Source organism: Oceanobacillus sp. B139/18, from assembly GCF_055524595.1.
Genome location: NZ_JBVFXI010000004.1, coordinates 288356 through 403698 on the forward strand (window position 1 = coordinate 288356; position 115343 = coordinate 403698).

Genomic DNA, 115343 nt, shown 5'->3' on the forward strand with positions numbered 1-115343 from the left:
TCATTTTCTTTGTGAAAAATACATAGCGTTCATCCTCTATCTCCCGCTTTTCATTTGCTTTGATATGTTTTCCTTGCATTCCGCCGATATATCCAATATTGGTATAACCTAGAGAGAATAGATGCTCCAAAGCAATCCAAGTGGATTTCTCAAAATCAATTACAATAGAATCGAAACGATTTTCATCCGGAGAATGATCGACAAAGACCAGATGCTTGATTTGCTCATGGATTGTATCTACAAGGCTTTCATCGATTTTTCCAGCAATAATGAGACCATCCAGATGAACATTCAGCTGATGCAAATGGAAATCGCTCATCCGATAAACTTCATTAACTTCGATGTTGAAATGCTTGCATTGACTTTCAATACCATGTCTGATGGATAAGAAATACGGATCACTAAGTTCTTCCTCAAGGGACTGACACATCAGTATCCCAAATTTATAAGTCGGACTAGAGTTTTGAAGCTGTTTTTTTCTGCCGCGAACCGTTTGATAATTTAATTGATTAGCTGCCTCGATAATCCGTTGGCGTGTTTCTTCCGTTACAGATAAGGATGTGTCATGGTTTAAAACTCTTGATACGGTTGTAATAGAGACATTTGATTTACTTGCGATATCTTTAATTGTTGCCATAGGTTCCCCACCTTTTTTTTACTAAACTTTACTATGCTAATATACTATCAGGTGAGTAAAACGCTTTCAATAAGGTGAAATACAAATAGAAAAAGCGTTTATGATGTTCTTGGAAAAACAAAGTGAATCAGCCTGTATACTACAAGAAAGCTTTTAGGATTCCCTCTCCTTACCATAGCAAGGAGAGGGAATCTAAGTTATTCATACGCTGGAAGCCAATCTCCATGCGCTTCAATCAAATCATCACATAATGAGGTAATGTCATCCATGGATAGTTCCGCGGATGTATGCGGATCCAGCATTGCAGCTTGATAGATTTTTTCTTTCTTTCTCGTTAACGCAGCTTCTACGGTTAATAATTGAGTATTGATATTCGTCCGGTTTAATGCAGCGAGCTGTTCCGGCAAATCACCTACATACGTTGGTGCAATCCCGCTTGCATCTACTAAGCAAGGCACTTCCACGACTGCATTTTCTGGCAGGTTGCTGATCAAACGTCCTGTATTTAATACATTTCCGCCAATTTTAAATGGCTTGTCTGTCTCCATCGCTTCAATAATATAAGAGCCATATTCGCGAGAGCGCTCATGTGTCAGGTTTTGGTCGTTTACTAAGTCATCACGCATTTTTTTCCAATCTTCAATCTGATTCACACAACGGCGCGGATACTCGTCCAATGGAATATTGAATCGTTCGATTAATTCAGGATATTGACTTTTAATAAAGTATGGGTGATATTCGGCATTATGTTCAGAAGATTCTGTAATATAATAGCCGAATTTATCCATTAATTCGAAACGAATCATATCATCATGCTTTTCTTTTTGCTTCTCTTTCGCACGTTTTTTAATTTCAGGGTAGAGGTCTTCACCGTGCCGCGTGATTTCTAACAGCCAGGCCATATGATTGATACCGGCGATTTTCCACTGCACGTCATCTGTCGGCATTTCTAAAGACTCCAGCAGATCTCTTGCACAAACCTGTACGCTGTGACAAAGTCCGACTGTTTTAATGCCTTCCTTCAGCATGATATTCGTTAGAACAGCCATCGGATTCGTATAATTAAGGAACCAGGCATCCGGGCAAACTTCTTTGATATCACGTGCAAATTCCTGCATGACAGGGATGGTTCTTAAGTTACGGAAGATTCCTCCGATCCCTAAGGTGTCTGCAATGGTCTGACGCAATCCATATTTCTTCGGGATTTCGAAATCTGTGATGGTAGCAGGATCATAACCGCCTACCTGAATCGCATTAATGACATATTTTGCGCCGCGTAATGCTTCTTTACGATCCTGATACGCTTTTACCGTAACTGTAGCATTCAAGCTTTTCTTCAGGTTATTTAACATCATTTCAGAATCTTGAAGCCGATCTTCGTTTATATCAAATAAAGCAAATTCAAAATCCTGCAACGCATCGACTGTCATGCAGTCACCTAATACGTTCTTTGCGAAAACCGTACTTCCCGCACCTAAAAATGTAATTTTGGACATAAGCTATTTCCTCCTAAAGTAGAATCAAAATGTAATATGAGAATGTCTTTCTGATGAATCCATATTTGCTTCTTTTTAGTAAATTGTTTTACTGAAAAAGAGTAAAAAAAGAAACAAGGTCTCTTTTTGAGTGCGATTAAATTGCTATTGCTTATCTACATATTAATAGATGCGTAAAGCGTTTTCAATCGTAAAATAAATTGAAAATAAGTAATATATTGCTCTCTTTTAATCGGTAAATAATTGGTTAACTGGCATGATATCTGTGTTTTGTCGGTAATTACTTGGGGTTTCTCCAATGGTTTGCTTAAAAACTTTACTAAAATAATTACTGGATGTATACCCGACTTCTTTTGCAATATCCTCGATACTTTTCTTTTCAGTAATTAATAAGTGAAGCGCCTTTTTCATTCTGATTTTTGTCAGGTAACGGATTGGCGTCTCATTTATAGACTTTACAAATTGGCGTGTGAAATAATATTTGGATAAGCCGGATACGCTGACGATTTCATCTAATGTAATATCTTCACTATAATGATTCTCTATAAATTCGATTGCCTTTGAGATAGAAGGAGGGATTGCTTTAGATTGCTGCTGGTTATATTCTAAGTATCCGAGAAATTCCATCAGAAAAGAATAGGCGCAGGAGGAAGCCTCGTAGCCATGAGAAATCCCTGCCGTTTCTATTCTCTTTAAGGTATTAAAAATATAATTAACGGGGCTTGAATGAATGGACAATTGGAATAAATGACCATGCTTTTTCGTTATTTGCTGATATAACTTCGCTGCCTCTGTACCAGTAATGGTAAAGAAAATAAATTCCCATTCCTCTGCATCAGCAGGGAGATAATACCGATGATCGCTCGGAACATCAATAAAGAAAGCATCTCCTTTTGTTAATTCATGCGTGGTATCCCCGATGGATATTGCACCGTTCCCATGCAGCGTATATTGAAAGATAATAATATCCTTTTCTCCTCTTTCCAGCCCATGCCAGCTGTAATTAGCGGGGTTTTGATGATGTTCGAAGCCAATCGCATGCAAATCTGCTACGTTATCTTGATAAGCTCTTTGAAAACGAAATCCATATGAGTTGTGGCTGATATCTTTATACAAAGAAATACCTCCTTCATTTTTTTACATTGTAACATGGGTTATCTTACTGGAGGATGAGTGACTGACAAATCTCTTGTTCAGAGAAAAACGAAATAACTTATATCTATCTGCCAAGTAACTGGTGAAGATAGGTAATAAATGATGATAGCCTAATGAAAAAAGAACCCATTTCTGATAGGGTTAAGAGTATAACCAAACTATCGGTAAAAAGGATATGGATAAGAATTGTTTTATTTAATGCAGGAAAGGCAGGACTAAAGATGAAGGAGTTATTCAAATCAAGCAATTGGTTTTCGGGTCTTCAATGGCTCTTTTTTATTTTTACAAATATTGTTGTAATTCCAATCACAGTTGGTGCGGCTTTTGAGCTTTCCCAAGAAAGAATTGCCAGCTTACTTCAATTATCGTTTATTGTGACTGGAATAGCGTGTATGGTACAGGCTTTGGTCGGACATAAACGTGCAATAATGGAAGGGCAATCGGGGCTTTGGTGGGGCGTTATCTTAACGCTGACTTCTACTGCTGCGGCACAAGGAATGCCTTTAGATGTGCTTGGAGGAAGTTTGACAGCAGGCATTATTATTTCTGGAATCCTCACAGTGATTATTGGTGTAAGCGGAGCAGGACCTTATATTGCCAAATTATTTAACCCGGCTGTTATGGGAGTATTTATGTTTTTATTTGGATGCCAATTAATCGGGATATTTTTAAAAGGTATGCTGGGTATACCTTTTGGAAACGAGGCGGAAAATGCTCAAATTAATTTATCTATTTCCCTATTGTCTTTTATGATTGCAATCATTGTGGCTATTATTAGTATTAAAGCTCCAGCAAGCATTAGACGCTACGGGTTATTAATCGGAATAGTTATTGGTTGGATTGCATTTAATCTCACTTTTGAGCAACAGGGAGCGATTAGCCAAACTGCCTCATCGAGTATGGCATTATTCCCGCTGGGTAAACCAACGTGGGATACGGGTATTGTTATAACGACAGTGTTAGCTGGTCTGCTGAATACAGCGAATACGTTTGGAGCGTTAAAAGGGACGGATAGTATCTATCGTGCAGAGACAAGCGATTCCCAATACCGTTCCTCATTTACGATAACAGGGATTTTTACCGGGCTGTCTGGGGTGCTTGGACTTGTCCCGTATGCGCCGTATGTCTCATCCATTGGTTTTTTGAATCAGACAGGGATCATTAGGCGGTTACCTTTTATTCTCGGCAGTTTCATGTTCTTCTTAATGGGCATTATTCCGCCAATCGGGCACTTTTTTTCTATGCTGCCGTTGAGTATAGGCAGTGCAGTATTATTTGTTTCTTATTTACAGCTGTTCAATTCATCATTAAGTTTCTTTCGTCAGGTTGAATTTAATACGCTCAATATTTATCGGTCGGCTGTTCCCTTATTTGTCGGTATCATTATTATGACCTTCCCTGCTTCATATTTCGATACCTTGCCTGACTTTCTTCGTCCGTTGTTAAGCAGCGGGTTATTAGTAGGTATTATTTTAGCACTTATACTTGAGAATGGTTTTGATTGGAATCGCACATAAGGACAGGTTATAGATAAAGAAGCGGTGAATAAATCAATGGACGTTTTTTAAGGAGCTGTCGCTAACTGAATGGTTTGTATGGGAAGACAGCTCCTTTGTTTAAGAAAATAATGTTTACAAAAGCCATGTTTCTAGCGAACAGCATGGGATAGCAGCATAAACTATTCAACTTAATAGCTTATTCAGGAGGGATTTTAATGATAGAAATCCTATTTCCCAGGCACTTTCACACCAGGTATAAACCATTCTGACTTAAAAGTTATCATATAGATTTCCTTGTCGAAAAATGATATACTATCAAAAATAATGATAGGGGTTTCATTTTATTTCCGAGATTATCTCTTTATTTTTTTCGGAATTTTAAATCAAATGTACATAGGAGCTGGAGAGGTTTCGGTGATGTGGAGGGGATAACATGCTTTCATCCAGACAAAAGAAAATTTTAGAACGGTTAATTGAAGAAGAAGCGTTTGTTTCCTTAGCTGACTTGAATAAAGCCTATCAGCTTTCGCCGCGGACGATTCGGCAGGATTTACTTGAAATCGAGACGTGGCTGATGGACATTGGCGCAGGGTTTAGCCTGGAGAGACATCGCAAGTATGGGACACGGCTGATTTTAGGAGAGAAGCAGAAGCAGGTGCTTCAGGAGGCAATGTACAAGCAGAAGGATTATTTAAGTGCAGTGCAGCGCCGGCAAGATATGCAAAAGCTTCTATTACTAAATTCATCTATCCATGTGGAAGAATTATGTGAGGATTACCAGATTAGTATGAATACGCTCCAGAATGATTATAATCAGTTAAAGACGGAAATGGAAGATTATCATTTAATGCTGTCCAGAGAGAATAAACAAATTTCGCTGGTTGGGGAAGAGAACAATAAACGCATGTTATTTTTAGATTTTTTGAAAGAACAGTGGACAGAGGAGGAGATACTGGAGCTGTATGTAACAAGGCGAATCTCCGCTTCCATGAATGAAACGGATTTAGAAGATATGATTTCAGATGTGGATGTTCATGGGGTAGTATCTTGGATTGAGCAGGTAGAGGAGCTAAGCGGGATTGCTTTTATCGATGCGAGTAAATACGAGCTGTTTCTGAATTGCGCTGTTCAATGGAAAAGAATCCAATCAGGGCAATTTATTGCAGACTTTGATAAAGATGATGAATTAAAAATCTTTGAGGATGAAAAGTTTACTGCAGTACGAGAACAGTTTAGGCGATTAATGGGCTTGGAAGATGCATCTCTTCAGCTCTCCAATGAATTAGCTTACATATCCATGCATCTGCTGGGGGCAAGGCGTTTAAGCGGGGAAGGAGATTATTGGCTGAAGTGCCAGTCGCTATCGCGGGAGATTGTAGAGACCTTCGAGCAGGCGAACCGCTTTCGTTTAAGCAATCGGGAGAATATTATTATTGGCCTGTCGACGCATTTGCAATCAGCAATGTATCGCATGAAGTATCATATTCACATTGATAATCCTTATTTCGATAATCTGGAAAAAGAGTATCGTAAATATATTGAACAAGTAAAAGCGTTTATTGAAAAAAATCCGCATTGGGGTTTAACGACACTTCATAGACATGAGATTGGTTTTATTGTAGTACACTTATGTGCCGGATTAGAGCAGGAACCGTTTCTGCCGAGTAAACGAATTGCGATTGTCTGCAGCTCCGGCCTCGGAACATCCAGACTGCTTGAACGGACAGTAAGAAGATTGTTCCCGCAAGTATTTATAACAGGGCAATTTTCCGTAAAAGAGGCGTATGGGCTGACAGATAAAGATGCTGATTTGATTGTTACAACAGTTCCATTTACCCAGCAGCTGCAAGTCAATCATGTGAAAGTAAATCCGTTATTGTCGATAGCTGATCAGCAAAATCTGGAGCGGATTATTGGAAGAGGAACCTATCAGGCAAACACCGAATTGCCGATTGTCGAGACAGTAATGACTATCTATCAGTCTGTTAAAAAGCACACGGTGGTGTTGAATGAGGGAGAATTGTTCAATGATTTATACCGGTATTTCAGCGGGAATCAAGGGGCAATGAGTTCGGAGGTTACTTCATTAACGGCGCCTTCGTGTATCCATTTAAGAGAAAAAGTCTCTGATTGGAGAGAAGTATTATCTATATTGAATCAATCTTTAGTAAAACAAGATGTCGTGGAGCATACATATGAAACGGAAGTGGCTCAAATCATCAATGAACAGGAGCATCATTTTATCGTGGCGCCAGGCGTTGCTTTTCCTCATTTGAGCAGTACAGCGATTAAGAAAACGGGTTTTGCTTTTATGACGTTGGAGGAACCGATTTCTTTCGGCGGAACAGAGGAAAAAGTATGGTGGATTATTTTGCTTGCTGCCAAAGATAAAATCCAGCATGTCACTGCAGTGGAGATGATGCTGGAGGTTGTTAATTCGAAGGAGTTATTAGACAAGCTGCGCCATGAAAGAAATATCGACGTGGTATGGAAATGGATGTTGGAGTATGAGGAGGGTAGCAAATGAAAAAAGTGCTAGTTGTTTGTTCAGGCGGTTTAGGGACAAGCCTTGTTTTAAAGCTTCAAGTAAAACAGCATTTTCAAGAATGGGAATTAGATGACGTCATTGTGGAACAATCGGATGTAAGTGCCGCCTCCTTCATGAAAGCAGATTTGATTATCGGGGCAAAGCAGGTGGTACAGCATTTGCAGGTAAAAGAAACAGAAATTCTTGGACTTTCCTTTATTGCAGATAGAGCCTTAGTAAAAGAAAGCTTGGAAAATGCAAATACTGTGAAGCGGTGGCGTGAACGTGTATGAATATTTTTGAAAGTTTTACAAGGGGGTTTATCGGGGAGCCTGCGATTTTATTAGGAGCGATAACATGTATTGGGCTATTACTTGCCAGAGCAGGTTTTTTTCGGGTTCTCAGCGGAACCGTGAAAGTAATGGTAGGGGTGACATTGTTACAGATAGGAGCATCTGCTGCCAATGTGTCCCTTTCCAATTTAGCAGTGATGATTCAAGACAGCTTTAATATGATTGGCATGATTCCGCATAATGAAGCGATAACGGCATTAGTACAGATTAATTACGGAAGAGAAATTGCGATAACCATCTCGATTGGAATGGTCGGGCACCTATTAATAGCACGCTTTACAAGATTGAAGTATGTCTTTTTGTCAGGACATCAGGTCCTTTTTATGTCCGCAGTGATTGTTGCTGTTTTACATGCTTCGCAATATGGCTGGTGGCTGTATATTTTCGGCGGCTTCGTGTTAGCGCTGATGATGTCCTGCATGCCTGCGCTGGTTCAGCCGTTTGTCAAACGTGTGACAGGGGATGACTCGATTGCGATTGGTCATTTTAATAGTGTTGGCTACTATATGACAGGTATGTTAAGCACCAGTCTATTTAAAAGAAAAGAAGAAAAAGCAGATTTTCCGAAATTCATCCGAAAACTGGAGCCTTTTATGTATGATCATGTGCTGATCATTAGTATATTTTCATTTCTGCTCTTTTTTATTGCGGCTATTTTTGCGCAAAGAGATGCGATTCAATACTTGTTTAATGATCAAAATTTTATCATTTTTGTGATTGTGCAATCTTTGTGGTTTACAGCTGGAATGTACTGTATTCTGACCGGTGTACGGATGATGATTGCGGAAATTCTGCCGGCGTTTGAAGGAGTCTCAAGCAGATGGATCAAGGGCTCCGTTCCAGCGTTAGATGCGCCGGTATTATTTAATTACGCTCCATTAGCTGCAATGGTTGGATTTATCCTCAGCTTTTTGGGCGGACTTGGTGTAATGTTTGGCATGGCCGCAGTGCAGTATACGATTATTATTCCAGGCGTCATTCCGCATTTCTTCTCCGGCGGCGCTGCGGGAGTTATTGCATATAAGTTACGAGGAATCAAGGCGCTGGTTTGTATGAGTATCGTGCATGGGATGGTTATTACTATTTTGCCGATTCCGTTGTTAAGTTATTTGCGGGATTTAGGTTATACGCGAACGACATTTGGAGATACGGATTTGCAGTTGATTGGGATTTTGATTGGGTGGCTGGTGCAGTAATAACTGAATTTAATATGTCCTCTTCTATTAAGCAGAGAAAAATGATGAAAATTTCTAACCTGCATAATAAAAGAGGATTTTTTGTTTTGTATACCTTAAGGCATCTATTTTAAATTACATAGTCTATAGTAAATATTCAATACCAATTTACTGCCATTTAAAAAGGAAATTAATTACTATTGATATTGTAAGCGTGTACATATAGAGTTATATACATAATATAAGGAAGTAATGAAAACAAGGGAGTTAATTCAATGGCTAGAGCGGAAGAGTGGATAGGTTATTGGAAGTAAAGGTATGAGGTAACTGAAGCTTTGGCTTTTAGCATAATCCTGTAGCAATAAACCATTTAATAGACTGCTATTCTAAACAAAGAATACATATTAAAACAATAGTTAAAGAATATATAGGGAGGGGGGACGTAATGAGAAAAAGTATTTGGAGGTTATCTCTATTATTAATCGTAAGTATACTAGCCGCTTGTGGAAGTGACGATTCTAGTGATGAGCCAGATGATAAGTTAGAAGGTAAAATAACGGTTTATGCTGGTTCGGATGAAGAGCGTGCTATCGAAACAATGAACCTTTTTACAGAAGAAACAGGAATTGAAGTTGATATGGTTCGGTTATCTGCTGGGGAAATTCTATCAAGAGTTCGTGCGGAAAGTGCGAACACGCAGGCAGATGTCTGGTTTGGCGGACCGGCAGAAACATTTGAAGTAGCTAAGGAAGAGGAATTGCTTGAACCATATGTATCGCCTACAGCGGAATATATCTCAGATGAATACAAGGACGATGAAGGATATTGGACTGGAATGTTAGTTAATCCTTTAGGTTTTGTAGTGAATCAAAATTTCTTAGATGCCAATGGACTAGAAGCACCTACAACTTGGGAAGATTTACTTGATCCAGCGTATGAAGGGGAAATCGTTATGCCTCATCCAGCTTCATCCGGTACGGCTTATACAATACTTTATAATATATTGCAGTACTTTGATAATGAAGAAGAGGCTTATGATTATTTGGAAGCATTGGATGGACAAGTACAACAATATACAACTAGCGGGGTCGCTCCGGCGAGGATGGTGGGAATGGAAGAAGCGGGAGCAGGGATCTTATTCTACTATAATTCTGTTAAAAGTATGGAAGAAGGATTTGATAATTTAGAGCCTACTGTGGTTGATGGAGCAGGATATGAATTATTTGCAGTAGCTAAGATTGCAGATGCTCCTAACCCTGAATTGGCTGAGGCATTTATTGACTGGGTATTAGGACCAGCAGGGCAAGAAGCAGCACAAGATTTTGGAAACTATAATAATGTAACCCATCCAGAAGCTGCGGATGCGGAACAAGCTATAGAACTTTCAGATTATCATTTAATAGATTTTGATTTAAGCGATGCGGCAGAATCACGTGATGAGATTATTCAAAAATGGGAGAATGAAATTTATGATCAATAGTCATATAAAGAAAATGTAAGTTAATCACTCAAAGACATTGCTTTATATCTTATTAGAAATTTTATCTGAATGTTTGATGCAATATTCATAAGCTAAAGTTCTACCATTTTAAACGGAAATAATTTGGTGTGGAGCGTTCCATGAAATGATTATAGTCTTAAAGTATAGTAATAATTAGAAAAGAGCATAAGAATTCATCTATCTTTTAGAGGAAGGAACTAAAAAAGGAGGCCAAAATGAGCTACCGTGCAATTTTTTTAGATATTGATGGAACGATTATAAAGCCAGACCACACTTACGATGCTTCAACCAAGGAAGCCATTCGGCAAGCAAAAGCAGCAGGTATAGAAGTATTTCTATGTACTGGCAGACCTTTAATGGATATTGTTAATTTGACAAATGACTTTGGAATCACCTCATCGATTACTTATAATGAATCCTATGCAATGCACGAGAATGAAATGATTTTTAAAGCTGCGATGCGTAAAGAGGATGTCGAGAAAATGATTTCTATCTCCTACCAAGGAGAAAGTGAACTTGCGCTTTATACCACAGAAAATAATTATTTTACTTCTCTAAAGGATGCACACGTTATTTATTTTAGTAAAGTTTCGCAAATGAAGGAATTTAAACTGTTTACAGAAGATGTTGCTGATCAGATTGTAGCTGCGACGGCAATCAATGTGTTTGACAGCAAAGGAGATTTTAGTTTAATAGAAGGTTATCAGCTGTCTAAAGTTAATATCAAACATTCTACAGAGTCCTATGATCTAATTCGTACTTCCGTGAATAAAGGAGAAGCAGTAAAAAAAATGATAGCACATTTGAATCTATCACCTTCTGAAGTGATTGCTTTTGGTGATGGAATGAATGATAAGGAAATGCTGCAATTTGCTGGAGCAGGCGTGGCAATGGGAAATGCGGACTCGATGCTTGTTCCATATGCAGATTTTCAAACAACAACCGTTGAGGAGAATGGAATTTTTAACGGACTGAAGAAGCTTGGAGTTGTGAATTAAAGTAAAGAAAATGAAAGAAAGGAATTCATCGTATGAAAACTACAAAAAAGATAATACCGCTATTTTTATTTTTAGGATTGATTCTTGCTGCATGCGGTTCTGATGATACAGAAGAAACTGGTGGAGCAGAAAACGATGGTACATTGACTGTTTATGTCGGTCTTGAAGAAGAGCATGCCATTGCATCAATTAATCAATTTACAGAGGATACAGGAATTGATGTTGATATGGTTCGTATGTCTACAGGAGAAATATTGGCTAAAATTCGCTCTGAGCAGCAAAATCCACAGGCAGATATTTGGTACGGCGGTCCAGCAGATACATTTGTTGCTGCGAAAGAAGAGGATTTACTTCAGCCATATCAATCCCCAGAGGCAGAAGCAATCCCTGAAGAATACCGGGATGAAGAAGGATATTGGACAGGGATTTATTTAGGGCTTATTGGTTTTGCGACAAGCCAGGACTTTTTAGATGAACATAACTTGGAGGCACCTGCAAGCTGGGATGATTTATTAGATCCAGCATATAAAGATATGGTAGTCGTTGCTCACCCAGGCTCTTCAGGTACGGCGTACACGGCGCTTTATTCTATTCTTCGTGCTAAAGGCAGTGATGATGCTGGTTTTGACTATTTGAAAGATCTGGATAATCAGGTTCAGCAATATACAACGAGCGGTTCAGCTCCAGGGAGAATGGTAGGGATGAATGAAGTAGGAGCTGGAATTCTATTCTCACATAATATCATTAAGTTCCAAAAAGAAGGCTTTGATAATATCGTCTTAAGTTTTCCGGAAGAAGGAACAGGGTATGAGGTTGGCGGAGTCGGGATTATTAACGGTACTCCAAATGAAGAATTAGCACAAGAATTTATTGATTGGGCTGTAAGTGCGAATGCGCAGGAAGTGGGTCAGGAAGCAAATGCATTTAATAATTTAACTCATCCAGATGCGATAGAGCCGGAGGAAGCAGCTGACTTGGAAGAAATTGAATTAATTGATTCAGATCCAATCGAGGCAGGAGAACGTCGTCAGGAGATTCTTGACCGTTGGGAAGATGAAGTGAATAATTAAAACATATCATAGTTCTATGTGAGTAAAGTCGAATGGTTCAGCATTCTTATTTTTGAAGTTGAATTTATTCGGCTTTTTTATTTTGTTGAACAACTGCTAATAGATGAAAGAGTAGTATGTCAGTTTATACAACTAATTCTTTAATAGAAGAAGTTAGTCAACGATTAAACATTCATGTTTTATATTACCATACCAATTCTATACCGTATCAAAAGGAGAATATTTGGTGTTGTTTGTGTAAGCGCATACAAATAAACTGAAGTCATATAAAAAAGGAGGAGAATAACTTTGAAGAAATGGATTCAATTATTATTTACACTATTGGTTCTTTTTCTGCTTGTTGCATGCGGGTCAAATGATTCAAATCAAGCTGACGGAGCAGATAAAGAGGATAGTCCAAGCGGAACATTAACAGTTTATTCGGCTTTCAATGAGGATCATGCATTGGCAGCAGTGAATAAATTTCAAGAAGAAACTGGAATTAATGTTGATATGGTTCGGTTGTCGGCAGGAGAAATTTTAGCAAAGGTGCGTGCGGAAAAAGATAATCCGCAAGCAGACATTTGGTTTGGAGGTCCAGCAGATACATTTGAAGCAGCAAAAACAGAGGATTTACTGCATTCATACCATTCAGAGGTTGCTGAAGATATCTCAGAAGAATACAAAGATTCTGAGGGAGATTGGACTGGGATATATGTTGGTGCTATTGGTTTTGCAACTAATCAACATTTCTTAGATGAGAATGGTTTAGAGGCACCGACAAGCTGGGATGATTTATTAGACCCTGCATATAGCAATGAAATCGTCATGGCGCACCCAAGTTCTTCAGGCACTGCTTATACAGCACTGTATTCTACTCTTCGTGCAAAAGGTGGGGACGAAGAAGGTTTTGCATATTTAGAGGAACTTCACCCCCAGGTTCAACAATATACAACCAGTGGATCAGCTCCAGGAAGAATGGTTGGTTTAAATGAAGTTGGTGCAGGGATCTTATTTGCTCACGATATTATAAAGTTTCAACAGGAAGGTTTTGATGATATTGTTCTTTCTTTTCCAGAAGAAGGGACTGGATATGAAATAGGAGCGGTTGCGATTATTGAAGGAGCTCCAAACGAAGAACTGGCACAGGAATTTGTGGATTGGGCAGCAGGAACAAGTGCTCAAGAAGTCGGGCATGAAGCGAATAGCTTCCAGAGTTTAACGCATCCAGATGCAACGCCGCCTGAAGGAACACCTGATTTAGAAGAGATTAATTTAATTGATTCAGATCCCAAAGAAGCTGGGGAACGTCGTCAAGAGATCCTAGATCGTTGGGATAACGAAGTGAATAATTAAAATGTTAATAGCATGAATAATTAAAAGAAATCCGACTTGCTTCAAACTTCTATTAAAAATTTTAGAAGCAGGCCGGATTTCTTTTTGTTTATAGCTTTACTACTCTGCGTTAGTATTTCCCATAAAATATGAATCTTAAATGTAATTCTCCATACCAATTCTATACCGCTTCAAAAGGAATTCATTTGGTGTTGAACGTGGAAGCGCATACATATAAACTTAAGACATAAGAAAAAAGGAGGTAGGAACATTGAAGAAATCTATAAATTTATTATTTATATTATTAGCTGTTTTTCTGCTAGCTGCGTGCGGATCAAATGATTCAGATGGGGCAGAAGGCGGAGATAGTCCAAGCGGAACATTAACAGTTTATGTTGGATTCCAAGAGGATCATGCGATTGCTGCAATTGAAAGGTTCCAACAGGATACAGGAATTGATGTCGATATGGTTCGTATGTCAGCTGGAGAAATCTTGGCAAAGGTACGTGCGGAAAAAGATAATCCGCAGGCAGATATTTGGTACGGCGGGCCGGCAGATACATTTGAGGCTGCTAAAATGGAAGACTTGTTACATGCGTATGATTCGCCGGTAGCAGCAGATATTCCAGAGGAGTATAAAGATCCGGATCACTATTGGACAGGCGTTTATGTAGGTGCAATTGGTTTTGCAACAAATCAGAACTTCCTGGATGATAATGGTCTGGAAGCACCGACAAGCTGGGAGGATCTGTTAGACCCTGCTTATCAAAACCAAATAGTAATGGCGCATCCAAGCTCATCAGGTACAGCCTATACAGCATTATATTCCATTCTGCGTGCGAAAGGCGGAGATGAGGAAGGATTTGAATACTTAAAAGAACTTCACCCACAAGTTCAGCAATATACGACTAGTGGCTCTGCGCCAGGCAGAATGGTTGGACTAAATGAAGTAGGAGCAGGAATTCTATTTGCACATGATATTGTTAAATATCAAGAAGAAGGATTTGACGATATTGTTCTCTCCTTCCCGGATGATGGAACAGGATTTGAAATTGGAGGGGTAGGTATTATTGAGGGAGCTCCAAATGAAGAGCTTGCGCAAGAATTTATCGATTGGGCTGCAGGTCCGGGAGCACAGGAAGTTGGTCAAGAAACAGATAATTTCCAGAGCCTTACGCATCCCGATGCAACTCCGCCTGAAGGAGCTCCAGATTTAGAAGAGATTAACCTGTTAGATTCAGACCCGAAAGAGGCTGGAGAGCGTCGTCAAGAAATTCTTGACCGTTGGGATAATGAAGTAAATAACTAGAGATAGAAAACGTTGAAAATAGGGGGCTGTCAGCTCCCTTTTCAACATAAAAGGAGTGAAAGCTTTTTATGAAGGAGAACATACGCAGATTAGTCAAACAGCCAATGTTGTTATTACTTGTTGTATTGGTTATGCTGACGCTCATTGTTTTTATTGTCTATCCGCTTTTCCAAATCTTTTTGTCTAGTTTTATATCAAATGGTGAAATAGATTGGCAAGGGTATAAAAGGGTATTTGCTGGCGGACAGTTAACCAGTGCTTTAACGAATTCATTGGTTTTAGCAGTCATTGTTTCTATTTTATCAACAGCGATTGCTTATTTCTTTGCTTATACATTAGCTTATATCAAGGTTCCATTTAAGAAATTATTTAATGGAATTGCCATTTTACCAGTTATTTCTCCTCCATTTGTTATTGCTTTATCAGCGATTCTGCTTTTTGGAAGAGGAGGATTTATTTCTGAGACATTGCTGGGAATAGAGGGAGCAAATATTTATGGATTACATGGTTTGATTCTTGTTCAAACCCTGACCTATTTCCCGGTAGCCTTCTTAGTTCTGGCAGGGCTGTTACAATCGATTAGCCCTTCTCTGGAGGAAGCAAGTGATAATCTTGGTTCTACGAAATGGCAGACATTTAAGAAAGTAACGTTACCATTATCTGTTCCGGGAATCGGAAATGCTTTTTTACTTGTATTTATTCAGTCGATGGCTGATTTCGGGAACCCAATGACCATTGGGGGAGACTATAATACAGTAGCAAGAGAGATTTATATGCAGGCAGTCGGAAGCTATAATATGCAGGCTGGGGCAGCTCTTGCAATGGTTTTACTTAGTGCAACAGTTATTTTATACGTACTCCAGAATTTTTGGATTGGGAAGAAGAATTATGTCACCGTTACCGGGAAACCGACTGGAGTTCGGAAAATGATTTCCCAAGGTATGTTTCGCCGGGTGATGATTACCATTTGTTTCGGTTTATCGGGAACGGTTATTTTATTCTATATCTTAGTTCCAATCGGATCATTTATTCAGCTATGGGGCGTCAATTACAGCTTTACATTAGATCATTATAATTATGTGTTTTCTATCGGTCAAAAAGCAGTGACAGATACGTTACGACTATCCATTATTGCGACGCCAATTGGAGGATTATTTGCAATGATTCTTGCATTCTTGATTGTTCGTAAAAGATTTGCAGGGAAAAAATTAATGGAAGGAATCAGCATGCTTTCCATGGCCATTCCAGGGACTGTAATCGGTATTTCCTACATTTTGGCGTTTAACCAGGCGCCATTAGCCATTACCGGTACTGCATTGATTATTATTGCTGCATTTATTGTTCGTGCGATGCCAGTAGGGATTCGGTCCGGTATTACTTCCCTTCAGCAGATAGATCCTTCGATAGAAGAAGCAGCAACAAATTTGGGAGCGAGCGGTTCGAAGACCTTCTTTTCAATCGTACTGCCTTTGATTCGACCGGCATTTTTCAGTTCAATCGTATACACTTTCGTAAAAAGTATGACAGCGATGAGCGCTGTAATCTTCCTGGTTTCTGCAAAATATAACCTGATTACTGCTTCTATCTTAGCGCAAGTAGAGTCAGGAAGAATTGGCGTTGCAAGTGCGTATTGTACATTATTGATTATCTTAATGATCGTTGCGATGTTAATTTTAAATGGATTAACTTCTTTATTTACTGGTAAGTGGAAGCTAAGAAAAGATCAACAAACAGGTGCAGAGATTGCTTCAAAAGATTCTGTGACGACTTAAATACGTGGAGGGATAACATATGTCAGCAAAATCCGTAAAGCTGGAAAATGTAACGAAACAATTTACCGATGATGAAGGAAAGACAATGACAGCAGTTAACGATGTCAGTTTGCATATTGAAAAAGGAGAATTTGCAACACTACTAGGTCCTTCCGGATGCGGAAAGACAACTACACTGCGTATGATTGCCGGATTTGAAGAACTATCGAATGGTGTAATTATGTTTGGAGAGGATAATGTTCAAAATATCCCTGCAAATAAAAGAGACTGCACAATGGTGTTCCAATCCTATGCATTGTTTCCACATATGTCCGTGTATGACAACATCTGCTATGGATTAAAACTAAAAAAGTTAAGTAGAAGTGAAATTGAAAAACGGGTGACACCAGTCATGGATATTATGAACTTACATGTGAATAAAAACAGGATGCCAAACCAATTATCTGGCGGTCAGCAGCAGCGTGTTGCGCTTGCCCGGGCATTGGTAATGGAGCCTGGAGTGCTACTTTTCGATGAACCGTTATCCAATTTAGATGCGAAACTACGAATTACGATGCGTGATGAAATTCGCCGTATCCAGAAAAAACTTGGCATTACAGCAATTTATGTCACACATGATCAAAGTGAAGCGATGAGTTTGAGTGACCGTATTGTTGTTATGAATGAGGGGCATATTGAACAAGTAGGACCGCCAATGGAAGTATATCAAAAACCAAAAACAAAATTTGTTTCCGATTTTATTGGGACAGCAAACTTCTTAGAAGGCGTTGTAGATAAGAAAGAATCAGATCGTCTCTTTGTAAAAACGAAACAAACTACCATCGAAGTTTTACAGCAGGATGCAGATACATTTCATGAAGGGCAATCTGTTTCTGTGGTTGTTCGGCCAGAAGCAATCAATCTTAGTAAGGAGGGAACAGAGCCTGCGAAAGTTCTAAAAAGTGTATTTATGGGACAGATACAAGAGTACGAGTTAGATTTTAATGGTATTCAATTGCATGCGGTTGTTGCTGATCCAGGCGGGAAAGAAGTTTATTATGACGGCGATAGTGTGAACCTGACATTTTCACAACGTTCGTTGCATGTTGTACCGGCATAAGGTTAAATAGAAGGAGGGGAGAGATGCTATGCGAAAAATAACAATGCTATTGTTCGTAGTCCTTCTCCTTCTTTCTGGTTGCAGCAAGGCTGGGCAAAAAGAAGTATTACAGGTTTATACTGGAATGGATACAGCTTATATGATCCGAATTGCAGAGCAGTTTGAACGGGATACGGGTATCCATATTTCTTTTCAAAGAAAAAGTAATCTTGAAATTCTTCAATCATTGGAGAATGGAGAAGAGGAATTTGATATTTGGTATGGGGGATCGTCTTTTTTAATGGAAGAGGCGAAACAGCAAGGACTCTTGGAACCATATATTTCGGACTATAGAGAAGAAATTGACGAAATATATAAGGATGAAGAAGGGTATTGGACTGGAATTAGTGTAGGGGTCTTGGCCATTGTAACCAATCGTCAATGGCATGTGGAACAAGGGGTAAGTAACCCGCAGCGGTGGAGTGATCTGCAACGGGTAGAATATAAGAACTGGCTGACATTGCCAAATCCAGAATCAACAGAAGCAGGGTACCTTACGATTGCTCTCTTTGATGAATTATATGGAGATTTGCGAACAAGAAGTGTGCTGCAAAATATCAATCAAAATGTAACTGATTACACTTTGGCAGAAGATTCAACTGGAAGGTTTATAGGTTATAAGGAAAGTGCTGCAACGATTATGTTTGCTCACGATGCCATGCGCCTGAAGAATGAGGGATTTAATGAGTTGAATATTATCTACCCGACAGAACCGACAACGTATGAAGTCGAAGCCATCGCTATGACGACAGATGCCCAAAACCAAGAGGCTGCACAGGAGTTTATCGATTGGTCATTAACAAAGGAAGCACAGGAAATAGGACAAAGAATAGGAAATTATCATATGCTGACCAATGTGAATGCAGTAAATCCGCCACAGTCCGTATCGTTGGATGAATTATTGATTATACCTGTTGATGAGGAAGAAGCAGTGGAAAGCCGATCAAATTTAATTTCTGATTTTAAAGAAGTTATCCAATTTAGAGAGTAAGGGGGAAGATGCGAAGTGACAAATATAATTTTTGATTTACATACGCACCATGATAGGTGCGGGCATGCAGAAGGAAAAATAGAGGATTACATTAAGGCTGCAATAGATCGTGGTTTACATTATATTGGAATCTCAGATCACTCTCCTTATTTTTATTCGAAGGAAGATCAGCTATATCCGGGAATTGCAATGGCGAAGAGCGAACTGGATGAATACGTAAATGAAGTGTTGACGCTGAAAGAAAAATATAAGAATAAAATTCATGTGCTGCTTGGAATGGAGAGTGATTACTTTCCTGAATATGCAGATATGTATAGAAGCATTTATCAAAAATACCCATTTGATTATATCATTGGCTCTGTCCATCATGTTCACGATAAAAGTATTTTTCAAAAAGGCAGATGGGATTATTTAACAGAGGGAGAACGTCTCGAGGAAAAAGAAACCTACTACCATTCGATTCAGCAATCTGCCAAAAGCGGTATGTTTCAAGTCTTGGGACATATTGATGCGATGAAAGGATATTTATTAGATTTTCATGATGTCAAAACATCAGTGATAGAAGAAACATTAAAAGTCATTGCAGATGAAGGTGTTGCTATTGAAGTGAATACATCCGGTAAAAATAAGGATTGCGGCGGATGGTATCCTTCCCATGAAATATTAGAAAGGGCATGCCATTACGGTGTAGATATATCTTTTGGTTCAGATTCTCACGTACCTTCCAGAGTAGGGGATGATTACTTAGAAGTACAGGAAACTTTAAAACAAATTGGCTTTCAGGAAATGGTGTATTTTGTTAACAAGAAAAGATATACGGTGTCACTTTAATTGTGTGGAGTATGAAGAAACCCGCATACGCTCATTCTTTAGCGGATGCGGTTTTTTCTAAAATTAGGATGTTATCGTTCAAGAATATAAGATAACCTATTTAATCTGTTTGATGAAGATAAAAATAAAATAGTCTATATAAATTGAAGTAAGAAATTACACTTTTGTTTTCTTATAAAAATGACAAAATGATGATTGAAAACAGTAACTAGCGGAAGAAAAACACGGAGACTCCTGTGGGAAAGCGCGGAGGGAAGACCCCGCAGAAAAAAAGCGAACTTCTTTTTTTCGAGGAGGCTGAGCTCAAGCCCACGGAAAGCGTAGTGTTTTTCTGTAGCGGTAGCTATTAATTTTAATTTATATAGTAAAAAAGAATTGCGAAGGGACGCGATGGAATGAATAATCATCTATTAATCTCTGATTTAGACGGCACCTTACTTGATGGAAAGCAGAAAATAAGTATGGAGAATAAATCATCTATCAAGCAATTTATAAAGAACGGCGGATTGTTTACCATTGCTACCGGAAGGATTGAAGAATCTGTTTATCCTTATATGCAAGAATTAGGAATTGCACTTCCTGTTATTTTGTATAATGGGGCTGTTATTTATGATAATCAGAAAAAACAGCGTATATTTGAACAAAAGATTACTCAATTCACACCATTATTTAACCAATTACAAACATTGAATGAAGGTCATTCAATTGGAATAAATTATTATCAAAATAAAAGGGCCTATACACTAGATTACAATGAATTGGTTAAAGAGAATGAGAAAAAAGATAAAGTGAAGGTTAAGGAAATAGGTGCTGATTTTGATACAAGCTATGTGACAAAAGTTCTTGTTATTTCAAATGATCCTGCTAATTTAAAAAAATGTGAACAGCTAGTGCAATCCAGTGATGTTTCTTGTGATATGGTTTATTCAGATAAAATTTATTTAGAAATTTTACCAAAGGATGCTTCCAAGGGAAACGCTGTGAAAGAACTTCTCAAATATATAGAACGAACCGACTTACATACCACTTGTGTCGGGGATCATGAAAATGATTTGACCATGTTACAAACAGCTGATACAGCTTATGTGGTTGAAAATGCCATTGATTTATTGAAGCAGCAGAACTTTCGGGAAACCGTTCATCATGAGCATCACGCTATTCAAAGCATTATTGAAGATATAAGTCATTCTGTTGCTTTAAAGTGATAAAAGTAGATTATTGATACAATTCAAATTCTGAAGAGAAGGTGATGCCATGTTTGAAGAGGTATGTGAAATCGTCATAATAGCAGGGAGAAGACTGGTAGATAAGGTGAATTCTAGATTCACTGTTGAAACAAAGGGCAGCGATATGGATTTAGTTACAGAAATGGATAAGAAAACAGAAAAATATATAACCGAGGAAATAAAGAGGGATTTCCCAGAGCATGCTGTTTTTGGAGAAGAAACAGTGGAAGAGATAGGTCATGATAAAATGCTAGAAATGTTAGAAACGCATCCTAATCTATGGGTAATTGATCCAATTGATGGAACGACGAATTATGTACATGGATTGCCGGGATATACGATTTCAGTAGCTTTATATTGTAAAGGGGAAGCTGCTTTTGGCATCATTTATGATCCTGTTGCAAATGAATTATTTATTGCTGAACGTGGAAAAGGAGCAACATTAAATGGAGAAGCAATTCATGTAAGCGAGCAGGGTTCTTTAGCGGAAAGCCTTGTGTCAACTGGAGTTCCAGCTAAATATGAAAGTGACCGTAATCATGTTTTAGAGGGATATGTGAAAATTGCTCCGTTGACTCGAAATGTCCGTACTTTCGGTTCAGCTGCCTTGCATTGTGCTTATGTTGCTTCTGGACGTTTGGATGCATTTTGGGAATGGGGTGTGAATATTTGGGATATTGCTGCAGGCAGATTGATTGTTGAGGAAGCAGGGGGGAGTGTTTACCAATTGGATGGAAGGGATGTTCGCTTTGAATTTCCGAATTTCACTTGTACGAATGGAAAGATTGATGAGGAGTGGAAGGAGGCGTTTGCTTCTATCCATGGTTTTTGATGATAAATTTTCAGGTATACTATTCAAAAGGAAAGAATATGATAGTAATTGGACATAAGAACATTCCTAGGAAGGAAATTTCCTAAGGAATGTCTTTTTTTATTTCTGGCGGGTACTTAGAGAGAGTACATAAAAAGAGATATGCCGGTTAATGAAAATTATGATAATCTCCTATATGATGTGAGCAATGTGGAAATCCTTCCTTTTATTCTATGCACAGTTTATTTCTATATCATTCAAAATAGAATATGATAACCTTTCCCTCTAAAATAAAACTAAATTATTGTTAATTATCCTATATTTTTTAATTATTGTATTTCCCTTTACAATAAAACCCATTTTATGGATTCTTATAATATTGGTTAAAATAGCGATAATAGAGACAAGGAAATCCTTCCTTGCCTCTATTTAATGCTGATTTCATTTACCTTAACTCTAAAGGATGTCAGATAATTGACCGTTGCAACGGTCAATTATCAGTAAAGCGTTTTCTGCAAATTAAGTTAATATAAATATGACAAGGAGGGGTGCTGTGAGTTCAAAAAATAATCGTGAACAAAAACTGTTACTGTTTCTTTCCAAAAATCAAGATTACGTTACATCAGATGATATAGCTAAAATATTAAACGCTTCTCAAAAAACAGTTTATCGTTTAATAAAAAAAATTAATGATGAATATGAAAGCGGTTCTTTAATTCTCTCTGAGAAAGGGAGAGGCTACAAATTGGATTACGAAAAATTTATTAATTATCAAAAAAGAAATAAACAATACAAAGCAGACGCTTTTTCTCCTCGTGAGAGGCGTAAACGAATTATGGAAGAATTGTTATTGTCTTCTCCGAAACCTATAAATATCTATCACTTGTATAGCAACTATTATGTGGGAGACTCCGTTGTATCGAATGATGAACAAATAATGAGTGAAGAGCTTAAAAAGTACAGCTTGGTGTTAGAACGAAAAAATAGAAAGCTGGCTATATTAGGAGAAGAAATTAACATTAGAAAGGCAATTAAGGACATTATTGAAATATTTAATATTATTGATATTGATGATTTAAAAAATAACCCGGAACTTAATTTTAATAAATATGACGTTTTATTTATTTTAGACCAAATAAGGAGCATTGAAAAAGATTTAAATATAACAATCCCTTATCCATATAACGTAAATATTTTTTCGCATCTTTATATCTTGTTAAGTCGTTCAAGGAAAAATCCATATCTATTGTTTCCAGATGCGGTATCCCCTGAAGAAATAGAGAATATGAGAGAAAATAATATTTTATATCAGGTTGCGAAGACTACGGTCCATCATATTGAACAATATTTGAATAATACATTGCCGGAAATTGAAATTTATTTTCTTTATCAATACTTGGTGTCATCGAGAATGCAAGGGGTTGTTGGTTCCACGTCAACTTTTTCCTCAGAAGTTATTAAAGTGACTAAATTGTATATTGATGAAATGGGCACCAAATTAGGTATAAATATAGATAGCCAATCGATTTTTATAGATTTGGCTAACCATATTAAACCAATGCTGAATAGATTAGAACATAAAATTAGAATTAAAAACAATTTGTTAAGTCAAATTAAAATAACCTATGAAGAAATATTCGCAGGGGTAACAAAAGTTTCTGAGCTAGTAAGTGAGAAGCTTGATTTGCCGGTAATAAATGATGATGAAAATGGTTTTATCACGCTATATTTCGCAAAAATTATTGAGACAAGCCAGCATCAGCGCCCTATCAAAACGCTTATCATGTGCACAACAGGAATTGGAACTTCAGAACTCTTAAAAGCAAAAGTAGCTAAAAAATTTCCTGAATTAGAAATTGTAGATGTCGTAGCTTCCCGAAATATGCAAATGTTTAAAGAAAAATATGCTGATATTGAACTGATTCTAAGCACGGTTCATATTGGAGACCCAATATTTGTTCACTCTTTATTAGTAAGTGCCATGTTTACAATGGATGACCAAAAAAGGCTTCAAAGTAAAATAGAGGAGATTTATCATGAACGATAATTCATTTTACCAAGTTTATTTCAATAGTACTTTAGAAACGAAAGAGCAGGTATATGATTTTATTTCTACCATCGCCTGTCCGCATCATTCTTATCAGCAACGACAAGCTATTATTCATCAATTGAACGAGCGGGAAAAGGTTGGAAGCCCATTAATAGCAGAACATGTTTTGCTGCCGCATATGGAAAGTAATCTGCTTGAGGAAAGTCAAATTGTATTTCTTAGATTAACAAAGCCAATATTGTGTTGGGATAACAATATAGAAGATATTCGACTAATCATTATTATCTTATTAAAGGCAGATGAACAAGAGGAAATAAAGAAAAAAATCTCTTTATTTACAAGATCTTTAGCAGATGAAGATTATTTAAACCGTTTATTAAATGCCGAAGAACCATCAAGTTTATATAAAGAAATCATTACATTTTAGAGGAGGAAACATGATGAAAATTGTAGGAGTTGCAGCATGTACTGTAGGAATTGCTCACACATATATTGCACAAGAAAAACTTGAAAATGCCGGAAAGAAAGCAGGGCATCAAATTCATATAGAGACACAAGGAACTATTGGGACAGAAAACGAATTAACAGCAGAACAGATTGCAGAAGCTGATATTGTTATCTTGGCAGCAGATGTAAAAATTTCTGGACAAGAACGTTTTGAAAGGAAACGAACCATTCAAGTGCCAACAGAAATTGCTGTGAAATCACCAAATAAACTTATTGAGAAAGCAGAAGAGGTAGTAAATAAAAATCAATAAACTTTTTATTAAATGGAGGGGAAAGTATGGATGTAAAAGACATTATAGATGTAAATACGATCAAAATAAATATGAATGCTAAAAGTAAAGAAGAAGCATTAATAGAATTGGCAAATTTACTTTTAGAAAATGAGTATATCACAGATATAGAAGGATTTATGAAAGATATTTATGATCGAGAAGCAGAAGGACAGACAGGAATCGGAAATTACATTGCAATTCCTCATGGAAAAAGTGATTTTGTGCAGAAATTAGGAGTGGCTATTGGAATTAGTGAAGAAGAAATTCCATGGGAAACACTGGATGGAAATGGCGTGAAAGGAATCATTCTTTTTGCTGTAGGAAACGACAATGAAGGTGCGCAAAATCATCTGAAATTATTATCTTTATTTGCAAGAAAATTAGGTAATGATGAAGTAATCAAAAAATTACTCCATGCTTCAAAGAGGGAAGAAGCGAAAGAAGCTTTTAGTAATTAATATAAGGGAGAGAAAAGGATGAAAATTGTAGGAGTTGCAGCATGTACTGTAGGGATTGCTCATACGTATATTGCACAAGAAAAACTTGAAAATGCCGGAAAGAAAGCAGGGCATCAAATTCATATAGAGACACAAGGAACTATTGGAATAGAAAACGAATTAACAGCGGAACAGATTGCAGAAGCTGATATTGTTATTATAGCAGCGGATGTGAAAGTTTCTGGGCAAGAACGTTTTGAGGGGAAGCGAACTATTGAAGTATCAACAGAGATTGCTGTAAAGTCACCAAACAAACTAATTGAAAAAGCAAAAGAAGTTGTTGGATAAAGTAATCAAAGAATGGTATAGGAGGGTGGCAAATGAAGAAATTTTTTAGAGAATTAAACCTTAAAGGTCATCTATTAACGGCAATTTCATATCTGATTCCAATCGTTTGTGGAGCAGGTTTCTTAATAGCAATTGGTATGGGATTTGGAGGTACAAGCCAGGATATATTGGTACAAGGTGAGTTTTCCATTTGGGATGCTTTAGCAACAATGGGAGGAGCAGGTCTCGGTTTATTACCGGTAGTTATCTCTACAGGGATTTCATACTCCATTGCTGGAAAACCAGGGATCGCTCCAGGTTTTATTATCGGTTTAACTGCTAATGCCATTGAAGCTGGCTTCATTGGCGGAATTTTAGGCGGGTTCTTATCAGGTTATCTTGCTATAAGTATTTTAAAATACTTTAAAGTGCCTAAGTGGGCTAAAGGATTAATGCCGACGTTAATCGTTCCATTTTTTACTTCTATTATTGGCGGTTTAATCATGGTTTACATTATTGGTGTACCGATTGCTGCTTTTACATCAATGTTAACGAGTGCTTTAAATAATTTAGGATCTTCTTCTTTATTAGCATTTGGTGGCGTTGTAGGTATATTGAGCGGGGTTGACTACGGCGGTCCAATTAATAAAACTGTATTTGCCTTTGTATTGACCATGCAGGCAGAGGGTCTCAATGGCCCGATTACAGCATTACAATTAGTAAACACAGCAACACCGGTCGGTTTTGGATTAGCATATTTTATAGCAAAATTGTTTGGAAAAAAAATCTATAAACCATTAGAAACAGAGACGTTAAAATCGGCAGTTCCAATGGGCTTTATTAATATTGTGGAAGGTGTCATTCCAATTGTTATGAATGATATCATTCGTTGTGTGATTGCAACAGCTGTTGGCGGAGCTGCAGGTGGAGCAGTATCGATGATGTTAGGAGCTGATGCAACAGTACCATTCGGCGGAGTATTAATGTTACCAACGATGACTAATCCGATGTCAGGAGTTATTGCACTATTAGTCAATATTCTTGTAACGGGAGTAACATTGGCTTTAATCAAGAAAGATGTATCTAAAGACGAAGCGAGCGTAGAAACAGAAGTGGAAGAAGAAGATATTGATTTAGATGATATTAAAATTTATTAATATAATAATGAAACTTTTTCTAAACACTGAAAAAAGCTATAGAGACTAAAGGGATACTGGAGAACTTTTCAATATAATCGTAAATAAACGGAGGATTAGTAGAATATGAGAAAAGTAGAATTTTCACCGTCACTAATGACGATGGACTTAGATAAATTTAAAGAACAAATTACTTTTTTAAATAATCATGTAGACTCTTACCATATTGATATTATGGATGGCCATTATGTACCTAATATTACGCTATCTCCATGGTTTATCGAAGAAGTGCGTAAAATAAGTGATTTACCTATGTCTGCTCATCTTATGGTAAAAGATCCAAGCTTTTGGGTGCAACAATTAGTTGATATGAAGTGTGAATGGATTTGTATGCATGCAGAAGTACTTGATGGTTTAGCATTTCGATTAATTGATCAAATACATGATGCTGGGCTAAAAGCAGGAGTGGTGCTGAATCCGGAAACCCCAATTGATGCCATTAACCCTTATATTGAGTTAGTCGATAAGATTACAATTATGACAATTGATCCAGGGTTTGCAGGGCAACGTTTTATCGAAAGCACCTTAGATAAAATTGTGGTATTAAGAGAATTACGGGAAGAAAAAGGTTATCAATACGTCATTGAAATGGATGGTTCATCTAATCGCAAATCATTTAAAAGAATTGATGCGGCTGGTCCTGATATCTATATTGTAGGTCGAAGCGGTTTATTTGGACTAAATGAAGATATTGAAAAATCATGGGAAATAATGCGTAATGATTATGAGGAAATGACGGGGAAAGTATTATCATAAAAAGTAAAGAGGCTATTTTAAGAATTTGCATAGCAAATTGTTAAATGGCCTTTTTTTCATTAGAGAAAAGTATATTTTGGAGTTTCATGATGTCAAAATACCAGTTGCAGAAGAAACATTAAAGGTACAAGTATACTATTCATAAAAGAAAGAATATGAAAGAGATATTAGTATTGAAAAACTTAAAAAATGACTGTAGTTACACATATAGTAAATGAAAGAACTTTCCTAGGAGAGATACCCTAAGGGATGTCTTTTTATATCTGTCGTGTATTCAGATAAATACGCCGGTTAATAGAAATCCTGATAATCTTCTCTATTAGACGAGCAATGTGGAAATGCTTACCTTCTCAGTCTGCGCACAATTTATTTCTCAATTTATTTCTATATCATTCAAAATAGAATACGACAACCTTTATTTACACTATCTAATTACTTTTTATTTGACGAAGCGTATATTTGCAATTATTGAAAACGCTTCCTTAATAGTCAGGAAACGATTCAGTATAGCGGTGGAAATTAAGGTGTATTTATAATGAATTTAGGAGGCGAACTAAGTGAAAGAGCGTCATGCCCGTTTACTCCAGTTATTAAAAATGTATGAACAGGAGGGGAAATATGTTGGTGGAGACGTGCTTAGTGAAAAGTTGGGAGTAAGCACGAGGACAATAAGAAGTGATATTCGGTATTTAAATGAAAATTACCTTGCAGATGCGGAAATAAGTTCAAATAACCGTCTGGGCTATAAGCTTGAAGGAAAAATGGAGGTTTTTAAGAAACAGGATTATTTTGAGTTTAATCAACGTGCTGTTTATATTGTTCAATTGTTAATGGAAGCGGATTCTTGGATGTCTTATCAGGAAATAGCGGATTGTTTACATGTTTCTGCACAGACGATTAATTCTGACTTGAATCGAATCACTGAGTTGATAAGCAGTCAGCAACTTGAGATTACGCTTGAAACAGAGACATTCTCAGGCATACGTATGATTGGGAATGAAATAGACAAACGTTTATTATTAGCTCATTTTGTAAAAAGAGATTTTGCGACAAAAGATGAATTAAGACATGAATTAAGAGAGCTTTTTACAAAATGGTGGTTTGAAGAAAGACAAATTGACGATACCATGGCGCATTTAGACGAGGTTTTGGAACAATATGGTGTATCCCTAAATATACAAGTTAAGTCTATGCTGATTGTGGCAGTTTTAATACAAAAATATCGTTTAAATCAAAAAGCCATTTCTAAATTTGAATTAGACCTGAGTCAAGACGACCAATCATTGAAAGAGAATTCTGCAGCCCAAGCTATTTTGAAAAAAGAAGGTCTGCCAGATGGCGAACTACTTTTAAGAGAATCTTCATTTCTAGCGGTTCAACTAATAGGGTGGAAGGTATTTCCTGATTCCAATGGGATAAAGGATAATCATCTGTTTAAAAATATCGACTTACAAATTAATGAATCACTAGCTGTTTTAGGTGATAAATATGGGTATGATTTTTGGGAAGATCACCAGCTGGTTAATGGTTTGCAGGCTCATATAAAAAGAATAATCTATCCATTAACATATAAAGCTTTAATAAATAATCCGTTTTTATCCTTTATTAAATCAGAATATATCCAAGCATATCAAATGGCTGTTGTTTTTTCAAAGTTAATAAGCAGCCGAGTTTCTGTCCATATTCCTGAAAACGAGGTGGGGTATATTGCGCTTCATATTGAAGCAGCTATTGAAAGGATGAATGATCTGAAAATCAAGGCAGCTGTTATTTTCAAAGAAAATCACGTTCTGGCTACACTAAGTAAACAGAAGATTGAGAACCACTTTAGACAGATTGAAGTGATTGACATTTATTCTATCGATGAACTGCACAAGCTGCCTGAAAATGTATCCTTGGTTATTTCCCAATTACCGATTAAAAATATCAATAAAAAAGTAATCGTAGTCAATGAATTTCTGCAGGCAGATGATTTGGCCTCCATCAAGCAAAATATCACTTTCGGTATATTAAAAGATCGGGTGAGTGAGGAAAAATTAATCTATCTCAATGAGTCAACAAAAGAAAATTTTTTAGAGAAGATGGTTGATCATTTTCGCCTGCAGCGTTACTTCAATGGCATACTGGATCGGGAGAATCTGTCTCCCACAGATATCGGTAATGAAATTGCATTACCACATCCGCTTTTTTCAACAAATGAAAAAGAATCTTACATTTATATTGGAGTAAATCAGCAAAGAATTTCCTGGGGAGAACGTTCTGTTCGTTTAGTATTTTTACTCATTTTAAGCGAAAAAGATAAATTGAAATATGAATATATTTATCGAGAAATCTATCAATTAATGAAAAATAAATCAACAGTTGAAAATCTATTATCTACAAATTCATATGAAGAATTTATGGAAAATTTACAATGATATATTGGAGGAATAAAAATGTTAATGACAATGAAAGAAATTCTAGACGTAGCATATAAAAATAAATTTGCAGTGGGTTCTTACAATGTTTCCAACAGTGAGTTGTTAAGAGCGATTATAGAAACTGCCGAAGAAAAAAATTCACCGGCAATTATTCAAATCCATCCCAATGAGCTTGATCTGGTAGGAGATGACTTTGTTGCTTATGCAAGAGAAGCTGCTCATAAAGCAAAAGTTCCCGTTGTCATTCATCAGGATCATTGCGGAACCATTGAAGGGACACTGCGGGCGATTCGAAATGGCTACACATCTGTAATGATTGACGGGTCGCATTTACCATTTGAAGAAAATATTGAATTGACGAAGAGAGCTGTAGAAGTTGCTCATGCAGTAGGCGTTTCAGTAGAAGCTGAATTAGGAACTATTGGGGAAAATGAAGGAAGTTCAGAAGGAGGAGCAGCCCAAATTTTATATACAGACCCTGATCAGGCGCAAGAATTTGTAGAACGTACGAACTGCGATACGTTAGCAGTTGCTATTGGGACTTCACATGGTTTTTATCCGAAAAATTTAAAGCCAGAGATTCAATTAGACCGTTTGGAAAAAATCAATAACAAATTGGATATTCCTCTTGTTCTGCACGGAGGTTCTGATAATCCAGATGAGGATATACGCAACTCAACAAAGTATGGAATTGCTAAAATTAATTTATCCAGTGATATGAAACGGGCATTTTTCAATCAGCTGCGTACGACATTAGCCGAAAAACCAGATGATTTTGAGCCAGATATTCTGTTCCCGGAAGCAAATAAGGCAGCGAAGGAAGTATTAAGAAATAAAATGGATTTGTTTGGTTCCTCTAATAAGGCTTCTCTTTATTGTTTAGGAGCAAAATAATACAAAAATTCCTTTTCTATTTTATTCTAACGAATTATAAAGGAGCTATGTGTGATGGAAGAATTGGAAATAGATTTGTCCGAATTGATTGATGAAACAGCTATCGACTTAAAAATGGATGTTCAGTCAAAGAGTGAAGCGATTGAAAAACTGACTGATTTGCTGATTTCTAACGGAGCAATCGAATCAAAGGAAACTTTTTTGGAGGATGTTTTTGAGCGTGAAGAGCAAGGATTGACTGGAATTGGTAATGGTATTGCTATTCCTCACGGGAAATCAACAGGTGTCCAAAAAACTTCCATAGCGATTGGAAGATCGAAGAACGGTTTGGAATGGGAAACGTTGGATGAAGAGCCTGTTCAGACAATTATCTTATTTGCGGTTACTGAAAATGATAAGAATAACTTTCATTTAAAGCTTTTGGCTAAAATTGCAGGGGCACTGGCAGATGAAAACGTTTGTTATCAAGTTAAGAACGCCGATAATGCAAATGAAATTATTCGTGCTTTGCAAAAAGAAAACTAGAAAATAATCTTGTTCAGTTATTAAAAAAAGATTAATTCACAAGGAGGCATATGTATGAAGATTGTTGGAGTAGCAGCTTGTACAGCGGGAATAGCACACACTTATTTAGCGAAAGAAAAGCTGGTGAAAGCTGCGGAAGAAGCTGGACACATCGTGAAGATTGAAACGCAGGGAACAATTGGAACTGAAGATGAGTTAACAACAAAAGAAGTTGCAGAAGCTGATGTTGTGATTATAGCGGCGGACATCAGCATTACAGGAAGAGACAGATTTAAAGACAAAAAAGTAATCCAGATTCCTACGCATATTGCTATGAAATCGCCTAAAGCACTAGTAAAGAAAATAGAAGATGAACTAAATGCTGCGACGGAATAGGAGGGGAAATGGTGAAAAAGGCTGGTGTTGTAATCAAGAAGCATTTACTTACAGGAATATCTTATATGATTCCGCTTATCGTAGCGGCGGGAATATGTATAGCATTAGGCCAAATATTTGGCGGTATTGATGTTGCAGAGAAGGAAGGGACAATTCCTTTTTATTTAAATCAAATCGGCGGTTGGGGTATGACGTTAGTGGTTCCATTGATTTCAGCAGCTATAGCCATGTCTATTTCAGATAGACCCGGGCTTGCACCTGGACTCGTCATCGGTTTTATTGCGAATGAAATTGAAAGTGGTTTTATAGGCGGGATTATCGGTGGTTTCCTAGTAGGGTATGTCGTCCTTTTGGTCAAAAAATATATCAAAGTACCGAAAAGCATGCTTGGGCTGATGCCGGTAATGATTATTCCAGTAATTACAACCGTTATCAGCGGGCTCCTAATGATTACTATCATTGGACAGCCTATATCTGCTTTGCAGGGTATATTATTAACAATGCTTGAGAATATGGAAGGCGGATCCAATTTTATTATGGGTTCTATTCTTGGCGCGATGGCAAGTTTTGACTTTGGTGGTCCCGTAAATAAGACAATGTCTCTTTTTGCAGATGGATTACTGGTTGATGGTGTTTATGGACCGCAGGCAGTTAAGTTTATCGGTTCTATGGTTCCTCCATTTGGCATTGCTTTGTCTTTTTTGATAACGCGTTATAAATATACAAAAATGGAAAAAGAAGCGTTGAAAGCTGCGGTTCCGATGGGAATATGTATGATTACAGAAGGTGTTATTCCTATTGCTGCAAGAGATATTATCCGTGTCGTTACCTCCTGCTCATTAGGGTCGGCAGTCGGTGGCGGTCTATCCATGACACTTGGAGTAGGCAGCACTGTACCTCACGGCGGATTACTGGTGGTCCCGTTAATGATTCAGCCTATGTATTTCCTTCTTTGTTTAGGTGTCGGAATTATTGTAACAGGTATTACATTATCTGTATGGAAACCGGCAGTAAAAGAACATGAAGAGAATAAAGTGGAAGAAGAGGAAGAGGAAGCAGATCTTTCAGGAATTGATTTTAAAACAGGATTATAAAATGAAATAATGCAGAATGACCGACATTCCTATTAGTTTTTGGATATATATTTTGGTAAATGAAAAGGAAATTGCAGCATATGTGTAGGAAATACTATGGTTATTGGTGCTTTAGAAGTGGATATTCCATCTAATAGCGCTGCTCTAGAAATCATAACACATATAATTTGAGAAGAAGCTATTTACGAAAAACTATCATCTATTCTCATTGGATGGTGGTTTTTCGTTGTGGACTCTTATACTAAGTTTCTGTACCTATTAAATTAAAAGAAACAAAGCGCGATAACTCTTCAAAAATAATACAGTCATAAACCCAGTTAATTAAAGGTTTATGCTGTATTTTATTAATAGAACGATTTGGTTCATTATTCCATGCTTTAAAGCTACTCAAAAAAGACCAATACAAGTTATCCAACTATATTTAAATTTTTGCTCTAGACAAATCGAAATGATAATTTACAAATGAAGAATCAATAAGCCCCAAATGCTGTAAACCATATAAAATCCCATCTTGATTACAATCTGTTGTGACATAAGAAGCGACGTCTTTTAATTCACTGACTGCATTTCCCATAGCAACGCCATTTTTTACTGATGACAGCATCTCTATATCATTCTTACCATCCCCAAAGGCATAGACATTCTCTATAGCTGCGCCTGCATACTCGATAAATTTTTGAATTCCTATAGCTTTGGAAGAGTCCGCAGGCAATACATCTGCTCCAAAGTATCCCCAACGAACAAACTTATAATCTGTGTATTTTTCTTTATAGATGATTTCTTCTTGTTCTGTGCAGAATAAATTTAACTGATTTACTGTGTTCTGCTTATAATAATCTGGATCAACTGCAGGATAGTCCAGTTTTAAATGTAAAAAATTATCCTTCGCAAGTGGATGGTCAGCATGTGTAATAATAAGATCTTTATGGTTTCCAAAACCAATTGCATGGTTATGTTGAGCGGCAAATGTTGTAATATCATGAATAAATGTTGAATCTAATGACTCCGAATGAACCTCGATACCGTCACATACCACTAGCTGTCCATTAAAAGCTATATAAGAGGAAATATTTAATTCTTTTTGAATATGTTGAAACATATTAGGCGCCCTCCCAGTAGCTATCACCGTATAGTGACCTTTCTCTTGTAAATACTGGATGGCTGTTTTGGTGCTCTCAGGTATGATTTTATCTTCTGTCACCAGTGTCCCATCAATATCAAAAAAGATGATTTTTTTCTCATTCATTTTTTATCTCCTCCTTAAAGTAAACCATAATGTATGAAAAGCATTTCAGGTCAATATTTAAATTTCAATAATTGAATGTTGAAATATAGTCAAGAAAAATTTGACCAGAATAGAATGCTATTTCTGACCTTCAATTCATAAAAGAGTATTAATCACAGAATTGCTGAGAAAGAACCTATATAATCTAATATAAAACTTTTACAGAAAAAGTCACATACCCTTGTGAAGCAATGAGCATAATAAACGTTGGGCTGAAATTGAATTTACTTTGTAGTCAGCCCAATCTAAAATGAGAAGTATCAGGAGGCGAACAATAATGCATATCGATGAAAGAAGCAATCAACTATTACAAGAATTAATCAATAATCCCCATGCAACATTGAAGTCACTTGAATCTAAGATGAGCATTAACCAGCGGCAAATAAAATATAGTCTTGAGAAAATTAATACCCATTTAATGGATGCCCATCATGTGCAAATTGAACGTACTCCTAAAGGGCAATTTATTATTCCAGGGGAAATCACAGAAATGTTTTCAGCAGAAAGAAGTGGTCATTCCTATGTGTTATCAGAAAATGAAAGGGTTGATATCCTGCTAATCATTATTTTAAATCGTTCGCAGGATTTATCACTTACCCATTTAACAGAATTGCTGGATTTTAGTAGAAATACAATAACCAAAGTGATTAAGCAAGCGAAAGAAAATCTTAAACCCTATCAAATCGAATTAAATTATTCGAGGATAGAAGGGTATCAACTTTTAGGAGGTGAGTATGAAAAAAGAAAGCTGCTGTTTGATATCATCCAACAGTATGTAAAGAATAGAAAAGATAGAGAATTATTAGAGAAGTATGGGAATATAAATCCGGAAGATTTAAAAATGTTTTATCGCAAATTGGAGCAATGCGAAAAAACATTAGGCTATACGTTTTCTGACAATATGATTTCTACGGTAGCTTATTGCTTAGTGGTCTGGCAGAACCGTGTAAAGCAAGGAAAGACAGTAGAAGGAAATGAAATGAGTAAGTTTGATTTGGCAGATACAAAAGAATTTTATACGGTGAAAAAAGTATTTTATGAGCTTCTTTTTACTAAGGAAAGTGAATTACATTACGTAACACTTCAGCTTATGATTATGAATGTGTTTTCTACAAATAATTATTATACCAGCGAATCAATGAATGCCATCAAAAATGCATTGAAGGAAATGCTGGATAAATTTGAGAGGGTTAGTGTGATTGATATTCCTCAAAAGGAATTATTAGTAGAAAAATTATATATTCATATGAAGCCTGCCTACTACCGAATTAAATATGATCTTATTGATAATTCATCGTTAGCTCTAAAATTCGATCAAAATCTTACAAACATCCATCGAGTAATTAAGTTGATTGTTGAACCAATTGAAAGCGCTCTAGACAAAAAAGTTCCGGAGAGCGAACTGGTTTATATCACTATTATTATAGGCGGCTGGCTGAGACAGCATGGTATTGATTTTAATAAAAAGATTTTAGCGGCAGTTGTTTGCCCAAATGGTCACTCTGTTTCCGCTATGATTCATGTAACGTTAACGTCTATATTTAAAGAGTTTCTATTTTTAAATCCGATGTCCATTCGTGAATTCTCCAATTATGAAGGAGAAGTAGATATTGTTTTTACAACAGATAAATTGGATACCGATGTAAAACAATTTTTGGTTGAACCGATTATGAGCGAAACAAAGATTAGAAAATTACAGTCTGCTGTTTATACAGAGCTTTATGGTTTCTCCTTTTCAAATATTGACATGGACTCTATTATGAGCATTATCGAAGAACATGCCGATGTCAAAAATCGCTTCAAGCTAGTTGATAGCTTAAATAAATATCTGCTGGGACAGAATGCATCAGCTTCTCAAATAAACCAGTATGATACAGAAAAGAAATTAGATGATTTTCTAGTCAATGACACCGTCCAAATAATAGAGAGAATGAACAGCTGGGAAGAAGCAATTCGATTGGCTTCTCAACCACTTCTGGAAAGCGGGCATATAAGAGACATTTATGTAGATGCTGTTATTGAGCACTGCAGAAAAAATTCAGATTATATTATATTAGCAAAACGGATAGCAATTCCGCATGCAAAACCGGAAGATGGTGTGTTGAAGCTCGGGATGAGCCTGTTAAATCTGAAGGAGCCTGTAGAATTTCCGAATGGACAGCGTTTGAATTTGATTTGCTTTATTGCCGCAGAAGATAAAGAAAAGCATATTAATTCATTATTGCAGCTTAGAAGACTTGCAGAGCATGAATATACAGTTAATCAAATAAAAAAAGCAGACTCTGTAGAAAAAATGGAAAAAGTTATTAGAGATTTTGTAGACGAGGTGATTTATGGTGACAAATAAAATAATGATATCAGAGGATGCTGTTTTTACAAACCTGGAAGCATCTAATAAAGAAGAAGCTCTAAGGTTAATGTCCAATGCATTTTCAGAAAATGGATATGTTAATGAAGGGTACTACGAGAGTATCTTGGAAAGGGAAAAGAATGCTCCAACAGGAATTGAAGCGTATGATTTTGGTATTGCTATTCCACATACAGACCCCAAATTTGTAAACAGTGATTCGTTAGGGGTAGCTGTTTTAAAAGACCCTGTGCAGTTTCATAGCATGGTCAATGTAAAAGAAACGATTGAGGTTAAAGTGATATTTTTATTAGGGTTATCCAAGAGTACAAAGCATTTGAATATACTACGTCAAATTATGGACTTAATCAAAGAGGAGGGCGTGTTAAAGAAAATGACCGCCATGCCTCAAAAAGAACTTTATCAATTTTTACAAAACCATTTAAAATCAGAATAAAATTGGAGGAATTTAAAATGAAAAAAGATATTATTTTTGCTTGTTCGAGCGGGATTGCAACATCAACGGTAGTAGCAGAGAAGGTGAAAGAGCATTGTGAAAAGAATGGAATTGATGTGAATGCACGTCAAGGTACAGTGGGAGAACTGTCCGGATTAGATGGCTCTGTTGACTTATTTGTTGTTACTTCTGATGTTGGCGGCGGTTATAATACACCAGTTGTGAATGCGCTACCTATCCTTACTGGGCTCGGAGAAGAAGAAGTTTTAGATCAAATTGTTTCTATTTTAAAAGGATAAAAATATGGGCTAATACTAGAATCTATGGGTGAAATAAATATAAGCATATGATGAAAAAACGGTATAATTAATGGTTTGGGCTGGAAGGGTAATCATAATGATTTTTATTCAAGATAAGCACAGAAAAAGTACTATTTTCTGTAGTGTCTGCTTACCACCTGAATCAATAGGGCATCGTATTTTCAGTCATAGATTTCAGTTAATGCCCAACTTCCAAATTAATCTATTTATTGATATATTTTACTTTTTAATTATTTGAAGTTAGAAATAAACTTATTATCAGAGAACCATATTTTAGAATAAGGAGATGAGAATTATGGGACAAACAATAGTAGATTGGTTTCAATACATTCTTAGTTTCGGACCTGAAGTAATGCTGCCGATTATTATATTCATCATGGCTATTTGTTTTCGGGTCAGCTTCAGTAAAGCACTAAAATCTGCTTTAACAATTGGATTTGGTTTTGTAGGTATATTTTTAGTGCTCGATTTGCTGACGGGTAGTCTTGGTCCTGCCATAGAAGCAATGATAGATAACTCAGGAGTAGACCTCCCTGTCATGGATACAGGTTGGCCGCCACTTGCAGCTATTGCATTTGCGTCACCAATTGCTCCAATTGTCATTATATTAACAATTGTTATAAACGTAGTGATGATTTTATTTAAGTGGACAAAAACCGTTGATGTCGATTTGTGGAACTATTGGCATTTTGCATTTGCTGGTTCATTAGTGTATATCGCTACAGGAAATATCATTTTTGGGCTGCTTGGTGCGGCAGTTGCTACCATTATCACGTTTAAACTTGCAGATTGGTCCGCTCCATATATTCATAAAAGAATGGGGCTACCTGGAATTTCCTTGCCGACATTATCATCAGCTATCTACTTCCCTGTTGGAATATTAGGAGATAAAATCATTAATTTAATTCCTGGTCTTAACAAATTAAATGCTGATCCAGAATCGATAAAAAAACGTTTCGGCGTATTTGGAGAACCTATGATGATTGGCGTTATTTTAGGTATTCTTATCGGGATTATTGCCAGATTTGAAATTAGAGACATTATCGAATTGGGAATTTCTTTAGGAGCAGTTATGTTTATTATGCCTCGAATGGTTAAAATCCTTATGGAAGGATTGATTCCGTTATCAGACGCCATACGTAATTTTCTGCAGAAACGGTTCCCTGATCGTAAAGATTTGAACATCGGTCTAGATATAGCAGTTATTATTGGTAACCCTGCTGTTGTTTCTACAGCGTTATTACTGGTACCGATTACGATATTATTAGCTGTCATTCTTCCAGGCGTTATCATTATGCCATTAGGAGATTTACCATTCATTGTGGTGCCATTAGCAATGGTTCTGGTTGCTACCAACAAAAATATCATACGGTCGGCAATCATTGGTATACCCATGATTATCGTCTCTCTCTATTTTGCATCAAATTTAGCTCCACTTGTTACGAATGTAGCCGAAAGTATTCACTATGATTTTCCAGAGGGAGCTACCTCTATGATTAATAGCTTTTTAGATGGAGGTAATCCGGTCCGGTATTGGCTTGTTATGTTAGCTCAAGGAAGCTGGATTGCGATTGCAGCTATCCCAGTTGTTCTCCTAGCTGTTTGGTATATTTATAAACTTAGCAGAAGAGATTTCGATGAAAACGGTCAGTTAAAAGAGTGAGAATATTATGCGAATTATTGAACGAAAGTAATCGAAATGGGAAAGGAGATAGGAACAATGAAAGCATCTGTTTTTTATGGAAAAAACGATATTCGCTTTGAAGAAGTAGAGAAACCAGAAATAAGTGAAAATGAAATTTTGATACAAATGAAAGCGTGCGGTTTATGCGGAACAGATATTCACAAAGTAACGGAAGAATTAGTTCCTTCAGGTTCTGTACTGGGTCATGAATACGCCGGAGAAGTCGTTGCGGTTGGAGCTAAAGTTTCTGATTTCAGCCTGGGGGATCGTGTTACAGGTGGCATTCATGTTCCATGTTTCACATGTGAACAGTGTTCCAGAGGGCATTATACCTTATGCCCGGAATTCAAAAAGACGAATATCTATCCAGGCGGGTTTGCGGAATATGTAAAACTTCCGAAAGAACATGTGAAAGATTTGCTTTATAAGATTCCGGACGGCATGAGCTACGCTGAAGCTTCACTCACAGAGCCGGTTGCATGTTGTATTCACGGGCAGAAGGCAGTGGATATTCATGCAGGAGACCGCGTACTGGTTATGGGAGCAGGACCAATCGGTTTGATTCACTCGCAGCTTCTGAAAAACAAATTAGTGAAAGAAGTAGTGGTAACCGACGTCTCTGATCATCGCCTGAATAATGCGTATGATTTCGGTGCCGATTTAACCATTAATACTGCAGAACAGGATCTGGAAACGTATTTGCAGGAACAGAATCACCCGGGATTTAACATTGTTATTATTGCTGCAGGTGTATCTGCGTTACTTCCTCAGGCGATGAACGTGCTAAAAAGAGGCGGGACAGTGGTTTGCTTCTCTCCGTTTAGAGTGAAACCAACAGTAGAAATTGACGCGGGCATGTTCTTCCATGATGAGAAATCGATTGTCGGCACCTATAGTGTTTCTCCATATGAGTTCGAGGAAGCTATCTTGGCAATACAAAACGGTGTCATCAATACAGAAGCATTAATTACACATGAAATGCCTTTATCTGATTTAGGTAAAGCAATTGAATTAACACAGCATAAAACAGAAAACGTTCTAAAAATTGTATTAGGAAATAAATAGAGAGGGGAATGAATATGGCTTATCAAGCAATGGATACATTTTTAAAAGCATTAGAGGAAGGGAACTATGTTGCTCCGGCAATGAACACAACGAATTTAGAGATGACCATCGCAATTGTGGAAGCAGCGGAAAAAACAGGCTGTCCCGTCATGGTTCAGATTGCACCAACGAATGTAAAGCTATCAGGTTATGACTATATTGCAGAAATTGTCAAAAAAGCTGCAGAGAATGTATCGGTTCCAGTCACACTGCATCTAGATCATGGTATGAGCTTTGAGGATGTTAAGCAGGCTGTAGACGCTGGATTTGCTTCTGTCATGATTGATGCTTCTACCTTAGACTATGAGGAAAATATCAATCTGACAAAAGAAGTGGTGGAATATTGTCATCAGCGTGGTGTTCTAGTAGAAGCTGAATTAGGAGAACTGAGCGGGAAAGAAGACGACCATGTGGCAGAAGATGCCGCACAGACAGATGCTTCCTTATGTAAGGACTTTGTGGAAAGAACAGGGATTGATTTGCTGGCTGTTTCAATTGGAAATATACACGGTATTGACCAAGCTCCAGATTTGAATTTTGATTTGCTTCAAGAAATCAATGAAAAAGTAAATGTACCATTGGTAATCCATGGCGGATCCGGCATCCCGGCTGAAGCTTTGGCAAAATTGAAAGATTATGGCGTGAGAAAAGTCAATTTAGCAAGTGATCTGCGAAAAGCATTTATTACGGCTGTAGGGAAGCGTTATGAGAAAAATAACAATGAGTATAACTTGATCTCCGTTTTATTTGATGCTCAAAAAGCGGTTAAAGAAGCAGCGGTACCTAAATTTAAGGCTTTGAATGGGTAAATAAATGTATATTGTTAGCATTGATGTTGGAACAACCAACACAAAAGTTTGTTTATATGAGCTTCCAGAGTTTCGTTTGCGAGAAATAGAGAAATTTGCGACGCCTCAGACATTTGAAAACGGCCAAACAGATATGGATGCTGAACAAATTTGGAAAGAAGTGCTTCAAGCATTAAAGAATTTAAGCAATAAGGTGGTTAACCCTCAGCAAATTAGACAGATTACCGTTTCAAGCTTTGCCCAAACAATTGTACTGCAAGACAGTCAAGGGGAGGTCATTACGCCAACCATTGCCTGGTTTGATCCTAGAACCAAAAAGGAAGTGAAGGAAGTAAAGGCCGGCTTTGGTGAAGAAAAGTTGTATCATCTGACGGGAATCAATGCACATTCCAATCAAAGTCTCACCAAATTATTATGGCTGAGACGTCATAAGGAATCTGCTTTTCAAAGGATGCATAAATGGACATGTATGTCAGGCTTTATAGCATCCCGGTTAACAGGTATTTCTGCGACAGATTGGAGCTTAGCTTCCAGGACTCTGGTTTTCGATATTAATAAGAAGCAGTGGGCAGAAGAGCTTATAGAAACATTTGAACTGGATAAAGAAACCTTTCCTGAACTGGTAGAATCAGGTGCTGCGATTGCTTCTGTAAAGGATTCTGTTTCACAAGAGACTGGCCTGCCAAATGATGTGACCATTTCCATCTCTGGTCATGATCATATGGCTGGCTCGATTAGTACTGGACTGCAGAAGAAAACAGAGATATTGAATTCAACTGGCACAACAGAGGGGTTGCTGTTGCTGGGAGAGATGCCTCATTTATCTGATGCATTTCGGGAATTTGCCATTTCGAATGGATGTTACGTTTTAGATTCGGAATATACGCTTTATGGGTCGATGCCGACTGCCGGCCAAAGCTTTCATTGGATAGCGAATGCATTGAATCGGAGCATGAAAGATATTTCTCATATGTGTCACTATATGCATAAGGAATATCTAAATGATTTTACTTCCATCAAGGATAGAATGCATGTTTTCATTCCACATCTAAGAGGGAGCGGTCCACCAACCCGAAACAGTGCTTCTAAAGTCATGATATACGGGGCTACGGATCAGACAACAGACTATGATATTCTTTTTTCCATGATAGCGGGACTCTGTTTTGAATTAAAGCAATTAAAAAATGTATATGAAACGTATGTAGAATCCAACGTTCATCGCGTAAAGGTGATTGGTCCTGCGGTGAAAAACCCGCTTTGGCTGCAGCTGAAGGCAGATATCCTCCAAGCGGATATCCTTGCGTATGAAATAGAGGAAGCAGTTGCCAAAGGAGGAGCTATGCTGAGTGCATCAAAGCAGGGGTTAGTCGATACACTTCCAAAGCAGGAAATAAAAACATATACACCGGATAAGAAGAGAGTAGAGGCGCTTGAAGCCTTTTACAAACAATTTTATTTACCACTCTATCACTTGAAAAATCAATTTGAGGGTAAGGGATGATTAAATGGAAGCTTTAACCTTTTACGGTATGGAAGACCTTCGTTACGAGTATAAAGATAAACCAGAGATACAAGCAGCAGATGAAGTGATTATAGAAGTGAAGTATGCGGGAATTTGCGGTTCCGATTTATCTCGATACAAGAAGATTGGCCCGCTGACCCCAGGAAATATTTTTGGACATGAATGTTCCGGTGTTGTTAGGGAAACAGGAAGCAAGGTAACGAATGTACAAGCAGGAGATCGCGTTGCGGTATGTCCCCAAGTACCATGCGGGGAATGCGAAGCATGCAAGTCAGGATATTTTGCAGCATGTCCCGATTTACTCGTAATAGGGGCGAAACAGCCCGGCTGTTTCGCCTCCTATACAAAAGTGCCCGCAGAGAATGTATTAAAATTGCCGGATAATGTTTCTTTTGAGGAAGCGGCTTTGATAGAACCCTCCTCCGTTGTGCTGCACGGGCTTTTCCAAACCCGGCTGCAGCCTGGAAAGACAGTGGCTGTTTTTGGCTGCGGCACCATTGGTTTACTTGCCTGTCAGTGGGCTAAATTATTTGATGCAGATAAAGTAGTAGCCATTGATATTGATTCAGATAAACTCACATTAGCGAAAGAGCTGGGAGCGGATGAGGTTATCCAGCCTGAGAAAAGTTTTTCCACTTATGAAAAATTAAGGCATTTGATGGATGATACTGGCGTCGACTTAGCTATTGAAGCTGCCGGCTCCGTTCAAACTTCCGAAGAGGTATTGGCAGCTCCCAAAAAAGGCGGAGAAGTTTTATACCTTGGCATTCCGTACAGTGATATTGCGTTGAAAAGATTTTATTTTGAGCGGATTGTCAGACAGGAATTAACGGTACGGGGATCATGGAATGCGGTATCTGCACCATTTCCAGGCAGAGAATTTACAACCACCCTTCAATTTCTTAGAGAAGGAAAGCTGCGTACAAAACCGATGATTTCTCATTACTTGCCTTTACAAGAAGGGCCGGATATTTTTCAAAAAATAACTAGCGGTAAAGAAAAGACGATGAAGGTTTTGTTTGAATTAGGGAAGTAAGTAGATAGATGATATGAGAGAAAAGTAGTGAAGTAGAAAATTAATTTTTATTTCACTGCTTTTTTTATTTATGGTGAGTATGCCTATTTCCCGTGAGAACTACACTATGTAAAGTATCATCGGGGATTTAACAAAATACAGTTTCTTTAAAATGAAAATATTCTTTAAAGTGGATGTTTAAAAGGAAAGGTATTTAATGTTTGAAAGAATCTATGAAGTTGTCATAGAAACGGGGAAAACCCAGTAAATAAAATGAATTCAAATTTCACCGTCGAAACAAAAGCAAGCGATATTGATTTAGTTACAGAAATGGATAAGAAAACAGAAAAATATATTACAGAGGAAATAAAAAAGAACTTTCCTGATCATGCTGTTTTAGGAGAGGAAACAGTAGATGAAATCGGACATGATAACATGCTTGAAATGCTTGCATCACATCCGAATCTATGGGTAATAGATCCAATTTTGATGGTACAACCAATTATGTCCATGTGCTGCCGGGATATACGATTTCCGTAGCCTTGTATTGTAAAGGAGAAGCAGCTTATGGCATTATTTATGACCTTGTTGCAAAAGAATTGTTTGTCGCTGAACGTGGAAAAGGTGCGAAATTAAACGGAGAAGCAATGTGTGTCAGCGAGCACCGTTATCTATCTGAGAGCCTTGTCTCCACAGGTCTTCCAGCTGATAATACTAGTGCTCGTTATCATGGCTTGGAAGACTATGTAAAAATAACGCCGATTACTCGGGACATCCGTATTTTGGGTTCAGCAGACTTACAGTATGCTTATGTTGCTGCTGGACGTTTGGATGCGGTTTGGATATGGGGAGTAAATATTTGGGATATTGCTGGCGGCCGATTGATTGTTGAGGAAGCAGGGGGAAGCGTTTATCAATTGGATGGGAGTGAGGTTCGGTTTGAGTTTCCGCATTTCACCTGTACGAATGGAAAGATTGATAAGGAATGGAAGGCAATCTTTACTTCTATACATGGTTTTTAATGGAAGTATTTTTTACTTTGTGAAAGAAGAATCTGTGTTGGAGCAGATTTTTCTTTCATTTTTATATACTTAAGCAGTTAAAGTAAACTCGAAGATTCTTGCTAATCAAATATAAAGCATAAGTGTATATGTCTAATTTGGGACTTGAAATATACAGCTATTAGTCAGGTTAAATATATTTGAGGAATCAAAGGTATACAAAAACAAAGGATGAAAAAACGAATCTATTAATGACGATACAAAATAATTATTGGAACTTTTCGATACAAGAACAAAAAATTGCAGATTATATACTACGTTACAGTTATGAATTGAAAAAATATATATCCATCCGGCTTTTCCCAAAAAACAAATATTTTAAATGCTATTTCTAGCACCTTTTCTTTAATTATAGGAATTCATACTATAATAACCTTTTTACTTGGGGCAACGATTGACACACATATACTTCCTTGAAAAAGAAGACGAAAATACCTAATGAAAGATTAGATTTATCTGTCTTAGTCACAGTTTTTTTGATGGGAGTTCAAAAAAGTTGGGATGAAAGCGCATTCTTGGATGAGTTAGTTCGTGATACGATATAAATATAGAAAGGAGGTAATGAACATATGCACCTAGACGATCGTAGTAAGGCGTTAATTCAAGAAATATTTGTGAACTCCGGCCTTAAAGTAAAGGATCTATCTAGGAAATATGGGTTAAGCAGGGGGCAAATTGACTACAGTTTAAAAAAAATAAATGACTGGCTCGAAGATAATGAATTCCCGCTGATAAAAAAAGACTCAAGAGGTTTTTTTGTAGGTGATCCTAAACACCAGATGTTGCTCTTGAAAGAAGGAAAAGAGTTAACTCCAGACTATATTTTCTCTTCTGAAGAACGGGCGCTTCTTATTTGTTTTATATTATTGACTAAAACGGAGGATATTTCACTTCTCCATTTAACATCTGAGCTTGAGATGAGTAAGAATACAATATTAGCTGATTTAAAGAAAGCGCAGGAGATAGTTAGTTTTTATAATTTGCAAATCCATTATTCCAGAGTTGAAGGATATGATATTAAAGGTGATGAATGGAATATACGTCGCCTTTTGCTGGAAGTGATTGACCGAATACAAAAAATATCTAATGGATCACTGTGGATAGAAATATATGGACATCTAGCAAAAGAAGAAATAAATAGAATGCAAGGAATTGTTGAGCATTGTGAAAGTAAAATGCAAATCCGTTTTACAGATGAAAAGCATAACTTGCTTCCCTATGTATTTGTTTGCATAATCAGAAGGATTCGACGAGGAAATATGCTTAATAATGATGAAATTGATTTTTCTCAAGAAAATGTTTATAACATTATTCTGGATTTATTAGAAATGGAAGAGCTTATCTCAAATGAAGATTTATCATTTTTGACACTTCAACTCCTTACGGCAAATCTGACTTTTTCTACAGAACCGGATTGGTCAACAGATACTGTGATGATGAAAGGATTACGTCAAATGATTCGGAATTTTGAATATATTTCCTGTACTGTTTTTCTGGATAGAGAAGAACTCTTGAAGAAATTATGGCTTCATTTGAAGCCAGCGTACTATAGAATCAAATTTGGTCTGACTCAAAATCATAAAGTAGATGAAAAATACTTTGGTGAAGTATTTCAAGATGAATATAAGGAACTGCACCATTTGGTAAAGAAATCAATCCCTTCTTTAGAAAAAGTAATTGGCTGTTCCATTCCGGAATCGGAGAGCATTTACTTTACCATTTTGATTGGAGGCTGGATGGAAAGACAAGGAGATTCGCTTCGTCATCGCATAAAAGCAATCGTAGTTTGTCCTAATGGCGTATCTGTTTCCAAGTTGATGAAAAGTACATTAAATCAGTTATTTCCAGAGTTCGTATTTTTAGAGGCGTTATCAATAAGAGAGTTCCGTAAATTTGATATAGAGTATGATATTGTATTTTCTCCTGTTTATCTAGATACAGATAAAAAGCTGTTTATTGTTGAGCCTTTTATATCAAATGAAGTGAAAAAACAATTACGCAGTCAGGTAATGCAAACAGTCTATGGGTTCACCCCTCAGTCCATAGATATAGAAGAATTAATAAAGATTGTAGGGAACAATACTGATATTCAAAACGAATCAAAATTAAAACGGGAATTAAGTGTGTATTTACGGCGTGAACAATTGCATGAGACAGCTATATATGAGGAGGAACAGCCTAGGCTGGTTGAATTGTTGCAACCGGATCATATCATAATTAGGTCAGAAGTAGGTTCTTGGAGAGAAGCGATAGAAATTGCTGCACAACCTCTTTTGAAAAAAGGAATTATTACACCACAGTATATTAAGAAGATGATTGAACTGCATGATATTAATCGACCCTATATTGTTTATGGAACAGATATTGCAATACCTCATGCTACACCAGAGGATGGGGTTAACGATTTGGGGATGAGTATGCTGAAGCTTCAGCAGGGAGTAAACATATCATCTAATCAATCAATAAGACTCATTGTTGTTATTGCGCCACTAGATAAGAAAAAACATTTACGTGCCCTTTTGGAAATATCCAAGCTTTCAGAGTTAAAGCCGGAAATAGAAGAAATAATTAAAGCTGTACGTGTAGAAGATATTTATCATTGTTTAGAAGATTATTCCAATCAAGAAAAGCTTCAGCTATAAGAATGGTATTTAAATTAAAAGGAGGACTAAAAAATGAAACGAATTGTTTATCATGGTATTCAAGATTTAAGGTTAGAAGAAACAGAAATTCCTGTACCAAAATATGGAGAAGTAGTTATCAAAAACTTGGTTACATTAACTTGCGGAACGGATGCAAAGATGTATATGAGAGGGTATCGATACGATCCTCCACATCTTATTGGCCATGAAGCAGCAGGAGTAGTACATGCAATTGGTGAAGGTGTTACAAAATTTAAAATAGGTGACCGGGTAGTTGCTCATAATACAGCTCCATGCCATAAATGTTACTACTGCAAGAAAGGACAGCATTCTATGTGTGAAGATTTGCCTTCTAACTTAGGGAGCTATGCAGAGTATCAACTTATTCCCAAGAATATTGTTGAAGAAAATATGTTTCAGCTTCCAGATGATATGGAATATAAACAAGCTGCATTAATGGAACCGCTTGCTTGCGCTGTTTATGGCACCTCACAAGTTCCAATTGAATTAGGTGACACAGTAGTTGTTAATGGTTGTGGACCAATAGGACTCATGTTTATTCGTTTATGCTACTTGCGCGGAGCACATGTAATTGCATGTGATATGAAAGACAATCGTTTGGAAAAAGCGAGGAAACTTGGAGCGTTGGAAACAGTTAAAGTAAGTGAAGATATTAATCAAGTGGAAGAAGTCCGTAAATTAACTGAGGATGAACGAGGTGTAGATATAGCTATTGAAGCAGCCGGTGTGCCTGCTGTATGGAATATGGCTTTTGACATGGTACGTCCCGGCGGAACGGTTCTGTGCTTTGGCGGCACAAAAAAAGATACAACAGTAACCTTCGATTGTACAAGGCTTCATTATGAACAGATTACTGTAAAAGGAGTTTTTCATACGACACCTATTCATGTTAAGGCAGCTTTTCAACTATTAAAAATGGGAGCTATTGAAGCGAGCGATTTTGTGGAGAATGAATATCCAATTGAACAGACGGAACAAGCAATTCTTGAACATGCCAGAGGCGAAGTTATTAAGAATTGTATTGTTTATTAGGAAAAGTTAAGAGATAAGAATGGGAGATGGTGAAGTGTGAACTTATTAGAGTTATTTGATGAACAGTTAGTGCATTTTGATTTTGAAGCGGAATCAAGTGATGAATTGCTGGAAAAAATGGTAGATCATCTGGAAAAAAGAAATTTAGTAAAAGACACCTATAGACAAGCTGTTATCGAACGTGAACATAAATTTCCGACAGGACTGCCTACGAAAGTGATGTCAATAGCAATTCCTCACACAGATGTAGTGCATGTTAATCAATCATGTATTAGTATCGCCAGATTAAAGAAAGCTGTACCATTTCGCGAAATGGGTAATGCAAATAATGAAGTGGAAGTTAACTTGGTCTTCATGCTTGCGCTTAATGGAAGCCAAGATCATTTAAAGGTTATTCAAAAGTTAATCAGCTTATTTTCACTGGAAGACGTAATGAAGGATTTACAAAAAGCAAGTAGTAAAAAGGAATTGTTAGATACTGTTTTTCAAGCAATTCATGAGATGGAAATAATATAATAACGAAAAATACGAGGAGGAAGAAAAATGAAAAAAATTATTGTAGCTTGCGGCGGAGGAATCGCTACTTCACAAACGGTTGCGGTCAAGTTGGAAAATCTATTAAAAGAAAGAGGATTAGGTAATAAAGCGAGTATCGAAGCAATTAATATTAATTCGATTCCAACTTATATTAAAAGTTCAGATATTTATGTTTCTATTACGCAAGAACCGGAAGGGAAATATGAGATTCCAGTATTCAGTGGTATTCCATTTTTAACGGGGATAGGTGCAGAAGAAGAATTAGAAAAAATAATTAAAGTGATAAATTCATAACCTGCCTTATGGGATATTTCATAATGACTTTAATTATATAGAAGGAGGATAAGTATGGGCTATATTGAAGTTTTTTTTCAAGGTTTAATTGATATGGGAGCGCCTGTATTTTTGACTATTATTTTGACCGTTCTCGGTCTTATCTTTCGAATGAAATTCAGCCGGGCCTTTTCAGCCGGTTTGACATTAGGAGTAGCTCTGGTAGGAATTAATATCGTAGTAGACTTTATGATTGCAAATGTTGGAGAAGCTTCTCGATCATTTGTTGAATTGACCGGTATACAGCTGGATGCACTTGATATGGGGTGGCCGCCAGCTTTGGGTCTTGCTTGGACATGGGAATTTGCGTTTTTAATGTTTCCAATTCAAATTCTGGTAAATATCTTAATGTTATCTTTTCGCTGGACATCCTGCGTAAACGTGGATATGTGGAATGTAGGAAATAAAGTGTGTACTGCTTTTTTAGTTGCATATGTATCAGGGTATGCTTGGCTAGGGTTATTATTTGCAACACTTCAATCTATACTTGAATTAAAAAATGCAGACTATACGAGATATCGTTTGCAGAAGCTTACTGGAATTCCAGGAGTATCTATGCCTCACCCAATGTTCCTGTCTGGGATTTGGCTTTATCCATTTGTAAAGGTTATGGATAAAGTATTTCCAAGTACATTCAACTTTGATGCACAAAAGCTGCGTGATAAGATAGGGATTTTTGGAGAGACACATGTAATGGGCTTTCTAATTGGATGTTTAATTGGCGCTTTTGGAGGTTATGATATCAGGTCGATTCTTACGCTTGGAGTACAAGCTGGAGCAGCTTTGATGTTATTTCCATTAGTTGCAAAACTCTTTACAACAGCACTGACTCCTGTTAGTGAATCAGCAACTGCTTTCATGAAAAAACGATTCAGCAATCGTGCTTTTACAATTGGTCTGGACTGGCCTATTATGGCGGGACGTTCCGAACATTGGTTGATTATGATCCTGACTATACCGATTATTTTAGTTTACTCTTTAATACTACCTGGCAATCTTGTACTTCCTTTTGGAGGGCTGATGAACATATGTATGGTTGTTCCACTTTTTTATCTTACAATGGGGAACCTTCCTAAAATGGCAATTGGGACAATTATAGGTATTCCAATGCAGTTGTATGTAGCTTCTTATTTTGCTCCACATTTCACTGCACTTGCCAATGCTACTGGAGGAGTGGAAGTGCCTCAAGGGCAAATGCTTGCTTGGTTTGGAATGGATATATCTGAATTGAGATACATTATTGCAGAATTTTCGTTATTTACACCGGTTGGGATTGTTTTATTTATCATAACAGTAGGTTTTGCGATTTATTATTTCAAAGGAATAAGGAAAGAAGATTTGGAAATAAAGAAAGAATTAGGTGTTGAAGATTAATTAATTTATCGGTAAAGGAGAATTGTTATGTGGATAAAAAAAGCGGTTTTTTTCTTCTTTTTAGGTTTAAGTATCATTTTTTTAATCGTCAGTATTCTAAGCTGGAATATGTTATTGGGGGCTTGTTCTTTCGTCATTGCACTAGGACTGACAAGATACTTGGATGATGTAGGTTTGCCTTCCAGGTATAGCGCAAAGGAAGTAAGAAAAGAACTTAAAGAAATGGCTTAACCAAAAAAGAGAGGAATACACCAGATGGAAAATACCTAATCCATACCACACCAAGAAGAATGAATGAGATTTAACATAACCCATCTTCATTTGAATTTATAGTGGATAGAGTAGACATTGATCGTTTATCTCCTAATAAATAGGGACTGTTAATGCGAGGATTAGTTTTCGAGTACGGGCACACATATTTGTAATTTAAAAATGTAAACGACACATTTTAAAATGCGGGCAGTTTTCATTTAATAACTACACACCTCATCTCCACGTGCTCTGTAATATGCCTGCTCGATTATAGGATAACAGTTTTAGGGGAGAGAGAATTACTTTCAGTTAATTTTGTGCCTTGTACACAGCGAAAGGAATGATACTAAAAATGAAAAAATTAATTAATGAAGTTGATGATGTCGTTTTGGAAAGTTTGGAAGGTTTTGTAACTGCGAATCATCGTACGCATCAAAAAGTAAACGGTGTTAATGGAGTTATTCGTAAGGTTAAAAATAATAAAAAAGTCAGTATTGTTTTAGGTGGTGGAAGTGGTCATGAACCTGTTTTTCTTGGTTTAGTTGGAGAAGGTATGGCAGATGGAGCAGCTTTAGGCAGTGTGTTTGCTTCCCCAGATCCCCAAACAATCTTAGAAGTGATTAAGTCTTCATATACGGATGAAGGTACACTTTGTCTTGTTATTAATTACGCGGGAGATACGATGAATTTTGGAATGGCTTCTGAATTGTCCGGTTATGAAGATTTAAAAGTAGAAACTGCATTAGTAACCGATGATGTAGCTTCAGCACCAAAAGGGCAAGAGGAAGAACGTCGAGGAGTCGCCGGTCTCTTGTTAATTACCAAAGTCACTGGCGCTGCTGCTGAAAAGGGATGTTCACTCGCTGAATTAAAGAATTTAGCTGAAAAAGCAAATCGTCTTACTCGCACAATGGGCATTGCCTTAACACCTTGTTCCCTTCCAGGAAGTAAACCTAATTTTACTATTGGAGAAGACGAGTATGAATTTGGTATGGGTATCCATGGTGAACCAGGGATTAAGACAAAAAAACTTAAAACAGCGAACGAAATTGTTGCTGAAATAGTAGAAGGACTTGTTAATGACTTAAATCTGCAGAGTGGCGATGAAGTTGTAGTTCTGGTGAATGGAACAGGAGCGACAACAATATTAGAATTAAATATTGTTTATCGACAGGTCGCTAAGCTGTTAAAAAAACAAGATATTCATATATATGATACAAATATTGGTTCTTATTGTACTTCTTTGGAAATGGCAGGAGTATCTATATCTGTAATGAAGTTAGATAACGAGTTGAAGAGCCTATATAATGAACCTGCTTATACTCCTTATTTCTATAGAAGAGGTGCTGAATGATGGAACAATTAACTGTACAAGAAACGCGGGATATGTTGATTTTTGTTGCAGATAATTTGATTGAGTCGAAGGAAATGCTATGTGAAATTGATGGGAAAATTGGTGATGGGGATCATGGATTTGGTATTGCAAGAGGTTTTACTTCCGTCAAGGAAACGCTTAATGATAATACGTACTCTACAGTGAATAATGTGTTTAAAGATACTGGAATGTCCATGCTTCATTCTATGGGTGGAGCATCAGGTATCATATTCTCGTCAATGTTCCTTGGAGGAAGTGCTCTAACTGACTTAGAAACCCTTAATATAGGATCGCTAACATCTATTATGCGTGGAGGGCTTGAAAAAGTGAAGGTTCAGGGGAAAGCAAAATTGGGAGATAAAACAATGGTTGATGCTTATGAACCTGCAGTAATCGCATTAGAAAAAAATCAAGATAGTAGCTTAAAAAATGCGCTTAAATCAGCATTTTTAGCAGCTGAAGACGGCGTTGAAAAAACAAAAGAATATCCAGCAAAGCACGGCCGGGCAAAATTTCTTTATGATCGCTCTATTGGTATAGAAGATGCTGGTGCTACAACTGTGTCATTAATTTTTAAAGCAATGTACAACTATCTTTCTAAATAAAGTTTAAGTAAGTAGAAGTAGTTATTAAGAATACTAAATTTTCTTGTAGGAGGTAGCGTGTTGAAAAAACAAATTTTAAAAACGCCATTTATGGAAGAAATTATCAATGTTTGCAGTGCCATTTATAAACTAGGTTGGGGAGAGAATCATGCTGGTAATTTAAGCTACAGAATGACCGCTCAAGAAGTAGAAGCATATATAGGAAAAGAATGGGGAGTAACTAGAAAGTATAAATTTGAAAAGCCCTGTCCCGAACTTGGGAATCAATTTTTCCTGGTTACTGCTTCGGGGAGTCCTTTCAGAAATATAAAGCATGATCCAGAGGTGCATTTGGGAATTATTCATCTTAATGAAGAAGGAAGTACCTATGAGATTATTTGGGGATTTCGAGAAGAAAGACAGCCAACGAGCGAACTTCCGACACATCTTCTCTGCCATAATGAAAGACTACAAGTAGACCCAGATAACAGAATTGTCCTTCATTGCCATCCAACATATACTATTGCGATGACATTTATACACGAATTAGAACAGGATGCCTTTATTAAAACGATGTGGTCACTAAACTCTGAGTGTGTTCTTGTCTTTCCAGAAGGAATTGGTTTACTCCCATGGATGGTATGTGGAAATGGGAAAATCGGCTGGCAATCAGCAATGAAGATGAAAGAGTTTCGTATTGTTCTTTGGCCGCATCATGGTATCCTGGCATGTGGACAATCTATTGACCAAGCATTAGGATTAATTGAAACTGTTGAAAAAGCTGCACAAGTATACATTCTAACAGAGGGAAAAACGAAACAATGTATGACAGAGGAGCAAATTGTGGAATTAGCTTATGCATTCAACTTAAAGCCGAGAGAAGGAATTATTAAGAAGAACGTATAATGATCTTTGATAGGGTGTTAGTTGTCAAAGAGATTTAAATATAAAATTGGTTTATGAGATGTTGAAATAGTACTTGAAAAGCCTTGAATCAGGAGAATTTTAATAGATATTGCTTGGAAGGGCTTTTGTATTATTATATTAGAATATCTTGATAATAAATAATCGTTTGTCTAATGTACCAAGAATACTGATTAAGATGAAAATTCTTTATTCTAAGCAGTGGAGAAATTTATGTTAGTCTAACCTAAATTGTTCACAGAAAAATTCATAACAACTACTTATCTGGAAAGTGATGGAGGAGGATAAATATCGTTACTCGTAATCATTGGAAAGATATTAATGATAAAAATATTATGCTATATTTTTTATGAGGTAGAAGGTGAAAAGTTAGGAGACTTTGAATGTAATGACATTTAAGGTCTCTTTTCAAATCTCGTAGATAATAAGGAAATAAAAATACAAAATATCAACTGCCAACTAAATTTGGTTACACATTACAATGAACAATAGAAGAAAGGTAAAGAAAATAGTCCCCTATCTATAATATAAAGGAGAACGGCTGGATTTATCTGTATTTTTTGTTCGTTTCAAATAGATTCATCAATACTGAAAAATTTAATTAAAGGTTAAAAAGAACTTAAGTCTACTATTGGTTAAGAAAACAAGAAAGTATATAACGGAAAGCCAAACTAGACACCCCGCTCCCCAAACATTAAGATTAAAGTATATAACCACTTCTCCATCAACTCTTTAATTCCAGAAAGGATGAACCACAGTGAAACAAATCATAGAAAACGATTGGTTAAAAGTTGAAATAGAAAGTAATGGCGCTGAAATACGGGCTGTCGAGCATAAAAAGAATAACTTAAGCTATATGTGGACGGGAGACAGTGCCTATTGGGGACGTGTTTCACCGGTATTATTCCCGGTTGTTGGGCGTTTAAAAGGAGACCAATATCAATTAGACGGAAAAACATATGACATGTCTCAGCATGGATTTTTAAGAGATGTTGAATTTGAACTAAGCTCACATTCGGCAGAGCATGTTGCATTTGAGGCAGCTTCGGATGGACGTTTTAAAGAAGTTTATCCATATGAATTTAAAGCAACAATCACTTATTCCCTCAACCAGGATTCGCTTTCCGTTGATTGGAAAATAGAAAACAAAAATAGCGGGGAAATGTATTTTTCAATTGGCGCTCATCCCGCTTTTCGAATCCCGCTTTTAGAAAATGAAGGATTAGAGGATTACCAATTGAAATTTACTCCTGCTCCAAATAAAGAGGTAATGGAATATGGCTTGGAAAATGCATTGGTTCATGAGAAAGGAGTCCGTAATCAGCTTCCAGACATAACACTGCAGCCAGAGCTGTTTGCAAAGGATGCTATGATATACAGTCATATCGATCGTATCGAGCTTGTCTCAGCAAAATCTGATCGTGGCGTAGATGTTGAATTTACAGACTTTCCGTTTGTAGGAATCTGGTCTAAATATAATGAAGAAAATAATAGTATTGCACCATTTGTTTGTATCGAGCCTTGGTGTGGTATTGCGGATATGCATGATACGACGGGAGACTTTAAAGAGAAGTTTGGTGTTAACCGGTTAGAAGCTGGTGATGTATTTCAGAAGGCGTATATGATGAAATTTAAATAATTGTTTGGTTAGGTTATCAATTCTGTATATTTACAAATTTTGAATGAAGAATTTATTATATAGAAATTTACATTATCAAAAGCATAGCATATGAACTATTATAATGTATAAGTTCCTATGCTTTTTTGATTTCAAGCATTTTATAATTCAAATAAGTATGGTTTTTAGTGGAATCAAGCCATTATCAATATAAAATTATAAATTGAAAATAAAAAATTTTTTTACTAAACTGCTCTTAAATTATAAAAATATATGTGTTGAATACAGTATGAAAATGGTACAAATAGATTTATTTTCTAAAAAGTCTTCTTTAGAAGGCTCATTTTTTATGTGCTTTTTAGATTAGAAATAATAAAATTGGAAGAGCTATTTTTGCGTGTCGAGGTGTAAGACACTTCATTTTTGTTAGTTGAGAAATCTTTACATAGTTATCTTTTGACGGTGATTCTACGACAAAAAGTGTTATAACCTTTATTGAAAGCGTTTTTTTAAATTATTATACTTGGAAAGAGGTAAGAAAGAGGAGGTGAATACAGATGAAATTGGATCAGCGATGTATAGAGATTATTGATATTTTGCTTATGCAAGATGGTTACATGAATATAGCAAAGATTGCCGAACAAGTAGAAACTAATGAGAGAAACGTACGTTATAGTTTGAGCAAAATTGATAGATTCATGGAAGAAAATAAGCTTGAACCTTTGACTAGACATCCGCGTAAAGGAGTATTTTTAGTTGAAAAGAAAAGTATTCGTCCAATATTGTCTATATTTAAACAGCGTATGACGCCAAAAAAATATCAGTATTCACAAGAAGAAATCCAGAATTTTTTGAAGCTGAAAATGTTAATTTCAGAAGAGGTCATTCCAACCGCTTATTTTGAAGAAGTCCTTTTTCTTTCTCGAACAACAATCTTAAATCATATAAGAGCTATTGAAGGGGAGGTTTTTCTAGAAGATTTAAACTTAGAGCATAAAAAAAGAAAAGGTCACTATATCACTGGTGATACATTATTGAAGTGCATTACTTTTGCTAAGATACTGATTCGCAGCATTAATATTAGAGAATTTTATAATTTTATTAATGATGACAGGATTGTTTCGAAACATGGTGAATTGTTTTTTTATAATTTATTTGAATATGAGTATTTACAGAGAGCAGTTGAAATCAGTCATCGGCTGGAGACTAATTTAAATAGAGGCATGGATGACCAAACATATCTCACACTTTTAGCTTTGTTATTTAAAATTGTTACTAAAGTAGAAGGAGACTTTGAAAATATATCAAATGCATTATCTAAAATAGAGCCAAAATACAAAAACAGCTTAAAAATCCTACTTAATAGTGTTATGCAATCAGACAGTAAGAATCAGGAAGAGGAAATTGAATTATTTACAAGAGAACTCTGCAAAAAAGTAGGAGAGGTATATAAAGTAGATTTCTTTAAGGGAAATAGTAAGTTTTTAGAGCAAATTAAGAATCATGTCATATTCATGGTAAAAAGATTACGAGAAAATATAACAATTGAAAACCCCATATTTGAACAATTTATGAAAACTAATCATGAAATATTTCTTGTGACGTCCCAAATTTGCAAAGAATTAGAGCCGATTATTAAAGTAACTGTGAGCAATCAGGAAATTTCCTTTCTTGCCATCTATTTTTTTTCTGAAATGGAGAAGTTCAAAACAAATCAAAAGACAAAACCGGCTATTCTTATTGTGTGTGTAGAAGGAACAGCCGTGGCAAGTATGATAGGAGCGCAAATAAAGAAAATGTTCGAATTCGAACGAATTGATACCATGCCACTTAGATTACTTGATAAGGAAACGATAGAAAAATATGATTATGTGCTGAGTACGGTAAATATTCCAGATATTCGTTCCGAAAAAATTCTGCGTATTAATAGTTACCTTTATTTGGATGATATCAAATTACTTCAAAAGCATTTACAGCTGAAAATGAAAGTTCAATCCATTCAACCGTTAAATAAATTTAGCAAAATCATACAGCTTATGATGGATAATGGCCATATTACTAATCTAAGCAAACTGGAATCGGATTTACTAGAGGTACTCACTAATGATGAATACGAAGCCAGTAGAGAAGTTGTTCCCGATTTTATTTTTTCACCAGAAACAGTTGTTTATGGTGAAAAGGCAAATACATGGCGGCAAGCAATTGCACTTGGTACTGACAATTTAATAGCAATGGATTGTATTGAACCGAGATATTATGAAAATATTATGAAAAGCATTAGAAAATATGGTTCTTATATGACGGTCGCACCTGGTGTAGTTTTAGCACATGCAGGGCCGGAAGATGGTGTATTACAGGATAGTTTAGGAGTAACTGTTTTAAATAAAGGTGTTTCTTTCTATGACCGATATAATGTCCCCGTACAAGTCATTTTTACCATGGCTTTCCAATCAAAAGAGGCATATCTGTTAGTAGAGAGACTTGCGCAACTAGCACTGAATTCAGAAAAAATTCGCTTGCTTACAGAAGCAAGGTCCAAACAGGAAATCTATCAGCTTGTAAAAGCAACAATTGTATAAAAAAGGTGGAGTTTAATGAATACTGAACAAGTTTCTTTCAAAATTATTTCATTAGCAGGAGATGCATTTTCAACGTTGATTGAAGCCTTACAGATGGCGAAAAAAGGTAACTTTCAACAAGTAGAAGTATTAATTAATACAGCAAAAAAACAAGTAAATGAGGCTCATGATGTACAAACTAACTTAATTGTTAAAGAGGCACAAGGAGAAACTGCTGATTTTTCGGTTTTACTCATTCATGCTCAAGATACATTAATGAATACCATTTTAATGATGACACTGGTGGAAGAAATGATATCTATGTATGTAGATTTAAAAAAACAAATTGAAAATAAAGGTGGAGCAGAATATGAATATTGATAGATTGTATATTTTATTGGTTTGTAATCTAGGTGCTTCAACAGGGGTAATGGTAACCAAAATGAAAGAAATTGCAGTGAAAAGTGAAAAATTAAAAAACGTTGATATTCGGATTGAGGCGCATCCAGCTGGAGAGATACAGGAATATATAGAGGATTTCGATGTAATTATGGTAGGTCCACAAATTAAGCATAAATTTGCTGAACTTAAAAAGCTAGCTGATGAAGTGGAGAAACCTATTCAAGTTATTGATACTCAAGATTACGGAACTGTTAATGGCGGGAATATTTTGAAAGATGCTATTATCATGAAATTAGAGTCTGCTGAAAAATAGGGGGATATCTATATGTCGAGAAGTGGAAAAAATCGAAAAATGGATGGCTTTATATCCTTTATGGAGAAGCATTTTGAGCCAATTGCAGCAAGAATAGAAAAACAACGCCATGTAGCATCAATTAAGAATGGGATGATCGCGCTTATCTCAGTACTGATTATCGGTTCTTTTTCCTTAATAATCTCATCAATTGGAAATATGTTTCCTGAAGGAACAGCAATAAAGAACTTTTTTGTAGATTACAATGATATGCTGCAATTGCCATTCCAGTTTACATTTGGATTATTATCAATATACTGTGCCGTCACAATTTCATATAATCATGCAAAACAGATGAAAGTTCCTGTTTTGCACGGTGTAATAGCTGGGGTATTGGTGACATTAATTTTAAATACGAAAATAATTGATGGAAGTTTAGATACACAGTTTCTGGATTCAAGAGGTTTGTTTATCGCAATTTTTGCCTCATTAGTTACGGTTGAAGTGTTAAATGTATTTATGAAAAATAATATTACGATTCGATTAAAAGGATTGCCCGAAGGGATTTCCGCAACATTTGAATCGATTATTCCTATGGTAGTTGTTTTATTTGTTGCAGTATTTCTAAGTGCAGGTGTACAAAGTGTGACCAATGGGCAAATCATTCCTGAAGCATTTACAACCATGCTGGCGCCCGCAATTAATAGTATTGATACACCTTATGCAGTTTTCCTGATTTGTTTTTTAGAAATGCTATTCTGGTTTATTGGATTGAATGGTTATGCAATTTTGATTGGTTTTGTATTGCCGTTTATGACTCAATACCTTGGACGAAATGCCGCTGCTTTTGCAGCTGGAGAACCGATTCCACATGTGTTTGCACCAAACTTTTGGGATTATTTCATGGGTTTTTCCGGATCAGGGATTACTGGAGCTTTAGTAATCCTAGCATTATTTAGTAAATCTCAAAAAATTAAAGCGGTAGGAAAAGCTTCGGCTGTTCCAGCAATTTTTACCATATCAGAGCCGGTCGTTTTTGGTTTGCCAATATGCTTTAATCCTTATTTGTTTATCCCATTTGTCATGGGGACTCCTATTCTAGCAGTTTGTCAATGGTTCATATTTCATTGGGGGATAGTTCGGCCGCCAGTGGTCAATGTAGGCGGAACACCAATTCCGTTTGCTCAATATTTAGCAACGATGGACTGGAAAGCTGTTATTCTTAGTTTTGTCGTGTTAGCGGCAGCTGTTTGTATGTATTATCCGTTTTTCAAAATGTATGAACGCAGTGCAATGAAAGAGGAAAGGATTCTTAACGAAAGAGAAAAAGCACATCAAGAGCTTGATTTGGATTTTTAAAACTAGCTACTTAAATTTAATTGATAATATTACCTTATTTAATTTAGAAAATACCTTAAAGTTTATGAAAACTGTAATTTCTAGTGTTTCTAAAATTGAAGGAATCAAATTATTATTTCATAAGGCAGTATAAGTAAAAAAGGAGATTACTAATATGAATATTAAGAAGTTTCTTACAACTGAATTAATGGCGGAAGCAGCAGGGAAACATATTATTGAAATAGTAAAAAAGAAACCTGATAGTTTACTATGCTTTGCTGGAGGAGATACCCCGCTTATGACTTTAAACTATTTAGCAGAAGCAGCTAATCAGGGAGAAGTTGATTTTGGGAAATGCTCGTTTGTCAGTCTTGATGAATGGGTTGGTCTTGGTAAAGAAACGAATGGAAGTTGTAAGCAAACACTATTTGATCATTTTTTTGATCGTATCCCAAATATAGATGATTCACAAATTTGTTTTTTTGATGGTTTGGCTATAGACATGGACGCAGAATGTAAAAGAGTAGACCACTTTGTTGCGAAGCATGAAGGGATTGATTTTATGCTGTTAGGAATTGGGATGAACGGACATATTGGTTTCAACGAACCTGGTGTAAGAGTGGATACATATTGCCACGTCATCGATCTTGACCCAGTAACTAAGAAGGTTTCAGTAAAATATTTTGATGAAGAAATGAATGTAACACGAGGGATTTCACTTGGTATTCAACATATTACGGAGGCTGCTGAAGTAATGTTAATGGCAAATGGTGAAAAGAAAGCAGACATAGTGGAGCTGACAATCAATACAGAACCAACTGCGGATATCCCGTCTACTCTTGTTAAGAATTCAAAACATGCTGTACTGTACATCGATGATGCAGCTGCCAGCAAACTATAATGAAAGAAGAAGGGACGTAATCAGATGAAATATATAGATATTCAAGGGAAAAAAGATGGGAAAAATATTACCATTAGTGTTTCTAATCTATTGATGGGTTCAGGAGATTTCCTGAGACCGGATAATATGGATTTTGCTGCCCCAGTACTGGATAAATTTATTGAAATAGGTGGAAATTCATTTGATACAGCAAGGCAATATCGACATAGTGAGAAAACGTTAGCAAGTTGGATGAAGTTGCGGAGGAATAGAGATAGTCTAGTTATTCATACGAAAGCGTGTCACCCGACACGTGAAAATCCAGATGTGGCTAGAGTGACTCCAGAGGCAATTGAAGACGATCTTTATACCAGTTTGGAAACACTAGATACAGATCATGTCGAACTATTCGCTTTGCACCGAGATGACCCAACTAAGGAAGTTGGTCCTATTATGGAAAGTCTTCATAAGCAGGTTGAAAAGGGTCTGGTCTATGCCATTGGTGCATCAAATTGGGAAATAGCACGAATTATTGAAGCTAATAAATATGCGGCAGAGCATAAGTTAACGCCTTTTACTTTTAATAGTCCAAACTTAAGTCTTGCTAAAGTGAATCGCCCTCGTTGGGAAAATTGTGTGTCTGCAAATGATGAGATGATACGTTGGCATCAAAACTCAAATACACCTTTATTAGCTTGGTCGTCTCAAGCGGGTGGATTTTTCTCTGGTCGATTTACACCGGATATTAAAGATGATGTAGAGATGGTCGAAGTTTATTATAGTGAAGCCAACTGGGAACGATATCGACGTGCGGAAGAGTTAGCAGACAAAAAAAAGGTAACACCTATTCAAATTTCTCTTGCTTATGTATTGTGTCAGACATTCCCGACAGCGGCGGTTATTGGACCAGAAAATAGTAACGAATTATTGTCCTCTTACGATGCAACGAAAATTTTATTAACGGATGATGAAGTTCGTTGGCTTGATTTAAAAGAATAGAACTTAATTTAAGTTAAGACTAAATAATCCTTTATAGAAAAAATGAGGTGACTAAATTGAAAGATATTCGCAATAAGTTTGCTGTGGAATTATATTCATTCAGACGTGAGCTTGAAGTGGATTTCGGTGGAACTATACGAGAGCTGCGAAAAATGGGATGGCAAGCTGTTCAGATAGATGGACTTCGCGGTAATAGTGCAGAACATATTGCTGCAGTACTTAAAGAGACAGAAATGAGAGTAGCTGGAATGCATGTCTCACTTGACAGAATGCTTAATGATACAGATAAAGTAATATATGAAGGATTATTGTTTGGTACAAAAGATATTTTTTGCAATTCGTTACCTGAAGAATTACAAAATGAAGAAGGATATAGATATGTAAAGAGTTCATTGCTTGATTTGGCTATGCGACTCAATAGTCTAGGATTTCGAGTGGGCTATCACAACCATGAATTTGAATTTTTATCAAAAGTTGACAATCGTACTGCCTATAATTATTTGATGATGCCTGAGGGAAACTGTTTTATTTATCCTGAAGTAGATACGTACTGGGTTCAATATGCTGAAATTGATCCGCTGTCTGTGATTAAACGATTTCCAGAAAAAATGCCTATCTTGCACTTGAAAGATATAAAATCAGATAAGAGATTAACTTACCCTGAATCTTTAGCTGAGATTGGAACGGGTATTATTGACTTTGTTCCAATATTACAATGGGGTGAGGCGAATGGTACGGAATGGTATGTAGTAGAACAAGATCGCAGTTTTTTAGATGGCGGGATGATGGAAAGCTATCAAATTAGTTTTAATAATTTACTTGAATTACAGGAACAACTGTAAATAATTCTTTTAGAAGGTTTATACAAAAAAGTATAACTTCTCAATTTTAATGAATTGAAGGGTTCGACAAAATAGAAAGAAACGTTTCAAATGTATTAATAATAAAAAGCGTATGAACTAAGTGTATCGTTACTTAAGTTCATACGCTTTTTAAATGGAATGGATATTATTTAATCAATATTGTCTCCATAATACAAAAGATAGGCATCAAATTATAAATATTTATCCTCTTCCTTGATTTAGACTGAAAAATATAACAATAAATTCACAAGAAGATAATAGTAACTTATTGCAATCATTCACAGGTTGCATTATATTTCCAAAAATAATGCAAGCGCTTTAATGAAAAGAATATATCAATAAAAAGCAAACATGTGATAGGACGCCTATTATCTACAAGGAGGATGAAAAAATGAAACTCTGCTATAACCAAGCAACTACATTAGAGAATTCAAACCTTGCCAAGGATCTCGAATACTGTGAGAAGCATGGCTATGACTATATCGAGATCCGCACAATGGATAAATTGCCGGAATACTTGCGAGACCATTCGATGGAAGAATTACAAGATTATTTCCAAAACCATCATATTAAACCAATCGCTTTAAATGCGTTGGTATATTTCAATAACCGCGAGGACGAGGAACAAGTCATCGAAGAATTTAAAACGATGGTGGATAACGCCAATGAGCTGGGAGCTGCTTATGTGGTCGTGGTGCCATTAGTAACTGATCAGGCGCTTCTTAAGGAAGATATTAAAGTGAGTGCAGTCAGTATGTTGAACCAATTCGCGGACATAGCAGAAGCGCAAGATGTGAAGGTGGCATTGGAATTTGTTGGGCATCCGGAATGTACAATTAATACCTTTGAACAGGCTTATGATATTATTGATACGGTAGACAGAAAAAGTGTTGGTTTAGTTTTTGACTGTTTTCACTTTCATGCAATGAATTCAGATTTTGAATTTCTGAAGAAGGCGGATGGAGAGAAAATCTTTATTTTACATATCGATGATACAGAGGATTACCCTGTCGGAGTACTTCGAGACGAACATCGTGTCTGGCCTGGGGAAGGTGTCATTGATCTGGAGAAGTTGCTGCAGACAGTAAAAGAGATTGGTTATAAAGAAGATCTTGTCTCTGTTGAATTGTTCCGTCCGGAGTATTATCAAATGCCAGCGGAGGAAGTGATTCGAAAAGCAAAAGAAACGACACTGGAATCTATCGCAGCTAGTATTCATTCATAGATTAGAGGAGGAGGACACATGGTACAAAAAGTGCAGATTGCAAAAACAGATTTAGTTGTTAACCCGATAGGATTAGGAACCAATGCAGTTGGAGGTCATAACCTATACCCGAATCTGAAGGATGAACAAGGAATGGATATGGTTCGGGATGCCATCAATCACGGCGTAGATTTTTTAGATACTGCTTTTATTTATGGACCGGGTTATTCGGAAGAGTTAGTAGGAAAAGTCGTGAAAGACATGGGCAAGCGTCAAGAAGTAGTCATCGCCACAAAGGCTGCTCATAAGTTTGTAGATGGAGAGGTGCAGTTTGATAATTCTCCGGCATTTTTAAAGCAAGCTGTTGATGATGCGTTAAAGCGTATACAAACAGATTATATTGATTTATTTTATATTCATAATCCCGATGAAAATACGCCTAAAGATGAGGCGGTTGGTGCATTGAAAGAATTGAAGGATGCAGGAAAAATCCGTTCTATCGGTGTTTCCAATTTTTCATTGGATCAGTTAAAAGAGGCAAACAAAGACGGATATGTGGATGTCGTCCAAGATTTATATAATTTGATCCAAAGAGATGCGGAGCAAACATTTTTTGATTATACGAAAGAAAATGACATCTCCTTTATTCCATTCTTTCCGCTTGCTTCTGGGTTGCTCGCTGGCAAATACGATGAAAATACGACGTTCCCAGAAGGGGATTTACGCAATGGTTTTGACCATTTTCAGGGAGAGTCCTTCCGGAAGAATCTTGCCAGGGTGGAGAAGCTGCGAGAGATTGCTGCAGCTAAACAGGTGGAAATTCCTCATTTAATATTAGCTTGGTATTTGGCTAATGATGCCATTGATGTTGTTATTCCTGGAGCAAAGAACGGCTCGCAAGTGCAAAATAACCTGCAAACATTAGATGTTGCTATTTCAGATGAAGAGTATAAAGCAATCAGCGATATTTTTGCTTTGTAAGCTGCTGCATGAAATGAATGGCTGTTACTTATTATTTAGGTGACAGCCTCTGTTTATTCTTACACAAAGGGATAAAAAGCTTGTTATCAATATAAATTGGAATACTTCTATATATGCTTGACACCGATTGATTCCGGGTGCTGTTAAAAAGCTTCTTGTCTTTTTAGAAAATGCGTTAGAGCTTTTTAACTTCATGGGAAAGGTTGTATAAAAGGATGAAAAATCTATTTGAAGGAAAAAAAGATTTAAATAAATATGTTACTTCTATTTCGATATATGGAGCTGAGTTTCGAGTTTATTATTGGGGAGGATGGCAGCGTCATTTTGGCACAAAAGCGCATGTACACAGTTTTTTTGAGGTGTCTTATGTACTTGGCGGAACTGGAGAATACCAGGAAAGGGATGTTAGTTACCCGCTGGCTCCGCACTCTCTTATTTTGACGCGGCCTAATCAGGAACATAAAATATCCAGTGTACAAGGAATGTATTATTTATATTTTGCATTTGAATTAAAAGAAAGTGATTCAGCTAAGAAATGGAGACATTATATACAAGATTTGCAGCAAGAGGTGCAGCCTGTCATCCATTCGCAAGAAGAAGCGATACATGCTTATTTATGGAAAGCACTCTATCAGTCTGCGATAGATGTAGAACATAGATGGAAAGAAGATATGCTTAAACAGCTTGCTTCTAATTTACTGCCTGCTATATTCGACTCCTTTTACCCATTACCTGAACAGGAATCCAGTTTAAAAGATAATGATGATGATTTTGATGAAAGAAAAATTTTAGTTTATCGAGTTAATCTTTATATAAAGGACAATCTGCAAAAAAATCTTAAAATATCAGAGGTCGCAGATGACTTCTATGTTTCGAAGCGCCATTTGTCCCGGTTGATCAGAGAGGAGACGGGCAAGACATTTACAGAGATTTTACAGGAAGAGCGTCTGAGTTTAGCTACGGAATATTTACGAGGAACCAAGATGTCGATTAAAGATATCGCTACGGCTTGTGGATTTTCCAGCCTGCATTATTTTACAAAAGTATTTACGCAGATTATACGAACTCCTCCAGCGAAATATAGAAAGATATATCAAGGGACGGTGGAATCTGAATTTAAGGAAAGCTAAATAAGGTAAATACAAAATCTTCCCTAAAACAATATATACATGTATTAAAAAACTCTTTCCTAATATAAAAGCTGGGAAAGAGTTTTTTAATGAAATGAATGCTTCAAATATATTTTGATTAAAAAAAAGCTGTCCTATATTTCTTTTGTATATGGAAGAAATAATTAACGATTTTCTTTTTACCGGCGAAATACATCCTACCAATGCCAAATATTTCTTTACTAAGTCTGAACTGCCCTCCCCAGCCATGTCCTGAAAATGCAAAAAAATGGCTGAATTATGCAAATACAATTTAAATATCTTTCTCTATAATATACCAATAGATATGATTACTTCATGGGTATATTTTGATTATTTATTAATTATTTTTGAAATAGTAATCGATTTCAAAAAATGTAATATACGCTGTACAAAAGGAATGCATCACTTATCATTGGAAAGCTATGATTATTTCTGTTTCTATAAGTCTTTAAAAACAGAAGGGTATCCATTTGTTTGTGAGTAGAGCGAGCTTCATTCTTCTATAAAAAGAAAACGCATTCAATATGTTGAATAAGTGATGCTTCTAAAAAGTAATCGGTATGTTAATCCAATAAAGGAAGGGCAGGTAACTTTTATGGTTTTAAGAATAGGTGTTATCGGAACAGGAGCAATTGGGCAGGATCATATTCATAGAATTACACACTCTCTGACAGGAGGAGAGATTGTCGCTGTAACCGATGTAAATAGTGAACAGGCACATGCGGTTGTGGAACGCGAAAGTCTGCAGGCGAAAGTGTACGATAATGGTCATGATTTGATTCAAGCGGATGAAGTAGATGCAACCATTGTCACATCTTGGGGGCCAACTCACGAAGAGTTTGTGTTAGCTTCGATTGCAGTTGGAAAACCTGTATTTTGTGAAAAGCCGCTTGCGACAACAGCGGAGGGGTGTAAGCGAATCGTAGAAGCTGAAATGGAATATGGGAAACAGCTGGTGCAGGTAGGTTTTATGAGACGGTATGATAAAGGATATCGTACATTGAAACAGGCTGTCGATAATAACAAGGTTGGTGAACCGTTGATGCTGCATTGTGCACACAGAGCACCTTCTGTTACGAATTTTAGCGGTGATATGGCAATTACGGATTCGTTTGTGCATGAAATTGATGTGTTGAGATGGCTGATTCAGGATGATTATGTTTCTACACAGGTTATCCAGCCAAGAAGAACAACCCTTGCTGAAGAAGGGTTGCAAGACCCGATTATTATATTATTAGAAACGAAAAAAGGAATACGAATCGATACGGAGATTTTTGTTAATTGTCAATATGGATATGATATCCAATGTCAGGTTGTCGGGGAGACGGGCATAGCTAATTTGCCGGAACCGCCTAGCCTTCAAATGCGCAGTCAAGCCAAGCTTTCCACTGATATTCTAGTAAATTGGAAAGAACGCTTTATCGAAGCATATGATGTTGAATTACAAGAGTGGATCAATTCTACGGTCAACGGTGAGGTGCATGGTCCGTCAGCATGGGATGGTTATGTTGTAGCAGTGACAACGGATGCAAGTATTGAAGCGAAACAAACAGGAAAAATCGTTCCAATAGAAATGCCTGAACAGCCAGCTTTTTATCAAGAGGCTAAAGCAGAACATACTGTTTAAAGGTGATGAAACAAAAATAGTATCAGACAAACTTTTTAAAGGAGATGAATAGAATGCGTTTAGCTTATGATCCATCACATTATCGTGATAATACGAACTTAAGGGATACGATTGAGAATGTTGCCCGGTTAGGTTATGAGTATGTGGAGCTTTCCCCGCGGGAGGATTTTATCTGGTTCAATCAATATCCGAAAGTCGATAAGCAGTTAATCAAAGATTTAAAGAGATATTGCTCCGATGCCGGCGTGAAAATTTCATCGGTACTTCCTGTTCAACAATGGTCTTCTCCCGTAGAAGAAGTAAGAGAAGCAGCAGTTAGAAATTGGAAGCGTTGTATCGAAATTACCTCTGAATTAGGTGTCGATTTGATGAATACAGAATTTGCTGGAGATAAAACACGTCCGACAGACAGTGAAGCAGCGTTCGTGAAATCAATGGATAAATTGATGCCTCTTTTTGAAAAAGAAGGAATCAGGTTAAATATCCAATCGCATCCACATGATTTTATTGAACTGAATACGGAAGCAGTCCGGATGATTCGTGCATTAGATAAAGATTGGATCAAGCTGGTCTATTCTGTCCCGCATGCTTTCTTCTATGATGATGGGATTGGAGATGTAGAACAGCATCTAGAGGAGGCAGGCGACTTGCTTGACCATGTACTCATTGCAGACACGCTGAATCATAAAGCCGCGTTTGGACTGCGTTATATTATCAATCCTCCCGGTGCAAATGTAACGATTCATCAGCACTTAAATCCTGGCGAGGGTGAAATCAATTTTGATGCATTATATAAGAAATTAAGAGAAATGAAGTTTGATGGTATCGTGACAAATGCAGTATTTGCTTATCCGGATCGACCGGAGTGGTCCAATGAATTAACGTTGAAATCTATTAAAGGGGGTTTACATTTGGATTAATAAATAGCATGTAAAAATAGAAGGTTAGAGATATAGATGTTTACTCCGTAATATCAGGTATACATAACAGTTTGTATGCTTGATATTACCCTCGTTAAATGAGACGAGTAATCGCAGCGCTATAGTCTAATCCGTGAACTATGTACCGATTAGAGGAAAAAGATGATGTTATGGATCTGAATTGTGAGAGAATCGTGCAAACTCCCAATGAATGATGTTTCACTTTATAACAACAAGAGTATTTGAAATGAATCAAGAGGGGGAGTCTTATTTGAATTTACACAGATTTGTTTTGGGGAGAAAGGTGTTAAATCAAAGCGCTCATCATTTGGTGCAAGACGGAGCAACGTTTCATGTTCATTATTGGGGTGTTGTACCAAAACATTATGATAATTCTCTGCATAAACATTCCTTTTTTGAGATATGTTATGTAATTGATGGAAAAGGAACTTATATGGAAAAAGATTGTGTATATACACTGCAAAAGGATATCCTATTTATTTCAAAACCAGAAATCTTACATCAAATACGAAGCGAAAAGGGATTGGCGCTCGTATATGTTGCATTTGAATTAATCGAATCGGAATCTAGTAATGAATGGATAAATATGATGGAGAAGGTGAAGCAATGCCAGCAGCCTGTTATTGAGGTGAAAGAAGATACAACAGCTAACTTACTCTGGAAAGCTTTACTTATCGAATCGATTAAAACCAAAAATAATTTTTTTGAATATATATTACCTAATTTAGCAGCCTCACTTATACACTCTTTGTTAGAAATGTTTATTCCCAATCCGCAAGCCAATATTCAAGCAAATATATCTGAAAATACTTCATCTTTGTTAGCTCAAGCTAAATTATTTATTAAAGATAACTTAGCGAATGACTTAAAGCTTTCACATGTTGCGAATCATCTACACATATCTGGCCGGCATTTATCACGGTTATTTGTATCTGAGCTAGGAATTAATTTTTCGAAATTTGTTCAAAAAGAGCGAATTAACCAAGCAGCAACATTGCTGAAAACAACGGATTTAACTATTAAAGATATTGCCAGAGAAACAGGTTACCTCGATGTACATTATTTTACAAGGGTTTTTACTGATATAATGCGACAGCCTCCCAGACGTTTTCGGGCACTTTATATGAACTCCGAAAAAATTATATATACAGATGATTAATAGATTACCTCTTGATCTTGGATTTCGTATAGAAAGAAGTAAGAGGGTGTTTCCTGTCTTTAAAATCCAAAAATAATAAAAAGTCGTCTGGATAAGACAAAGACATTCATCAATCATTATCTTATAATTACAACTATCAATTACCTTCTGGTTATATATTGATTACTTTATGGTATTAAATTGATTCAAATCAGTAAATAATGCATATCAGCAGGTGAGTTAGCAATCACCCATTTAAAAAAAGAGGAAAGAAAGGTTTAAGTTGGAATTAGATTTAAAATGATAGCGCTTTAATTGGGGTGAAAAAATAAAAAGGAGATGAATATCATACGTTTAGCATACGATCCGTCACATTACCGTGATAATACCAACCTGAGAGATACAATTGAGAATGTTGCCCGATTAGGTTATGAGTATGTGGAACTTTCTCCGAGACAAGATTTTATCTGGTTTAACCAATATCCAAAAGTGGATAAGCAGATGATTAAAGATTTAAAGAGATATTGCTCTGATGCTCGAGTGAAAATTTCATCGGTACTTCCTGTTCAACAATGGTCTTCTCCCGTAGAAGAAGTAGGGGAAGCAGCGGTTAGAAATTGGAAGCGCTGTATCGAAATTACCTCTGATCTGGGTGTTGATTTGATGAATACGGAATTTGCTGGAGATAAAACACGTCCAACAGACAGCGAAGCTGCATTCGTGAAATCAATGGAAGAGCTGACGCCTCTTTTTGAAAAAGAAGGAATCAGGTTAAATATCCAATCGCATCTACATGATTTTATTGAACTGAATACGGAAGCAGTCCGGATGATTCGTGCATTAGATAAAGATTGGATCAAGCTGGTCTATTCTGTCCCGCATGCTTTCTTCTATGATGATGGGATTGGAGATGTAGAACAGCATCTGGAGGAAACTGGCGACTTGCTTGACCATGTACTCATTGCAGACACGCTGAATCATAAAGCCGCGTTTGGACTGCGTTATATTATCAATCCTCCCGGTGCGAATGTAACGATTCATCAGCACTTAAATCCTCGCGAGGGTGAAATCAATTTTGATGCATTATATAAGAAATTAAGAGAAATGAAGTTTGCTGGTATCGTGACAAATGCAGTATTTGCTTATCCGGATCGACCGGAGTGGTCCAATGAATTAACGTTGAAATCTATTAAAGAAGGCCTAAACCTTTAACAATTTAAAACTGCTGGGCAGAAAATTATGCATCGTTAAAAGTGTAATTTCAGAATCTGTCAGAAACGCGAATATTTTCTTACGCAAAACAATAGAAACGAAGGAACTTGGTTAGTTTCGAAGTAATTGTTAAGTATGAAAGACGGTACATTAAAACAGCTAGAATTAGTCTGACACGATACAAAAGGAGGGAGAATCGGATAGTTATGTTAAATAATAATCGTTCATATATTGTATTTGTTGCAATGGTAGCTTCTTTAGGGGGACTTCTTTTCGGTTATGATACGGCTGTTATTGCTGGGGCAGAGCAATCTATACAATTGTATCTGATTGATAGCCTGGGGTTGGGGTCGTTAGTTCATGGATTTACAGTATCCAGTGCATTGATAGGATGTATTTTAGGTGCATTACTTTCTGGGTTATTATCCAATAAAATAGGACGGCGTAATACACTGGTTATTGCAGCTATATTATTCTTTCTATCAGCATTGGGTTCAGCTTATCCGGAATTAATCTTCTTCACAATGGGTGAGCCGAGTCATGCATTATTGGCTACTTTTAATTTTTATAGAATAATTGGCGGCGTCGGGGTTGGATTAGCTTCAGCGATAGCCCCAGTTTATATTAGTGAAATGAGCCCTGCGAATATTAGAGGGAAGATGGTAATTATCTATAATATGGCTGTTGTATTTGGCCAAACCGTTGTATATATTGTCAACTGGGGAATTGCTAATGGTCAAACCGCGGCATGGATAAATGATACAGGCTGGCGGCTTATGTTTGCTTCCGAACTAATTCCAGCAGCGCTTTTCTTTATTCTACTATTATTTATTCCAGAAACACCTAGGTATCTGGCTTTAAATCATGACTATGATAAAGCTTATAATATATTGGAGAAATTAAATGGTTCTAAGCAAATTGCAAGGGAAACACTTCAAGATATAAAAACATCGTTAGAAACGAAAACGGAAAAGGTTGGACTATTATATTACGGTAAACGCGTTTTAATTGTTGGGATGACGATTGCGATGTTATGTCAGTTTATAGGTATAAATATCATTCTGTATTATGCGCCGCGTATTTTTGAAAGCCTTGGTGCGGGTCAATCAACAGCAATGCTGCAAACAATACTTGTTGGAGCTATAGGTATTGTCGTTTCATTTATTGCTATCTGGCTTATTGAAAGACAAGGAAGAAAATTTTTGTTGATGTTTGGTGCTGCGGGGTGTGCCATTTGCTTAAGTGCAGTAGCTATCCTTTTCTTTGCAGGAATCGAAGGAGTCAGTACATTAATATTTATTCTAGGGTTTGTTGCTATATTCCAGATGACTTGGGGACCTGTTGCCTGGGTAATGGTTTCAGAGATTTTTCCTAATAAAATCAGAGGACAGGCTGTTGCGTTTGCAGTAATGTTATTATGGACTGCTAACTGGATAGCTTCTACTACATTCCCACCGTTAAATGATATGTTTGGTCCTGGAGCATTTCTAATTTATGGGCTGATAAGTACGTTTGCTTTCTTCTTCATGTGGAAATTTGTTCCTGAGACGAAGAATAAATCGTTAGAAGAAATCGAAGAAATATGGACTGGTAAGAAAAGTGATGACTTAAAAAATAAAATAAATTAAATATTAAAAATTTATAAAAAGTATAGGAGAGTGTAAAAATGATCAATGGAGAAAATAAAATTGCTAGACCATTACGCTGGGGAATGGTTGGCGGCGGAAGAACAGGACAAGTAGGGTACAAACATCGTACAGGCGCATTAAGAGATAAGACATATGATTTAGTTGCTGGAGCTTTTGATATTAACGCAGAACGAGGAAAAGATTTTGGAGTGAATCTGGGAGTGGATAGTGATCGCTGCTATCCGGACTACCAGACAATGTTTGCTGAAGAATCTAATCTGGATGATGGGATAGAAGTTGTCTCTATTGCAACACCAAATGGCACGCATTATGAAATTACCATGGCAGCTCTTCATGCTGGGATTCACGTAATCTGTGAAAAGCCATTAGTTTTTACTACAAAAGAAGCAGTGGAAATCAAACAATTGGCGGAAGAAAAAGGTTTAATTGTTGGAGTAACTTATGGTTTTTCAGGAAATGTCATGCTTCTGCAAATGCGTGCCATGATTGAACAGGGGAAAATTGGAGACATTCATTTAGTAGATTTACAGTATACACATGGTTATGCTGCGACCAGTGATGGAGATAAGAAGAATGCAGCGCAAAAATGGCGCGTGGATCCCAAAATTGCCGGGCCAAGCTTTGTTCTCGGGGATCTTTCCACGCATACGTACTACATGTCACAGTTGATTATGCCGGAAATGAAAATCAAAAAGCTATTATGTGACCGCCAAAGCTTTGTAGGAAGCCGCTACCCATTAGAAGATAACGCTTATGTATTAATGCATTATGAGAATGGTGCAGTTGGAAGAATGTGGACATCTGCTGTGGATGCAGGATGTATGGATGGTCAGCGTATCCGCATTGTTGGTTCGAAAGCGAGTTTAGAGTGGTGGGATAGTAAACCCAATGAATTGCGTTATGAGGTGCAAGGGGAACCAATCCAAACATTGGTGCGGGGAACAGAGTATTTAGATGACTTAACGAGCGATTATGAACGTTTAGGCACCTTGCATCAAGAAGGATTATCCGATGCCTGGGCAAATATTTATCTAAGAATTGCCGTAGCTATTGACGCGAAAAACCGTGGCGATGAAGCAACATTAGATAAACTTATTTACCCTGATATTGATGCTGGTATTGCTGGTGTTCAGTGGATTGAAAATTGTGTGCGTTCCGCTGATAGTGGGTCTGTTTGGGTTGAATATGAAACAGAAGAAAGTGTACATGCATAATTAATAATAGTCATGAAAAATGAAGAAGCGCATACGAGTAATAGATTTTCATTTAAGTTAGAAAGATGAAGTATTGTATTTACCTTAAGCGACAAGCTGTTTAGTCTATTTCAACTTAAAAAAATATTAGATAGTGAATAGTGATACAGGAATGGATGCTGATGAAACGGGAAGCAGGTGGCTGGTTACCTGCTTCCCGTTTCCATTTAAATTATAAATCATTCAAACGAAAGCGAAGGAAAAGTTTATATGAAGAAAGGGGATAATAGATAATGATGAAATTAGCGTTATGTACGGATGTATTGGGCGATTTATCTTTTACGGATATGTTGGACAAGGTGAAGGAGTATGGAATAGAAGCAGTAGAAATGACTGCAGGCGGCTGGTCTCCTTGTCCGCATGTTCCTACAAATGAATTATTGGAAGATGAAAAGAAATTAGAGGAATTTAAACAGGAATTAAAGCTACGTAATATTGAAATTGCTGCATTGAATTGCTCTGGTAATCCTCTTTGCCCTGGAGAATTAGGAGAAAAGCATACGAAAACAGCATATCAGACGGTTGACTTAGCTGAAAAGCTTGGTGTGAAAAAAATTGTAATGATGAGCGGGTTGCCTGGTGGCGGTCCGGAAGATAAATTCCCCAATTGGATTACTTCTACTGTTTCGTGGCCTGAATACATGCCATCTGTATTAGAATATCAATGGAATGAAGTTGCTATTCCCTGGTGGAAGGAATTTGCCGACTATGCTCAAAAACATGGAATAGAGAAGATTGCATTAGAAGCATTCCCCAGCCAATTAGTTTATAGTGCTTCCACTTTGTTAAAATTAAGGGAAGCTGTCGGGGATATCCTTGGGATTAACTTGGATCCATCCCACTTATTTATCATGGGTGCTGATCCAATTGCAGCTATTCGTCCGCTAGAAGGAGCTATTTATCATGTTCATGGAAAGGATGCCCGGATTGAGAGCAGATTAGCTGATGTAGATGGTCTATTAGAATCGCTTCCGGTAACAGCAACAAAGGACAGAACCTGGAATTATGTAGCGGTGGGCTGTGGTCATGATCAGCAATGGTGGAAGGAATTTTTCTCTAATCTAAGTATGGTAGGCTATGAAGGGTATGTTTCATTGGAAATGGAAGATTTAACGATGAGTGTGGATGCTGGTCTGCGTACGTCAATTGATTCTTTGGAAGCAACATTAATAAAATAAAAATTATGTACGTTTACTAAAGTTGGATAAACATGCCATTCAAGACCTGCAAAATAGTATAGGTATCTGATTACAATCAAAAGAGCTGATTCTTAGAAATCGAGTTGAAAAACTGGATGGATAAGACAGCTTTTTACACGTTAGAAAAGCATTCCTGTGATGAAGTGGAATGGGGGTTGGAAAAAAAGGGCCATTGATATGATATAAGGTAACCACGCCGATTAGCAAAAAATGAGCCTTTAAAATAACTAAAGTAAGTATTTATGAATTATAAAAAAGGAAAAGATATATTTTTAAAAAATCACCTAATTTATTAGTGGTCTGCAAACTATTAAAATCCATATGGAAAGTAGGCTATCCATGACAAAAGCAATGAACACGAACAAAAATTTATTTATGCTGGTTTCATTTTTATTATGGTTTCCGCAATTTATGTATGTTCCTACCTTATCTCCTTACATGGAGCATACAGGAATTCCATATTCCTTTATCGGAATTATTCTGGGGAGTTACGGATTGACCCAATTATTGTTTAGACTGCCAATTGGGATAACCTCCGACATCATAAAATTAAGAAAACCATTTATCATCTTTGGCATGTTTATTAGCATGCTGAGCTGTTTTATTTTTCTAACGATGGATGGGGCTGGATGGTTATTATTTGCACGTGCGCTGGCTGGACTTGCGGCTGCATCCTGGGTTGCTTTTACGGTTTTATACCCGATTTACTTCTCAGAGGATAAGGTTCATGTAGCAATGGGGAGTATTTCCTTTATTGTCGTACTGGCCCAATTTTTAGGAATGAGCTCTAGCGGCTATATTGTAGAAGAGTGGGGATGGAAAGCGCCATTTTGGATTGGCAGCGTGTTCAGCGTGATTGGATGGGGGCTTGCTTTCTTTATTTATGAACCGAAAAATAAGAAGGTCTCCGAACTGATTAAGTTAAAAGGATTAATACATATTATCCGTGAACCGTCTCTATTGAAAGTGTCTCTTTTATCCATATTGGCTCATAGTATTATTTTCTCGACTATGTTTGGCTTTACGTCAACTTTTGCGTTACAGACAGGTTTTGAAGCGAGTCAGATTACCTGGATTGTAGCTGCATTTATGGTACCGCATGCGATTGCGACGCTTTTTATGGGGAATGTGGTTATTCCTCGCTTAGGAGAGGGAAAGTCCTTGGTGGCTGCCTTTTTGCTGGTGACAATAGCTACCTTGCTTGTTCCATTTGCACAATTAAAGAGTCTCTTTTTGATTATCCAGGGATTGCAGGGCTTTTCCTTAGGAATGATTTTCCCGCTGCTGCTGGGGATGTCTATCCAATCGATTAAACCCGCAAAAAGAGCAACAGCTATGGGGGCGTATCAATCTATCTATGCAATAGGTATATTTGTTGGTCCGTTTTTAGCAGGAATGGTTAATTCGCAGTTTGGTATCGCATCTGGATTCTATTTTGCAGGCGGATTAGGGCTGATAGCGACGCTGCTTGTCGCCATCTGGTATAGAGAAAAGATATTTACTCGTCTTTCATTTGGAAATAAAGGTTCAAAGAAGCATCATGCGATTTAAAATCACTAGTGTTATATGATTGGAGGCAGAAGGAATCATGACAATAAACATTTCGGGTGCGCCATGCTGTTGGGGAGTCGATGATCCTAAAAAACCTTACCTTCCAGGTTGGAAGGACGTTTTAAAAGAAGCGCATCTGGCCGGATTTACAGGGGTTGAGACAGGTCCGTACGGTTATTTACCCCTTGATACAAGTGTTTTAAAAGAAGAACTGGAAAAAAATGAACTTACGATTGTAGCAGGGACTATCTTTGATGATCTTGTCTCCGAGGCCAATCTGCCTAATCTGCTTCAACAAGTAGAGGCTATTTGTTCTTTAATCACGCAGATGCCGCAAGAACAAGCGGGAGACAATCAAAAGTTTAAGACACCTTATCTGATTGTGATTGATTGGGGCCATGATGAAAGAGATTATGCAGCAGGCCACCCTGATCAGGCGCAGAGATTATCAAATAAGGCATGGGGTAATATGATCTCTCATATTACCCAAATTGCAAAGAAAGCTGCGCAAGAATACGGTGTTCGTGCAGTGGTGCATCCACATGCCGGTGGGTACATTGAATTTTCGGATGAAATATTGAAACTGACAGAGGACATTCCGTATGAAGTAGCCGGTCTTTGTTTAGATACAGGACATTTACTTTATTCAAAAATGGATCCGATAGAATGGCTGGAAAAGCTTTATCATCGTGTAGACTATATTCATTTTAAAGACATTGATATAGATGTCTACCGACAAGTCATGAATAAAAAAATCCGTTTTTTTGATGCCTGTGCGGAAAATGTAATGTGTCCTATAGGTGAAGGTGTTATTGATTATAAAGAAATATATGAGTTATTAGCTGTAAAATTAAAATATGAAGGGTTTATCACGATCGAGCAGGAGCGTGATCCTCGAAATGCAGGCAGCAGTTTAGCCGATGTGAAAAAAAGTGTCGCATTTTTAGAAGAGCTTGGGTTTAATAAATAAGTTCAAGCTTTCCAATGTAATTGTAATAAAGCGTATGAATAAGGCCACCCAGCCCAGCTTTATACGCTTTTTACAGTAATTTATCACACCGTGTCAAATTACTTTACACTTCTTCATTTTCTCATAGATTTTTAGATGATATTCATGTAAAATAAATACAATTACTGTAATTGTATTTTTGTGAAAAAACAGACAATTGAAAAGGGGGAGATGTGGAAGTGGAAAGCATACAGGCAATAGTGGATACGGTTAATGGTATCGTCTGGGGGCCGATTACGCTCGTACTGATTGTAGGAACGGGAATATTTTTAACATTGCGTCTGGGATTTTTACAAGTAAGAGATTTACCTTATGCGCTTAAATTAACATTCTCTAAAAGTAAAAATAAAGACAAAAACGAAAAAGGAGATATTTCTCATTTCCAATCATTGATGATTGCTATGGCGGCGACACTGGGAATTGGTAATATGACTGGAGTTGCTTCAGCTGTGCTCCTTGGCGGTGTTGGTGCGCTATTTTGGATGTGGCTGGCGGCATTTTTTGGGATGGCCACAAAATATGGTGAAGCTATCTTAGCTGTTAAATACCGTACCGTCAATCATAAAGGGGAAATATCAGGCGGTCCAATGTATTATATTGAAAAGGGATTGGGCTGGAAATGGTTAGCTGTTTTGTTTGCGCTGTTTGGCTTTTTAGCATCCTTTGGAATTGGAAATATGACGCAATCGAATACTGTTGCCGGTTCCTTACAAGCTACTTTTAATATTAACCCATGGGTTACGGGAATCATCTTGATGGCGCTCACTGCATTAGTTTTGCTTGGCGGAGTGAGAGGCATTGGAAGAGTAACTGCTATCTTTGTCCCATTTCTGGCTTTGTTTTATATAGCTGGCGGACTGATTATTGTTATTTTAAATATTACGGAAGTTCCTGCGGCGTTTGCAGTTATTTTTGAGGCTGCATTTAATCCGGAAGCTGTCGGCGGGGGAGCTATCGGTTTAGCGATTCGATACGGGATTGCCCGCGGGGTGTTCTCCAATGAAGCGGGTCTTGGTTCAGCGCCAATTGCGGCAGCGGCAGCGAAGACGGATTATCCAGGGCGGCAGGCGTTAGTATCGATGACAGGAACATTTCTGGATACGATCGTGGTTTGTACGATTACCGGACTTGTTGTGGTGATGAGCGGGCTGCATTTGCAATTTGGAGCAGATGCAGCACCTGTCATTACAGGAGAAGCTTTTGACTTTTTCTTGCCTGGATTAGGTAATTATATTGTTGTATTCGGCCTTATTTTCTTTGCTTATTCCACTATTCTGGGCTGGTCCTATTATGGGGAGAAATGCTTCGGTTATATTTTTGGAGATCGAAATACAATCTATTATAAAATCATTTTCTGTCTGGTTATCCTGTTTGGTGCGGTTCAATCTGTGCAGTTAGTATGGGATCTTGCGGATATATTCAATGGATTAATGGCAGTGCCCAACTTGATTGCGCTCTGTTTATTATCCGGCGTGATTGTATCTGAAACAAATAAATTTAGAGAAGTACGGAGAAAGGAAAAAGAGGAGGAGAGGAAGCAGAAGCTGGCTGGTTAATGATTGCTGTAATAAATGATAAAGTTACAGTAATTTTCTATCGGACATATAAAGGAAATAATTGAGGGGAAATCAATTCGTATAAAAAGTGACTTCTTTGCATCCATGGAAGTCACTTTTTAGGTTTCTCAATAATTGAATTTAATTGCAGCTATAGGATTTATTCGTTCTAAAAGGTTGTCTTCAGGATTTCCAAATAATATCACTTCTCCAGTAACAAGAGTCCCGTTTACAAGAGGACAGCTATGTAAGCCAAGCTGAGCTGTTCTTTTTAATCTGTTTTATTTATTATAAAATACCTTTAGAAATAATAGATGCTCCTATCCTCATATAACAGGAGTATCTCAGTAAAAGTTATTCTTTTTATTTTATTATACCGTTGTATATCCTATATTATTTCACCAAATTTCACCTGAAAACATATTAAAATAGGCGGATATATCTTTTTTTATATACAAACAAATCTCATGATTTTAAAAGATAAATTAGAATAATTTGCATATTATAATTTTATATGTTTAAATAGATTCTACTTTAAGTTATTTTTCCTACAGTTCTCTATAGATGTGGCTGATGAAAATAACATTGTGAATTTTAACGTATTTTTCAATCATACAAGTTCATTTATAGAATCAAAAATTTCATATTTCTATAATCACTAGGGGAGCGATTTTTATCGCTGAGAAAGGAAACTTGACTCTTATAACCTGATTTAGTTAAGACTAACGTAGGGAAGTGATGACTTACTTAAGTAGATAATAATCTAGTTATGTATTCATTTCCCATTCATCTGTATTCGTTGAATGGGTTTTTTAATGCTTATGTCATAAATTCAATAAAAGAGATACCAATTTAATAAGAATGTAGGGGGACCAGTGTTGCTGGTTGAGATACTATCCGTAAGATATAGACCCTTAGAACCTGATCTGGTTGAGACCAGCGTAGGGAACATGCAAAGTAATTTCTATCATAAGGAAATGTATGTACCCTGGGCTTCATGTCTGGGGTATTTTTTATTTGGAAGGAGGGATGCATTTTCGATTAGCTGATGATTGCTTTTAAGACATAATAATACACTCTTTGTTAGAAAGAAGGTAGAGAACGAAGGATGAGAGAACAAAATAAAAAAATAGCTCTTCAGTTTCAAAACGTAAATTTCTATTACAAAAATGATGCAGGGAAAATTCCTATATTAAAAAATATGAATCTTTCTATTGCGGATGGTGAATTTGTAAGCATTATCGGTGCAAGTGGGTCCGGCAAGTCGACAATTTTCCGTCTAATTGTCGGATTGGAGGAACTGAAAAGCGGAACTATCTATTTAAACGAGGATCCAGTAACCAATCGTTCTGGAAAAGTTGGTTATATGCCTCAACAGGATTTATTGATGCCATGGCGGACTGTTCAACAAAATGCAGCTCTTCCATTGGAACTGCAAAAGGAAAATCATCTCGATAGAAGAACTGTTCAAAACTTGCTGGAGGCCTTTGGGTTAAAAGGATACGAGAATAAATACCCTCATGAATTATCTGGGGGGATGCGGCAACGGGTTTCCTTTTTAAGAGCCACGTTATCCGGATCTAATGTGTTGTTGTTGGACGAACCTTTTTCAGCCTTAGATGCAATGACCAGGTTATATATGCAGGAATGGTTATTAGAACAGTGGGAACAACAGCAATCTACTATTTTGTTTATAACACATGATATTTCAGAAGCATTATTTTTGTCTGACCGCATTTTCGTCATTACGGATACCCCATTTACAACATTAAAAGAAATTAAAGTACCTTTAGAACGTCCAAGACGACAATACGATTTAGATAAAGAGGAAGTGACGGAGCTAAAAAATGATTTACTAGATCAGTTTCGGATGAGGGTGTAATGCATGAAAAATTATCTTTATTCTATTATTTTAATCACAATCTTTTTGCTTATATGGGAAGCGGGAGCGGGGTTTGTCGCTACATCATTTATTTTGCCAGCGCCAACCGAAATCGTGAAGAAGCTATGGGAATTAAAAACAGAGCTCTTGTTGCATCATCTTCCTATGACGCTTGCTGTTATTATCATTGGTCTTGGGATTTCATTGGTACTGGGAGTTGCTTTAGCAATAAGCATGAATCTATCTAAAACATTACAACAAGCGATTTATCCTATTTTAATTGCATCACAAACTATTCCTATTATTGCATTGGCGCCCATTTTTGTACTTTGGTTCGGTTATTCCATCTGGAGTAAAGTTATCGTTACAATTATCATTACCTTTTTTCCAATTACTGTCAGTACTTTCGATGGTTTTCGATCAACAAGTAAAGAGCTGAAAGAATTATTTCAAACATTAGGTGCATCTAAAAGAGCTCTTTTTTTCAAATTAGAAGTCCCATCCGCACTGCCTTCTTTTTTTTCAGGGCTAAAAGTAGCGGTGCCAATGAGCGTGATTGGAGCGGCAATTGGAGAGTGGCTGGGTGCACAAGCTGGTTTAGGGTATTTTAGTCGTCGGATGATGACACAGTTTAATGGAGCGGGTGTATTTGCTCCGATTGTCCTTCTTTCTTTGATTGGAATTTTATTGTTTATTACTGTTGTTTTATTAGAAAAATATATATTGAAATGGAGAAGATCTTAATATGAAAAAATTATCAATAATAGTTGGTATTCTAATAATCTTTATTAGTTTAAGTGCTTGTGGAAATGAAAAGGAAGAATCTATAGCAGAGGATAATAAAAACGTAAAAGAAACAAATACCGTTTCTATTATGCTTGATTGGTACCCGAATGCTGTACATAGTTATCTATACGTAGCAGAAGAGAAAGGGTATTTTGAAGAAGAGGGAATCGATGTTGATATTCAATTTCCAGCAAATCCGACAGATCCGCTGTCACTTGCAGCTTCAGGCAATGTGACGATGGGATTATATTACCAGCCTGATGTGATTGCAGCAAGAGCAAATGAAAATATCCCTGTTAAATCCGTGGCTGCTATTGTTCGGGAGCCATTAAATCACATTGTTTACCGTTCCGATGATCCGGTAAATTCTCCGAAAGATTTAGAAGGGAAGCAGGTAGGGTATCCTGGAATTCCTGTTAATGAAGCAATTGTTCAAACAATTGTTGAACATGACGGTGGAAATTATGAAAAAGTAGATATGCTGAATGTGGAATTTGAATTGGGTTCTTCTCTTATTTCTGAGCAGGTTGATGCTGTAAGTGGTATGTATGTAAACCATGAAGTGCCAGTTCTGCGCAGTGAAGGCTATGATATTGATTTTATTAATCCAGTAGATTACGGGGTTCCTCACTTTTATGAAATTGTCGCTGTTACCAGTGACGAGACATGGGAAGAGGAACAGAAAAATATTGAAGCATTTTGGCGGGCTGCACGAAAAGGATATGATTTCATGATTGAAAATGAAGAAGAGGCACTGCAAATCCTGCTTGATCACCAGGATGAAGGAAACTTTCCCTTAGAAAAAGAAATAGAAACAGAAAGCTTGTCTATTCTCTTACCAAAAATGGAATCAGAGCAAGGTTTTGGATCACAAGAAAAAGCTTCATGGGAAGAAACAGCAAAATGGTTAAAGGAATATGGAGTAATTAAAGAAATTCCAAACATCGATGATATATTTATCAATATTGAATAATAATATCCTAAATGGCAATAGGAAATGTAACACTTTATATGAAGTCATTATATAGGGCTGGAATGGAATTTCTTGATAAGGTTGCCTAGATTACCTCATCAAAAAATTCTGCGAAAAGGTATTTTCAGTCAATTTTCGAACTGCGTAATGTACGGTATTAGAATATACGTTCATTGTGTGTCCTTTTTTTGACGAATCTCCTAATTAGCCCATTATGCCGACGATGATCAACGCTTTTTCCGTGCAGTTTTTTATGGTTTCGGTGTTTTTCTTTTTATTGGAACGATGAAAATATCAATTTTCGCTGGCTTCTTCAAGGATATGCAGCTCCTGATCATTCGACCAGCTTACAATGTCCAAGCCGCTGTAGACGCAGAATTTATCGTGGGAATAGATGTCTTTTCCGATCGTAACGACACAGCTACGTTGATTCCGATGCTTCAATATTTAAAGGAAAACCTCCCTTTCACGTATCGTCATATTGTTGCGGATTCTGGATATGAAAGCGAAGAAAATTATGTCTATTTAAAGAAGCAAAAGCAGACGGGCTATACCAAGCTGCAAAATCATGAACGCAAGAAAAAAGCTTCTTTCAAAAAAGGATATCAAACATCGGGAAAACATGGCTTACGACAAAAATACAGATACCCTACACCTGTGCCAATGATCGGAAGTTACAAGTCATTAGAAACTATACACGAACTTCACAGACAGGCTACGAATCTCAAGTAACGGTCTACGAATGTGAAGACTGTTCCGATTGTCCGCTTAAAGAAAAATGTACGAAAGCGAAAGGGAATTGTCAACTGCATGTAGCTAAGGAATTTCTGGCTTACCGAGAAACAGCACAAGAAAATATTCTAACAGAAGCAGGCAAGCTGTACCGTATGAATCGTTCCCATTCAGGTGGAAGGAACATTCGGCATACTGAAGGAAGATTATCAACTGAAGAAGTTTCGTACGAGAGGAACAGGCAATGTACAAAATGAGCTTTTGATTCTAGCATTTGGTTATAATTTCAATAAAATATATAAGAAAATCCAAGCTAATCGCCTGGATCTTTATTATCACCCATTAAAGACAGCTTAAAAATTATTAAAAGGCGAAGCTTATTTAAGTACGTCAAAAAAACGAACAATTTTCTTTTTACCGCCAAAAATAAGATAGCGAATCTCAAAAGGAGCTGTCGCAAAATGCGTATCATGCATTTTGCGACAGCTCCAATTTAAAAGTTAAAGTCATCTCATATTAACGAAGCTCACTCAATTCAACCGTACGATTCTCTTTCCAGGAAAGTTTCGCAGCTTTTGCTAACAGCTCAGCCTGTAGCCCGTCCTCGAATTTTGCCACGACGGGTTTATCTTCTAAAATAGATTGGGCAAAATCATGGATTTCCGCGATGTATCCTTCATTATAACGCTCAAGGAAGAAATACATTGGCTTGTCCTCGGTAACCGCAGCATTTGTGCTTACTTTTACATTGGTCGGCTTCTGATTTTCTACCTGGACCATGCCGTTATTGCCGAATACTTCGATACGCTGGTCATAGCCGTATACTGCTTGGCGGCTGTTATCAATTACTCCCAGAGAATCATCTGCAAAGGTGAGGGTGATAATGGCTGTATCTACATCATCATTGCGTGAAAAACGATCATCTACCAGAGAAGACGCTTTTACGGTAATGTTTTTCACATCTTGACCGGATAAGTAACGAATCATATCGAAATCATGGATCGCCATATCGATAAATAGGCCGCCGGAGCGTTTTACATATTCTTCTGGCGGAGCTTCCGGATCACGGGAAGTGATTTTAATAACATGCGGTGTACCAATATCACCATTGCGGACAACATCATGTGCTTTTCTGAAATGTGTATCGAAACGGCGGTTAAAACCTACTTGGAATTTGACGCCTGTTTCTTTAATCACTTCCAAGGTTTCTTTTGTTTTTTCAATATCAAAGCTGATTGGCTTTTCGCAGAAAATATGCTTGTTATTCTTTGCTGCTTTTGTAATAAAATCAATATGGGTATCCGTGCTTGAGCAGATAAAAACAGCATCGATTTCTGGGTCATTAAGAATATCATCTGCATTCTGTGTGATAACAGGAACAGCCTTTAAATAATCGATATCCTTCAAGTGATCGGTGTATACATCAGAAATTGCTTTTAACTGGTATTTATCGGATAGCAGAATATTTTTAGCATGCAGCTGTCCGATACGTCCAGCGCCAATGATGCCTACAACTACTTTTGTCATTGTCATTCCTCCAAGTCTGTAACTGTCTATGTGAAGCGACAGTTGTTCTGATAATATGGACTTATGCTTTATTGGAAGAACCAAATAAACGCATTTTTTCTATTACTACTCTTTCAATTGCATTCATCCCTGTTGTCATAATTTCCGGGATCTTATGGGAATCTGGATGCTGCTCCAGGTAGTCACGTACTGCTTTTGTCCATGCTTGATTGCATTCGGTATTTACATTGATTTTGGCATGCCCGTATTCAATGGCTTTTACAATTTGGTGGGCAGGAATACCAGAACCGCCATGCAGAGCCAGAGGAACCTCATTCAGGTTGTCAGAGATTTCCTGCATTAAATCAAATGCCAGCTTTGGTTCACCCTGATAAACGCCATGAACCGATCCAAGCGCGGCTGCAAGCAGATCTACTCCGGTTTCTTCTACAAGCCGATAACACTCGTTTGGGTCCGCGTATTTGATGCCTGAAGTGATGCCATCCTCTGTACCGCCAACAGAACCGATTTCTGCTTCCACAGAGACATGCTGTTTATTTGCATAGTCGACAACCTCTTTGGTGTTGGCGATATTTTCTTCCAAAGGCAGCTTCGAGCCATCATACATAACAGAGCTGTAGCCTGCATCAACAGCTTCTTTACAGCGTTCTACCGATAAACCATGGTCGAGGTGCAGAACGACAGGTACGGTAATTCCCATTTCTTCTACCATTTTTTTGGTAGTGGCAGCAATCAATTTAAATCCGCCAAGGTAGTCTACGATACGATCCGTGGAAGCTAAAATAACGGGAGATTTTTCTTTTTCTGCTGCGCGTAATGTGGCTTCTGCCCATTGAAAGGTATTGATATTAAATTGGCCGACAGCATACTGGTTTTTCTTTGCTTCAGGCATCAGCTCTTTTAATGATACAAATGTCATTCTTTCACCTCCATTCTTTTTATAATTAAATATGCCGTACATTTCATGAAGAGGTTCACTCTAACATACTGCTTTTAAAGTGAACATCCTCATTTAGTTTGTGACTTTTTCGTTCAATACGTTTTCGTTAATATACTTGCGGGCCTTTAAAGCATATTCAAGCGGATGCGCAATTTCCGGATCCTGCTCTGCTTCAATCACAATCCAGCCCTGGTAGTTATTTTCCAGCAGCTTGTCATATACTTTTTTAAAGTCGATACCGCCATCGCCAGGTACCGTAAACATTCCGGCAAGAAAGGCAGAGCGGAAGGATAGACCGTCCTTTTCGCTCGTTTTCATGATATTGTCCCGAATATCTTTAAAATGCACATGTTTAATCCGGTCGATGTGCTTCTCTAATAACGGCATGTATGCTTTATCAGAGGCGTAAATGTGACCTGTATCGTAAAGCAAGTGAACCAGTCCCGGGTCGGTATTTTTCATCAAGCGGTCGACTTCTGCCAACGTCTGTACGCCGGTTCCGAGATGGTGATGATATACAAGCTTTAAGCCGTAACTGTCAGCGACTTCGCCGAGTACGTTCAAGCCTTCTGTAAGCTGATTCCATTCTTCATCTGAAAAAGTGGGCTTATCAGTAAAAACATTTTTAGGTAAGCCTTGAATACTGTAGGTTTGTTCGGATACAACAGCAACCGCAGCATCCACTTCTTTTAAATAAGCGCAGTGCTCACGGAATGCTTCCGATGCTTTCTCCACGCCATCTTGAATAATAAAACTGGAGAACCATTGTCCGGCAATCTTTAAGTTGCGGAGCTTTATTTCTTTTTTTAATGTTTTCGCATCAGGGAAGAAACCGCCGACTTCTGTGCCTTCAAATCCGGCAACAACGATATCGCTCAATAGATGCGATAGGGTATTGTCTTTTCCGATTTCCGGCATATCGTCATTTCGCCAGCCGATTGGTGCTATTCCCCAATGGATATCCTGTTTTCCCATCATTCATCACATCCAGCTTCCATTAATATTGTCTTGCATTATCGAGAATTTGTTGTCTTTCTGCGGCAGCTTTTTGTACACTTTCCTTTTCGGAAACTTCTGCTACTCCAACATTCCACCAGCTACCATCGTAGCCGTCTGTCATTGTTTTTGGCAGCACTTTTATTTCAATCAGCGTGGATACCGTTTGTTTTTTAGCATCTTCCACAGCTGCTGTTAAATCTTTTAGGTTATTGACAGAATAGGTTTTTAAGCCATATCCTTCTCCGATTTTAGCGTAATCAATGTTCATGATTTCGTTATTCGCATTACGGAATTCTGTTCCTGTGCTTCCATTTCCGTGATCCATTTGTAAGTTATTGATGCATCCAAACCCGGAATTATCGAATAGCAGCAGGTTGATTTTTTTATCATATTGAAGAGCTGTTACAATTTCAGAGTGAAGCATTAAGAAGCTTCCGTCTCCTACAACTGCATACGATTCCTGTTCAGGCTTCGCTAATTTAGCTCCCAGTGCTCCTGCGATTTCGTATCCCATACAAGAGTAGCCATATTCTAAATGGAACGTGTTTGCCACATTGGCATTCCAAATCCGCTGCATATCTCCTGGCAGTGATCCTGCGGAAGAAATCACAATAGCATCGCTGTCAACCACATCATTGACTCTAATTAATGCTTCCGTTTGTGTTAATTCTGTTTTTAGCGCATCTGCATAATCATTTAAAATCTCTTGATTGAAATGATCCGCGATTTCAGGTTTAAAATCATTGCGATTGAATTCTGTTGCAGCTAAGCGATTGCGCTCATTTTCCCACTCTTGTTTCAGGGAAGCTGTTTCTTCTCCATAGCTTGATTGGTAATCGCCAATATTTTTATTGATTGATTGCAATGCTGCTTTGGCGTCAGCCACCACTTGGAAACCGTCAAATTTATAAGCCTGCCCGCGGTTTACATTGATATTTAAAAATGTTGTCTTGTCAAAGTCAAACAACGTTCTGGATGACGTTGTGAAATCTGTATATCTTGTACCGATTCCGATAATCAAGTCGGCGTTCATCACTGCTTTGTTCGCAGCGGAGGTACCTAAAATACCATTTCCGCCAAGATTATTCGGATGAGTAAACTCCACGGTTGATTTCCCGGCATGTGTTTCTACGATGGGAATATTTGCTTTTTCAGACAGTGCTACTAATTCCTCTCTTGCCTCTGAATATTTAGCACCGCCGCCGACTAACAGTACCGGGCGTTTGCTTTGTTTAATGGCTGCAATTGCTCCGTCTAATTCACGCTGCGTCGGTAATTTACGGTCTACATAGTGAACGCGTTTATTGAAAAAGTTGACTGGATAATCATATGCCATCGCTTCTACATCCTGAGGTAAGCAAATCGTTGCTGGTCCAGTTGTTGCCGGATTCGTTAATACTTCAAATGCTCGGATTAACGCACTCATCAACTGTTCCGGACGATCAATACGGTCCCAATATCTTGAAACAGCTTTGAATGCTTCGTTGGTTGTTAAATCTGTACTGTGTTCATGCTCTAATTGCTGCAGTACAGGGTCGGGCTGTCTGGTGGCAAATGTATCTGCCGGTAAGAATAGCACCGGGATATTATTTGCAAAAGCAGTTCCAGCTGCTGTTACCATATTCGCTGAGCCTGGTCCTGCAGATGCGGACACAGCAAAAATCTTTTGACGGAGATTTTGTCTGGCAAAAGCTGTTGCTGCATGTGCCATTCCTTGTTCATTCTTTCCTTGATAGCTTTTTAGACGTCCAGGATTATTTTCAAGTGCTTCTCCTAAGCCTAAAACATTTCCATGGCCATAAATATGGAAAACACCTTCTACAAAAGGCGTTTCTACGCCGTCTACAGAAATATATTGCTGATTCAAAAACTTTACCAATGCTTGTGCAGTAGTTAAACGGATTTTTTCACCCATTTTATTCAACCTACCTTTCGTATCTAAATTTAAGAACGCTCGCGAATAAGCTGTTCAATTTCTTCTACAGTCGGCATCGCTTCGGAAGAACTGTGCTTGCTGACAACGATGGAAGCAGATGCACTGCCGAATTTCAATGCAGTTTCATAGTCTTTTCCTGTAACAAGTGCGTAAAGAAATGCAGATGCATAGGAATCGCCTGCGCCAAATGTTTTTAACACTTTTGTTTTGTATGCCTGTCCGCGGTGAACGGTACCATCTGGCTCATAGGCATAGGAACCGTCGACACCATGCTTGATGACAACAAGCTCGGTATTATGCTGGAATAAGTGCTGGACTGTTTTTTCATTGTCGCCTTCTGAATCCAGGTTTTCCATCACATCGTATTCGTCACGCGTACCGATAACGACATCGGAAAGCTCTGCAACGAGAGAGTAATATACTGCTGTTTCCTCAGCAGATTTCCATGTATATGGACGGTAATCTAATTCAAAGATAACTTTGACATCATTCTTTTTTGCATATTGAACTGCTTGCAATACCGCTTCACGAGAAGGGCTCTGTGCCAGTGCGGTACCGGAAACAAGAAGGATTTTCGCTTTTTTTATATAATCTTCGCTTACTTCGGTGGAATCTAAATAAAGATCCGCTACTTGATCACGATACATTAAAATGCTGCATTCTTCCGGGCTTAGAATTTCTGTGAAAGTAAGTCCGGATTTATGTCCTTCTGTATCGTAAACGATATGAGAGGTGTCAATCCCTTTTTCCTCCATGTACTGTTTGATAAAGTTTCCGTGCTGGTCTTCTGAGATTTTGCCGATAAATCCAGCTTTCAGCCCTAATTTTGAACTGCCAATAGCAATATTTGCCGGAGAACCGCCAACGTATTTTGTGAAAGTCATTGTTTCTTCCATCGGACGGTTGTATTCGTTTGCATTCAAGTCAATCGCAGCGCGGCCAATCGCAATAATATCGTATTCTCTATCTTGATTAAATGTAAGTGCCATGCATTTCGCTCCTTTTTCATTACGGTTTATTTTCATAGGAGAATCGCCCTCGCCTCTTTCTATAAGAATAGAGGAGAGGGGGACGATTCAAAAATGATTAGTCTCGATCAATAATCCATTCATGATCTTTTTCGTTATGGAATTTCCAGATGCGTTCCGGCCCGGCCATGACATTTAAATAGTAAGAGGCATAGCCGTCTGGCACGCCTACTGGATGGTAGCCTTTAGGAACAAGAACAACATTGGCATTTTCTACAGCCATGGTCTCATCTAAAGAACGGTCCTCTGTATATACACGCTGGAAAACAAACCCTTGCGGCGGGTCCATTTCGTGATAATAGCTTTCTTCTAAGAAGGACTCGTTTGGAAGATTGTCCTGGTCATGCTTATGCGGAGGGTAGCTGGACCAGTTAGCTGTTTCTGTAAACACTTCTACAACAAGCAAGCTGTTTGCGGAAGGATCAGAGTCCGGTAAAATATTGTGTACTTGCCGTTTATTATTATATTTTCCGCGATGCTCTACGCCGTTATCCTCTGCTTTAATCAGTTTGGTCGGCAGCTCTTTATCAGATGGAGCAAAGCATAATGCTACACGAGCTTTCGTGTTAGCTGTAATGGTAACTGTTTTATTATGGGAAACATAAACACTGTCTGTCGGTTTACGTTCAAATACGCTTTCGCGGGTACCAATATCAGAGAAGCTTTGATAGCCATCTGTGACGGTGATTTTTCCTGTTAATGCGACAACACAAAGCTCTAAGTTCGTCAGCTTTTCGTCATAGCTGGTATTTGGTTCTAAATCTACTACTTTAAAACCGACATAATGAAGGTCGGAATTTTCTTCTGTCACTTCATGAACAAGTGTTACGCCGTCTGCTAATTTGTTATTTTCAGGTTTTCTTAATAAATGACTCATAAAGAACTCCTTTCGATATGGAATGAGGCTGGGACTGGAGTAACAAGTCCAGCCTCATCTTTTATTTAAAATCTAGTAATCTGCTTTAATGCATTATGAAAAATCTGGTTCAGGGTAACGAGCGGTTACTACTTTTTTACGTGTATAGAAATCGACACTGTCTTTTCCATTTGCATGCAATGTACCGTAGAAAGAAGACTTCCATCCGGAGAATGGGAAGAATGCCATCGGTGCTGGTACACCTAAGTTGATTCCTAACATACCTGCATCGATGTTTTCACGGAAATAGCGTACAGATAATGCGCTTGTAGTGAATAGGCAAGCACCGTTAGCGAATTCAGATTGGTTAGCGAATTCCACTGCTTCTTTTAGGTTTTTCACACGTACGACAGATAACACTGGAGCAAAAATCTCATCCTTCCATATTGTCATATCTTGAGATACGCCATCAAAAATCGTTGGTCCGACAAAGTAGCCATCCTCATTTTGTTCGTTACGTCCGTCGCGAACTAACGTAGCGCCTTCTTCGATTCCTTTTTCGATATAACCCAGTGTACGTTGTTTTGCTTCGTCGCGGATAACCGGTCCTAAGAAGACACCTTCATCCAGGCCATTACCCATTTTGATGTTGTCAGATGCTTCTTTTAATTTTGCTATAAATTCATCTGCAACGGAATCTTCTACAGTTACCACCGCACAAGCCATACAGCGTTCTCCGGCAGAACCGAATGCAGCGCTGATTACTTCTTTTGTAGCTAGGTCTAAGTCAGCATCTGCTAATACCGTAGAGTGGTTTTTCGCGCCAGTTAATGCTTGAACACGTTTTAAATTCTCACTTCCGCGCTTGTATACATATTCTCCAACTGGCTTAGAGCCTACGAAGGATACTGCTTTTACAGTAGGGTGGTCTAAAATGCCATTCACCACATCATGTGCACCATTTACAATACTGAATACACCCTTAGGAAGACCGGCTTCATCCAGTAATTCTGCAAGTCTGGCTGCAAGAATAGGTGTTTTTTCTGATGGCTTTAAGATAAAGGAGTTACCTAAAGCAATTGCCATTGGGAACATCCAGCAAGGGACCATCATTGGGAAGTTAAATGGCGCAATTCCGCCGACAACTCCTACAGGGTAACGATAGTTGGTAGCTTCTACATCGGTTGCAATTGTTGCAAGAGAATCTCCCATCATTAATGTCGGTGCACCAGCAGCGAATTCTACGTTTTCAATACCGCGTCCAACTTCACCTAGTGCTTCGCTAACACTTTTTCCGTTTTCCTGGGTAATTAATTTTGCTAATTCTTCTTTATGCTCTTCTAATAGATTTTGATATTTAAATAGAATGCGGGCACGTTTGGCTACAGATACTTTTTTCCATTTTTCTTGAGCAGCCTGAGCTGCCTGCACAGCATCTTCAAAATCCTCTGGAGTAGAGATTGGCACTTGTGCTAATACTTCTTTTGTTGCTGGATTATAAACATCTTCATACTTATCTGTTTTACTTTCGACCCATTCACCATTGATAAAGTTCTTTAGTTTTTTAGACATTAGGATATGTCCTCCTTTAATATAGTAGATTTATATTTTATTCTCTGAAAAATTTAGAGAAAATAGATAACTTAGTTGAAAAATGCTAGAGGTCACCGGTTAAAAATTGTGCCTTGCCAAATCCAAAGCTCCATTCTCCGGCGCCATTCGTGACAAAGGTAATCATGACATCCTTTGGATCTACCTGACATTGCTGCTCTAACCTTTCTGTCAGAAGCTGATAAAAGTCTTTCTTCATCTTGTCCGTCCGCTGTGTACTGATGACGGTAAAAAGGATGACGTTATCACTTCTCTCAAAGCCGAGCCCGGTATCCTTCATAATCATTTCGTAGGGTTCATGCTGTGTTACAACTTGGTAACGATCACCCTCAGGGACATGAAACGCTTCCAAAACAACTTGATGCGCTGCATCCAAAATTTGTTTGATTTCCTCCGGTTCTCGACCTTTGATTAAATCAACTTTAATTAGGGGCATCTCTACACTCCTTCATTTTGATTTGCAATAACAAGCTCGACATTATAATTCTTACAATAGTCGATATACGCTTGACCAGGGCGTTGATCTGTAATCAGATAATCCAGCTGGTTCAGATTGCAATAAGTAGTTAAAGCGACTTTATCGAATTTTTGATGATCAACTAACAACAGCTTCTGCTCGATTTGTTCCGCTATATAAGATTTCAATTCGCTTTCCACAGGAATAGAGCTCGTTACGCCATTTTTGATAGAAATCGCAGTAGCAGCTAAAAATGCTTTGTTAATATTATAATTCTTTAGAATTTCCTGTGCCTGAATCGTTGTAAACGACTGCGTTCTGCGGTTAAGCGCGCCTCCCAAACTATAAACAGTAAGGTTTTCATAAGGCATCGTTCTCAGGATGAAATCAATATTATTCGTTACAATCGTGATTTGTTTGTCCTGAATATATTTAATGAGCTCTAATACGGTTGTTCCCGTATCTATAAAAATAATGTCCCCATCTTGAATATAGTTGGCAGCCTGTTCCGCAATCCTTTGTTTATTTGGCAGATTCTTTGTCTGCCGGTAAGTGAAGGAGGTTAAAGGCTTGGTGATATCTTTGTTTTGCTGTTTTTTTTCAGCAGGCTGATTAACAGCTGCTCCGCCATGAACCTTAACAATGTCACCGGTCTTACATAACTCCTGCACATCATTACGGATAGTATTTTTAGAAACTGCAAATTTATCAACGAGTTCATCATAAGAAGCTCTTTGCTTGAACGTAATATATTCTTGTAATGCAGCGATACGCTTCGATTTGATGTTGATCACCTCTTTTCTTACATCGAGTATAACACAAAGAATCCAAAAAGTTAACAAGAAATGACCAAAAGTTTATAATTTATTTGAGCATTTTATTGTTTTGTTGATGTGACGGTGTTTTTGGATGCGTTTTCTTTTAGAAGGATGGGTAAGTTAATGTTTATTGAGATATTTGCTCTGCAGAAGAGCAGTAGATTGTGTTTATGAAATTTGTTAGAACAAAAATGACATACTGAAATAGAAAGATAGACTTTGGTTTGTCTTCTTTTTGGGCATTAGAAGAGCTAATACGAGTTTTTTGCTAATAATAAAGGTGAAAAAAGGGAAAGTGTTTTCCTGTATAGTTTGTTTTATTTCTAATTTATTTTGTATAAATTAATATTGACATGAATTGAAAGCCTGTTTATAATCATCGTCATAAGGAAAACACTTTCCTAAAGAAGGGGTGAATTTTTATGAAAACATTAAATATAGGATTGATAGGTGCTGGAAGAATGGGGGCGTTTCATGGCCAAACAATTGCGCAGCGTATTCCTGGGGCGAAATTGTATGCGATTGCAGACCCATTTCCACAATCTGCTGAAAACGTATTACAACATATTGGAGAAGAAGCTAAAATTTATACAAATCCGTTAGATTTAATTCAAGATTCTGAAGTAGATGCCATTGTGATAGTTTCTCCAGCAAGAACACATTCGGAAAATGTTATTCAAGCGATTGAACATGGAAAGCCCGTTTTCTGTGAAAAGCCAATGGCAGTTTCGATAGAAGAGATGAAAGCGATCAAAAAAGCTGCAAAGAAAAATCCTGTACCGGTCCAAGTTGGTTTTAATCGTCGTTTTGAAAAGGGTTTTGAACAAGCGCATCAAGAAATTGTTGATGGACAGCTAGGGGACGTACAGCTGCTTCGTTCAAATACGAGAGATCCAGAGCTTTCTGGTCCAGAAAAGAAACCGGAATGGACGATATTTTTAGAAACATTGATTCATGATTTTGATACGTTGATGTACTTAAATCCAGGAGCGAAACCGGTAGAGGTATATGCGAAAGCAGATGCGCTTATCCGGCCGGATTTGAAGGAAAACGGATTATTGGATACTTCTGTGGTGACGATAACGTTTGATAATGGATGTATTGCGGTAGCGGATGCCAGCTTTCAGGCTAAATATGGATACGATGTACGTGCGGAAGTATTTGGTTCGGAAGGAATGATTACGTTAGGAGATATCAAAACATCCAGCATGCAAAAATTTAATACAGCTGGAGCAAGCTACCAAACTACCAGATATGATCAGGATCTTTTATTTGATGCATATGTTGATGAATTAAAGCATTTTGTGAAAGCGGTACAAAATGAAGAAGTAACGCCAAAAGTATCTATTGAAAATGCAGAATGGGCATTGTATTTGGCGCTGGCAAGTATTGAGTCTGTGAAAACAGGACTTCCTGTAAAAGTAGAAGATGTTATTTCATTACAGTTAAAGGAGGAAGCAATGTAATGAGAGAATATGGGCTATGCTTATGGACATTTGGAGATGTAGATACACAGAGAAAGATAAAGCTTGCGGAAGAGATTGGTGTAGATGGTGTTGAAGTGCAAGGAAACTTAGAGGATGACCCTGCGGAAATAAAAGAATTACTGAAAGAATATAACTTAAAGGCTTTATCTGTGACACCGGATAATGTTGATATTTCAAGTATTGATGAAAAAGTCAGAGTGGATGCTGTTAATTACTTTCTGGAATTATTAATCTGGGCTAAAGAGCTGGGAGCAGGTAGAATTTGTCTTCATGGTGAAGTTGGGAAAATAACAGGTTCAGGTAACTCGGATAAAGACTGGGAATTGCTTGTGAAAAGTACAAAGCAAATAGTAGAAAAAGCAGAAGAACTCGAAATGCCTATTGTTTATGAGGTGCTTAATCGTTATGAAAATCATCAAATAGTCACGTCAAAAGAAGCAAAAAAATTGATAGATGAGGTTCAAAGTAAATATCTTACTATTTTATTAGATGCTTATCATATGAATATTGAAGAAAGCTCATCTGTTCAAGCGTTGAAGGATGCCGGAGAAAATTTGGGCGTTTATCATATTGCTGACTCCAATAGACAAGCTATTGGTAATGGACATGCAAATTTAAAAGAACAGGTAGCTGTTTTAGGAGAAATCGGTTATACAGGTCCTGTGATTATGGAAATGACAGCTGCCGGACCTAATCCTTTTACTCCTGTGAAAGAAGGAGACTACTTAGGTGTTATTACAGCATATTATCGTGCGTCATTAAAACAGTTAAAAGAATGGGAGAAATACTAAGGTTTCAGCGCTTTTAAGGCGCTGTTTCCTTCATATGAATGACAACGCTTTCCGGGAAGGTATTTAAAAAGGGGAAGAGGGGTAAATACATGAAGAAAAATACAAGATATATTGTTACATTAACATTGATTGCCGCTTTAGGAGGATTATTGTTTGGTTATGACACAGCTGTTATTTCTGGAGCTGAGCAATCCTTGCAAGTGTATTTTATGGAGAGTCTCGGCCTAGGGACATTCGCACATGGATTAACCGTTTCCAGTGCGTTAATTGGTTGTATTGTCGGAGGGTTAATCAGCGGATTTCTTTCTAACAGAATTGGACGCAAAAACTCCCTGTTAGTAGCTGCTGTATTATTCTTCGTTTCTGCTCTGTTATCGGCTTATCCTGAATTTCTATTCTTTACGAAAGATAACCAGACAATGGGACTTTTCATTATGTTTAATTTTTATCGTATTATCGGTGGAATCGGCGTAGGTTTAGCGTCGGGACTTGGACCTTTATACATTAGTGAAACATCTCCCGCGAATATTAGAGGGAAATTGGTAACATTAAATAATTTAGCGATTATATTCGGGATGTCTTTTGTGTATTTTGTTAACTGGAGAATCGCAGCGGGGCAGGAATTAAGCTGGATTCATGATGTAGGCTGGAGGTATATGTTTGCTTCAGAAGCAATACCAGCCCTGTTATTCTTTGGATTGTTATTCCTTGTTCCGGAAACACCAAGGTATTTAATCTCTAAAAATAAAGATCAAGAAGCACTGACAATACTTGAAAAAGTGAATAACTCGAAGGAAAAGGCAAACGCAATTTATCAAGAAATCAAACAAACCGTTGATGTAAAAAATGTTCGAGTGTTTTCTTATGGGAAATTAGTTGTCATTGTTGGTATTTTATTAGCTGCATTTCAACAATTTGTAGGCATCAATGTTATCTTATATTATGCTCCAAGAATTTTTGCGGAAATGGGTGCGAGTTCAGATGGATCGATGTTTCAAACGGTAATCATCGGAATTGTTAACTTTATCTTTGTATTAATTGCAATGCTGTTAGTTGACAGAGTTGGAAGAAGATTATTAATGATTGTAGGTTCCGTTGGTATGGCTGTAGGAATGTTTGGTGTTGCTGCACTAGCATATCTTGATCAAATGGGGATTGGCGCACTTATCTTTATCTTGATTTTTGTGGCATTCTATAATCTATCATTTGGTCCGTTGATGTGGGTATTAGCCTCAGAACTGTTCCCTAATAAGGTAAGAGGCCAGATTATGGCAATCACTGTTGTGGCAAACTGGGGTTCGAATCTGTTGATATCTTCTACGTTCCCGTCTTTATTAGAATTTGGGGCAGGATTTGCTTATACTTTCTATGGCATTATGTGTGTACTCGCGCTATTGTTTGTTCTAAAGCTTGTCCCTGAGACAAAAGGGAAAACATTAGAAGAAATTGAAAAGTATTGGGAAGATAAACAGGCGAACTCGCAGCAGAACAAAGCTGTGTAGGGAAACAAGATAGAATGGAAAAAAAGCTTGGTGTAGTTTGCGACTATATCAGGCTTTTTTAGCAGGTAAGAAAGTATAAACTTTCTTACTGCATAAGTGTAACTAAGGTTGTCACCTAAAGGCCTGGTGACAACCAAGTTTTCTAATGATTTTAAAGAATAGTGAAATAAGAACCGTTTTACATCTATGGCGTACTCAGGTTGTTTACTGTAGAATTAAAGTTACTTAATGATAAGAAAACGATACATGATAAGAAAGTAGGGAAATGTTCTTGAAAGAGAAGCGACCGACAATTTATGATGTAGCTAAAGAGGCTGGAGTTTCTATTTCCACCGTTTCTAAAGTAATGAACGGCACGGGCAGTATTGCAGATAAAACGAAGAAAAAAGTAGAGGCAAGTATGCAGAAGCTAAGTTATCAGCCAATTGCTGCACCTGCATTGCAGAAAAGGCTGCAAACAATTGGATTATTAATTCCATCTATCGCTGATCCTTTTTCTGCAGAAATTGCCAGGAAAATTGAAGATAATGGACGCAAATATGGGTTCAGCTTAATTGTTTGCAGTACAGATAATAATCTTGTTAAAGAAAAAGAGTATATTGCTATTCTTCGTAAAAAATATGTAGATGGTATTATTATTGCGACCGGCTTGAAAAATGCGAAGGCGTTACAGGAGTTGAAAAACAGTAATATTCCTATTGCGCTTTTATCCCGGGAAGTTCCTTCGCTGCCTTTGAATACAGTTTTAGTAAATGATTATTTAGGAGCTTATGAAGCAACCTCTTATTTAATAAAAAAAGGTCATCAGCGGATTGCGATGATAACAGAGGATATGTATTTTTCATCTGTAAAGGCAAGGGTAGACGGGTATAAGCAGGCGTTGGAGGATGAGCAAATGGAAGCGAGCAAATCACTTATTTCAATAGATAATTCCAGCTTTATGGATGCTTCGCAGTCAGCTGGGAAGCTGGTTAACATGCAAGAGCCGCCAACGGCAATTTTTGCATCTACAGAACCTTTGGCAATTGGTGCCATGCAAGGAGTTCGGGAAGCAGGTCTGATGATTCCTGATGATGTATCTATTGTTGGTTTTGATAATTCTATTCTGGCTCAAATGTGCTACCCTCAGTTAACAACTGTTGCACAACCGACGGAGGAGATGGCTGAAAAAATTGTTCAGCTCTTAGTAGAGGAAATAAATGGAACGGAAAAAGTGAAGCAGCGAATCGTATTAGCTCCGAGATTAGTGATTCGGGGGACAGTGGGGGAAGGTCGGCAGTAATAAATTCTTAGAAGGAGAATGCTATATGATGAAAGCGCAGCGGGTAACTGCAATACTTGAATATGTGAAAGAAAAAGAATCTGTATCACTTGATGAACTTGTAGATCGATTTGGGGTTTCTAAAAATACAATCCGACGGGACATTCAGGAGCTTGTAGATGAAGAACAATTGGTGAAGGTTTACGGCGGGGTGTCTATTTCAAAACCGCTGACCGTTCCGTATCAAGACCGGAAAGTTAAGCAATTCCATGAAAAACAAAAGCTTGCAAAATTAGCAGCGGAATTTATTGAGGATGGGGATATTATATTTCTTGATTCAGGAACCACTACCGTAGAATTGCTTGATTTTATCAAGTATAAAAATATTACTATTGTGACCAACAATCTCGATTTCACATTGGATGCCAGTGCTTATCCCAATTTAAACATTTATTCAACAGGCGGGGTTTTCGAGCGTTCTACAAGATCTTACGTCGGAACAGAAAGCGCAGAAGTAATCCAAAAATATAATTTTAATAAAGCTTTTATGGCTTCGACAGGACTTTCACTGGATAAAGGAATAACGAATTCATCTCCTTTAGAAACACAAGTAAAGGCAAAAGTAATCCAAAAAAGTGAGCAAGTATTTATTCTTGTAGACCATACAAAATTTGATAAGTATGCATTGACTACCTATTGTAATTTTGATGACATTGATTATTTAATAACGGATCAGGAACCTCCGAAAGCATATATAACACATAGTGAACAAAATCAATATGAAGTAATTTATCCAAATTGATTTTGTAATACTCTTCATAAAAAATGATTGTATGCAGAAAAATTGCATTCTTAGGGTAAACTCTTTAATATAAAATAAAACTTCACACTGTGAAAGGGTGCACAATCATCAAGAAATTTCTATTTCCATATTTTAATTGCACGAATCAGTGTGACGAATATAACTAAAAAAGAGGTGTAACGGATGGAAAAAGTGATTGTAGTATGTGAAGCAGGGATCACAACCAGTTTATTAGTAAAAAAATTAAATGAACTTGCGCAAGAAAAAGGGCAAGGTATCGATATTCAATCTAAAAGTCTGGAAGAAGGCTTGGATTACGTGAAAGAGCATAATATAGATGTTGTATTATTAGGGCCCCAAATTCATCATAGCGCTGAGAATTACGAAGCATCAACAAATGCAAAAGTCGCTAAAATTTCAGTGAAAGACTATAACAGCATGAATGTTTACAGCATTTTTGAACAGATAAGAGAGGCGTAACAATGGCGATCGATATAGAAGTATTTATGCCTTTGATTACAGAAGCTTCTCAAGCAAAAACGTTAGCTTATCAGGCATTAGGTCTTGCAAAAGAACAAGATATAAAAGGATATGAAGCAGGCATCGCTGATGCTAAAAAGCATTTGATAGCTGCTCATAAAAAACAGACGGAGCTTTTGCAACTGAACAGCCGTGAGCAGCAGACAGATATCAATATTTATGTCATTCATGCGATGGATCATGTGACAAATGCTCAAATGATTTGTGATATGGCGCAGGAATTAGCAGAGCTTCATTTAAAAAAATAAATCATAGAAAAAGATTATCCTGTAATTGGTATATGCCATTACAGGATTTTTTTATGAAAAAAAGAGGTGTCCAGCGAATTTAAACATGCAGATACTAATCAATTGATTACAAAAGATAACAATAAATTAATCATAAATTGATAGAAACTTGACTAAATATTAATTTTTATAATAGTATATAACATAGTAACAACGTAAGTGAACATATCTATAAGTTTAACAAAGGAGAATTTCAAATGAAAACGCTTAAAATTGGTGTTGCAGGATTAGGAAGACTAGGACTGATTCATGCAGAAAATATCTATAATCTAAAAGGAGTCGAATTGACAGCGGTTTCTAATTTAGATGAGGAAGTAAATAAACAGGTAAAGGAAAAATATAAAGTCCCAAATGTTTACACAAATTATGAGGAAATGCTGGAACAAACGGAGTTAGATGCTGTTTGCATTGTTACACCTTCTGGATTCCATACAGAGCATATTCGTTTAGCATTGAAGAAGAATTTGCATATTTTTTGTGAAAAGCCAATTGGTTTAGAAGTAGAAGATATCAAGCAAACGATAGATGAAATTGAGAAAAGTGACCGCATTTTTCACTTAGGATTTATGAGAAGATTTGATGAAGATTATCTATATGCGAAAGAAATGATAGATAGCGGACAAATTGGAGATATTTCGTTAATTCGTTCCTATAGTATTGATCCAATCCAAGGGTTAGACAGCTTTGTCAACTTTGCTAAGAAGAGTCCAAGCGGCGGGCTGTTCCTGGATATGAGCGTCCATGATATTGATGTGATCAGATGGCTGACCAAATCAGAAATTTCGACTGTTTGGGCAACAGGAACGAATAAAGCTGCGCCGGAATTGAATGAGCTGAATGAATTGGAATTAGGAACAGTTACTATGAAATTGGACAATGATGTAACCGCTTTGCTGGTGGCTGGCCGTACAGCTTCCCATGGTTACCATGTAGAAACAGAAATTATTGGAACCAAAGGCATGCTGCGGATTGCTGCATCTCCTGAAAAAAATAAAGTAGCTGTATTTAATGAGCATGGTGCAATCCGCCCATCCTCGCAGCATTTTCCTGAACGATTTGCAGAAGCGTATGTAAATGAATTAAAGGACTTTGTCCGCTGCATTCGTGAAAATCAGCAGCCTGAAGTAACTGCTCTTGATGGGTTACGCGGAACAGAGGTAGCGTTAGCATGCCAAGAATCATTTGACGGGAATAAATTGGTGGATATTCACTATTAAAGGACCATGCATATCATTTTAGGGGGAGAATAAAATGAATTTATTTAGTATTATCAGTTTTGTTGCTGTGTTGGTATTGATTTATCTCTATGCTTTTTATCGTACAAGAAGTATCGATAAAAAAGATTCAGAGGGTTACTTTTTAGGCGGGCGTTCCCTTGTCGGAACAACGGTTGGGATGACCATCATTATGACTAACCTATCGACAGAACAGCTGGTAGGACAAAATGGTCAAGCCTATGTAGCTGGTATGGAAGTGATGGCTTGGGAAGTAACTGCCTCCGTTGCTATCGTTATGTTAGCGTGGGTATTTTTACCAAAATATTTCAAATATGGTGTCAATACAATTTCTGACTTTATTGAAATTCGGTATGATACATTTACCAAAAGAATTGTATCTATTTTGTTTATATTTACTTACATTGTCAGCTTTATGCCCGTGGTTTTATACTCTGGAGCTTTGATTTTTAATGATTTATTTGGAATTGAGCAGCACTTGGGAGTCAGCAGAATAACAGCTGTGATTATTATCTCAACAGTTATTGGTTTAGTTGGGGTAACCTATTTATTTGTCGGCGGACTCTCCCTGATTGCTCATAGTGATTCACTATATGGCATCGGCTTACTTCTTGGCGGTCTGACCATTACGGTGTTAGGCATCATCGCACTTGGTGAAAATAGCTTCTTCGCTGGTCTGGATAACTTTTTAACAAGCCATCCAGAAAAATTAAATGCTTGGGGTGCACTGGACTCGCCAATTGTACCGTGGCCAACATTATTTTTAGGAATGTTGTTCAATAACTTGTATTTCTGGTGTACAAACCAAATGATTGTTCAAAAAGCACTAGCCGCGAAAAGCTTAAAAGAAGCGCAAAAAGGCGCTATGATTGTCGGGTTCTTTAAAATTTCCGGCATGTTTTTCTTAGTTATTCCTGGTGTTATCGCCTACAATATGTTTGGTGATGGCATGCAGATGGATCTTGCTTACCCTGCATTAGTAGCAGAAGTGTTACCAAACTGGGCTGCCGGTCTGTTTGGGGCAGTAGTGTTTGGAGCAATTATGAGTTCTTTCGTTGGATCGTTAAGTGCAACGGTCACTTTGTTCAGCTTAGACTTTTATAAACCGGTAATTAATAAACAAGCAACAAACCGTCAAATCGCAAAAGCAGGAAGAGTTTTAACGATTGTCATTGGTGTTATTGTTGTTCTTGTTGCACCATTAATCTCTTTATTCCCGCAAGGATTATATGCAGTTATCCAAGAGTTTAACGGGTTGTATAGTATGCCGCTTTTAGCAATTATTCTAGTCGGCTTTTATTCTAAAAAAACATCTGCAACCGGTGCAAAGATTACATTGATTTTCCACATTGTTGTATATGCATTGTCTAAAGTTGTTATTCCGGATATTCATTATCTATATGTTTGGAGTGTCCTGTTTTTAGTAGATTTAGCTATTCTATATTTCTATAGCCAAAAGAAACCATCTCAGGAAGATTTCCAATTCGACAAATATACAAACAAAGTCGATATCACTCCTTGGAAGCATGTTAGATGGGTTGGTATTCTGATTCTGGTTGTTGTTGTCGCATCCTATATTGTCTTTTCTCCACTTGTATTAGCTAATTAATATATTTAGAAAGCAAACATCCATGTTAAAGATGTTTGCTTTCTTTTGTGTTGATTAACTATTTTTACAATACTGCCTTTTTATCAGTGCTATTATCTTCCCAAATATGCTCTAACTCTTCCAATGTTTTTCCTTTCGTCTCCGGAACATACTTCCAAATAAAGATAACAGCAAGCACACTCAATGCACCGTAAATCGAGAATGTCATTCCGCCTAATACATCATGGATTGGCGGGAACGTGGAAGAAATCGTTAAGTTGGCAATCCAGTGTAATGCAGTTGCGATAGATACAGCTTGTCCGCGAATGCGGTTCGGGAATATCTCGGATACAACAATCCATGTGACCGTACCCCAGGTTAACTGGAAGCTCGCTACATATAACAGCATGAAGATCAATGTTGAAATGCCAAAGACTTCAAAGTATGCCAGGATAGCAACCATAAATAAGTTAAAGGCACAAAGTATGGAACCGCCGATGAGCATCGGTTTTCTTCCTATGCTGTCTACTAGAAGAATCGCTGTTGCCATAAAGACTACGTTCACAATACCTACAATTACCGTTTGCAGCATCGAGGCGGATTGTTCTGCTCCCAGCTCTGCAAAAATACGCGGTGCATAATAGAGAATAACATTGATTCCAATCAGCTGCTGAAAGATAGCGACCATAATCCCGACAAACAAGACAAGTTTGCCGTACGTAAAGATGCTGATTTTTTTAGCTGATTCAAAGCGGACGGATTCTTTGATATCTGCTAATATAGCCTGTGCTTTTTCCTTTGATCCATTTACTTTCTCTAGTACAATGGCTGCTTTATCGTATTCCTGCTTCAATGCCAGATATCTTGGGGTTTCTGGTACGGATAATAGTAATATGAAAAAGAGCAGAGCAGGTACTAACTCCGAAGCAAACATATATCTCCAGCCAAAGTCATCAATCCAAGCAAGTGATTGACCAGAAGCAATATTTAAGTTAACGATATAAACAATCAGGGCACCGATTCCGATGGATAGGGTATACAATGCTACATATTTACCGCGGCTCTGCTTTGGTGTTAATTCACTGATGTAAACTGGCGCAATGGCTGATCCGATTCCAACGCCAACTCCCCCGATAACACGGTAGATGTTAAACATGAATAATAGGCCGAGTGTCGGATCATCCTTTGTGAAAAACAGAATTTCTGGATACGCACTGGTGAAAGCGGATACAGAAAATAGTAATGCTGCTAAGATCAAGGTCTTTTTTCTGCCGATCTTATTTGCTAGAAATCCAGAAATGAATCCGCCAATCACGCAACCGATCAAGGCACTGGATACCGTAAAACCATGTGTGAAGGAACCTAGACCCAGCGGCTCAATCAAGTATTTTTGTACGGATTGCTCTGCCCCGGAAATAACTGCTGTATCATATCCAAATAAGAATCCTGCTAATGCGATAATCGGCACGACGGTGAGAATATAGCGGTTATTATTTTTTGGTTTACTCATTTTATTTCCTCCCATTTTTAATACCATAATAGCTATTAAATGAGAGATACCATGAAGTAATTCTTCATGATATCTCTTTTTCCTGAGATTGTTTTCTCTCTATTTGGTCACTGCCTTTTCTTAATCAGTCCGTCTACATAATCATACGTTCTTTTCGCAATCGGATAAGGCTTATCAAATGGGGCAGGGTACATATCCTGCTCAACAACTGCCCATCCATCAAAATCAATATCCTTCAAGACATCGATAAAGGCTTCAAAATCAACGACCCCTTTTTCCGGCTCGCACATAATATCCTCACTGACTGCTTTGGCAAAGGACCAGTTTTCCTTTTGCATTTTTTCTCTTACTTTCAAATCACAGCTTTTAATATGCAGGTAGGGGATACGTTTGTGGTGCTTGCGCATAAATGCAACTGCATCCCCGTCTGTATACGCATGATGTCCTGTGTCCAGACAAAGCTTCACATCACTGTCCTGCAGCAATCTTTCAATTTGTTCTTCTGTTTCGATATGGCTTTGCGCATGCGGGTGGAAAACAACCTCTAAGTCATATTTGCTTTTTGCATGATTTTTGATTTTATCTACATGGTTGACGAACTGCTTCCATTCTGCATCATTTAATTCTGGTGAGCGGACAAGCTCTCCGGTAAATAAATCCGTATAGCAATCATCGATTAGCACAACATATTCTGCTGTTGGAAATTTCAATTGCAGCTCGCTCATTTTATCCAGCTGCTGGATCAGTTCATCCGTACTTGTTTCAGATGTTAAATCACCTACCAGCGTGGTTGCTACTAAATCTAATTGACGCTTGTCCAATTCTGCTTTTAATTTGCTGTATTCATTCGGCAGATAGCCCCATGGACCAAGCTCCAGACCGCTGTAGCCGGCGTCGGCCATTTCGTCTAAGCAGCGCTCCCACGGTGTTTGTTTATCATTTTCCGAAAACCAAACTCCCCATGAATCTGGCGCGGAACCTAATTTAATGTTCATACGTAACTCCTCCTGGCATATATTGTTATCGCAATGTAACGATCCGATTGGTTTAACTGTTATTCAGTGGGGGATAGGACTTCTGGTGAATGAAGCTTCATTTTATCACGGAGAACCGTCCGAAAAACCCCCACTGAGTGTAGTTTCGTTTTATACTTGAACTGTATTTTTTACTTGAACCCAATTTTTCTGTTCTGCTGATTTTAAAATAGCACTTACGGTTTGATCGATTTTCGCCCCGAATTCAAAATCACATGTGTACGGTGTGTTTTTCGTTACAGCAGATAATAATTCATGCGCCTCCAATATTTTCATGTCATTGTAATTGATGGAGATTCCAGCAGCTGGATGGAATGCGCTGTACCCTTTGTGCTCCGGGTTTAATAAGACGGTGCGGAAGCCGCGGTCTGCCTCATTATCGGAAGTGAAGTAAACATTCACTTCATTCATTCTTTCCAGCGTATAGTGAACAGACCCTTTTGTACCCTGAATTTCATAAGCTAAATGATTTTTACGGCCGGAAGCAATTCTGCTGGAAGAAATCGTTCCAATTGCACCGTTTTCATAATTGGTTAAGAAAGAGATAACATCTTCATTTTCTACCTCTTGTAATTCCTCCGAACCGGCTTGAGCCGGGCGTTCTTTGATAACGGTTTGGGAGATTGCATTGACACTTTCCATATCTCCTAAAATATATTGAGATATACTTAGTAAGTGAGAGCCAAGATCTCCTAAAGCACCGGAACCGGAGAATTTATTGATATGTCTCCAGGTGATTGGAAGCGATTCATCTAATAAACCATCCTGGTCATATGTTCCAGTGAATTTAACAATCTTGCCTAGTTTTCCGGCTTCCACGAGTTCTTTAACATAAGCGTTCGCAGGATTCATTACATTATTATAGCCAACATAGTTAACGACACCTTTTTCTTTGGCAAGCTCTGCTAGTTCAACCGATTGTTCTGCTGTCAGTGTTAATGGTTTTTCACAATAAGTATGTTTTCCATTCTCTAAAGCAGCTTTAGCAATGTCGTAGTGAAAAGCGTTTGGCGTTGCAATGTCAACTATATCAACATTTTCATCTGTGACAATATCCTGCCAGTCGGTGGTATATCTTGAGAACCCAAGCTGATTGCAGGCTGCCTGTGCCGCTTCCACGCTTACGTCCGATACCACTTCAAATACAGGTTTTCCATATTCAGGCCCGAAAGCCATTAAAGCGTTTACAAATGAGTTGCTGTGAGCTTTGCCCATCCATCCTGCACCGACTAATCCAATTCTTACATCCATATTAAATACCTCCTAGGTAACTTTTTGTTAAGTTTTTATTAACTCTGTTTCTAACTAGAATACTATTATAGATTTTTAGACAAGTCATTAGTTAATATTGCTTTAAAATTTAAGAATCTTGCTCTTTGGTATTTTGGTGTTTTATTTGATATACTTTATAAAATAGTTTTCCAAACAGCCGCGGGCTGTAGTAAGTATGCTGAATCTAAGGAGCTATGCATATGCAAATTGAAGATAAAGGAACCGTAGAGCCATCGAAAATGTATTTTGCAATGACCAATGAATTTGCAAAAAAAGCACTTTATTATGTGATCAATTCCGGCAGGTTTTATTGCAATACAAATTATCAAATTAGAAGAGAAACACTGGACAGCTTCCTGTTTATTTATGTCAAAGAGGGGAAGCTGGCAATTCAATATGACGGGCGCTCTTTTGTTGTTCAGAGCAATTCCTTTGTGTTTTTAGATTGTCATCAACCGCATATGTACAGAGCCATTGAAAATAGAACGGTATTTGACTGGTTCCATTTTTCTGGGAATGCTAGCAAAGCATACTTTGAGCTGCTTTATGCGAAAAATGGCTGTGTGTATAAGCTTTATGAGCAGCATATTTTGCTGAATTTGATGGAGAGAATTATAAAAATGACGGAAGAAGATAATGTGGAGGAGCATCTCGCTTCGATTTATATTCAACAGATTTTATATGAGCTGAATCAGTATTCTAATCCATCCGATCAGCAGATGGAACATAAAATAAAACAGGCGATTGCTTATATGGAGGATGCTTTTCAAAAGGATATCAAGCTGGAGGACATTGCGAGCTATGTATACTTAAGTCCATATTATTTTTCAAGAGTATTTAAAAAATCGATGGACAGCTCGCCGATTCAATATTTGATTAACTATCGGGTGAATCATGCGAAAAAGCTGCTGCATCATACCGATTTATCCATCGAAGAAATTGCAGCGGAATGTGGTTTTAATAGTGCTTCTCATTTTATAACAACATTTAAGAAAAATGTGGATATGTCTCCAAAGCAATTTAGAGCTATCTTTTTTTAGGGGAAAATGTATTGCAGTAACGTATGACTACTGCAATACTTACATAAAAGTGTTATACTATTTAAAAATAATGTGGCACAATTTGAAGGGAGATTCTGAGGGTGGATACAAAATACCTTGATTTATTAGCGGAGAAATTTGATAGGGAAGAAAAGGTAGTTACCGAGCTTATCAATTTAGAATCGATTATGGATCTGCCGAAGGGAACAGAGCATTTTGTAAGTGATTTACACGGGGAGTACCAAGCCTTCCAGCATGTTTTACGGAATGGCTCCGGAAAGGTAAGAGAGAAGATAAATGATATTTTCAAAGATACCTTATCAGAGGAAGACATTAATGATTTTGCAGCGCTTGTCTATTATCCAGAAGATAAGCTGAAGCTCATTAGGCATCAATTCAATTCAAAGCAGGCATTGGAAGAATGGTATGCAGAAAAAATCCAGCATATGATTCACCTGATTGCCTATGCGTCCTCTAAATATACGCGTTCCAAGCTGCGTAAGGCGCTGCCGGAACAGTTTGTTTTTATTGTGGAAGAGCTATTATATAAAACAGATGAATATACAAATAAGAGACCTTATTATGAAAAAATTATTGAAAAAATCATCTCGCTTGGCCAGGCCGAAAAGCTGATTATCGGCTTATCGTATACAACGCAGCGTCTGGTTGTTGATCACCTGCATGTGGTTGGAGACATCTATGATCGTGGGCCGGAGCCGGATAAAATTATGGATACACTGATTGACCATCATTCGGTAGATATACAATGGGGCAATCATGATGTTCTGTGGATCGGTGCGTATGCTGGCTCCAAAGTATGTTTGGCGAATATTATCCGGATTTGTGCCCGCTACGATAATCTCGATATCATAGAAGATGCTTATGGCATTAACCTGCGGCCGTTACTTACGTTAGCAGAAAGATATTACGATGATAATCCGGCATTTCGTCCGAAAAAAAATCCAGATCAGAACAACTCGGATCAGGAAAGACTGCAGATTACCAAGATTCATCAGGCGATTGCTATGATTCAATTTAAATTGGAAAGTCCGATTATTAAACGCCGGCCTTTTTTCAATATGGAAGAAAGACTTGTATTGGAGAAAACCGATTACGAGAAGCAGGAAATCACCGTTTATGGTAAAACGTATTCGCTGGAAAATACATGTTTTGCTACCGTGGATCCTGCTGATCCTGCCAAGCTATTGCCGGAAGAGGAAGAAATCATTGACAAACTGCTGCTCTCTGTACAACAATCAGAGAAGCTGAAAAGACATATGAATTTCTTAATGAAAAAAGGAAACCTATATCTTAAATATAATGGCAATCTGTTGATTCATGGCTGTATGCCTGTCGATGAAAATGGGGATATGGAACCGATGGTGATTGAAGGAAAAGCATATAAAGGGAGAGAGCTGCTGGATAAATTTGAAACCTATTTGCGTCATTCTTTTGCAGATAAAGAAACAACGGATGATTTAGCGACAGATATGGTTTGGTATTTATGGACAGGAGAATATTCCTCTCTCTTTGGAAAACGGGCAATGACGACGTTTGAGCGTTATTTTATTTCCGATAAGGCATCCCATAAAGAAGAAAAAAATCCTTATTATTATTTGCGTGAAAATGTAGAAATGTGCCAGAAAGTACTGGAAGAATTTGATTTGGATCCGGAACAAGGGCATATTATTAATGGACATACACCGGTAAAGGAAATTGATGGGGAGAACCCAATCAAAGCAGACGGGAAAATGATTGTCATCGACGGCGGGTTTTCCAAAGCCTATCAATCTACCACGGGGATTGCCGGCTATACTTTATTGTATAATTCATTTGGAATGCAGCTCGTCGCCCACCAGCATTTTAATTCAAAAGAGGATGTGGTTTTAAATGGAGCGGATGTTTTATCTGTCCGCCGGGTCGTAGACAAAGAGCTGGAGCGGAAGAAGGTTCGGGAAACGAACATCGGAGCTAAGCTGCAGGATGAAATTGACATGCTGAATCAGCTGATGGATTATCGTTATATTAATTGAGGAATGAGATAAACGGGTTATCTGAATGTCATTATTTAGATAACCCGTTTTTTATAAGGATGCAAGGTTGTCAGAGTATTGACTTTCTTCCCGGCAAATTTCTTTAATGGTAATACTGATAAAAAATTTATGGTGGTAAGAAAAATAGACGCTGCCTCCATAGATAGAGGCAGCGTCTATTTAAATAACTCAATAAATTATTTTGTTGCGGGTTCTTTATTCGATTCAAAGGAAATCTTTTCGTTCTTCCCTGCAATGGTTCCGAGAAAAGCGATAATCAGAGCTGCAGTCATTAAAATAATAAACGGCACCGTCCAGCCTCCCGTTTTGTCAGCAATGGTTCCAAGGAAAAGCGGTCCTGTAGAAGCGACAATATATCCTACAGATTGGGCCATGCCGGACAATTGCGCAGATTCCATAGCAGAATTAGTACGCAGGACAAAGAACATCATGGCTAAGCTGAACGCCGTCCCGGCACCAACACCTGTTAATACAAGAAAGACAATAATTAAATGGGATGAAGTGAAAAGCGTTCCCAACAAACCAAAGAAAAATAATAATCCGGCGCTGCAGCCAAGCAGCCGCTGATTCTGCATCCTTCCGGCAATAATTGGTGCAATAAATGTTGTTGGGATCAGTCCGATTTGATAAATGGCAATTAACCATCCGGCTTCACTTTCCCCAAACCCTTTCGAAATAAAGATATCCGGAAGCCACGTAAATAAACTGTATGGTATCAGTGATTGCAGTCCCATAAAAAAGGTGACGGCCCAGGCAATCTTTGATTTGAAGATAGCTTTCGATGGCTGGCTTTTGACGTCGACAAACACTTTTTTGCCAGATGAGCGTCTGGCAGGCAGCCGCAGTAATAAGACGACGACAGCGGCTGCGGATAGGAGGCTCCATATTTGCATCGCATGTCGCCAATCGAATCCGGATATGGAAGCAATCGGTACGGAAATACCAGAGGCAAGTGCTCCGAATGCATTCATTGAAACAGAATAAATCCCAGTCATCAGCCCCATGCGATAAGGAAAAGTAGACTTAATCAACCCTGGCATCAGGATGTTTCCAACTGCGATTGCCATTCCAGTTAAAATTGTGCCAAAAAGCAACAACTCCATTCCGCCATTTGCCCGAATAAATACACCGATGGACAGGAAAACCATCGCAATCAATAGTGTTATTTCCATTCCAAGTTTGCCAGATATTCTTGGGACAAAGGGAGAGAACAAGCCAAAAGCAAGTAATGGCAGCGTGTTTACCAGTCCAATCATGGCATTGGAAGCTTCCAGTTCTCCGCGGAAAAGTGGAATAAGCGGACCAACAGACGTGATTGGTGAACGCAATGTGGCTGCAATCAATAAAATTGCCAAGAGTAATAAAACGATATAGTATCTTTTTGCAAAAGATTTTTTTGATAAATGCATAATAAATAGGCTTCCTTTATAATGTATTTAAAAACATACAGAGAATCATTCTATCAAAAGAGATTAGTAAATGTAAAGAGATGCTTTTCGTCTGTACAGTATATTTATATAGAACAGCAGATAAAGCGTTTATGCGTAAAAAGAAACATGGCTCAAGGAACCATGCTTCTTTTCTGCTGCAAAAAACTTAGAAAGAAATCAAATTTAATTATCTTATCTTGTTTTCCGAGTAAATTATCCTCCAAAAAATAAATCAAATACATTGCTCGCTGTAGAACTTTCTGTATTGTAAAATTCGGAGTAACCGCAATCCTGACAATAGACAACCGTAAATCGATTATGCTGCACATCAAACACCTTGGATAAACCTGAACCGGTCATGGATACATCCTTTTTATCTGCATTTCGGCTTCCGCATTTCATACAGCCTTCACCTGTTCTCAATTTCATCACCTCTTCAATAAATTTATACGTATAAAGCTATTCCTTGGTTTCACCTCCTTTAAACGTACTTTATTACCGGAAAAATAAAAATATTTGCTATAATTAGAGTCTGACTTAGAATGTTTCTAACTATTGTACGGCAAGCGAAAAGTAATGAGTAAAGCGATTAAGGGAGGGGCAGGATGGTTTTGATTAGAAAAGCAGATGTTACGGATGCAGGCGCAATTGGTAAAGTAAGTGTAGAAAGCTGGCAGACAACTTATCGGGGAATTATGGCAGATAGGGTTTTAAAACGATTATCAGTGGAAGATAGGGTAGAAAATTGGAAAGATACCATTCAAGCTGATGAAAGCACTACATTTGTAGCTGTAGATACGGAGGAACAGATTGGCGGATTCTTGAATATAGCGGTAAAGGAATCAGCTGATTCAGCCCGTATCGGTGAAATTACAGCCGTTTACTTGCTGGAAAACTGGCAAGGGCAAGGAATAGGGAAAATGCTATTATTAACTGGCTTTACATGTTTTGTAGAGCAGTCTATCTATACTGTCCGAGTTGAAGTTCTGTCGGAAAATGACAGCCGTTTGTTCTATGAACAGTTCGGTGCAGAAATGATTGAAAAAAAGAATATTCAAATTGCTGATGACGTGCTTGATTTACTTGTATATGAATGGAAGGATATCAGTAGTATTGTGAAAATGAATTAGCCGTTGTGTTTGGCTGTGAGATGTATGAAATGACTAAAAATAAAATGTAGGGATGGAGAGGGAAAACGATGAATAATATCATACAAGATTTGACGGAATGGATAAACAGGCAGGAAAAACATATCATTATCGGTATTACAGGGCACGGAGGAGCCGGAAAGACGACATTTGCAGACCAATTGAAGCAAGTTTTCTGCCAGGATGCAAATTTGATATGTACAGATCCGTATATCGTCCATTCAGCGCTTCGAAGAGACACTCAAATTACGTATACTTTTCAAAATGAAGTCCGTACGGCTAAGATGACGGCCTGCCATCCTTTGGCTCATTATACAGAAGCGTTGGAACGTGATATACAAATGACGCTTGCAGGTATGAAATGGAGCACAATCGATAGAGATTATCTACCGAGTAAATTAATCGATCCAAATAAAAAACTTACTATTTTTGAAGGGATGAGTGTGGCATTTATAAACCCTGATTATTTAGATTTGCAAATTTACCTTTATACGGATGGACAGACCGAATTAACCCGTCGTTCCAGTCGGGATACTACGGAACGAAATCGAAATCTGGAGAATATACAAAAATCACATCAGGAAAGAAGAATACAATACAGCCATTTTATGCATCCATTGAAAGAGAAGGCAGATATTATTCTTTTTACGGATAAACAAGGGATGCATATAGAGAAACAGCAATTATCAATCGAATAATCAAAGCTTATTTTATGGGGAAGGGGCTTTATTTATGGAAATAAAGGAATTAACAACAGAACAAGCATGGCGGGAGGCGTATAAGGTAATGCGTCAATTGCGAGTGCATCTTGATGAATCCGGCTATCTGGAACTTGTAAAAGAAGCAGTGGAGGTAGATCGTTACCATTTAGCCGCTTTGTACGAAGGAATGAAAATGGTTGCTGTTGTCGGGTTTAAACCAATGACCACACTGTATTATGGCAGATTTGTATGGGTATGTGATTTAGTAACAGATGAACATAGTCGTTCGAAGGGGTATGGAGAACAGCTCTTGAAATTTGTCCATCAATGGGCAGAGCAACATAATTTTTCATCTGTTGCTTTATCGTCAGGCTTGCAGCGTCAGGATGCACATCGGTTTTATCAAAAAAGAATGGGGTATTCGAAGGTGAGTTATGTTTTTAAAAAAGAGCTTTAATGATAGAGCATGTCCTTATCACGTTATACATTTTTCACCTGCAAAATAGTTGAGTTTGAAATCGAGAAGCGTATAATAAATAATATTAAAAAAAGTACAGGTTATTCCATGTGAAATGTGGGAACCTAAACACATTGGAATTTAGGGTAACAAAATGTATGACGAAGAAAGGAACATTGGATGAAGAAAGCACAATCGAAAAAAACAAGAAAGGCAATGCTTTTTTCAAGAGGATTGATTATTATCATCGGCGGGTTCATTACTGCGTATGGACTAGAAGCTGTATTGATACCTAATAATGTTTCTGATGGCGGTGTAACCGGGTTAAGTATTGTCGGTTCGCAGTGGACCGGATTGCCATTAGGAATCCTGATTGCTATTTTAAACATTCCCTTTATTTACTTAGGATATAAACAAATCGGCAAGAGTTTTGCAATCTTCTCTATCCTCGGTATTGCTTCTTTGGCTATAAGCACCAGCCTGATGCATCATATTCCAACTATTATTGAAATCGAAGGAGATACCCTGCTTGTCACTGTTGTCGGCGGGATCATTATTGGATTTGGCATGGGACTGGCACTACGTAATGGAGGAGCGTTGGATGGGATTGATATGCTTGCTGTATTATTATCCCGAAAGCTGCCTTTTGGAACGAGTGACTTAATATTATTTCTGAATTTATTTGTATTTATCGTAGTGTCCACGGTGTTTGGATTAAGAGGGGCCCTGATGTCCGGTATTGCTTATTACATAGCTTCCAAGGTCATTCATATTATTGAAGAAGGATTAAGCAGTACAAAAGCAGTTTATATCATTACCGAGCATGCAGATGAGATGATGAAAGAAATTGGCGACCGGCTGGGACGTGCCTGTACATTACAGCATGTAGAAGGCGGCTACTCCAAAAAGGAATTTAAACAAATTAAATGTGTGATTACACGACTGGAAGAAAGTAAAATGAAAGAAACGATTCAAGATATCGATGCCACTTCATTTGTAACTGTCTATGATGTGTCAGAAGTACGCGGCGGTAATTTTAAATAAAGCATCGACTTCTCTTAAATCAAAAAAGGCAGCCAATGAATCCATTTCATTGGCTGCCTTTTGATTAGTATAGGGTGAAAAAGCTTATTGTACGAAGGGGTACACGATAGCTTATGATTTTGCTCTGAATATATCCGCAACTGCATGAAATACCTCAACACCTTGATAAGTGAAAACGGACAATGCAGTCAGTGAAAAGAACCCAATAACAATTAATCTGAAAATCATCATAGTTTTTGCCTCCTCTTTTAATTTTTAATTTTTTTATTAAAAGAGGCTTAAACCACGAAATTGGATTGATAGAAAACAGGTGTCAGCAGCTGTTTCGTACGGTTGACCCGCACAATCGTAGTGAATAAACAGAGACTGCCTAATAAGAATAAGGTAATGACTAAACCTGGACTTGCTATAAATGATTTATCTTGCTGGTCATTTCCGCCAACGCCTAAATCAGGTGATGATTGGGAATCAATCAGCATTTCATGATCGGTGAGAACGTAGCTGTGATGTACACCTGGGAATAATTGTGTCATTGGCAAAAGGATAATCATTAAAGCAATCATCAAATATCTATTCAACATCTACGCCCCCTTCCGTATGATAAATATATTTTTTGATTCGATTTCTTAAAGCGAAAGAATTAATTATACCAATAATGAAGAATAAATTCAATATAATGTCTACATGTTTTAGAATTAATTTGTATTATATGCTTATTTTTCGGGTGTGTCTATACTTTTTGAACATTTTATGAATTTTTCTCCATGAAATTAACATTCCTTTTTTTTTTACGGAATTTAAACATCTGCTTAGAGATATAAAGCCGTGCGTGTTTGGAACTTCTCTCTATGATATGAGAT

107 protein-coding genes and 2 riboswitches (1 of these 109 cut by a window edge) are annotated in these 115343 nt (G+C 37.4%); of the genes, 88 read left to right on the top strand and 19 right to left on the bottom strand.

The annotated features are described in order from the left end of the window. The 3 genes from ACZSMY_RS14065 to ACZSMY_RS14075 form a co-directional block, all read right to left on the bottom strand. Positions 1-637, bottom strand: the 5' portion of a protein-coding gene (locus ACZSMY_RS14065) for a LacI family DNA-binding transcriptional regulator (RefSeq protein ID WP_042531647.1). Its footprint begins 410 nt before the window's first position; only the first 637 of its 1047 coding nucleotides appear in the window; it begins with the start codon at positions 635-637; its stop codon lies beyond the left edge, outside the window. Positions 638-834: 197 nt separating this feature from the next. Then, positions 835-2133 (bottom strand): alpha-glucosidase/alpha-galactosidase, encoded by a 1299-nt coding sequence (gene melA, locus ACZSMY_RS14070; RefSeq protein WP_042531649.1) that lies wholly within the window; start codon positions 2131-2133, stop codon positions 835-837. 228 nt (positions 2134-2361) lie between these two features. After that, entirely contained in the window at positions 2362-3249 is an 888-nt protein-coding gene (locus tag ACZSMY_RS14075; RefSeq protein ID WP_042531651.1) for an AraC family transcriptional regulator, read from the bottom strand. A gap of 260 nt (positions 3250-3509) precedes the next feature. On the opposite strand from ACZSMY_RS14075, the gene ACZSMY_RS14080 reads away from it, so the two are divergent. The 27 genes from ACZSMY_RS14080 to ACZSMY_RS14210 all read left to right on the top strand — a co-directional run bounded on the left by ACZSMY_RS14080 (position 3510) and on the right by ACZSMY_RS14210 (position 32656). Next, positions 3510-4805 (top strand): uracil/xanthine transporter, encoded by a 1296-nt coding sequence (locus ACZSMY_RS14080; RefSeq protein WP_212929452.1) that lies wholly within the window; start codon positions 3510-3512, stop codon positions 4803-4805. A gap of 415 nt (positions 4806-5220) precedes the next feature. Further along, positions 5221-7314: a BglG family transcription antiterminator gene (locus tag ACZSMY_RS14085; protein WP_465147908.1), complete on the top strand. Its 2094-nt coding sequence runs from the start codon at positions 5221-5223 to the stop codon at positions 7312-7314. Further along, positions 7311-7607: a PTS sugar transporter subunit IIB gene (locus ACZSMY_RS14090; RefSeq protein WP_193062798.1), complete on the top strand. Its 297-nt coding sequence runs from the start codon at positions 7311-7313 to the stop codon at positions 7605-7607. The genes ACZSMY_RS14085 and ACZSMY_RS14090 overlap by 4 nt, the downstream gene beginning before the upstream one ends. Further along, a complete protein-coding gene (locus ACZSMY_RS14095; protein WP_052484965.1) occupies positions 7604-8863 on the top strand; it encodes a PTS ascorbate transporter subunit IIC in 1260 nt (419 codons plus the stop codon). Before ACZSMY_RS14090 ends, ACZSMY_RS14095 begins: the two co-directional genes overlap by 4 nt. Before the next feature lie 424 nt (positions 8864-9287). Beyond that, positions 9288-10322: an ABC transporter substrate-binding protein gene (locus ACZSMY_RS14100; protein ID WP_042531660.1), complete on the top strand. Its 1035-nt coding sequence runs from the start codon at positions 9288-9290 to the stop codon at positions 10320-10322. Positions 10323-10558: 236 nt separating this feature from the next. Further along, on the top strand, positions 10559-11341 hold the full coding sequence (locus tag ACZSMY_RS14105) for an HAD family hydrolase (RefSeq protein ID WP_212929454.1): 783 nt from the start codon (positions 10559-10561) through the stop codon (positions 11339-11341). Between the two features lie 32 nt (positions 11342-11373). Next, entirely contained in the window at positions 11374-12411 is a 1038-nt protein-coding gene (locus ACZSMY_RS14110) for an ABC transporter substrate-binding protein (protein WP_193062802.1), read from the top strand. A 288-nt stretch (positions 12412-12699) separates the two neighbouring features. Beyond that, positions 12700-13746 (top strand): ABC transporter substrate-binding protein, encoded by a 1047-nt coding sequence (locus ACZSMY_RS14115; protein WP_226894745.1) that lies wholly within the window; start codon positions 12700-12702, stop codon positions 13744-13746. 250 nt (positions 13747-13996) lie between these two features. Continuing rightward, on the top strand, positions 13997-15034 hold the full coding sequence (locus ACZSMY_RS14120) for an ABC transporter substrate-binding protein (RefSeq protein ID WP_193062804.1): 1038 nt from the start codon (positions 13997-13999) through the stop codon (positions 15032-15034). 68 nt (positions 15035-15102) lie between these two features. Further along, positions 15103-16806, top strand: coding sequence for an ABC transporter permease (locus ACZSMY_RS14125; protein ID WP_193062806.1), 1704 nt, complete (start codon positions 15103-15105; stop codon positions 16804-16806). A 19-nt stretch (positions 16807-16825) separates the two neighbouring features. Continuing rightward, a complete protein-coding gene (locus tag ACZSMY_RS14130) occupies positions 16826-17905 on the top strand; it encodes an ABC transporter ATP-binding protein (protein ID WP_193062808.1) in 1080 nt (359 codons plus the stop codon). A 28-nt stretch (positions 17906-17933) separates the two neighbouring features. Next, complete coding sequence (locus tag ACZSMY_RS14135; protein ID WP_042531672.1) at positions 17934-18935, top strand: extracellular solute-binding protein; 1002 nt, start codon at positions 17934-17936, stop codon at positions 18933-18935. Between the two features lie 24 nt (positions 18936-18959). After that, entirely contained in the window at positions 18960-19766 is an 807-nt protein-coding gene (locus ACZSMY_RS14140) for a histidinol-phosphatase (protein WP_042535964.1), read from the top strand. Positions 19767-20161: 395 nt separating this feature from the next. Next, positions 20162-20971: a Cof-type HAD-IIB family hydrolase gene (locus ACZSMY_RS14145; protein WP_455725305.1), complete on the top strand. Its 810-nt coding sequence runs from the start codon at positions 20162-20164 to the stop codon at positions 20969-20971. A gap of 49 nt (positions 20972-21020) precedes the next feature. Beyond that, positions 21021-21824 (top strand): inositol monophosphatase family protein, encoded by an 804-nt coding sequence (locus tag ACZSMY_RS14150; RefSeq protein WP_455725304.1) that lies wholly within the window; start codon positions 21021-21023, stop codon positions 21822-21824. 532 nt (positions 21825-22356) lie between these two features. Beyond that, positions 22357-23850, top strand: coding sequence for a BglG family transcription antiterminator (locus ACZSMY_RS14155; RefSeq protein ID WP_256705627.1), 1494 nt, complete (start codon positions 22357-22359; stop codon positions 23848-23850). After that, on the top strand, positions 23840-24280 hold the full coding sequence (locus ACZSMY_RS14160) for a PTS sugar transporter subunit IIA (protein WP_212928715.1): 441 nt from the start codon (positions 23840-23842) through the stop codon (positions 24278-24280). Before ACZSMY_RS14155 ends, ACZSMY_RS14160 begins: the two co-directional genes overlap by 11 nt. Before the next feature lie 13 nt (positions 24281-24293). Next, a complete protein-coding gene (locus tag ACZSMY_RS14165; protein WP_212928714.1) occupies positions 24294-24611 on the top strand; it encodes a PTS fructose transporter subunit IIB in 318 nt (105 codons plus the stop codon). 26 nt (positions 24612-24637) lie between these two features. Beyond that, complete coding sequence (locus ACZSMY_RS14170; RefSeq protein WP_212928713.1) at positions 24638-25090, top strand: fructose PTS transporter subunit IIA; 453 nt, start codon at positions 24638-24640, stop codon at positions 25088-25090. 18 nt (positions 25091-25108) lie between these two features. After that, positions 25109-25417, top strand: a complete 309-nt coding sequence (locus ACZSMY_RS14175; protein ID WP_212928712.1) for a PTS fructose transporter subunit IIB — start codon at positions 25109-25111, stop codon at positions 25415-25417. Between the two features lie 32 nt (positions 25418-25449). Beyond that, on the top strand, positions 25450-26553 hold the full coding sequence (locus ACZSMY_RS14180; RefSeq protein ID WP_212928711.1) for a PTS fructose transporter subunit IIC: 1104 nt from the start codon (positions 25450-25452) through the stop codon (positions 26551-26553). A gap of 105 nt (positions 26554-26658) precedes the next feature. Further along, positions 26659-27348, top strand: a complete 690-nt coding sequence (gene alsE / locus ACZSMY_RS14185) for a D-allulose 6-phosphate 3-epimerase (RefSeq protein WP_465147909.1) — start codon at positions 26659-26661, stop codon at positions 27346-27348. Between the two features lie 557 nt (positions 27349-27905). Beyond that, positions 27906-29765: a BglG family transcription antiterminator gene (locus ACZSMY_RS14190; RefSeq protein ID WP_465147910.1), complete on the top strand. Its 1860-nt coding sequence runs from the start codon at positions 27906-27908 to the stop codon at positions 29763-29765. Between the two features lie 18 nt (positions 29766-29783). After that, entirely contained in the window at positions 29784-30662 is an 879-nt protein-coding gene (locus ACZSMY_RS14195; protein ID WP_289584948.1) for a ketose-bisphosphate aldolase, read from the top strand. A gap of 54 nt (positions 30663-30716) precedes the next feature. After that, positions 30717-31187, top strand: coding sequence for a PTS sugar transporter subunit IIA (locus tag ACZSMY_RS14200; RefSeq protein WP_289584949.1), 471 nt, complete (start codon positions 30717-30719; stop codon positions 31185-31187). Between the two features lie 54 nt (positions 31188-31241). After that, positions 31242-31562 carry a PTS fructose transporter subunit IIB gene (locus tag ACZSMY_RS14205; RefSeq protein WP_212928707.1) on the top strand — a complete coding sequence of 107 codons (321 nt, stop codon included), beginning with the start codon at positions 31242-31244 and terminating at the stop codon, positions 31560-31562. A gap of 8 nt (positions 31563-31570) precedes the next feature. Beyond that, complete coding sequence (locus ACZSMY_RS14210; protein ID WP_246528994.1) at positions 31571-32656, top strand: PTS fructose transporter subunit IIC; 1086 nt, start codon at positions 31571-31573, stop codon at positions 32654-32656. Positions 32657-33077: 421 nt separating this feature from the next. On the opposite strand, the gene ACZSMY_RS14215 is transcribed toward ACZSMY_RS14210, so the two are convergent. Beyond that, entirely contained in the window at positions 33078-33902 is an 825-nt protein-coding gene (locus ACZSMY_RS14215; RefSeq protein WP_256705634.1) for a Cof-type HAD-IIB family hydrolase, read from the bottom strand. A 316-nt stretch (positions 33903-34218) separates the two neighbouring features. Here ACZSMY_RS14215 and ACZSMY_RS14220 point away from each other — a divergent pair, with 316 nt between their 5' ends. The 46 genes from ACZSMY_RS14220 to ACZSMY_RS14445 all read left to right on the top strand — a co-directional run bounded on the left by ACZSMY_RS14220 (position 34219) and on the right by ACZSMY_RS14445 (position 83485). Beyond that, positions 34219-36288 carry a BglG family transcription antiterminator gene (locus ACZSMY_RS14220; RefSeq protein WP_256705635.1) on the top strand — a complete coding sequence of 690 codons (2070 nt, stop codon included), beginning with the start codon at positions 34219-34221 and terminating at the stop codon, positions 36286-36288. Beyond that, positions 36275-36745: a PTS sugar transporter subunit IIA gene (locus tag ACZSMY_RS14225; RefSeq protein WP_256705636.1), complete on the top strand. Its 471-nt coding sequence runs from the start codon at positions 36275-36277 to the stop codon at positions 36743-36745. The genes ACZSMY_RS14220 and ACZSMY_RS14225 overlap by 14 nt, the downstream gene beginning before the upstream one ends. 17 nt (positions 36746-36762) lie before the next feature. Continuing rightward, positions 36763-37044, top strand: coding sequence for a PTS sugar transporter subunit IIB (locus ACZSMY_RS14230; RefSeq protein WP_256705637.1), 282 nt, complete (start codon positions 36763-36765; stop codon positions 37042-37044). 316 nt (positions 37045-37360) lie between these two features. Further along, positions 37361-38728 carry a PTS galactitol transporter subunit IIC gene (locus ACZSMY_RS14235; protein WP_256705638.1) on the top strand — a complete coding sequence of 456 codons (1368 nt, stop codon included), beginning with the start codon at positions 37361-37363 and terminating at the stop codon, positions 38726-38728. Positions 38729-38785: 57 nt separating this feature from the next. Next, positions 38786-39814 (top strand): alcohol dehydrogenase catalytic domain-containing protein, encoded by a 1029-nt coding sequence (locus ACZSMY_RS14240; RefSeq protein ID WP_465147911.1) that lies wholly within the window; start codon positions 38786-38788, stop codon positions 39812-39814. 14 nt (positions 39815-39828) lie between these two features. Continuing rightward, a complete protein-coding gene (locus ACZSMY_RS14245; protein ID WP_465147912.1) occupies positions 39829-40662 on the top strand; it encodes a class II aldolase in 834 nt (277 codons plus the stop codon). A gap of 4 nt (positions 40663-40666) precedes the next feature. Next, a complete protein-coding gene (locus ACZSMY_RS14250) occupies positions 40667-42163 on the top strand; it encodes an FGGY-family carbohydrate kinase (protein ID WP_256705641.1) in 1497 nt (498 codons plus the stop codon). A gap of 4 nt (positions 42164-42167) precedes the next feature. Further along, positions 42168-43220: a galactitol-1-phosphate 5-dehydrogenase gene (locus ACZSMY_RS14255; protein ID WP_465147913.1), complete on the top strand. Its 1053-nt coding sequence runs from the start codon at positions 42168-42170 to the stop codon at positions 43218-43220. Positions 43221-43472: 252 nt separating this feature from the next. Beyond that, positions 43473-43739 carry an inositol monophosphatase family protein gene (locus tag ACZSMY_RS14260; protein ID WP_256705643.1) on the top strand — a complete coding sequence of 89 codons (267 nt, stop codon included), beginning with the start codon at positions 43473-43475 and terminating at the stop codon, positions 43737-43739. Then, positions 43667-44221 carry an inositol monophosphatase family protein gene (locus tag ACZSMY_RS14265; protein ID WP_465147914.1) on the top strand — a complete coding sequence of 185 codons (555 nt, stop codon included), beginning with the start codon at positions 43667-43669 and terminating at the stop codon, positions 44219-44221. The genes ACZSMY_RS14260 and ACZSMY_RS14265 overlap by 73 nt, the downstream gene beginning before the upstream one ends. Positions 44222-44829: 608 nt before the next feature. Continuing rightward, positions 44830-46902: a BglG family transcription antiterminator gene (locus ACZSMY_RS14270; RefSeq protein ID WP_465147915.1), complete on the top strand. Its 2073-nt coding sequence runs from the start codon at positions 44830-44832 to the stop codon at positions 46900-46902. A 33-nt stretch (positions 46903-46935) separates the two neighbouring features. Next, positions 46936-47955: a zinc-binding dehydrogenase gene (locus ACZSMY_RS14275; protein ID WP_256705646.1), complete on the top strand. Its 1020-nt coding sequence runs from the start codon at positions 46936-46938 to the stop codon at positions 47953-47955. 36 nt (positions 47956-47991) lie between these two features. Continuing rightward, on the top strand, positions 47992-48471 hold the full coding sequence (locus ACZSMY_RS14280; RefSeq protein ID WP_256705647.1) for a PTS sugar transporter subunit IIA: 480 nt from the start codon (positions 47992-47994) through the stop codon (positions 48469-48471). 27 nt (positions 48472-48498) lie between these two features. Continuing rightward, complete coding sequence (locus tag ACZSMY_RS14285) at positions 48499-48786, top strand: PTS sugar transporter subunit IIB (RefSeq protein ID WP_147209312.1); 288 nt, start codon at positions 48499-48501, stop codon at positions 48784-48786. Between the two features lie 54 nt (positions 48787-48840). After that, on the top strand, positions 48841-50199 hold the full coding sequence (locus tag ACZSMY_RS14290; protein ID WP_256705648.1) for a PTS galactitol transporter subunit IIC: 1359 nt from the start codon (positions 48841-48843) through the stop codon (positions 50197-50199). Positions 50200-50226: 27 nt separating this feature from the next. Continuing rightward, positions 50227-50430: a hypothetical protein gene (locus ACZSMY_RS14295; RefSeq protein ID WP_256705649.1), complete on the top strand. Its 204-nt coding sequence runs from the start codon at positions 50227-50229 to the stop codon at positions 50428-50430. A gap of 373 nt (positions 50431-50803) precedes the next feature. Beyond that, positions 50804-51805, top strand: coding sequence for a dihydroxyacetone kinase subunit DhaK (locus ACZSMY_RS14300; protein ID WP_256705650.1), 1002 nt, complete (start codon positions 50804-50806; stop codon positions 51803-51805). Continuing rightward, positions 51802-52431 (top strand): dihydroxyacetone kinase subunit DhaL, encoded by a 630-nt coding sequence (gene dhaL / locus ACZSMY_RS14305; RefSeq protein ID WP_256705652.1) that lies wholly within the window; start codon positions 51802-51804, stop codon positions 52429-52431. Before ACZSMY_RS14300 ends, dhaL begins: the two co-directional genes overlap by 4 nt. Positions 52432-52491: 60 nt before the next feature. Then, positions 52492-53316, top strand: a complete 825-nt coding sequence (rhaD, locus tag ACZSMY_RS14310; RefSeq protein WP_256705653.1) for a rhamnulose-1-phosphate aldolase — start codon at positions 52492-52494, stop codon at positions 53314-53316. A 775-nt stretch (positions 53317-54091) separates the two neighbouring features. Continuing rightward, positions 54092-54973 carry an aldose 1-epimerase family protein gene (locus ACZSMY_RS14315; RefSeq protein WP_256705654.1) on the top strand — a complete coding sequence of 294 codons (882 nt, stop codon included), beginning with the start codon at positions 54092-54094 and terminating at the stop codon, positions 54971-54973. A gap of 536 nt (positions 54974-55509) precedes the next feature. Continuing rightward, positions 55510-57531, top strand: a complete 2022-nt coding sequence (locus ACZSMY_RS14320) for a BglG family transcription antiterminator (RefSeq protein WP_212928696.1) — start codon at positions 55510-55512, stop codon at positions 57529-57531. A 15-nt stretch (positions 57532-57546) separates the two neighbouring features. Next, a complete protein-coding gene (locus tag ACZSMY_RS14325) occupies positions 57547-57891 on the top strand; it encodes a PTS sugar transporter subunit IIA (RefSeq protein ID WP_212928695.1) in 345 nt (114 codons plus the stop codon). Next, positions 57881-58225, top strand: coding sequence for a PTS sugar transporter subunit IIB (locus ACZSMY_RS14330; protein WP_212928694.1), 345 nt, complete (start codon positions 57881-57883; stop codon positions 58223-58225). Before ACZSMY_RS14325 ends, ACZSMY_RS14330 begins: the two co-directional genes overlap by 11 nt. Before the next feature lie 12 nt (positions 58226-58237). Beyond that, entirely contained in the window at positions 58238-59563 is a 1326-nt protein-coding gene (locus ACZSMY_RS14335) for a PTS sugar transporter subunit IIC (RefSeq protein WP_289584954.1), read from the top strand. Positions 59564-59717: 154 nt separating this feature from the next. Further along, positions 59718-60443: a glucosamine-6-phosphate deaminase gene (locus ACZSMY_RS14340; protein WP_212928692.1), complete on the top strand. Its 726-nt coding sequence runs from the start codon at positions 59718-59720 to the stop codon at positions 60441-60443. A 24-nt stretch (positions 60444-60467) separates the two neighbouring features. Then, positions 60468-61421 (top strand): aldo/keto reductase, encoded by a 954-nt coding sequence (locus ACZSMY_RS14345; RefSeq protein ID WP_212928691.1) that lies wholly within the window; start codon positions 60468-60470, stop codon positions 61419-61421. Between the two features lie 56 nt (positions 61422-61477). After that, entirely contained in the window at positions 61478-62263 is a 786-nt protein-coding gene (locus tag ACZSMY_RS14350; protein WP_246528993.1) for a sugar phosphate isomerase/epimerase family protein, read from the top strand. Between the two features lie 412 nt (positions 62264-62675). Next, positions 62676-63509: a sugar phosphate isomerase/epimerase family protein gene (locus ACZSMY_RS14355; protein WP_212928690.1), complete on the top strand. Its 834-nt coding sequence runs from the start codon at positions 62676-62678 to the stop codon at positions 63507-63509. An 18-nt stretch (positions 63510-63527) separates the two neighbouring features. Beyond that, positions 63528-64469: an aldo/keto reductase gene (locus ACZSMY_RS14360; RefSeq protein WP_341172523.1), complete on the top strand. Its 942-nt coding sequence runs from the start codon at positions 63528-63530 to the stop codon at positions 64467-64469. A 215-nt stretch (positions 64470-64684) separates the two neighbouring features. Further along, on the top strand, positions 64685-65599 hold the full coding sequence (locus ACZSMY_RS14365; protein ID WP_368901213.1) for a helix-turn-helix domain-containing protein: 915 nt from the start codon (positions 64685-64687) through the stop codon (positions 65597-65599). Positions 65600-66215: 616 nt separating this feature from the next. After that, complete coding sequence (gene iolG, locus ACZSMY_RS14370) at positions 66216-67247, top strand: bifunctional inositol 2-dehydrogenase/D-chiro-inositol 1-dehydrogenase (RefSeq protein WP_212928687.1); 1032 nt, start codon at positions 66216-66218, stop codon at positions 67245-67247. Positions 67248-67300: 53 nt separating this feature from the next. Next, on the top strand, positions 67301-68167 hold the full coding sequence (locus ACZSMY_RS14375; RefSeq protein WP_212928686.1) for a sugar phosphate isomerase/epimerase family protein: 867 nt from the start codon (positions 67301-67303) through the stop codon (positions 68165-68167). 247 nt (positions 68168-68414) lie between these two features. Then, positions 68415-69347, top strand: a complete 933-nt coding sequence (locus ACZSMY_RS14380; protein ID WP_052484967.1) for an AraC family transcriptional regulator — start codon at positions 68415-68417, stop codon at positions 69345-69347. 327 nt (positions 69348-69674) lie between these two features. After that, positions 69675-70538: a sugar phosphate isomerase/epimerase family protein gene (locus ACZSMY_RS14385; RefSeq protein ID WP_465147936.1), complete on the top strand. Its 864-nt coding sequence runs from the start codon at positions 69675-69677 to the stop codon at positions 70536-70538. A 107-nt stretch (positions 70539-70645) separates the two neighbouring features. Continuing rightward, complete coding sequence (locus ACZSMY_RS14390) at positions 70646-72166, top strand: sugar porter family MFS transporter (protein ID WP_465147916.1); 1521 nt, start codon at positions 70646-70648, stop codon at positions 72164-72166. 38 nt (positions 72167-72204) lie between these two features. Further along, a complete protein-coding gene (locus ACZSMY_RS14395; protein WP_465147917.1) occupies positions 72205-73401 on the top strand; it encodes a Gfo/Idh/MocA family protein in 1197 nt (398 codons plus the stop codon). A 275-nt stretch (positions 73402-73676) separates the two neighbouring features. After that, positions 73677-74618, top strand: coding sequence for a sugar phosphate isomerase/epimerase family protein (locus ACZSMY_RS14400; protein WP_465147937.1), 942 nt, complete (start codon positions 73677-73679; stop codon positions 74616-74618). Positions 74619-74978: 360 nt separating this feature from the next. Beyond that, positions 74979-76190, top strand: coding sequence for an MFS transporter (locus ACZSMY_RS14405; RefSeq protein WP_465147918.1), 1212 nt, complete (start codon positions 74979-74981; stop codon positions 76188-76190). Positions 76191-76227: 37 nt separating this feature from the next. Then, on the top strand, positions 76228-77160 hold the full coding sequence (locus ACZSMY_RS14410; protein ID WP_465147919.1) for a TIM barrel protein: 933 nt from the start codon (positions 76228-76230) through the stop codon (positions 77158-77160). Between the two features lie 227 nt (positions 77161-77387). After that, positions 77388-78755 (top strand): alanine/glycine:cation symporter family protein, encoded by a 1368-nt coding sequence (locus ACZSMY_RS14415; protein ID WP_212928718.1) that lies wholly within the window; start codon positions 77388-77390, stop codon positions 78753-78755. Positions 78756-79405: 650 nt separating this feature from the next. Further along, a riboswitch (TPP riboswitch) is annotated at positions 79406-79506 on the top strand. Positions 79507-79610: 104 nt separating this feature from the next. Then, positions 79611-79720: riboswitch (TPP riboswitch) on the top strand. Positions 79721-79863: 143 nt separating this feature from the next. Further along, complete coding sequence (locus ACZSMY_RS14420; protein WP_256705655.1) at positions 79864-80637, top strand: ABC transporter ATP-binding protein; 774 nt, start codon at positions 79864-79866, stop codon at positions 80635-80637. A gap of 3 nt (positions 80638-80640) precedes the next feature. Beyond that, complete coding sequence (locus ACZSMY_RS14425; RefSeq protein ID WP_193062825.1) at positions 80641-81381, top strand: ABC transporter permease; 741 nt, start codon at positions 80641-80643, stop codon at positions 81379-81381. Between the two features lies 1 nt (position 81382). After that, positions 81383-82396, top strand: coding sequence for an ABC transporter substrate-binding protein (locus tag ACZSMY_RS14430; protein ID WP_341172527.1), 1014 nt, complete (start codon positions 81383-81385; stop codon positions 82394-82396). Positions 82397-82681: 285 nt separating this feature from the next. Then, complete coding sequence (locus ACZSMY_RS14435; RefSeq protein WP_341172528.1) at positions 82682-83128, top strand: transposase; 447 nt, start codon at positions 82682-82684, stop codon at positions 83126-83128. Beyond that, a complete protein-coding gene (locus tag ACZSMY_RS14440) occupies positions 83080-83385 on the top strand; it encodes a transposase (protein WP_465147938.1) in 306 nt (101 codons plus the stop codon). The genes ACZSMY_RS14435 and ACZSMY_RS14440 overlap by 49 nt, the downstream gene beginning before the upstream one ends. Beyond that, positions 83303-83485, top strand: a complete 183-nt coding sequence (locus ACZSMY_RS14445; protein ID WP_368901554.1) for a transposase — start codon at positions 83303-83305, stop codon at positions 83483-83485. Before ACZSMY_RS14440 ends, ACZSMY_RS14445 begins: the two co-directional genes overlap by 83 nt. 159 nt (positions 83486-83644) lie before the next feature. Here the strand turns inward: ACZSMY_RS14445 and iolG (ACZSMY_RS14450) are convergent, their stop codons facing one another. The 9 genes from iolG (ACZSMY_RS14450) to ACZSMY_RS14490 all read right to left on the bottom strand — a co-directional run bounded on the left by iolG (ACZSMY_RS14450) (position 83645) and on the right by ACZSMY_RS14490 (position 93276). Continuing rightward, positions 83645-84655: an inositol 2-dehydrogenase gene (gene iolG, locus ACZSMY_RS14450; RefSeq protein WP_042531747.1), complete on the bottom strand. Its 1011-nt coding sequence runs from the start codon at positions 84653-84655 to the stop codon at positions 83645-83647. A gap of 61 nt (positions 84656-84716) precedes the next feature. Further along, a complete protein-coding gene (gene fba / locus ACZSMY_RS14455; RefSeq protein WP_193062864.1) occupies positions 84717-85574 on the bottom strand; it encodes a class II fructose-1,6-bisphosphate aldolase in 858 nt (285 codons plus the stop codon). 93 nt (positions 85575-85667) lie between these two features. After that, entirely contained in the window at positions 85668-86570 is a 903-nt protein-coding gene (gene iolE, locus ACZSMY_RS14460) for a myo-inosose-2 dehydratase (RefSeq protein ID WP_465147939.1), read from the bottom strand. Between the two features lie 22 nt (positions 86571-86592). Then, on the bottom strand, positions 86593-88509 hold the full coding sequence (gene iolD, locus ACZSMY_RS14465) for a 3D-(3,5/4)-trihydroxycyclohexane-1,2-dione acylhydrolase (decyclizing) (RefSeq protein WP_289584972.1): 1917 nt from the start codon (positions 88507-88509) through the stop codon (positions 86593-86595). Positions 88510-88538: 29 nt separating this feature from the next. Further along, a complete protein-coding gene (gene iolC, locus ACZSMY_RS14470) occupies positions 88539-89519 on the bottom strand; it encodes a 5-dehydro-2-deoxygluconokinase (protein ID WP_465147920.1) in 981 nt (326 codons plus the stop codon). Between the two features lie 97 nt (positions 89520-89616). Continuing rightward, the gene (gene iolB / locus ACZSMY_RS14475; RefSeq protein WP_289584974.1) at positions 89617-90435 is read right to left on the bottom strand and encodes a 5-deoxy-glucuronate isomerase; all 819 of its coding nucleotides are present in this window, start codon (positions 90433-90435) and stop codon (positions 89617-89619) included. A 93-nt stretch (positions 90436-90528) separates the two neighbouring features. Then, a complete protein-coding gene (locus ACZSMY_RS14480; protein WP_042531759.1) occupies positions 90529-91986 on the bottom strand; it encodes a CoA-acylating methylmalonate-semialdehyde dehydrogenase in 1458 nt (485 codons plus the stop codon). 85 nt (positions 91987-92071) lie between these two features. After that, positions 92072-92461 (bottom strand): tautomerase family protein, encoded by a 390-nt coding sequence (locus ACZSMY_RS14485; protein WP_042531760.1) that lies wholly within the window; start codon positions 92459-92461, stop codon positions 92072-92074. Positions 92462-92463: 2 nt separating this feature from the next. Beyond that, entirely contained in the window at positions 92464-93276 is an 813-nt protein-coding gene (locus ACZSMY_RS14490) for a DeoR/GlpR family DNA-binding transcription regulator (protein ID WP_256705664.1), read from the bottom strand. 446 nt (positions 93277-93722) lie between these two features. Between ACZSMY_RS14490 and ACZSMY_RS14495 the strand changes: the two genes are divergently transcribed. From ACZSMY_RS14495 to ACZSMY_RS14535, 9 genes are all read left to right on the top strand, one after another. After that, positions 93723-94766 carry a Gfo/Idh/MocA family oxidoreductase gene (locus ACZSMY_RS14495; RefSeq protein WP_042531762.1) on the top strand — a complete coding sequence of 348 codons (1044 nt, stop codon included), beginning with the start codon at positions 93723-93725 and terminating at the stop codon, positions 94764-94766. Next, on the top strand, positions 94766-95578 hold the full coding sequence (locus tag ACZSMY_RS14500) for a sugar phosphate isomerase/epimerase family protein (RefSeq protein ID WP_256705666.1): 813 nt from the start codon (positions 94766-94768) through the stop codon (positions 95576-95578). Before ACZSMY_RS14495 ends, ACZSMY_RS14500 begins: the two co-directional genes overlap by 1 nt. Positions 95579-95667: 89 nt before the next feature. Then, positions 95668-97080 carry a D-xylose transporter XylE gene (gene xylE, locus ACZSMY_RS14505; protein ID WP_042531766.1) on the top strand — a complete coding sequence of 471 codons (1413 nt, stop codon included), beginning with the start codon at positions 95668-95670 and terminating at the stop codon, positions 97078-97080. A gap of 271 nt (positions 97081-97351) precedes the next feature. Beyond that, entirely contained in the window at positions 97352-98362 is a 1011-nt protein-coding gene (locus ACZSMY_RS14510; RefSeq protein ID WP_226894752.1) for a LacI family DNA-binding transcriptional regulator, read from the top strand. A 25-nt stretch (positions 98363-98387) separates the two neighbouring features. Further along, the gene (locus ACZSMY_RS14515) at positions 98388-99143 is read left to right on the top strand and encodes a DeoR/GlpR family DNA-binding transcription regulator (protein WP_193062874.1); all 756 of its coding nucleotides are present in this window, start codon (positions 98388-98390) and stop codon (positions 99141-99143) included. A 183-nt stretch (positions 99144-99326) separates the two neighbouring features. Beyond that, positions 99327-99623, top strand: coding sequence for a PTS sugar transporter subunit IIB (locus tag ACZSMY_RS14520; protein ID WP_193062876.1), 297 nt, complete (start codon positions 99327-99329; stop codon positions 99621-99623). A 2-nt stretch (positions 99624-99625) separates the two neighbouring features. After that, the gene (locus ACZSMY_RS14525) at positions 99626-99931 is read left to right on the top strand and encodes a PTS sugar transporter subunit IIA (protein WP_193062877.1); all 306 of its coding nucleotides are present in this window, start codon (positions 99626-99628) and stop codon (positions 99929-99931) included. A gap of 236 nt (positions 99932-100167) precedes the next feature. Beyond that, positions 100168-101187 (top strand): Gfo/Idh/MocA family oxidoreductase, encoded by a 1020-nt coding sequence (locus ACZSMY_RS14530; RefSeq protein ID WP_042531775.1) that lies wholly within the window; start codon positions 100168-100170, stop codon positions 101185-101187. Between the two features lie 34 nt (positions 101188-101221). Next, the gene (locus tag ACZSMY_RS14535) at positions 101222-102814 is read left to right on the top strand and encodes a solute:sodium symporter family transporter (RefSeq protein ID WP_042531777.1); all 1593 of its coding nucleotides are present in this window, start codon (positions 101222-101224) and stop codon (positions 102812-102814) included. A gap of 64 nt (positions 102815-102878) precedes the next feature. Here ACZSMY_RS14535 and ACZSMY_RS14540 read toward each other — a convergent pair whose 3' ends face one another. The 3 genes from ACZSMY_RS14540 to ACZSMY_RS14550 form a co-directional block, all read right to left on the bottom strand. Continuing rightward, positions 102879-104303, bottom strand: coding sequence for a sugar porter family MFS transporter (locus tag ACZSMY_RS14540; RefSeq protein WP_042531779.1), 1425 nt, complete (start codon positions 104301-104303; stop codon positions 102879-102881). Between the two features lie 107 nt (positions 104304-104410). Then, positions 104411-105298 carry a sugar phosphate isomerase/epimerase family protein gene (locus tag ACZSMY_RS14545; RefSeq protein ID WP_256705671.1) on the bottom strand — a complete coding sequence of 296 codons (888 nt, stop codon included), beginning with the start codon at positions 105296-105298 and terminating at the stop codon, positions 104411-104413. A gap of 150 nt (positions 105299-105448) precedes the next feature. Further along, a complete protein-coding gene (locus ACZSMY_RS14550) occupies positions 105449-106588 on the bottom strand; it encodes a Gfo/Idh/MocA family protein (protein WP_212928672.1) in 1140 nt (379 codons plus the stop codon). 221 nt (positions 106589-106809) lie between these two features. On the opposite strand from ACZSMY_RS14550, the gene ACZSMY_RS14555 reads away from it, so the two are divergent. Next, positions 106810-107649, top strand: a complete 840-nt coding sequence (locus tag ACZSMY_RS14555; protein WP_042531786.1) for an AraC family transcriptional regulator — start codon at positions 106810-106812, stop codon at positions 107647-107649. Between the two features lie 101 nt (positions 107650-107750). Continuing rightward, on the top strand, positions 107751-109682 hold the full coding sequence (locus ACZSMY_RS14560) for a fructose-bisphosphatase class III (protein WP_042531788.1): 1932 nt from the start codon (positions 107751-107753) through the stop codon (positions 109680-109682). A 197-nt stretch (positions 109683-109879) separates the two neighbouring features. Here the strand turns inward: ACZSMY_RS14560 and ACZSMY_RS14565 are convergent, their stop codons facing one another. Beyond that, a complete protein-coding gene (locus ACZSMY_RS14565) occupies positions 109880-111112 on the bottom strand; it encodes a CynX/NimT family MFS transporter (RefSeq protein WP_042531789.1) in 1233 nt (410 codons plus the stop codon). Between the two features lie 234 nt (positions 111113-111346). Continuing rightward, positions 111347-111535, bottom strand: a complete 189-nt coding sequence (locus tag ACZSMY_RS14570; protein ID WP_379542154.1) for a zinc ribbon domain-containing protein — start codon at positions 111533-111535, stop codon at positions 111347-111349. A 203-nt stretch (positions 111536-111738) separates the two neighbouring features. Here ACZSMY_RS14570 and ACZSMY_RS14575 point away from each other — a divergent pair, with 203 nt between their 5' ends. The 4 genes from ACZSMY_RS14575 (at position 111739) to ACZSMY_RS14590 (ending at position 114483) form a co-directional block, all read left to right on the top strand. After that, positions 111739-112263, top strand: coding sequence for a GNAT family N-acetyltransferase (locus ACZSMY_RS14575; protein WP_042531794.1), 525 nt, complete (start codon positions 111739-111741; stop codon positions 112261-112263). Positions 112264-112331: 68 nt separating this feature from the next. Then, on the top strand, positions 112332-112979 hold the full coding sequence (locus tag ACZSMY_RS14580; RefSeq protein WP_212928668.1) for a phosphoribulokinase: 648 nt from the start codon (positions 112332-112334) through the stop codon (positions 112977-112979). Positions 112980-113013: 34 nt separating this feature from the next. After that, positions 113014-113439 carry a GNAT family N-acetyltransferase gene (locus ACZSMY_RS14585; RefSeq protein ID WP_042531798.1) on the top strand — a complete coding sequence of 142 codons (426 nt, stop codon included), beginning with the start codon at positions 113014-113016 and terminating at the stop codon, positions 113437-113439. A 180-nt stretch (positions 113440-113619) separates the two neighbouring features. Next, positions 113620-114483 carry a YitT family protein gene (locus ACZSMY_RS14590; RefSeq protein ID WP_042531800.1) on the top strand — a complete coding sequence of 288 codons (864 nt, stop codon included), beginning with the start codon at positions 113620-113622 and terminating at the stop codon, positions 114481-114483. A 278-nt stretch (positions 114484-114761) separates the two neighbouring features. Here the strand turns inward: ACZSMY_RS14590 and ACZSMY_RS14595 are convergent, their stop codons facing one another. Beyond that, on the bottom strand, positions 114762-115064 hold the full coding sequence (locus tag ACZSMY_RS14595; RefSeq protein WP_341172536.1) for a hypothetical protein: 303 nt from the start codon (positions 115062-115064) through the stop codon (positions 114762-114764). Positions 115065-115343: the final 279 nt, after the last annotated feature.

What these genes read in the sequence shown, in the direction of transcription:
- fba (WP_193062864.1), bottom strand. Translation starts at nt 85,574, where the DNA reads ATGACATTTGTATCATTAAAAGAGCTGATGCCTGAAGCAAAGAAAAAC.
- ACZSMY_RS14480 (WP_042531759.1), bottom strand. Translation starts at nt 91,986, where the DNA reads ATGTCTAAAAAACTAAAGAACTTTATCAATGGTGAATGGGTCGAAAGT.
- ACZSMY_RS14365 (WP_368901213.1), top strand. Translation starts at nt 64,685, where the DNA reads ATGAAAAATCTATTTGAAGGAAAAAAAGATTTAAATAAATATGTTACT.
- ACZSMY_RS14235 (WP_256705638.1), top strand. Translation starts at nt 37,361, where the DNA reads ATGGGACAAACAATAGTAGATTGGTTTCAATACATTCTTAGTTTCGGA.
- ACZSMY_RS14255 (WP_465147913.1), top strand. Translation starts at nt 42,168, where the DNA reads ATGGAAGCTTTAACCTTTTACGGTATGGAAGACCTTCGTTACGAGTAT.
- iolG (WP_212928687.1), top strand. Translation starts at nt 66,216, where the DNA reads ATGGTTTTAAGAATAGGTGTTATCGGAACAGGAGCAATTGGGCAGGAT.
- iolE (WP_465147939.1), bottom strand. Translation starts at nt 86,570, where the DNA reads ATGGGAAAACAGGATATCCATTGGGGAATAGCACCAATCGGCTGGCGA.
- ACZSMY_RS14295 (WP_256705649.1), top strand. Translation starts at nt 50,227, where the DNA reads ATGTGGATAAAAAAAGCGGTTTTTTTCTTCTTTTTAGGTTTAAGTATC.
- ACZSMY_RS14355 (WP_212928690.1), top strand. Translation starts at nt 62,676, where the DNA reads ATGAAACTCTGCTATAACCAAGCAACTACATTAGAGAATTCAAACCTT.
- ACZSMY_RS14250 (WP_256705641.1), top strand. Translation starts at nt 40,667, where the DNA reads ATGTATATTGTTAGCATTGATGTTGGAACAACCAACACAAAAGTTTGT.
- xylE (WP_042531766.1), top strand. Translation starts at nt 95,668, where the DNA reads ATGAAGAAAAATACAAGATATATTGTTACATTAACATTGATTGCCGCT.
- ACZSMY_RS14085 (WP_465147908.1), top strand. Translation starts at nt 5,221, where the DNA reads ATGCTTTCATCCAGACAAAAGAAAATTTTAGAACGGTTAATTGAAGAA.
- ACZSMY_RS14285 (WP_147209312.1), top strand. Translation starts at nt 48,499, where the DNA reads ATGAAAAAAATTATTGTAGCTTGCGGCGGAGGAATCGCTACTTCACAA.
- ACZSMY_RS14125 (WP_193062806.1), top strand. Translation starts at nt 15,103, where the DNA reads ATGAAGGAGAACATACGCAGATTAGTCAAACAGCCAATGTTGTTATTA.
- ACZSMY_RS14225 (WP_256705636.1), top strand. Translation starts at nt 36,275, where the DNA reads ATGGTGACAAATAAAATAATGATATCAGAGGATGCTGTTTTTACAAAC.
- ACZSMY_RS14175 (WP_212928712.1), top strand. Translation starts at nt 25,109, where the DNA reads ATGAAAATTGTAGGAGTTGCAGCATGTACTGTAGGGATTGCTCATACG.
- alsE (WP_465147909.1), top strand. Translation starts at nt 26,659, where the DNA reads ATGAGAAAAGTAGAATTTTCACCGTCACTAATGACGATGGACTTAGAT.
- ACZSMY_RS14275 (WP_256705646.1), top strand. Translation starts at nt 46,936, where the DNA reads ATGAAACGAATTGTTTATCATGGTATTCAAGATTTAAGGTTAGAAGAA.
- iolD (WP_289584972.1), bottom strand. Translation starts at nt 88,509, where the DNA reads ATGGGTGAAAAAATCCGTTTAACTACTGCACAAGCATTGGTAAAGTTT.
- ACZSMY_RS14180 (WP_212928711.1), top strand. Translation starts at nt 25,450, where the DNA reads ATGAAGAAATTTTTTAGAGAATTAAACCTTAAAGGTCATCTATTAACG.
- ACZSMY_RS14265 (WP_465147914.1), top strand. Translation starts at nt 43,667, where the DNA reads ATGGGTAATAGATCCAATTTTGATGGTACAACCAATTATGTCCATGTG.
- ACZSMY_RS14220 (WP_256705635.1), top strand. Translation starts at nt 34,219, where the DNA reads ATGCATATCGATGAAAGAAGCAATCAACTATTACAAGAATTAATCAAT.
- ACZSMY_RS14230 (WP_256705637.1), top strand. Translation starts at nt 36,763, where the DNA reads ATGAAAAAAGATATTATTTTTGCTTGTTCGAGCGGGATTGCAACATCA.
- ACZSMY_RS14540 (WP_042531779.1), bottom strand. Translation starts at nt 104,303, where the DNA reads ATGAGTAAACCAAAAAATAATAACCGCTATATTCTCACCGTCGTGCCG.
- ACZSMY_RS14210 (WP_246528994.1), top strand. Translation starts at nt 31,571, where the DNA reads ATGGTGAAAAAGGCTGGTGTTGTAATCAAGAAGCATTTACTTACAGGA.
- ACZSMY_RS14570 (WP_379542154.1), bottom strand. Translation starts at nt 111,535, where the DNA reads ATGAAATGCGGAAGCCGAAATGCAGATAAAAAGGATGTATCCATGACC.
- ACZSMY_RS14260 (WP_256705643.1), top strand. Translation starts at nt 43,473, where the DNA reads ATGAATTCAAATTTCACCGTCGAAACAAAAGCAAGCGATATTGATTTA.
- ACZSMY_RS14495 (WP_042531762.1), top strand. Translation starts at nt 93,723, where the DNA reads ATGAAAACATTAAATATAGGATTGATAGGTGCTGGAAGAATGGGGGCG.
- ACZSMY_RS14580 (WP_212928668.1), top strand. Translation starts at nt 112,332, where the DNA reads ATGAATAATATCATACAAGATTTGACGGAATGGATAAACAGGCAGGAA.
- ACZSMY_RS14430 (WP_341172527.1), top strand. Translation starts at nt 81,383, where the DNA reads ATGAAAAAATTATCAATAATAGTTGGTATTCTAATAATCTTTATTAGT.
- ACZSMY_RS14545 (WP_256705671.1), bottom strand. Translation starts at nt 105,298, where the DNA reads ATGAACATTAAATTAGGTTCCGCGCCAGATTCATGGGGAGTTTGGTTT.
- ACZSMY_RS14320 (WP_212928696.1), top strand. Translation starts at nt 55,510, where the DNA reads ATGAAATTGGATCAGCGATGTATAGAGATTATTGATATTTTGCTTATG.
- ACZSMY_RS14360 (WP_341172523.1), top strand. Translation starts at nt 63,528, where the DNA reads ATGGTACAAAAAGTGCAGATTGCAAAAACAGATTTAGTTGTTAACCCG.
- ACZSMY_RS14345 (WP_212928691.1), top strand. Translation starts at nt 60,468, where the DNA reads ATGAAATATATAGATATTCAAGGGAAAAAAGATGGGAAAAATATTACC.
- dhaL (WP_256705652.1), top strand. Translation starts at nt 51,802, where the DNA reads ATGATGGAACAATTAACTGTACAAGAAACGCGGGATATGTTGATTTTT.
- ACZSMY_RS14160 (WP_212928715.1), top strand. Translation starts at nt 23,840, where the DNA reads ATGAACGATAATTCATTTTACCAAGTTTATTTCAATAGTACTTTAGAA.
- ACZSMY_RS14110 (WP_193062802.1), top strand. Translation starts at nt 11,374, where the DNA reads ATGAAAACTACAAAAAAGATAATACCGCTATTTTTATTTTTAGGATTG.
- ACZSMY_RS14535 (WP_042531777.1), top strand. Translation starts at nt 101,222, where the DNA reads ATGAATTTATTTAGTATTATCAGTTTTGTTGCTGTGTTGGTATTGATT.
- ACZSMY_RS14325 (WP_212928695.1), top strand. Translation starts at nt 57,547, where the DNA reads ATGAATACTGAACAAGTTTCTTTCAAAATTATTTCATTAGCAGGAGAT.
- ACZSMY_RS14595 (WP_341172536.1), bottom strand. Translation starts at nt 115,064, where the DNA reads ATGTTGAATAGATATTTGATGATTGCTTTAATGATTATCCTTTTGCCA.
- ACZSMY_RS14405 (WP_465147918.1), top strand. Translation starts at nt 74,979, where the DNA reads ATGACAAAAGCAATGAACACGAACAAAAATTTATTTATGCTGGTTTCA.
- ACZSMY_RS14135 (WP_042531672.1), top strand. Translation starts at nt 17,934, where the DNA reads ATGCGAAAAATAACAATGCTATTGTTCGTAGTCCTTCTCCTTCTTTCT.
- ACZSMY_RS14205 (WP_212928707.1), top strand. Translation starts at nt 31,242, where the DNA reads ATGAAGATTGTTGGAGTAGCAGCTTGTACAGCGGGAATAGCACACACT.
- ACZSMY_RS14165 (WP_212928714.1), top strand. Translation starts at nt 24,294, where the DNA reads ATGAAAATTGTAGGAGTTGCAGCATGTACTGTAGGAATTGCTCACACA.
- ACZSMY_RS14425 (WP_193062825.1), top strand. Translation starts at nt 80,641, where the DNA reads ATGAAAAATTATCTTTATTCTATTATTTTAATCACAATCTTTTTGCTT.
- ACZSMY_RS14240 (WP_465147911.1), top strand. Translation starts at nt 38,786, where the DNA reads ATGAAAGCATCTGTTTTTTATGGAAAAAACGATATTCGCTTTGAAGAA.
- ACZSMY_RS14080 (WP_212929452.1), top strand. Translation starts at nt 3,510, where the DNA reads ATGAAGGAGTTATTCAAATCAAGCAATTGGTTTTCGGGTCTTCAATGG.
- ACZSMY_RS14395 (WP_465147917.1), top strand. Translation starts at nt 72,205, where the DNA reads ATGATCAATGGAGAAAATAAAATTGCTAGACCATTACGCTGGGGAATG.
- melA (WP_042531649.1), bottom strand. Translation starts at nt 2,133, where the DNA reads ATGTCCAAAATTACATTTTTAGGTGCGGGAAGTACGGTTTTCGCAAAG.
- ACZSMY_RS14575 (WP_042531794.1), top strand. Translation starts at nt 111,739, where the DNA reads ATGGTTTTGATTAGAAAAGCAGATGTTACGGATGCAGGCGCAATTGGT.
- ACZSMY_RS14195 (WP_289584948.1), top strand. Translation starts at nt 29,784, where the DNA reads ATGTTAATGACAATGAAAGAAATTCTAGACGTAGCATATAAAAATAAA.
- ACZSMY_RS14500 (WP_256705666.1), top strand. Translation starts at nt 94,766, where the DNA reads ATGAGAGAATATGGGCTATGCTTATGGACATTTGGAGATGTAGATACA.
- ACZSMY_RS14565 (WP_042531789.1), bottom strand. Translation starts at nt 111,112, where the DNA reads ATGCATTTATCAAAAAAATCTTTTGCAAAAAGATACTATATCGTTTTA.
- ACZSMY_RS14150 (WP_455725304.1), top strand. Translation starts at nt 21,021, where the DNA reads ATGTTTGAAGAGGTATGTGAAATCGTCATAATAGCAGGGAGAAGACTG.
- ACZSMY_RS14330 (WP_212928694.1), top strand. Translation starts at nt 57,881, where the DNA reads ATGAATATTGATAGATTGTATATTTTATTGGTTTGTAATCTAGGTGCT.
- ACZSMY_RS14245 (WP_465147912.1), top strand. Translation starts at nt 39,829, where the DNA reads ATGGCTTATCAAGCAATGGATACATTTTTAAAAGCATTAGAGGAAGGG.
- ACZSMY_RS14105 (WP_212929454.1), top strand. Translation starts at nt 10,559, where the DNA reads ATGAGCTACCGTGCAATTTTTTTAGATATTGATGGAACGATTATAAAG.
- ACZSMY_RS14585 (WP_042531798.1), top strand. Translation starts at nt 113,014, where the DNA reads ATGGAAATAAAGGAATTAACAACAGAACAAGCATGGCGGGAGGCGTAT.
- ACZSMY_RS14095 (WP_052484965.1), top strand. Translation starts at nt 7,604, where the DNA reads ATGAATATTTTTGAAAGTTTTACAAGGGGGTTTATCGGGGAGCCTGCG.
- ACZSMY_RS14090 (WP_193062798.1), top strand. Translation starts at nt 7,311, where the DNA reads ATGAAAAAAGTGCTAGTTGTTTGTTCAGGCGGTTTAGGGACAAGCCTT.
- ACZSMY_RS14380 (WP_052484967.1), top strand. Translation starts at nt 68,415, where the DNA reads ATGAATCAAGAGGGGGAGTCTTATTTGAATTTACACAGATTTGTTTTG.
- ACZSMY_RS14215 (WP_256705634.1), bottom strand. Translation starts at nt 33,902, where the DNA reads ATGAATGAGAAAAAAATCATCTTTTTTGATATTGATGGGACACTGGTG.
- ACZSMY_RS14145 (WP_455725305.1), top strand. Translation starts at nt 20,162, where the DNA reads ATGAATAATCATCTATTAATCTCTGATTTAGACGGCACCTTACTTGAT.
- ACZSMY_RS14420 (WP_256705655.1), top strand. Translation starts at nt 79,864, where the DNA reads ATGAGAGAACAAAATAAAAAAATAGCTCTTCAGTTTCAAAACGTAAAT.
- ACZSMY_RS14590 (WP_042531800.1), top strand. Translation starts at nt 113,620, where the DNA reads ATGAAGAAAGCACAATCGAAAAAAACAAGAAAGGCAATGCTTTTTTCA.
- ACZSMY_RS14435 (WP_341172528.1), top strand. Translation starts at nt 82,682, where the DNA reads ATGAAAATATCAATTTTCGCTGGCTTCTTCAAGGATATGCAGCTCCTG.
- ACZSMY_RS14290 (WP_256705648.1), top strand. Translation starts at nt 48,841, where the DNA reads ATGGGCTATATTGAAGTTTTTTTTCAAGGTTTAATTGATATGGGAGCG.
- iolC (WP_465147920.1), bottom strand. Translation starts at nt 89,519, where the DNA reads ATGGCACTTACATTTAATCAAGATAGAGAATACGATATTATTGCGATT.
- ACZSMY_RS14100 (WP_042531660.1), top strand. Translation starts at nt 9,288, where the DNA reads ATGAGAAAAAGTATTTGGAGGTTATCTCTATTATTAATCGTAAGTATA.
- ACZSMY_RS14530 (WP_042531775.1), top strand. Translation starts at nt 100,168, where the DNA reads ATGAAAACGCTTAAAATTGGTGTTGCAGGATTAGGAAGACTAGGACTG.
- ACZSMY_RS14300 (WP_256705650.1), top strand. Translation starts at nt 50,804, where the DNA reads ATGAAAAAATTAATTAATGAAGTTGATGATGTCGTTTTGGAAAGTTTG.
- ACZSMY_RS14550 (WP_212928672.1), bottom strand. Translation starts at nt 106,588, where the DNA reads ATGGATGTAAGAATTGGATTAGTCGGTGCAGGATGGATGGGCAAAGCT.
- ACZSMY_RS14515 (WP_193062874.1), top strand. Translation starts at nt 98,388, where the DNA reads ATGATGAAAGCGCAGCGGGTAACTGCAATACTTGAATATGTGAAAGAA.
- ACZSMY_RS14335 (WP_289584954.1), top strand. Translation starts at nt 58,238, where the DNA reads ATGTCGAGAAGTGGAAAAAATCGAAAAATGGATGGCTTTATATCCTTT.
- ACZSMY_RS14400 (WP_465147937.1), top strand. Translation starts at nt 73,677, where the DNA reads ATGAAATTAGCGTTATGTACGGATGTATTGGGCGATTTATCTTTTACG.
- ACZSMY_RS14200 (WP_289584949.1), top strand. Translation starts at nt 30,717, where the DNA reads ATGGAAGAATTGGAAATAGATTTGTCCGAATTGATTGATGAAACAGCT.
- ACZSMY_RS14410 (WP_465147919.1), top strand. Translation starts at nt 76,228, where the DNA reads ATGACAATAAACATTTCGGGTGCGCCATGCTGTTGGGGAGTCGATGAT.
- iolB (WP_289584974.1), bottom strand. Translation starts at nt 90,435, where the DNA reads ATGAGTCATTTATTAAGAAAACCTGAAAATAACAAATTAGCAGACGGC.
- ACZSMY_RS14555 (WP_042531786.1), top strand. Translation starts at nt 106,810, where the DNA reads ATGCAAATTGAAGATAAAGGAACCGTAGAGCCATCGAAAATGTATTTT.
- ACZSMY_RS14525 (WP_193062877.1), top strand. Translation starts at nt 99,626, where the DNA reads ATGGCGATCGATATAGAAGTATTTATGCCTTTGATTACAGAAGCTTCT.
- ACZSMY_RS14485 (WP_042531760.1), bottom strand. Translation starts at nt 92,461, where the DNA reads ATGCCCCTAATTAAAGTTGATTTAATCAAAGGTCGAGAACCGGAGGAA.
- iolG (WP_042531747.1), bottom strand. Translation starts at nt 84,655, where the DNA reads ATGACAAAAGTAGTTGTAGGCATCATTGGCGCTGGACGTATCGGACAG.
- ACZSMY_RS14270 (WP_465147915.1), top strand. Translation starts at nt 44,830, where the DNA reads ATGCACCTAGACGATCGTAGTAAGGCGTTAATTCAAGAAATATTTGTG.
- ACZSMY_RS14170 (WP_212928713.1), top strand. Translation starts at nt 24,638, where the DNA reads ATGGATGTAAAAGACATTATAGATGTAAATACGATCAAAATAAATATG.
- ACZSMY_RS14520 (WP_193062876.1), top strand. Translation starts at nt 99,327, where the DNA reads ATGGAAAAAGTGATTGTAGTATGTGAAGCAGGGATCACAACCAGTTTA.
- ACZSMY_RS14375 (WP_212928686.1), top strand. Translation starts at nt 67,301, where the DNA reads ATGCGTTTAGCTTATGATCCATCACATTATCGTGATAATACGAACTTA.
- ACZSMY_RS14340 (WP_212928692.1), top strand. Translation starts at nt 59,718, where the DNA reads ATGAATATTAAGAAGTTTCTTACAACTGAATTAATGGCGGAAGCAGCA.
- ACZSMY_RS14130 (WP_193062808.1), top strand. Translation starts at nt 16,826, where the DNA reads ATGTCAGCAAAATCCGTAAAGCTGGAAAATGTAACGAAACAATTTACC.